We start from the raw sequence: 113,777 nt of genomic DNA, 5'->3' as shown, positions 1-113,777 counted from the left end.
CACCGTCACGCATCGCGCGTCGGGCGGTGTGTACCGCTGGGAGGCCCGCTACCTCAGCCGCGAGGACCGGCGGCGTCTCGCGGCGAAGTTCGGCCGCCTGGTCGAGCGGGTGGACGAAGCGGTGCGGCGCGAGCACCCGCTGCCCGACGACCGCCTGCGGGCCATGGCCGCCCTCGGTGCCATCGCCTCCATCACGATGCACCACACCTCCATCGCGCAGCGCAGGGCCGAGGACCTGTTGCTGGCGTCCGCGCTGGACGTGGCCGCCTGCGATCCCTCGGCGGACCGGCCCGCCGCGCACCCCGTCGAGCTGCCCGCCCAGCCGGTGCCGCGAACCCGGCGCGCGCAGATCCTCGCCGCCTCCGTGCCGCTGTTCGCCCGGGACGGCTTCGCCAGTGTCACGAACGGGCAGATCGCGCGGGCGGTGGGGCTGACCCCGTCCGCGCTCTACCGCCACTACCCCGGCAAGATCGACATCCTGGCGGCGGCGTGTCTCCAGGCGGCGGGGCTGCTGGCCCAGGGTGTGGAGCAGAGCCTGAACGGGGTGGCGGGCCCGCACGAGGCCATCGTCGCGCTGGCGGCGACGTACGTGGCCTACAGCTTCGAGCACACCGCACTCAACAGCGTCGCCGAGGCGGAGGTCGCCGGTCTGCCGGCCGATCTGCGGCGGCCCCTGGCCCTGGCCCAGCGGGAGCACATCGCCGTGTGGGAACAGCAGTTGAGGCTGGTCCGCCCGGAGCTGGACCCGCGCCAGGCCCGGGTGCTGGTGCACGCGGGGTTCGGCGTGGCGGTCGAGGCGGGACGCGGACTGCGGTGGCGGGACAGCCGGCGTCACCGTGAGATGGTGACCGCGCTGGTCGTGAGCGCGCTGGGCCTCTGAACGTCGGCTCCCGTCCGGGTTCTCTGTGCCCGCCCCGGGGCGGGCACAGAGGGATCGGTACGCTCAGGCCGCCCTGTTCCCGGTGGGGATGGTGATGGGCGTGGTGGCGCCTGATGAGCCCTTGTTGAGGAAGAGCATCGCAAGTCCGCGCACCATCTGGTCGATCGCGTAGAACGTTCCCGGCATGATGGGCGAAAGCCCTTCACGGAACAGGATGTACGCCGGCCACGCGGTGCGGACCAGGGCGGCCGACACGTAGTCACGCTTCAGCCCCAGCCAGTCGCCGACCGCGTCGCTGAGGACGTAGCGCACGAACTCGTTCATGAACCCGCGCGTGACGCCGAGGTCGATCTGCGCGGTCAGGCCGAGCAGTTCCTCGGCCAGTGCGATGCCCTCGGTCGTCGGCGTGAGGATCGGGGTCAGCACCTGCGCCGACTGCGCCTCCGCCGCCGCCCAGGTCTGGGGTATGTACTCGTCCGGCACGCCGAGCAGGTGGATGGCGACCTGCCACGAGTGCAGGAACGCCTCCTGGTCCGCCGCCGAGAAGGGCACCTTCCAGTCGAGCAGCTTCCGGTGCACATAGGTGCCCAGGCTGTGGAAGGTGACCAGGATGTCGGCGGCGCTGATCGGGACGGACTCGTCGGCGACGGCCCGCCAGTGCGGCGACTGCGGCAGCAGGTGGCGCACCGCCGCGTGCACCACGCGGGTCTTGTTGGCGGTGACGACGAACTGCCCCTGCGGCCGGAAGGCCCCCAACTGGGACAGGTCGTAGCCGAACGTGAACGTCTTGGCCGCCCGGTCCTGCATGTTGGTGCCGCCCGCCGACCAGTAGACGCTCCTGGCCTCGCGCGGGATCACGGTGCTCATGATGCCGCTGCCGAGGCCGTACAGCATGAACAGGTACGTGTCCTTGCGCCGGTTGAAGTCGGCGGCGCGGTCCAGCTTGGTCTGGTCGGCCCAGGAGGGCAGCCGGTTGACCTGTCGCAGGTAGGCGCTGAACTGGGCGGGCAGCCCGGTGGGCAGCGGGTCGTTGTTGTTCACCCACGACGCCCACGCGGTGTTGATCGCGGGCACGTGGCCGTTCTCCAGCATCGACACCATCAGAGGGTCCGCCGTGTCGTCCCAGATCCACCGCGGGCCGGTCCCGGCGTCGGCCGCCGTCGCCGGGCCCGAGGACGCCCACGCCCGGGCCGGGTCCGCCACGCCCGCGAGGCCGAGTGCGGCACCGAGCGTCAGTAGCTTTCGCCTGCTGAGATTTTCCATTGACTTACCTGCTTCCGTGAGGGACCAGACAGTTCCAGGCGCCTTCTCAGACTTGCTGTTTGCGCGATCGACGCGCTGTGGATCTTGTCACGCAGATGTGATTTCTGATTAACATAGCGAGGTGCGTTGCCGTCGGCAATGGTGGTGACCGAGGGCGCGTGCGCGAGGCATCATGGAGGCTGCCCGTACGCCTCCTGGAGCGAGGACACCGCATGGACACCGACACCGGACGCCGTGGCCCGCGTGCGACGGCCGTGCTGCGGGGCCTGCGCGCACCCGGAATCGCCCCGTGGGCCCACCTGTTCGAGCCTTCGGCGCCGCCCCGGCCGGGAGCACCGCGCGCCGTGTTCCTGGGTGTGTCCACGATCCTGCTGGACGACGGGGACACCGCGATCCTCACGGACGGGTTCTTCGGCCGCCCGGGCCTCCTGCGGATGCGCCTGGGCCGGCTGCGCCCCGACCCCTCACGCATCGCGGCGGGTCTGCGCCTGGGTGGTATCGACCGGCTGGACGCCGTGTTCGTGGTCCACTCGCACTACGACCACGCGTTGGACTCCCCCCAGGTGGCCGCCGCCACGGGGGCCCGGCTCATCGGCTCCCCGTCCACCCGCAACATCGCCCGGGGCAGGGCTTCCCCGACGACCTTTTCCAACTGGCGCCCGTCGGCGTGCCGTTCACGGTCGGGCGCTTCACGCTCACCGCCCTGCCCGCCCGGCACAGCCCGGGCGACATCGCCCCCGGCCGCATCGACCGGCCGCTACGGCCTCCGGTCCGGGCCACCGACTACCGGACCGGCGACTGCTACACCCTGCACGTCCGCCACGGCACCCGTGAACTCCTGATCCACGCCAGCGCCCACAGCCTCCCCGGCGCCCTCGACGGCCACCACGCGCAGACCGTGTATCTGGGGATCGGCGCGCTCGGTCATCAGGACGAGGCGTTCCGGGAGGAGTACTGGCAGCGGCTGGTCACCGCCACGGGGGCCCGGCGGGTCGTCCCCATCCACTGGGACGACTTCTTCCGCCCCCTCGACCGGCCCCTGCGGCCGTTCCGCGCGTTCCTCGACGACTTCCCGGCCACGATGGACTTCCTGACCCGCGCGGCGGAACGTACGGGAGTCGCCCTGGCCCTGCCCGTTCTGGGCCGCCGGGCCGACCCCTGGCCGGACGACGGTGCGCCCGGCCCCCGTTCCTGACGGGAGCCCGGTGCACTCGTTCCTGCTGGACCGCCCACGACGATGCGGCCGTCCCGGTCGACGCGGAAGTTGCAGCCGATGTCCGGCCGGCCCTGCGAGTCACGGGGCGGGGCGGGCGGGCCGTCAGCAGAGCAGTGCGGCGCGCAGGTCGACCCGGTGGTCGAGGCGGGACAGGTCGCGGCCGGTGAGGATCTCGATGCGCTGGACGCGGTAGTGGACCGTGTTGACGTGGACGTGCAGGGCCTCCGCCGTCCTCGCCCAGGAGCAGTCGCGCGCGAGGAAGACCTCCAGGGTCTCCAGGAGCATCGCGCCCGACCTGGCTCCGCCCTTCAGCAGCGGACCGAGGACCGTCTCACGGTAGACCTCCCGCACATCGGCCGGGACGCCGGCCAACAGCAGGGCCAGCTCGTCGAGTTCACGCAGGTCGGCGACCGGCAGGGGCGACAGGGCCGGGCCGCGGGCCGCCGCAAGGGCGTAACGCGCCTGTCCCAGTGCGGTGTTCAGCTCGGCGGGCGTGGCGACCGGTGTGCTCAGGCCGACGCACCAGGTGCTCTCCGGGCAGCGGTCCTGGATCAGGGGCCACACCTCGCGCAGCCGCTCCCCCACGTCGGGCGTCGTGCCCTCCTCGTGGGCGACGACCGCTGTCGACTCGCCGCCGACGCCCTGGGCGACGGCGAAGGCGACGTGCGGCAGGTGGCTCAGGGCCTCGGTGAGCGCGGCGACGCCCTCCCCGCCGGTGTCCCCGTGCGGCTCCAGCACCGCGGTGACCACTGTGTACGCGGTTCGGCCGGCCAGTCCGCAGGACTCCAGCGCGCCGCGCAGCCGGCCGGTGTCGGTGCGCAGGGCGCCGGCGGCCTCCACGAGGCGGCCGGCCGCCGGTCCGCGGGCCGCGCGGTAGCGGTCCTGGCGGCGCCGGTGTCGGCCGAGGAGTCCGGATATCTCCTCCAGGACCCTCGGCGGCACCTGGCCCTCCTCGGGGAGGTGCAGGTACCAGGTGTCGAAGACCGTGCCCTCGGACTCGACCCGCACGGTCGTGCCCCGCCCGCCGCGCAGGGCCTCAACGGCCCGCCGGGCGGGGAGCGGAGCGGCGCCGCCGGTGCGGGCGACGGTCCGGCCGCTGCCGGTGAGCAGATGGCAGTCGGGCGTCCCGAGGTGGGCGAAGGCCCGGTCGAGCAGTTCGCCTGCCGCCGCTCCGTTCTCCAGCGCGCGGTCGAGGTCCTGGCGGACGTTCTCCGGCAAGGCGTGGTGGCTGGCGGGGCCGCCGCTGAGCTCGCCCCACTGCCGCAGGTAGACGGCCTCGGTGACGGCCCGGAAGCTGGTCTGCGGGGGTACGGCGATGAGGGCGACGCGGTGCCTGCGGCAGGCGTCGACCAGTTCGCGCGGCACCTCCCCGTGGGTCTCCTCGCCGGCCAGCAGCGCCACGGCACCGGCCTCCCGCAGGGCCGACACGAAACGGTTCGTCCTGGCCGGTCCGCCGCTCCGGTTCCACCACACGAGTCCGCTCAGCACGACCTCGCCCGGCTGGAGGAAGCGCGCCGGGTCCTCCAGATCGGTCGCGGTGACCCCGGCGATCTCCTGACCGAGCAGCGTCTCGTCGCCCCAGACGAGGGACAGGTCCAACCGGTCGAGCCGGAGGAGGTGGTCGACGTGCATACGAGACTCCTTGCGCGGTCACGGGACGGGCCCGCACTCGCATTCACGAGGCGAATACGAGTCACTGCATCGTAGATGCACAGTTGGAGACGTAAAACAGCTCTTGGTTGATCATCCAGCCGGAGGTGCCCGGAGGGGGGGTGTTTTCCGGATTCCCATCCAGTCGTGCCCGGGGCCCGCGCGGGCTTCACTGACCTCAAGGCATCGGTCGGAAGGCTGGGACGGGATGGATCTGCACACGATCACCGACGTGAGGGACGCGCGTCTGCGCGAGCCGTGGCGGGCGGGCGACGCATGGCTCGGAGGCGGTACGTACCTGTTCTCCGAGCCTCAGCCGCAGCTGCGGCGGCTGATCGACCTGAGCCGGCTGGGCTGGGAGCCGCTCACCCGTCACGCGGACGGCTCGCTGGAGATCGCCGCGACCTGCACGATCGCCCAGCTGTCCCGCTTCGGGCGGGGCTCTCTCCGGGCGCCGGCGGCCCCGCTCTTCGAGCAGTGCTGCCGGGCCTTCCTCGCCTCGTTCAAGATCTGGAACATGGCGACCGTCGGCGGGAACCTGTGCAACGGCCTCCCGGCCGGCCCGATGATCTCGCTGACCGCCGCGCTCGACGGCAGCTGCCTCCTCCAGGCGCAGGACGGCTCCGCGCGCGAGGTGAAGGTGGCCGACTTCGTCCGGGGCGCGGGCGTGAAGGACCTCGCGGCCGGCGAGTTGCTGCGTTCGGTGACACTGCCCGGCCGGGCACTGGAGTGCCGTACGGCCTTCCGGCAGGCGTCGCTCTACGGGCTGGGCCGGTCGGGCGCGCTGGTCATCGGCACACTCGACCCGGTGGACGGCTCGCTGGCGGTGACGGTGACCGCGGCCACGACCCGGCCCTTCCGGTTCTGGTTCCCGCTTCCGCCGACGGCCGCGCGGCTGCGGGCGGCGGTCGACTCGGCGGTGTCCGGCTCCGAGTGGTTCGACGACATCCACGGACTGCCCGAGTGGCGCCGGCACATGGGCCTGCGCCTCGCCGAGGAAGTCCGCCGCGAGCTGACCCACACATTCGAGAGGGGCGAGCTGTGAGCTTCGAACTCCACGTCAACGGCAAGGCGTCCGACACCGAGCCGCGGGCCGGCCAGTGCCTGCGGACCTACCTGCGCGAGCGGGGCTGGTTCGGGGTGAAGAAGGGCTGCGACGCCGGGGACTGCGGCGCGTGCACCGTCCACGTGGACGGCGAGCCCGTGCACAGCTGCCTCTACCCGGCCGCACGCGCCGAGGGCCGTACGGTCACCACCGTCGAGGGCCTGGCCTCCGCGGACGGCGAACTCCACCCCGTACAGCGCAAGTTCCTCGACGCACAGGGCTATCAGTGCGGGTTCTGCACCGCCGGGTTCCTCATGACGACGGCGGCGCTGGAGGCGGAGCGGGGTACCGCGCACGACGACGGCAAACTGGACGACCTGCCGCGCGCCTTCAAGGGCAACCTCTGCCGCTGCACCGGCTACCGGGCGATCGAGGACGCGGTCCGGGGCGTACGGCACACCGAACGGCCCTGCGCCGGGCAGGCGGTGGGCCGCAACGTCGGCGCTCCGGCCGGGCCGCAGGTGGTGACCGGGACCGCCCGTTACACCTTCGACGTCGAGGTGCCGGGCCTGCTGCACATGAAGCTGCTGCGCTCGCCGCACCCGCACGCCCGGATCGTCGCCATCGACACGGCCGCCGCGCTGCTCGTACCGGGCGTCGTCGCCGTCCTCACCCACGAGGACGCGCCGGCGGCGCTGTACTCCTCCGCCCGGCACGAGCATCCCACCGAGGACCCCGACGACACCCGGGTCCTGGACGACGTCGTGCGGTACGTGGGCCAGCGGGTCGCGGCCGTCGTGGCTCGCAGCGAACAGGCCGCCGACGAGGGCTGCCGGCGTGTCGAGGTGACGTACGAGGAACTGCCCCACGTGACCGATCCCGAAGCGGCGATGCGTCCCGGCGCGCCCGTCATCCACGCCGGCAAGGGGCCCGAGGCGCGCATCGCCCGGGTCGAGAACAACGTGGCGGGCGAGGTGCACGGCGAGGTCGGCTCGGTCGAGGACGGCTTCGCCGAGGCCCACGTCGTCCACGAGGAGACCTTCCGGACCCAGCGGGTGCAGCACGCCAGCCTGGAAACCCATGGCTGCGTCGCGTACTTCGAGCCGAAGGAGGACGGCACCGGGGAGCGGCTGACCGTGCGCTCGTCGACCCAGACGCCGTTCCTGACCCGGCGGGCGCTCTGCGCGCTGTACGGCCTGCCCGAGGACGAGGTCCGGGTGGTCGCGGGCCGGGTCGGCGGCGGCTTCGGCGGGAAGCAGGAGATGCTCACCGAGGACATCGTCACCCTCGCCGCGCTGAAGCTGCGGCGGCCGGTGAAGCTGGAGTACACCCGCGCCGAGCAGTTCTACGGTGCCACCACCCGCCACCCCTTCCTCATCGACGTCAAGGCCGGAGCCCGCGCCGACGGCACCCTCACCGCCCTGCGGATGCGGGTGGTGTCCAACACGGGGGCGTACGGCAATCACGGTCCGGCGGTGATGTTCCACAGCGTCGGCGAGTCCTTCGCCGTCTACCGGGCCCCGCACAAGAAGGTCGACGCGTACTCCGTCTACACCAACGTCGTGCCGGCGGGTGCCTTCCGCGGCTACGGCCTCGGTCAGGTCACCTTCGCCGTCGAGTCCGTCATGGACGAACTGGCCCGCCGCCTCGGCATGGACCCCCTGGTCTTCCGTGAGAAGAACATCATCGGTCCCGGCGATGCCATGGTCGGCCCGATCGGCGAGGAGGAGGACCTGCACATCGCCTCCTACGGCCTCGCCCAGTGCCTGTCAGTGGTCCGGAGGGCCATAGCCGAGGACCGCAGCGCCGACGAGGCCCCCGAGGGGTGGCTCGTCGGCCAGGGCACCGGCATGGCGATGATCGCCACCGGTCCCCCCGGCGGCCACTACGCCGACGCCCGGGTCTCTCTCCTGCCGGACGGTACGTACGACATCGCCGTCGGCACAGCGGAGTTCGGCAACGGCACCACCACCGTCCACAAGCAGATCACCGCCGGCGCCCTGAACACCACCGCGGACCGGATCGCGATCCGCCAGTCCGACACGGATGTCGTCCGCCACGACACCGGCGCCTTCGGCTCCGCCGGCACGGTCGTCGCCGGGAAGGCCGTCCTGCTCGCCGCGACCTCCCTGGCGCAACGGCTGTCCACCCTGGCCGCCCGCCACACGGGAGTGGCCCGGCACCTGTGCGTACTGCGCGCCGAGTCCGTCGACTGCGCCGGGCGGCTCGTCACGCTCAAGGAACTGTACGAGGCGGGGCACGCCCTCGGCGCGGTGGAGGAGCTGGCGGCCGACGGGCACTGGGGCGGATCACCGCGCTCGGTCGCCTTCAACGCCCAGTGGTTCCGCATCGCCGTCGACCCCGGCACCGGCGAGATCCGCATCCTGCGCAGCGTCCACTCCGCCGACGCCGGCAAGGTCATGAACCCGATGCAGTGCCGCGGCCAGGTCGAGGGCGGGGTCGCCCAGGCCCTCGGCGCGACGCTCTTCGAGACCGTCCGGGTCGATGAGCGCGGCGAGGTCACCACGGCCGCGTTCCGCCGCTACCGGCTTCCGCAGTACGCGGACGTGCCCCGCACCGAGGTGCACTTCACCGAGACGTCCGACGCGATCGGCCCGCTCGGCGCCAAGTCCATGAGCGAGAGCCCGTTCAACCCGGTCGCGCCCGCGTTCGCCAACGCGCTGCGGGACGCCACGGGCATCCGTTTCACCGAGCTGCCGGTGACCCGCGACCGCGTCTGGCTCGCCCTGGACCGGCAGGCGCGGGACATCGGCCGATAGACCAGCCGAATGCGAGCGCCCGTCTCGTAGGAAGCTCACACATGCGAGGCGAACAGGCTCATTCGCATAGCAATCGCGGTTCACCGCTCCGGCGGTCGGGTATCACTGCGCGCAGCCGCCGCACCGACCGCCGCGAGGGGACCGACGATGAGCCGACCGAACACCGCCCCGCGTCCCACGCCCGTCCGTACGTTCTCGCTGTGGGGGGACATGGCCGACCCCGTGACCCCCACCGTCGCCCGTCTGCGCCGGGACTGGGAGCAGCACCGGGCCGAGGTGGTCTTCGACTGCGCCACCTCCGGACCGCAGCGCCACACCTTCGCCGGCCCGCTGCTGCGCGAGGTCGTGGCCGTGGCACAGCCCCGCTTCGGCCCTCTGCGCCGCAAGGAGCGCTCCCGCTTCCTGCTCGCCGTGAGCGGCGGCGACGGGCATCACACCGTGCTGTCCTGGGCGGAGATCGACGCCGACTTCGGCAACGCGCCGGTTCTGCTGGCGACCCGGATGGACGGCCGGGACCTCGACGAGGCCGGCACCCAGTTCGTCGTCCCGCACGACCGCCGCGGTGCCCGTTACGTCAGTGCCGTCACCGGAATCCGGCTCGGCTCCCACCGCCGCACCGGTCTCCTCCCGGCCGAGGCGTGAGTCCACCGGCCGGTGACGCGGCAGCGCTGGTTTCAGCGTGGGAAGCGGAAACCGGCGCTGCCGCCTTCAGCGGCTACGGGTTGACGCAGCCGATCGAGCCGACCGGGAAGTCGTTACCGGTCGATGTCGCCGTGAACCCGAAGGTCACGCTGGAGTCCGGCGGGATGGTCCGGTTGTAGTCGGCGTTCTTGACGGTGACGGTGCCGTCCGACCCGGTCGTCAGCGCCCCGTTCCATACGCTGCTGATCTGGGTGCCGGCGCCCGGCTTCCACTGGACCGCCCAGCCCTCGCGTGCCGTCGTGTCGTGGTTCATGACCTCGACGGAGCCCTGGAAGCCACCGCTCCAGGAGTTGGTCACGCTGTACACCGCCATGCACCCGGTGTGCGGGTCGGTGGGGTTGGTCGGGTCCGTCGGGTTGGTCGGATCGGTGGGGTTGGTCGGATCGGTCGGGTTGGTGGGGTCCGTCGGGTTGGTGGGGTCCGTCGGGTCCGGGGTGGGCGTGCCACCCGAGCCGCGCATGCCGGTCACCTCGCCCTTGCCGCCGTCGAAGACGATGTCGGAGCAGGAGAAGAAGTTCTCCTGGCTGTCCGAACGCACCCACTGGATGAACATCAACGCGTCACCCGAGCGGCCCGACGGCAGGTCCAGATTCCAGTAGTAGTGGCCGCCGTCCGTGCCCGGCGAGCCCACCTGCGGCGGGTTGGTGACGGTCTCGATCAACTCCAGGTCGTTCCAGCCCAGTTCGCTGGTGGACGAGTATCCGGGCTTGGTCAGGTACACCCGGAACGAGCCGGGGTGTGCGGCCCAGTTGCTGTGCTTGACCTCGATCGTGCTCCCGGACGTCAGGTGCGTCCGGGGCCAGTCGGCGCGGGCGGCGTTGTATCCGGTGAAGTTGTACGGCGACCGGTCACCGGCGCTGCACAGCTTCCCGTCCGGTACGTAGCCCTGGCCCCGCCCGCCGGCGTTGGAGTCGAGCACGGCGAACCAGTTGTACAGCGAGCTCGCGCCGCTCTCGGCGAGCGCGGCCTTGCAGGCCGCGTTGGTCGGGTCGAGGGCGCCCGTGCTGGTCTGGGCGTCCAGGTAGCAGAGGTAGGTGCGCGATCCCGGCATCATCGTCACGCCGTGCGCCTGCGCGCTGCCCTGGCCCAGTAAGGTCAGGGCGATTCCGCCGAGCAGCGTCGCGAACGCCGCGATCAGAGAAGCGAGTTGTTTCCTGCGTCGAGCCATGGTGTCTCCTGTGCCTGTGTGAGGACTGCCTTCCGGTCGGACCTTTCTCCTCTTGTACGGTCGGAGCTTTCTGTTCTCCTGTGGGCACCGTGCGTGAGGGGGCCTTCGTCTCCCCGGAGGCCGCGCCCACGTGGGGCCGGGGCGGTCCGGGGCGGTCTGCGTAGGTGGGGGCGGGGCGGGGTGGGGGGGGTGACCGGGCGGGCCCGGGGCGAGTTCAGGAATGACGGGATGGGGCGGCAAGGGTGTCGGAAGCGCCGACCGCCACGCTTGGGAGCGCTCCCACTCGATGGTTCGTAGGGACTGTAGGAGCTAGGCATGCCCCTGACAACCCCTTAGGACGGAATGCGTCGCACGAACCCCGGCCGGGGCGGTCCGGGGCACGGCAAGGCACGCGGAGCGGCCGTCACGGCGCCGACCGGCCGCTCAGGCGGTCGCAGCGGTGCGCGGGACGACGCCTCAGGCCGACTCGCGCACCACCAGCCGGGTCCGCAGGATGACATGGCGCCAGGCCACCTCCGGCTGGCCCATCTCCTCCAGCAGCAGCCGTACCATGGTCCGGCCGATCTCCTCCATCGGCTGGCGGACCGTCGTCAGCGCCGGCTCGGTCTGCTCGGCCAACTCGAAGTCGTCGAAGCCGACCACCGCCACGTCCTGCGGAACCCGGCGGCCCGCGGCGTGCAGGGCGGCCAGCGCACCGGCAGCCATGCTGTCCGACGCGGCGAAGACGGCGTCGACCTCCGGGTGCCGCTCGATGAGCCCGGCCATCGCCCGCCGCCCACTGGCCTCGGTGAAGTCGCCCCCGGCGACCAGGGACGGCACCTCGCCGAGCCCCGCGTCGCGCAGCGCCTCCCGGTAGCCGCGCAGCCTGCACCGGGCGACGTACATCTCGGGCGGGCCCGCGATGGCGGCGATGGTCCTCCGCCCGCCGCTCACCAGATGCTCGACCGCGGCCCGCGCACCGCCGACGTTGTCGGCGTCCACATAGGTCACCCGCTCCTCGCCCGAGCGCCTGCCCAGCAGCACCGTGGGCAGCCCGGCGTCGGCGAGCATGTCGGGCAACCGGTCCCCCGCCGGTACGGACACCAGCAGGGCCCCGTCGACCCGGCCGCCCCGCACGTACTCCACGAGCCGCTGCCGCTCGATGTCCGTGTGCACGAGGGTGAGCAGCAGTTGCACACCCGCCTCCGTCAGGGCGTCCCCGACCGCCCGCGCGATCTCCGAGAAGAACGGCTCCCCGAACAGCCGCCAGTCCGACTTCGTCATCACCAGCGCGACCGCGTCCGCGCGCCGCCCGGCCAGTGAACGCGCGGCCAGATTGGGCACGTAGTCGAGTTCGTCGATGGCGCGCTGCACGGCACGGCGTGTGGACGCCTTGACGCCCGACGCGTTGTTGATCACCCGGGAGACCGTGCCCCGCCCCACTCCGGCCAGAGCGGCCACTTCCTCCAACGTCGGTGTTCCGGAACCCCGTTTCAGCATGCTCCCACCCCCAAGAACAACCGATCCTACGGCCCGTCGGCGGCGCCGGCGGGGCCTTCGGCGGACCGTCCACGAGCGCGGGGATCTCACGGCCTCCGGGGCAGCGCGGCCGGCGAGCGGGGCCCGTCCGGCGCGCAGCCCTCGGCGCGGCGCCAACTACCAATCCGGTCCGACCGCTTGACGGAGCGTCTGGCAAACCCCGAGATTGGGAGCGCTCCCATTTTCACGGTGCCCCCTTGACCCACTCCGGCACCGGGCTGCGCCGACGCTCCTTCCGCTCACCTGGCGAAGTCCGACCGCTCCTGCCCCACCAGCTTTCGGGAGCGCTCCCATCACGTCGTCCCCGCTTCATACATGGAGGAATGCTGTGAAACGCCTATTGGCTCTACTGGCGACCTGTGCGACGACCCTGGGTCTCACGGTCGCATTCAGCCCCCATGCGGTGGCCGCCGTGGGATGCAAGGTCGACTACACGGTCACCAGCGAGTGGCAGGGCGGCTTCCAGGCCGGGGTCAAGGTCACCAACCTGGGCCAGCCCGTCAACGGCTGGACGCTCGCCTTCACCCTGCCGGACTCGGGCCAGAAGGTCGACCAGGGCTGGAACGCCACCTGGTCGCAGTCCGGCTCCACGGTCACCGCCGCCGGCGTCGACTGGAACCGCTCGCTGGCCACCGGCGCGTCGGCCGACCTGGGCCTGGTGGGTTCCTTCACTGGCGCCAACCCGAAGCCCACGGCCTTCACGCTCAACGGCGTGGCGTGCACGGGCTCCGTGGGCGACGAAACCACACCGCCCGACCCGGGCGACGGCACCTCCTCCGGCACTCCGGTGGGCATCAACGGGCAGGTCCACGTGTGCGGCGTGAACCTGTGCAACCAGTACAACCGCCCCGTACAGCTGCGCGGAATGAGCACCCACGGCATCCAGTGGTTCAGCCAGTGCTACAACGACGCGTCCCTGGACGCGCTGGCGGACGACTGGAAGGCTGACCTGCTGCGCGTCGCCATGTACGTGCAGGAGGACGGTTACGAGACCGACCCGACGGGCTTCACCAACCGTGTGAACGGCCTCGTCGACATGGCCGAGGCGCGGGGCATGTACGCGTTGATCGACTTCCACACCCTGACGCCGGGCGACCCGAACTACAACCTCGACCGCGCGAAGACGTTCTTCGCGTCCGTCGCCGCCCGCAACGCCGACAAGAAGAACGTGATCTACGAGATCGCCAATGAGCCCAACGGGGTGAGCTGGGCGGGCATCAAGAGCTACGCCGAGCAGGTCATCCCGGTGATCCGCGCGGCCGACCCGGACGCCGTCGTCATCGTCGGCACCCGCGGCTGGTCCTCGCTGGGCGTCTCGGACGGCTCCGACGAGAACGAGATCGTCAACAACCCCGTCAATGCCGACAACATCATGTACGCGTTCCACTTCTACGCCGCGAGCCACAAGGACGCCTACCGCACCACGCTGAGCCGGGCGGCCTCCCGACTGCCCATGTTCGCCACCGAGTTCGGCACGGTGAGCGCAACCGGCGGCGGAGCGATGGACCGGGAGAGCACCACGGCCTGGCTGAACCTGCTCGACCAGCTGAAGATCGGCTACGCGAACTGGACCTACTCCGACGCCGACGAGAGCAGCGCCGCGTTCCGGCCCGGCACCTGCGACGGCGGTGACTACAGCAGCAGCGGTGTGCTGACCGAATCGGGGGCACTGATCAAGAGCCGGATCAGCACCCCGGACAACTTCCCCACCAGCTGACCGAGCACCGACCGGTCCCCAGGAACGGCCGAGGGCCGGTTCCGGATGCCTCCGGAACCGGCCCTGACCTGCGACTGTCTCCAGTCGGGACGACAGGATTTGAACCTGCGACCCCTTGACCCCCAGTCAAGTGCGCTACCAAGCTGCGCCACGTCCCGCCGCGATTCCGCCCGGTCGGACCGGGTGGCCGCTGCAGGACAAACATTACCTCACTCGGCGGACCGGATCGACGCGCGTGCCTGCTGGGCGCGGGTCGCCAGTCCTTCCGCGCCGCAGGCCGTGGCCAGCTTGTGGGCGCGGGCCAGCTCCCGGGGCGAGCGGGTGGCGATGCCGAAGTCGACCAGGGCCTGGGCGAACTCGAACGCGGAGGGTGACGCCTCCAGGTGGCGGACGGCCTCGCCCAGGAGGTGCACGGCCTCCTCCGGGCGGGCGAAGAGCGCGACGCAGCGCAGGGCCTCGCCGATGGCGGTGTCCGTGCCGAACCGCTCCGCGTGGACCCGGGCGGTGTTGGCGAGCTGAGCGGCGCGGCCCGGGTCGTCCTCGGACAGGGCGCGTGCCAGGTCGCCGGCCCAGGGGCCCCAGATGCCGTTGAACCTGCCGCGCGGCTCCATCGCCCGCCCGGCCGCCTCCAGCTCGGTCACGGCCTCCTTCGTACGGCCTTCGGCCAGGAGCAGGCGGCCGCGGACGCACGGGGCGTCGGGCAGCACCATGGCGCTGGGATAGGGCAGGCCGAAGTCGTAATGGTCGGCGACCTTGCGTGCCTCGGCGACGCGGCCCCGGGCCAGGAGGGTGTCGATGAGCAGGCAGGCGGCGTCCCAGTGGACGGGGAGTCCGCTGCCGACCCGGTCGGCGAGGCGCAGCCCCTCGCGCAGGAAGCCCTCCGCCTCGGCGAGGCGTCCCCGGCGGCGGTGGACCAGGCCCAGGAGGGTGTGCGCGAAGGCCAGGTGGGCGCCGCTCCAGCCGGAGATCTCGAAGGCCCGGACCGCTTCGCCGAACAGTTCCTCGGCGCGGTCGAGCCGGTCGGTGAAGGCGTACGTGATGCCGACCAGGGCCGGGAGCTCGAAGCCCCACTCGGTGTCGGTCCAGCCGAGTCCGCGTGCGGGGTGGCCGTCGACCAGGGCGCGTTCGCAGAAGTCGACGATGATCTGGGCGTTCTCGCCGCGCAGCATGGCGTCGAACGCGCGCAGGGTGAGCAGGGCTCGTTCGGCGTTGTCCCGGCCGGTGAGGTGGTCGGCGTTGGCGGCGAGCCGGCGTGAGCGGCCGGGACCGTCCTCCTCGGTGGCCTGCATGCCCTCCCAGAGGAAGTGCGCGGCCTGCAGGCGCATCAGGCCGGGGCCCGGCGCGGTACGGTCCGCCTCGGCCGCGAGGGCCAGGGCGGCTTCCTTGAGCTGGTTGTTGTGGGAGAGCGCGGCGGCGAGCCGGAAGGTGGCGTCGACCCGCAGGTCGTCGGCGAGGCCGGGCATGTCGAGGGCGGCCCGCAGGTGCTGCACGGTGGTGGCCGGGGAGCTGAGGAGTGTCGCGCAGCCCAGCTCGTACAGCAGGGTGGCGCGCACGTCGTGGCGCGGTGGCTCCTTGAGGGCGCGCTCCAGGCAGCGGCGGGCGGCCTCGGGCGCGCCGACGGCGAGGTGCTGTTTCGCGGCGGCCCGTAGTTGCTCGACCAGTTCCTGGTCGTCGTCGGGGTGGACTTCGAGCAGGTGGCGGGAGGCCGCGGCGGGGCCGAGCCCGGCCCGGGTGATCGCCCAGGCGGCCCTGCCGTGCATGGCCGTGCGGGTGGCCGGCGGGATGGAGCGGTAGACGGCGGAGGCGATCAGCGGGTGTACGAACTCCAGCGGGTCGAAGCCGCTGACGATGCGGGCCTCGCGCAGCCGGGCGGTGCAGTCGGCCGCCTCGGCCGGGCTCATCCCGGCCAGGGTGGCGGCGAGGTCCTGGGAGATCTCGGTGCCGAGGACGGCGGCCGCCCAGGCGAACCGGTTGGCGTTGGTGCCGAGCCGTTCGAGCCGGGCGACGAGGCCGCTGCCCCGGGCGGACGCGCCGAGTTCGCGCAGCAGCCCGGCGGACTCCTCCAGCGGGACCAGCTCGCGGTCCTGGACCTTCGCGACGAGCTCGACCGCCTCGTAGGGGTTGCCGCCGGTGACGGCCCACACCTCGCGGCAGAACGGATCGTCGGCGTGCTCCCCGAGGGCCGCGCGGGCCAGTTCGGCGGTGGCGTCGGGGGTGAGGGCGCGCAGGGCGACGCGGATCTGCGCGGGGTGGCCGCCCGCCGCGTTGCGCGCGGCCTCGCGGGCCGCCAGCTCCTCGGGGCGGTGGGCCTGGACGACGAGCACACGCAGGTCGCCGAGGCGGGCGGTGAACGAGGCGAGCCAGGCCAGGGATTCGCCGTCCGCCCAGTGGGCGTCGTCGATGAGGAGCACCAGCGGGCGGTGGCTCAGCCGGGAGGCGAGGCGCTTGACGACGTAGTCGAGGCCGTCGCGCACACCTTGCGGATCGGGTTGCGGGCCGGAGGGCTCGGCGAGTCCGAGGGCCGGGGCGGCGATGTCGAACCAGGAGCCGAACAGGGCCCGTACGTCGTCCGGCGGGAACTGGTCGAGCGCGGGATGGAGCAGTTGCCGCACGACGTGGAACGGCACCGAGGTGACCGTCTCACCACCGCGTGCGGACCAGATCGTGCACCGGTCCTCCGCCATGGCCCGGATCTCGGCCAGGAGCGCGGTCTTGCCGATGCCTGCTTCGCCGCTGTAGATCAGCAGCCCGCCGGTCGCCTGCGCACCGCAGAGCGCGTCGATGGCTTGCGCGGCAGTGGCGAGTTCCGGTTCGCGCTCATAAAGCGGCCGGGACGGCTTCATGCCTAGCCTCCCCCAAAGTCGTGACCATGGTGGTCGAGCCTAGTCGTGCGCTGGTCCCGACCGACAGGGGTTCGGACAGTTCGCCGCAGGTGCGGGGCACAATCGGTGGTGTGAACGAGACACGCAGGGACCGGGACACCGAAGGCAGGGCGCACAACGCGCGCCCCCGCGACGGGCTGGGCCGCCCGCTGCCGTACGGGACACCGGGGGTGGAGCGGCAGCCGGAGGGTGTGGTGCGCACCCCCGAGGAGACCGTGCGGGAGGCCCAGCGGCTGCTGGACGCGGGCATGCCCTTCCACGCGCACGAGGTTTTCGAGGACGCCTGGAAGTCGGGCCCCGACGGGGAACGGGAGTTGTGGCGCGGGCTCGCCCAGCTGGCCGTGGGGCTGACCCATGCGGCCCGGGGCAACGCCACGGGCGGGGCGCGGCTGCTGCGGCGGGGCGCGGCGGCCCTGGAGGCGTACGGGACGGCCGGGGCGCACGGGATCGGGGTCGGGGCCCTGGCCGGCTGGGCGCGGGAGCTGGCGGCGCGGGTGGAGGGCGTGGGCGCGGAACCGGTCGACGCGGCTGCCGAGGCGCCGACGCTCCGGGCGGACGCGTCGTAGCCGGGGCTGGGCCACGGGCGGGGGTGCGGCGAACTCGGCCTGGTTTCGACGGTGTTGGTTGACAACGGCGAACAGGTGCGGGTGGAGCCATTACGATCCGGCGTCATGAGCACTTCTGACCAGGACCGGACCGTGGACGCCCCGATAGCCGACGACGCAGCCGAAGACGTGACGGAGGAGGTCACGGACGATGTCGTGGAAGGCGAGGGTGTGGCCGAGGACACCGGCGATCGCCGGCTGACTCCGCGCCAGGCGAGACGGCTGCGCATCGTGCTCTCGTCGGTGGGGATGGCGGCGATGGCCGTGGTGCTCGGTCTGCGGATCGCGAGCCGGTCCTCCGTGCTGGTGGTCGGGGTGTACGGGCTGGCGCTGATCCTCTGCGGGGTCGTGATCGAGCTGAGCCGGAACGGACGTACCAGGCTGGGCAGTTGGCTGCTGGGGATCGGGCTGGTCGCCGCGATCGGTTCGGACTGGCTGCTGATCCCCTGAGCCGCTGACGCCTCCCGGGGCCGCTGATTCCCGAGCCGTGACCCCTTGGGCCCGCTGACCCCCTGGACCCCTGATCCCCTGGGCCCCTGATCCCCTGGGCCGCCGACCCCTTGGACCTCTGATTCGTCGGCCCCCTGATCCCCTGGGCCGCTTGCCCCTCGGGCCGGCGGTCAGCCGATCCGGATGTGGACCGGGCCGCCCTGCGGGTCGGCCCGGTCCCGCCAGTCGGCGGCCAGGGGGAAGGTGCGGCCCGGCGGGACGGCCCGGGCCGCACGGCGGCGGTGCAGCACCGCACCGTCCTGGCTGACTACGAGCAGCGGTGCGGTCATCCGCCGGCCCGTCCGCAGGAGGAGAGGACCGCCGCCGGGCCCGGTCAGGTTGGGTGCGATCCATTTCAGCGGTGCCTCGACGGTGAGAGGCGGCCCGCTCGCGGGCCAGGCGCCGGTGGCCAGGTGGCGCAGTACGGGGGCGGTGACGGCCCGGCCCTCGCGCGCGGCGGTGACCGCGCCCTCCCCTCCGTGCAGGAGGTTGCCCACGGCGAAGACCCCCGGCTCCCCGGTGCGGTACGCGGGGTCGTGTGCGGGGCCCAGGGTGCCCGGGTCCATGGGCAGCCCGCCACGCCGTGCGAGTTCGTGGTCCGGAATCCAGTCGGCCGTGAACACCACGGTGTCGCAGGCCAGGGTGGTGGTGCGGCCGTCCTCGTGGCGCACCCGCACACCGGTGAGCCGGGGGCGGCCGGTCAGGGCGGTGACGGTGCTGCGGGTGAGCAGGGTGTCCCGACGCCCGTCCGCACGGCGGCGAGGGGGCGGGGCGGGTGGTCGGTGACCCGAGCGACGAGGTGGACTCCGGCGGTGCGCAGGGTGTCGGCGGCCGCGATGCTGACCGGTTCGTCGCCGACGATCACCGCGCGGGTGCCGACGGGCTGGTGGTGGAGGTGGACGGTCTGCTGGAGTTCGCCGGTGGTGTAGACGCCTGCGGGGCGGGTGCCGGGGACGAGCCGTGCGGCGCGGGGGCGTTCGCGGGCGCCGGTGGCGAGGACGACGGCCCGGGCGGTGATCCGTTCGAGGCCGCCGGGGCCGGTGGCGTCGAGGGTGCGGGGCCCGGCCCAGCCGGTGGCGGTGACGCCGGTGCGCAGCGTGGCGCCGGCCCGCCTCGCCTCGGCCGCGCAGTGCAGGGCGTAGGCGGGTCCGCTGAGGTCGCCGACGAACTACGCGTCGATCGCGCTGGTCACCGTCCTGGTCCTGGGCACCGTCTGGTGGTTCATCGCGCGACGCTCGTACGGCACGCCCTCGGGTTACGGGAACGCGCGCGAGCAGGCGCAGATCGAGGAAGGCATCATCTGACCGGGCTCACCCGGTCCGCCGGTCCCTTCGGACGACCGTCCGGAGGGACCGGGCCCGGTCTGCGGTCAGACCAGGAGCAGTTGGAGGCCGCCGAGGACGGTGGCGGCCAGGACGAGGCGTTCGAAGAGCCGCTGGTCGATCCGGTCCACGCCGATGCGGCCGAGCCAGGCGCCGGGGAGCACGAACAGCAGCATGCAGGCGTCCAGCAGCAGCGACTGCCCGTCGATCAGCCCGAGGCCGACGCTGAACGGCACCTTCGAGATGTTGACGATCAGGAAGAACGACGCCGAGGTGCCCAGGAAGCCGAGTTTGCGGAATCCGGCCGAGAGCAGATAGAGCGACATCACGGGGCCGCCCGCGTTGGCGACCATGGTGGTGAATCCGCCGAGCGCCCCGTACGAGCGGGCCTTGAGCCGCTCGGCGGTGGTCGGCGGCCCGTCCGTCGTCCCCGGCTCCCCGCCCGCCTCCGTCCGGCGCCGGCGCCAGATGGTGACCCCGGCCATGAAGACGAGGATCGCGCCGATCGAGGTCCGTACGGTGGCGTCGTCGGCCCACACCATGAACAGCGTCCCCGCCACCACGCCGACGGCGACGGCCGGGAAGAGCCGCAGCAGGGTCGGCCAGTGCGCGTGGCGCCGGTAGACGAGGACGGCGAGCACATCGCCGGCGATCAGGACAGGGAGCAGCACTCCGGTCGATTCCCGGGCGGGGAGGACCGCCGCGAAGACCGCGAGGCTGATCGTGTTGGCACCGCTGACGGCCGTCTTGGAGAAGCCGACGAGTGCGGATGCCGCGGCCAGTGCCGCGAGTTGCCAGAGGGTAAGTGTGTCCATGCCAGGCAGAGAGCCTAATCCCCCGAGCGATCCGCACTTCGGGTCCGACCTTTGATCGCTCCAACTACGAGCTGACTATGCTGCCACGAAGTCGCGAGTCGCGCGGCGCCGTCGGGCAGCCGGAACCACCCACCCGCCCCTGCCACCTGGAGAACGATGCCCAACACCACACCCGTCCACGACACCGCCGGGCGCCGCCCGCGCGCCGCCTTCGCCATGGCGGCCGAGACCGCGGGTGCCCTGCTGAACGACCGCACCCTGGAGGCGTTCTCCCGGGTGTGCGACCTGACGCCGCCGCCCGTGCTCGACGACTTCACCACCGACCGGGCCCACGCCGTGCTCGCGGACACCGAACTCCTGGTCACCGGCTGGGGCTGCCCGCCGCTGGACGCCTCGGCGCTCGCCTCGGCACCCCGGCTGCGGGCGGTCGTGCACACGGCGGGTTCCGTGCGGGGGCACATCACGGACGCCTGCTGGGAGCGCGGCATCAAGGTGTCGTCGGCCGCCGCCGCCAACGCGCTGCCGGTCGCCGAGTACACGGTCGCGATGATCCTGCTCTCCGGCAAGCGGGTCCTGGAGAGGGCCCGCTCCTACCGCTCGCAGGGCCTGCGCGACGACTGGCTCGCCACCTCCCCCGAGGTGGGCAACTACCGGCGGACCGTGGGCATTCTGTCCGCCTCGCTCATCGGCCGCCGGGTGGTCGAGCTGCTGCGCCCGTACGACCTGCGGGTGCTGCTGCACGACCCGTACGTCTCCGAGGAGGAGGCGGCAGCGCTCGGCGTCCGGCCGGTGGGGCTCGGCGAACTCTTCGCGCGCAGCGACGTGGTGAGCGTCCACACCCCACTGCTGCCCGCCACGCAGGGTCTGGTCAGCCGCGAACTGCTGATGTCGATGCGCCCGGACGCGGTACTCCTGAACACCGCGCGGGGTGCCGTCGTCGACCAGGACGCCCTTGTCGACGTGGTGCGGCAGGACCGTATCCGGGCGATCCTGGACGTCACCGACCCGGACACGCTGCCGGCCGGCCACCCGTTGTGGGAGTGCGAGAACGCCCTGATCACCCCGCATCTGGCGGGCTCCCAGGGCAACGAGTGGCAGCGCCTGGTCGACCTGGCCGCCACCGAGGCCGGACGCTGGGCCACCGGCGAGGGCTTCGCCCATCCCGTACGACGCGAAAGGCTGGCGTTCCTCGCATGAGCGCACCGCACTTGGGCCCGCTGCCCCGGCTCCCCGCCGACGACCGGGCCATGAGCCCGTTCACCGGGTACACCCGCGCGCACTGGGAGGCGGCGGCCGACGGGCTGCTGGAGGCCGCCTGGCAGTGGGCGACGCCCGGCAGCGCCCTGCTCGGTCTGCCGGGGCGGCCCTCCTCGTCGGGGGTCCGCTCGGACGGGCTCGAAGGGTACGCGCGCACCTTCCTCGCCGCCGCCTTCCGGGTGGCGGGCGCGCGGGGTGCGGACCCGCGCGGATGGCTCGGCCGGTACGCGGACGGGCTCGCCGCCGGGACCCGTACGCCCGGCCGGGACGACGCCGAGTCCTGGCCGCTGATCCGCGACCACACCGTGGCCGGGCAGCCGATGGTCGAATCCGCCTCGGTCGCCATCGGTCTGCGGCTCACCCGGCCCTGGCTGTGGGACCGGCTGGACGCGGCGGTGCAGGACCGCGCCGAGGAGTGGCTGCGCGGGGCGCTGCGGCACACCCCCGCACCCAACAACTGGTATCTGTTCCCCTACTCGGTGGCCGGGTTTCTGGAGTCCGTGGGCCGGGCGGACGCGGAGACCGCCCGGGTCCGGGAGCGGGCGCGGGACCTGATGGAGGGCTGGTACCGGGGCCGGGGCTGGTACCAGGACGGCGACGGCCGCGCGTTCGACCACTACAACGGCTGGGCCCTTCACCTGTACCCGGTACTGGACGCCCGCTTGGCGGGCGAGGCGGAGCTGTCCGCGCACTACGGGGCGCGGCTGCGCGCACATCTGGAGAGCTTCACGCTGCTGTTCGGCGGGGACGGGGCGCCGATTCATTTCGGCCGTTCGCTGACCTACCGGTTCGCGGCCGGTGCGGCGGTCGGGCTCGGTGCACTGACCGGGCACACTCCGCTCGCGCCGGGTGCTTCCCGGCGGGTGATCAGCGGGGCGCTGCGCTATTTCCTGGACCGGGGTGCGACCGGCGACGACGGGCTGCTGTCCCTGGGCTGGCACGGGCCGCACACGGCGACGCTCCAGCCGTACTCGGGCCCGGCCTCCCCGTACTGGGCGTCCAAGGCCTTCGTCTCGCTGCTGGCCCCGGCGGACCACCCGCTGTGGACGGCCACCGAGGAGCCCGCACCGAGCGAGGGCCCGGACCGGGTGCTGGCGCTGCCCGAGCCGGGGCTGCTGATCCAGTCGACGCGGGCGGACGGCATCGTGCGGCTGCACAACCACGGCAGCGACCATGTCCGCCCGCACGAGGGCGAGTCGGCGGTGCGGGACGACCCGCTGTACGGCCGGCAGGCGTACTCGACGGTCACCGGTCCGACCGCTCCGGCCAATGCGGCGGACAACCAACTGGCCGTCGTCGTCGGTGGTGTCCGCAGCGGCCGGCGCGCGATCCGGCCGCTGGGCGCGGGCGGGGGCGAAGGCTGGGGCTGGGCCGCTTCGTGGCACCGCCCGGTGTTCGCGGAGGGTGCGCCGATGGTGCCGGGGCTGCGGGTGGAGAGCGTGACGGTGGCGCGGGGCCGCTACGAACTGCGGGTGCACCGGGTGCTCGGCGCCCCGTTCGGCGCGCGGGTGGAGCAGACGGGCTGGGCGACCGGTCCCGGGTCGGCGGTGGCGTCGGCGCTGCACGGGCTGCACGGCTGGGAGTCCCGGGACGAGGTCCGGGCGCCGCAGGGCACGGCGTACACGCCCTGGGCGGTGCTGCCCCGGCTGAGCGCCCACGCGGAGGGCACGGTGGTCCTGGTGTCGCTCGCCTCGCTGAGCGCGGAGCCGGAGGCGGCCCCGCTCGACGCGGTGCTGAGCGGGGTGAACGTCGACGGGGACACGGTCGAGGTCTGCTGGGCCGAGGACGCGGCACGGACCCGGATCGGATTCGGCCCGGTGACGGTCACGCACGGGTGACACGGGGCGGGGCAGGGCGGGGTCGGGGTCGGGCGAAGCCCCGCCCCTGGCCGCACCCCCTTTCCCGGCACGCGTCGCGCATGTATGTGTCCTACGCGTCCGTGCGGATGACGACCGCCAGGGTGCGCGGGCCGTGGACGCCCTCGACGCGCTCCAGCTCGATGTCGGAGGTGGCCGAAGGTCCACTGATCAGCGTGGTCGGGCGCTCCGGTACCAGCCGGGCCACCGCCTCCGGTACGCCCACCTCCACGGTCGACAGGTCGACCACGCACACATGGAGGTCGGGCACCAGGGACAGCGCCCGCCGCCCCTGGTCGGGCGAGCCGTCCAGGAAGATGGTGCCGGTCTCGGCACAGCTGACGGCGGAGGCGGTGACGACCCCGTCGAGGGCGTCCAGGCGCGGCGCCGGGATGTCCGCGGAATCCTGCTGGACGTCGCCGTCGTGGGCGGAGAGCCACTGCGGGTCGAGTCCGGCGGGCACGCCGATCCGCTCGGCTCCCCGTTCGCGCAGCACTTCGGCGATGACCTCGGCGGCGCGGTCCGCGGTACAGGGGTGGACCTGTGCCTTGTAGTCGACCAGGCGATCGGTGAACAGCGCGAGGCGTTCCTCGTCGGGGAGGGTGCGGCCGGTGCGGTAGGCGCGCGGGACGGGGGCGCCGTCGGCTGCGGGCGCGAGGGCGAGTGCGTCCCGGATGCGGCCGAGCACGGTTTCACGAGCGGTCGTCACTTGTCCTCCTCCTGCTGCTGGTTACGGGTGTGCTCGTCGGAGGCCGCCCGCATGGTCGCGGCTCCTTCCGCCGAGGCCAGCCAGGCCCGGAAGGTCTGTTTGGGCGGGGCCGGGGTGTCGCGGCTGTCGCTCCAGCCGGAGAGCGGCGGCGGCAGGTGCGAGAGCTTTCCGTCGCGGCCGGCCAGGACCCGGCCGAGTCCCGCGGCCTTCTGCGCGGCCGTGTACACCTTGGGCCTGCTCATCACCCCGGCGGCCGCCTTCATCGCCAGCTTCTCGGGCGTGGTGCCGGACTGCTCGGTGTGCTGGTGGCGCAGCTCGACCAGCAGCGAGGGGATGTCGATCTTGACGGGGCAGGCGTCGAAGCAGGCCCCGCAGAGGCTGGAGGCGTACGGCAGCGAGCTGTTGGGGTCGCCCTTGGCCGCGTCCATGCCGGCGAGCTGCGGGGTGAGGACAGCGCCGATCGGGCCGGGGTAGGTCGAGCCGTAGGCGTGGCCGCCCGCGCGTTCGTACACCGGGCAGACGTTGAGGCAGGCCGAGCAGCGGATGCAGTTGAGCGCCTCGCGCCCGATGCGGTCCGCGAGGGCTGCGGTCCGACCGTTGTCGAGGAGGACCAGGTGGAAGGTCTGCGGTCCGTCCCCGGGGGTGACGCCGGTCCACATCGAGGTGTACGGGTTCATCCGCTCACCCGTTGAGGAGCGCGGCAGGAGCTGGAGGAAGACTTCCAGGTCCTGATAGCGCGGCAGGACCTTTTCGATGCCCATGACGGTGATCAGGGTGTCGGGCAGGGTCAGGCACATGCGGCCGTTGCCCTCCGACTCGACGACGGACAGGGTGCCGGTCTCGGCGATGCCGAAGTTGGCTCCGGAGACGGCCACCTTCGTGGTCATGAACTTCTCGCGCAGATAGACGCGGGCCGCGGCGGCGAGGTGGGCGGGGACGTTGTCCAGGGACGGGTCGACGCCCGGGATCTCCTTGAGGAAGATCTGCCGGATCTCGTCCCGGTTGCGGTGGATCGCGGGCACCAGGATGTGCGAGGGCTTGTCGTGCGCGAGCTGCACGATGAGCTCGGCGAGGTCGGTCTCGTGCGCGGTGATGCCCAGCGATTCCAGGTGCTCGTTGAGGCCGATCTCCTGGGTGGCCATCGACTTGACCTTGATGACCTCCTCGCTGCCCGTCTCCTTGATCAGCCGGGCGACGATCGCGTTGGCCTCGACGCCGTCGCGCGCCCAGTGGACGGTGCCGCCGCGTGCGGTGACGTTGCGCTCCAGCTCCTCCAGCAGTTCGGGCAGGCGGTTCATGGTGTCGGTCTTGATGGCCGCTCCGGCGTCGCGCAGCTCCTCCCAGTCGGGCAGCTCGCCGGTGACGGTCAGACGTTTGGCGCGGATGGTGTGGGTGGCGCGGCCGAGGTTGCGGCGCAGCTGTTCGTTGCGCAGCTCGTCGTGGGCGGCGGCTGGGAACGTCCGGTCGCCGCGCAGGTTGCCCGTGCCGTACGGGGAGCGGGGCGGGGTCGCGGGCATGCCGAGAAAGGTTGCGCTCATCGGGCGGCCTCCGTCAGGACGTGCGGCGAGGTGCGGGTGGACGAGAGGATCTGGGCCAGGTGCAGGGTGCGGGTGCCGGAGGTGATCCGGGAGAGCCCGCCGCCGATGTGCATCAGACAGGACGAGTCGCCCGCGGTGCACACGGCGGCGCCGGTCGCGGTGACGTTGCGCATCTTGTCCTGGAGCATCGCCGTCGACGTCTCGGCGTTCTTCACGGCGAAGGTGCCGCCGAACCCGCAGCAGGCGTCCGCCTCGGGCAGCTCGACCAGGTCGATCGAGTCGACGGCCCGCAGCAGCCGCAGCGGCTTGTCGCCGACCCGCAGCATGCGCAACGAGTGACAGGTGGGGTGGTACGTGACCCGGTGCGGGAAGTAGGCGCCGACATCGGTCACGTCCAGCACGTCGACCAGCAGCTCCGAGAGCTCGTACGTCTTCGCCTTGACGGTGGCGACGCCCGCGCGCAGGGCCGCGTCCCCGTACCGCTCGGCGATGATCTCGTGCTGGTGGCGGACCGAGCCGGCGCACGAGCCCGACGGCACGACGACGGCGTCGATCGAGGTGTCGCCGAACTGCTCGGCGAAGTTGCGCACCAGCGGGACCGGCTCGCGCTGGTACCCGGTGTTGACGTGCATCTGGCCGCAGCAGGTCTGGCCCGGCGGGAACAACACGTCGTGGCCCAGGCGGGCCAGCAGCACCGCGGTGGATTTCACCGCCTCGGGGAAGAGCGTGTCTCCCAGACAGGTGGCGAAGAGTCCGATACGCATGGAGCCTCCCCGATCGCGAGTTGTGGTCCGACCATACTAGCCTCCGTCCGATTTTGGCCGGTGCACACGCGTGCCAGGGCCGCTCTCGCCGGGTGCCGGGGCTCGACATGCAGAGAGAGACGTGCGGAGAGAGGTACAGAAAAAGGGGCCGGTGCGTGTCCCTGGTTCACCCAGGTCCACGCACCGGCCCCGCACTGTTGTCACGCCGTCGCTACTCGATGCCGCCGCCGTCCTCGTCGCCGGCGCCGGTCCGGTCCTCGTCGACCAGCGTGCCGTGGAAACCGCGGATGTGCCGCTCGGCGAGATCGGCCGCCTCCTCGCCGTGGCCGGTGCGCACGAACCTCAGCATCTCGCTGTGCTGGCGGTTCAGGTGTGCCTGGGTGGCCGGCCAGTCGTCCACCTCTTCCAGGGCCCGCAGGATGAGGGGACGTACGGACTCCCGCACCGCGGCGGTCAACGTCGAGGTGAGCGCGTTGCCCGAACTGCTCGCCACCTTGACGTGGAACTGGGTGTCGAGCTCGTTGAACTCCTCCGGCAGGATGCCCTCGCGCGACATCCGGTAGACGATCGCGCCCGCCGCGTCCAGGTCCTCGTCCGAGGCGTGCACCGCGGCGGCGGCGAAACTGGCGCGCTCCAGGGCGACGCGGGCCTCCATCACGTCGTGCAGGCTGTAGCTGCCGAGGGCGAAGTGGAGGCGCAGCAGCCGCCCGAGCGCATCGTCCGGGTTGCGCACGATGCGGGCTCCCGAGTCGTGCCCCCGGCCGGGATGCGCGACCAGTACCCCGATGGTCTCCAGCACCCGGAGCGCCTCGCGCAGCGCGGAACGGCTCACCCCGAAGACGGGGGCGAGTTCACGTTCGGGCGGCAGCCGGTCGCCGGCCCTGAGCTTCCCGGCGAAGACCTGCTCCTCGATGCTCTGCAGTACGAGTTCATGAGTACGGGCCTGCCGCACGGGCTGCCACTCGACAGGCATCCGCTACTCCCACTCCCTGTTCCGACCTGTACGCATATCCCGACTATGTCACACATGCCATGTGGTCGGACCACAGAAGATCGGGTCACAGAGGAGGCACCACACCTGCATCTCCGGGGTCGAAGCAACATCTGCCCGTCAACGTGACAGCGGTGGCCCACCCGGTGATCCGAATCGGAACCGGTGCTAGTACGTGACGACGATGCGGCGGTCCACGCCGTCCACCCGGATCTGACCGCCGTACGGAATGATCACTTGCGGGTCCGTGTGGCCGAGGTCGACGTCGAAGACGGCCATCGTCTCGGGGGCGTACTCCTCCAACGCCCGTAGCACCGCCTGCCGCTGCTGCTCGCAGTACAGCTCACCGGCGGCGGTGTCGAGCGGCTGGTCGAAGGACCAGTTCTTGGCCCGGGCCATCATCAGGGCGGGGAAGCGTCGCAACAGGCCCCGCTCCCCCATGTTCCGCAGGATGTAGTACACCTCGTCGGCGCCCGGCATCTCCTCGGACGTCTCAAGGAACAGGACCCGGCCCTCGTACGCGTCCGGCGGCAGGATCTCCCGGTCGGCCATCAGCAGCCAGGACAGGATCTCCAGGTTGCCGCCCCAGCTCGCCCCCTGGACCACGCGCCCGGCGTTATGCCAGGTCCAGCCGTCGGCGGGGAGCAGTTCGGGTTCGCTGTCGAAGGTACGCGGGTCCTCCCAGGGCCCGTTGATGCTGCCGCTCTCCTTCGCCGGGGTCAGCTCGTGGTCGCCACGGCTGAAGAGCGCGGCCCGCAGGGACTCGGCCGTCATCGGGTGCAGCGCGCCGGGGCGCCCGAACTCGACCATGACCGACCCGCCGTGGTAACCGACGATGCCGAGGTTGTCGAGGAACACCAGCAGGTTGGTGCAGTCGCTGTAGCCGAAGAACGGCTTGGGGTGGGTCCTCAGCAGTTCTCGGTCCAGGTAGGGCAGCACGGTGATCTGGTCGTCGCCACCGATGCTTGAGATGACCGCCTTGATGTCCGGATCGGCGAACGCCGCGTGGATGTCGGCGGCGCGCTCCTGTGGCGTGGAGCCCATCTTCCGGGTGCACGGGTACTCCACCGGCTCCAGCCCGAACTCCTCGCGGAGGCGGCGCGGTCCCAGTTCGTGCGGCAGCGGGAAGACGCCGGGAAGCCCGGACGAGGGGGAGAGCACGGCGACGCGGTCGCCGGGGCGGGGCTTGGGCGGATAGCGTGATGACGTCATTCGGTGAGCCTAGCCAGCGGCCCTCGGGGCTGTCCGCCGGTTATTCCCCGGCCGGCTACGACGCACAGGCCGGTCTGCTCCTCCTCGTCGCTCCGCGTCATGCGTCCGCCCCCACGGGCTGCCCCGCCACGACGGTGTCAGGCCAGAACCAGCAGGTCCATCCAGCTCACCGCCGGCCGGTCCGGCTCCTGCTCCGCCGCCGTACGCAGCCGCCGCATGCCGCGCTCGAACTCGTCGTCGCCCAGGCCCCGCAGTTTCGCGTCGGTGTCCCGTCTGATCCGGTCGGCGAACGCGGCGAGACTCGGCGCGCTCTCCTGCGGCACCGCGTGCAACGCGACGCGGGCGAAGCCGGCTTCGGCGAATGCGGCGCAGGTCTGCTCGACGGTGGGATAGCCGTCGACGATGCGCTCGGCCCCGGGGAAGAACCGCACCCGCAGGTCACGTGCACACCGGCCCGGGAAGGAGTTGCGGATGAGCACCGGGGCGCCGGGCTTCAGCGTCCGGCGCAACTCCCGTGCGGCGGCGGGCAGATCGTCGATGTGGTGGACGACCGAGCCCAGCCAGGCCGCGTCCGCGCAGCGGTCCGGCACCGGCAGCGCCTCGGCCCGCCCGTCCAGCGCCTCGATCGTCACGGTCCTGGGGATCAGTGCCCGCATGGCGGCGGCGGGTTCCACGGCCAGCACCCGCACACCGAACCAGTCGGCGAACGCCGAGGAGAAGGCGCCGGTGCCCGCGCCGACGTCCAGCACGGTCGCGCCAGGGGCGAGGTCCACCTCCGCCGCGATGGCCGCCCGCCAGGCGGTGAGCCCGTCGCGCGGTATCTCCCGGGCGAGGCGGTAGTCCTCGGCGAAACGGCGGTCGGGAGTGGTTGCTTCCATAGGTGCCTCACTCCTGCCGCGATCGGGCGGGCGACGGGTAGCGGGCTCCGCCGCGCCTCGTCGGCGGATGTTAGCGACCACTCCTCCAGTTGTCTAGACCAAGAGCGGCGGAAGATGGCTCCGGCTTCCGCCCGGTTCGCCTCGGGGGTCGGCGCACCCGGTTCATAGGATTCTCAGGCAACCCGGATACGGTGTCCGGCGTGACCCAGACGAGCCCGCCCGGCTGGCATCCAGACCCCGGGTATTCAGGATTTGGCCCCCGCCACGAGCGCTGGTGGGACGGCACCCAGTGGACCGACCACCTGCGCGTACCACCGGCGGCCGTGCGCAGCCGGCGGATACGCGTCGGGGCCGGCATCACCGCGGCCGTGGTGGTGCTCGCCGCCATCGGGGGCGGTGTCTATCTGCTGACGGACGACTCGGGCGGCAAGAACGACACCACGGCCTCCGCACCGTCCACCTCCCCCTCCCCCGGCCCCGACCGGCAGCGCGGCGGCAGCGGCGGAAACGGCAGGGACGGCGACAACGGCGGCAGCAGCGGCAACGGCGGTGGGCGCGAGACGCCGGAGCAGGGGCAGCCTCAGCCCGAGGACGGGTACGCGACGGACCTGGCCAGCGGCATCAGCATCCCGGTCCCCGACGGTTGGGACGGCGAGTCGGGCATGGGCGCCGGGGTGACCACCGGTTCGTACGCCTGCCCCGGTGCCACTGACGAGAAGTGTGTGCGCGGCGGGGTGTTCTCCGCCCCGGCCGAGGCGCTCGAGCTGACCACCAAGACCGCGAAGGCCACCGCCGAGAAGGACATCGAGACCAACGCCGAGAACGCCTACGGCGGCAAGACCTACGGCGGCATCACCTCGCACCAGCAGTTGAAGTCCGAGGCGGTCACGGTGGCCGGCCAGCAGGGCTACCGGGTGCGGTGGAAGGTGGTGACGAAGAACGGCGACGACGGCTACGTCGAGTCGCTCGCCTTCCCCTCCCCGCTGTCCAAGGACATGCTGGTCATCGTCCGCTCGGGGTTCGACATCAACAGCAAGGCCCCGGCGCTGTCCGTCCTGGACGACATCACCAAGGGCATCAAGGCGGCGTCGGGCGCGGGCTCGGGGCCCGGCACGACTGCCTGACCCTCTGGCCCTTCGATTCTTTGCCCCTTTGCCCCTCTGCCCCTCTGACCCTCTGACCCTTCAAAGGTCGGACCATGCGGCCGGGGTGCTGAGCGCCCGGTCCATGCGGCCCGGGGTGCTGAGTACCCCGGCCGTACGGTCTGAGTACGTCACCCGATCCCGCGCCGGGGCACGGACGCTGAAATGGGGTCATGGCTCCCGACGCACAGCGCCTTCGCATGCAGCACGTCACCAGTGCCGGCACCACCATCGCCCTCTCGCTCGCCCCGCTGGTGATCGGCGTCCTGCTGGCGCGCACGATGGCCCTGGACCCGCACTCACCCGTGAACGCCCTGATCACGCGGGGCGGCCGGGGCGCGGGTGCGTCGCCGGCCGAGTGGCGCGGCTGCGGCCGGAGCGCGATCCGCCGATGCCGGGGCGCGTGGAAGCCCCGTACCCGGCGCCCCGGCCGGGTACCGCGAGGCCGTGCCTGACGCATCGGCACGCCTCCCGGTCGCACCCGGCGCGCCGCGGAACGGTCCCCGGTCCGCCACGGAACGGCGACGGTGCGGGCGCCCGGCCGAAAAACCGGTTCCCCCGCCCCCGCTCCACTCCCTAGACTCGCCGCACATCGCGCGCCGGCTCTCCGCCGCCGCGCCCGCCGTGACCGTTGAGGGGAGACCGCCGTGCGCCACCGCACCGCCGCCGTCGTCCCCCCGTCGCGGTTCGAGGTGATCCTGGTGTCTTACGGCGCCCGGCGCCGGCTGCGCGGCCGGCCCCGGACCCCGTGACGAACGCCCGGGCAGTTCACAAGTCCTGACTAGCCGTCACCCTCTCCTCGCACAGGGAACGGCGGGCTTCGCAGGCCCGGCCCGGCCCAGGGCCGTCTCGTACGGGCATCGCGCCGTCTTCTTCCGGATCACCCCGAAAGGCCACCGGCCGTGCGTAACGAACAGCACCGTCCCCTCAACGCCGCACTCGACACCGTCCGCAACCTGGGCATCCTCGCCCACGTCGACGCCGGCAAGACCACCGTCACCGAGCGCATCCTCTACGCCACCGGCACCACCCACAAGCGCGGCGAGGTCCACGACGGTACGACCATCACCGACTTCGACTCGCAGGAACGCGACCGGGGCATCACCATCTTCGCCGCGGCGGTCAGCTGCACCTGGGCCGGTCACCGCATCAACCTCATCGACACCCCGGGGCACGTCGACTTCGCCGACGAGGTCGAACGTTCCCTGCGGGTGCTCGACGGCGCGATCGCGGTGTTCGACGCGGTCGCCGGGGTGGAGCCGCAGAGCGAGTCCGTATGGCGTCAGGCCGACCGCCATGCCGTCCCGCGCATCGCCTTCGTCAACAAACTCGACCGGGCGGGCGCCGACCTCGACACCGCCGTCGCCTCGATCCGGGAGCGGCTGCACACGGTCCCGCTCGTGGTCCAGCTGCCCATCGGGCAGGAGGACCGGTTCCGCGGAGTCGTGGACCTGCTGCGCATGCGCGCCCTGGTGTGGGCCGACGACGGTGACGCGTACGAGGAGACCGAGGTGCCCGCCGGGCTGCGGGAGGAGGCGGGCCGGCGCCGGCGGCTGCTGGAGGAGGCGGTGGCGGAGCTGCACCCGTCGGCGCTGGAGGAGTTCTGCGCGCGCTCCGAGCTTTCGGAGCGGACGTTGGCCGGGGCGCTGCGGGATCTGACGCGGACCGGCGAGGGCGTCGTCGTGCTGTGCGGTTCGGCCTACCGCAACCGGGGCGTCGAACCCTTGCTGGAGGCGGTCGTGGCGTATCTGCCCTCCCCCGCCGACGTGCCGCCCGTCCGGGGCATGCTCGGTGAGGCGGTGCAGGAGCGGGCCGCCGATCCGGCGGGGCCGTTCGCAGCGCTGGCGTTCAAGGTGAACGCCACCGCGACGGGCCGGCTGACGTATCTGCGCGTGTACTCGGGAACGGTCGGGAAGGGGGAAACGGTGCTGGACGCCGGCACGCGGCGCAGCGAACGCGTCGGGCGCATCCTGCGGGTCCAGGCGGACCGTCACGTCGATGTGGACACGGCGGTGGCCGGGGACATCGTCGCGGTCATCGGCCCCAAGACCGTCCGCCCGGGTGCCACCCTGTGCGCGCCCGGTGCTCCGCTGGTCCTCGAACCGCCCACGGTGGCCGACCCGGTCGTGTCCGTGGCGGTGGAGGCGCGGCGCAGCACGGACACGGAGCGGCTGATGGCGGCCCTGGTGCGGCTGGCCGAGGAGGACCCGTCGCTCGCCGTGCGTACGGACTCCGAGACCGGTCAGACCGTTCTTTCGGGCATGGGCGAACTTCATCTGGAGGTGGCCGCGGAGAAGATCCGCCGCGACCACGGTCTCGATGTCCGGGTCGGCCGGCCGCAGGTCGCCCACCGGGAGACGCTGGTGCGCGGTGTGTCCGGGCTGGTCCACCGGCACGTCAAACAGGACGGCGGGGCAGGTCAGTTCGCGCACGTCGTCCTCGATGTCGAGCCGCTGGAAGCCACCGGCGGGGACGGCGGCGAGGGCGGCGAGGGGGCTGCGGAGTTCGCGTTCCGTTCGGCGGTCGTCGGTGGCCGGGTGCCGCAGGAGTACGTGCGGGCGGTCGAGGCCGGCTGCCGGGACGCCCTGGCCGAGGGTCCGCTCGGCGGGCATCCGGTGACCGGGGTGCGGGTGACGCTGACCGATGGCGCCACCCATCCCAAGGACTCCTCGGAGATGGCGTTCCGTACGGCCGGGAGGTTCGCGCTCCGGGAGGCCCTGCGCGCCAGTGCCATGGTGCTGCTGGAGCCGGTGGTCGAGGTCACCGTCACCGTGCCCGACGACGCCGTCGGCGGGGTGCTCGGCGACCTTGCCGCCCGCCGCGGCAGGGTGTCCGGTTCCACCGCGCGGGCCGGTGCCGCGGTGATCACGGCGACCGTGCCGCTGGCCGAGCTGTTCGGTTACGCGACCCGGCTGCGCAGCCGGACGCAGGGCCGGGGGACGTTCACCACCCGGGCGACGGGGTACGCCCCCGCGCCCGCGGCGGTCTCCGGCATCGCCTAGAAGCAGGTCCCGCCCGCCCGCCACCACCGGCGGGCGGGACCTGTCGTCCGTCAGAGCACCGGCACGGGGTACGTCGGGTACTCGACGCCGGAGATGTACTGCACGACGCGGATGACCTGGCAGGAGTAGCCGAACTCGTTGTCGTACCAGAGGTAGAGGATCGCGTTGTCGCCGTCGACCTGGGTGGGGCCCGCGTCGACGATGGAGGCGTGGCGCGAGCCGATGAAGTCGCTCGACACCGCGTCGGGGGCGGTCGTGAAGTCGATCTGCCGCTTGAGCGGGGAGGTGAGCGACACGTCGCGGAGGTAGTCGAGGACCTCGGCGCGGTCGGTCTCGCGACCGAGCTTCAGGCTGAGGATGGCGATCGAGACGTCCGGTACGGGAACGCGGATCGAGCTGCCCGTGATCGTCGCGTCCAGATCGGGCAGCGCCTTGGCGACGGCGGAGGCGGCGCCCGTCTCGGTGATGACCATGTTGAGCGGCGCGGAGCGGCCCCGGCGGTCGGAGCCGTGGTAATTGTCCAGCAGGTTCTGGTCGTTGGTGAACGAGTGGATGGTCTCCACGTGGCCGCGCAGGACGCCGTACTCGTCCGCCATCGCCTTCAGCGGCGGCACGATCGCGTTGGTCGTGCAGGACGCGCAGGAGATGATCTGCTCGTCCGGCTTGATCATTTCGTGGTTGACGCCGTGGACGACGTTGAGGACGTCGCCCTTGCCCGGCGCGGTCAGCACGACCTTGGCGATGCCCGGCCGCAGGTGCTTCGAAAGCCCTTCGCGGTCACGCCACTTGCCGGTGTTGTCGATGAGGATGGCGTCGTCGACCCCGTAGGCCGTGTAGTCCACCGACGTCGGGTCGTCGGAGTAGATGACCTGGATCTCGTTGCCGTTGGCGATGATCCGGTTGTTGGCCTCGTCCACGGTGATCGTGCCCTGGAACTGGCCGTGGATGGAGTCGCGGCGCAGCAGCGAGGCGCGCTTGACGATGTCCTGGCCCGCACCCTTGCGGACGACGATGGCGCGCAGCCGCAGGCCGTTGCCGGAGCCGGCCTTCTCGATGAGCAGCCGGGCGAGGAGGCGGCCGATGCGGCCGAAGCCGTAGAGGACGACGTCGCGCGGCTCGCGGCGCTCGATCTTGTCGGCTCCCGTGGCACCGGCGACGGCCTCGGCGGTGAACTCCGCCGCGCTGAGGCCGCGGTCGTCGGCCTTGTACGTCGCGGCGAGCATGCCGATGTCGATCTGGGAGGGGCCGAGATCGAGCGTGGTGAGCGCCTGCAGGAAGGGCAGGGTCTCGGTGACGGAGAGTTCCGCGCCGTCGATCTGCCGGGCGAATCGGTGGGTCTTGAGGATGCTCACCACCGACTTGTTCACCAGGGAGCGGCTGTGCAGGAGGACGGTGACGTCCCGCTCGCGGTGCAGCTTCCCGATGATCGGAATCATCGACTCCGCGATTTCCTCGCGGTGCTTCCAGTTGGTGAACGCGTCGTCATTGACAGTCACAGGTTTATCTTTCGAGCTAGGGGGCGCTCATATGGTAACCAGCCCTTCATTTGATCACCCAATCGGCCCCGCCACCCCCGTCCCCATCACCCCGCCCCCGGGCCCGCCTCCTCGACCCTCACCGGCCGTCCGGCGCGAAGGGAGCGGTCGGCGGCCTCCGCGACCAGCAGCGCGGCGAGCGCGTCGGCCCCGGTGCACGGGCTGGGCCGCAGGCCGGCGGCCACCTCGGTGAACGCGGTCAGCTCGGCGACGTACGCATCGCGGAAGCGGCTGAGGAACCCGTCGTGACAGCCGGGCCCCGACGGCGACCCGCCCGCCGTGGTCCGCAGCGGGCTGTGGGCGTCGAGCCCGGTGGCCAGGGTGCCCAGGGAGCCGGCCACCTCCATGCGTACGTCGTAGCCGGCGCCGTTGTAGCGGGTGGCGGTGCAGCTGACCAGGGTGCCGTCGTCCAGGGTGAGGACGGTGACGGCGGTGTCGACATCACCGGCCTCGGTGAAGGAGGCGTCGCCCCGGTTGGCCCCGGTGGCGCCGACCTCGACGACCTCGCGGCCGGTGACCCAGCGCACGATGTCGAAGTCGTGCACGGCGCAGTCCCGGAAGATCCCGCCGGACAGCGCCAGATACCCGGCCGGCGGCGGGGCCGGGTCGGCGGTACAGGCCCGTACGGTGTGCAGCCAGCCCAGCTCCCCGGCGGCGACGGCTTCGCGCAGGGCGGCGTACCCGGCGTCGAAGCGGCGCTGGAAGCCGACCTGGAGCGGTACGCCGAGGACGGCGAGCTCAGCCAGCAGGGCGCGGGTTCCAGCGAGCGTGGTGGCGATCGGCTTCTCGCAGAAGACGGGCACCCCGGCGTCCGCCGCGGCGCGGACGAGGTCGGCGTGGGCGGCGGTGGGGGCGGCGATCACGACACCGTCGAGGCCGGAGGCGAGCATCCCGCCGAGGTCCCCGGCGTGCTCGGCGCCGAGCTTGCCGGCCAGTTCGCGGGCCCGCTGCTCGACGGCGTCATGGAGCACGAGGCGGTCGACCGCGGGCAGTGCGGTCAGGGTCTCGGCGTGGAACGCGCCGATGCGGCCGGTTCCGATGAGTCCGATGCGCATGCGCGGTTGCCTCCGGTTCGGGGAAGGGGCCGGGGCCGGGTGGACTGCCGCCCCTGACGTGCCTCGCCTCGTCCTTGTATCGTCGCCGCTCGCGCGGAGTCACGCCTTTGTACTGACGTATATACGTACAGAGCTTGAGTCGAACGTACGGCATACTGAGCGCGTGGCACAACGTTCCGAGGAGCCCGACATGGAGCCGATCACCAGGCTGATCAGCATCGACCGAAGCAGCCCGGTGCCGCTGTACTTCCAGTTCGCGCAGCAGCTCCAACGCCTCATCGAGAGCGGCACGTTGGCTCCGGGCACACGTCTGGAGAACGAGATCTCCCTGGCGGACCGGTTCGGACTCTCCCGCCCGACGATGCGTCAGGCCATGCAGCATCTGGTGGACAAGGGGCTGCTGGCCCGCAAGCGCGGAGTGGGCACCCAGGTCGTCAACAACCGGGTGCGCCGGCAGGTGGAGCTGTCCAGCCTCTTCGAGGATCTGCAGCGCGAGGACCGCCGCCCGCGCACCGAGGTCCTCTCCCTGCGGACCGTGCCCGCCACGGGCCGGGTCGCCACCGCCCTCCGACTCGAACCCGGCACGGACACCCTGGCGATGCGCAGGCTGCGGTACGCGGACGACGAGCCGATAGCGGTCATGGAGAACCACCTGCCGGCCAACCTGCTGAGCCTCACCGAGGAGGACCTCGTCACGCACGGGCTCTACGCCCTGCTCAGGCAGGCCGGTGTCGCGCTGCGCTCCGCCGAGCAGACCATCGGGGCACGAAGGGCCACGGCCGCGGAGTCGCGCCTGCTGGCCGAGTCGCGCGGAGGCACGCTGCTCACCATGGAGCGCACGGTCCTGGGCGACGTGGGCCACCCGGTGGAATTCGGCTCCCACCTCTACCGGGCGTCCCGGTACTCCTTCGAGATGACGCTGACCGCGCCCTGAACCGGACGCGTGACGCCGGGCTTGCCCGGGACAGCAGAGCCTGCACGCCTGTTTACATCGATGTACATGCGGCTCTACTGTTTCGCCGTCAGCAGCTCCGCCCGGCCGCCCCCACGCCTCCGTGCCCCGAGGAAGGAAGCCTGTGCTCTCCTTACGCCGACCATTCCGCCCCGCACACCACCTCTCCCCCACGACGACCGGGCGCCTTGCCCGCTGGGCGGCGCGTGCCGCCGCGCCGGTCCTGGCCGCGCTGCTGGGCCTGTCGTTCGCGCCGGCCTCCGCCGCCCCCGCGCCCCCCGCCGCGTCCGCCGCCCTCGCCCCGGCCAACGGCGCCCCCCTGGGCAGCGGGACCGGCCTCTACCCCCGGGCCATCCGGCTGGAACACAACGGCGCCGCCAACGGCAGGGTGCTCGCGAGCGTCGTGACCTTCGACGGCAACAACGGCGTCGGCGCCATCCACGAGAGCACCGACGCCGGAGCCACCTTCCGCCGGGTGGGAAGCGTCGTCGATCCGGAGTCGGCGGGCGGGCAGGGCCTGTGCTGCTCCACCCTGTTCGAGCTGCCCCGGCAGGTGGGCGCCCTGGCCCCCGGCACACTTCTGTGGGCCGCCTCCTCCGGGCAGGACGAGCAGAACCGGCGCATGGCCCTGCGCGTCTGGCGGAGCAACGACGTGGGCCGCACCTGGTCCTACCTTTCCACCTGTGCCACGGCGAACGGTACGGGCGGGCTGTGGGAGCCGGAGTTCTCCGTGGCCGCCGACGGGGCGCTCGTCTGCCATTACGCCGACGAGACCGACCCGGCGCACAACCAGAAGCTCGCCGCCGCCCGCAGCTATGACGGAATCACCTGGCAGGACCGCCGCAACACCGTTGCCAGTGCCTGGGAGCCGGACCGGCCGGGCATGCCCATGGTGCGCCGGCTGCCGAACGGCACGTACTTCATGAGCTACGAGATCTGCAATCCGGGCGGCCAGTACCAGTGCGTCGTGCACTACCGGACCTCCCCGGACGGCTGGGGCTGGGGCGATCCGGCCTCCCTCGGGTTCCGCCCGGAGACCGTGGACGGCAAGTACTTCCGCGCCACGCCCACCATCGCCTGGGCCCCGGCGCCGGGCGGCGGACCGAACGGCCGGCTCCTGCTGATCGGCCAGCAGCTCCTCAACCGCGACGGCACGCCCGCCGCCGACAGCGGGCGCACGATCCTGGCCAACACGGAGAACGGCACCGGACCCTGGTACGAGATCGAGGCCCCCGTGCGGGTCGAGGCACCGACCGCGACCTACTGCCCGAACTACAGCTCCCCGCTGCTGCCCTCGGCGGACGGCCGCACCGTGCTGGAGATCGCGACCGACTGGGACGGCGCCGTCTGCCGCCCGTACGTGGCCACCGGCCCGGTCACCGGCAGCGGTGACGCGGCCGGAGTCGTGGACGGGGCACGCTACCGGCTGGTGAACGCCAACAGCGGCGACTGCCTGGACGTGGCCGCAGACTCAAGGGTCGCGGGCGGCAACGTACAGCAGTGGACCTGCAACGGCCTCGGCCCTCAGGAGTGGACGCTGCGGGCGCACGGCGGCGACTTCACGCTCACCGGCGTCAACAGCGGCTACTGCCTGGACGTGGAGAACGGCTCCGCCACCCCCGGCGCGAACGTACGGCAGTGGTACTGCAACGCCCAGCCGGCCCAGGACTGGCGGCTGGAGAACGCGGGGCGGGGCTACTACCGCCTGGTGGTGGAGTCCTCCGGGCAGTGCCTGGACGTCTCCCAGGGCTCCCGCACGGCGGGTTCCAACGTCCAGCAGTGGACCTGCAACGGCCAGCAGCCGCAGCTCTGGCGGCTCGAACGGCTCTGACCCCGGCGGGTGCCCGCCCCGGCAAGGGGCGGGCACCCGGTGTCCTTCCCCGTCAGCCGGCGTCCGGCCGCTCGATCGCTGCGGGCCGCAGCTGGGCCTCCCGGACGCGGGCGATGTCCAGTTTGGTGCCCCGGTCGAAGCGGTAGACGCCGTTCTGCTCCTGGAAGACGTCGGTCAGCTGGGTGTAGCAGTAGCCGAACATGTCCACGTCCTCCAGCAGCGCACCGGTCAGACCGGCGAAGCGCTCGTGGAACTCGTCCTCGGTGCGCACCCGGTCGCCGTACCCCCAGGAGATCGTGCGGTCGCTGCCGGACTGCTCCGCGGCGGCCTCCGGGTCCCACCAGATCCCGCCGAACTCGCTGACGAAGTACGGCTGCCCCCGGTAGGGCTGCGAGTAGGCGGCGCCGTTCTCGTAGGCGTTGACGAAGGGCTTCCCCTCGGCGAGTCCGGAGACCAGCCGACGGAACGCGGCCGGGTCCTGCTCGTAGGTGTGGGAGTCGTAGATGTCGGTCTCCAGAACCCGGTGGGAGTAGCCGGAGGCGTCGATCACCGGCCGGGAGGTGTCCATGGCCTTGGTGGCGAGGAACATCGCCCGGGTCACGTCGTCGAGTTGGGTGATCCGGTCGTGGAGCTTCTGGTACGTCTCGTTGAGCGGGCACCAGCCGATGATCGAGGGGTGGGAGTAGTCGCGTTCCACGGCTTCGAGCCACTGGGCGACGAAGGACGCGTCGGGCCGCTGGTTGTCGCCGGAGGACCCGCCGACCTCGCAGCCCCAGTCGCCGAACTCGCCCCAGACCAGGTAGCCGAGCCGGTCGGCGTGGTAGAGGAAGCGCTCCTCGAACACCTTCTGGTGCAGCCGGGCCCCGTTGAAGCCGGCTTCCATGGCCAGTTCGATGTCGCGGACCAGGGCCTCGTCGGTGGGGGCGGTCATCAGGCCGTCCGGGTACCAGCCCTGGTCCAGGACGAGGCGCTGGAAGCGGGGCCGGCCGTTGAGGAGCACGGCCCTGCCCCGGATGCCGACGGCGCGCAAGCCCGCGTAGCTCTCGACGCTGTCGGCCACCTCGCCGTCCGGGCCGAGGAGTTCGAGCCGCAGCCCGTACAGGAAGGGGTCCTCGGGGCTCCACTCGCGGCGCCGGTCCTGCGGGAGCGCCAGGTGCAGGCGGGGGGCGAGATCGAGGTCGGCGCGGGCCTCGGCGCGGCAGACCTCGCCCGCGTCGTCGCTGAGAACGGCGCGTACGCGGTGGCCGGGCCGGTTGGAGGACAGGGGCAGTTCGAGGGAGAAGGCGCCGCCGGCCAGGTCGGGGGTGATGCGGGGGCGGCGCAGATGGGTCTCGGGGACCGGCTCGGCCCAGACGGTCTGCCAGATCCCGGTCGTACGCGTGTAGTTGCAGTCGTGGTTGGCGTAGTGGATCGCCTGCTTGCCCCGGGCCTGGGGGCCGGATTTCGGGTCGCGGGCACGTACGGTGATCTCCACCTCGCGGCCGGCCGGGGCGAGTTCGCCGAGGTCTGCGGTGAACGGGGTGAAACCGCCCCGGTGGCGTACGACTTCGGTGCCGTCCACCCAGACGGTGGTGTCGTGGTCGACGGCGCCGAAGTGCAGCAGCACCCGGCGGCCGGCCCACTCGGCGGGCGGGGTGAACCGCCGCCGGTACCAGACGGCCTCCAGGAAGTCGGTGTCGCCGACACCGGACAGCTCGGACTCGGGGGCGAAGGGTACGAGGATCTCGCCGGTGAGGTCGCGGTCGAGGAGACCCCGTTCGAGACCGCTGTCCCCCTGGTCGGTCTCGAACTGCCAGGTCCCGTTGAGGTTGAGCCAGTCGCGACGTACGAACTGCGGTCGCGGGTACTCCGGACGGGGGACGGAGGGGGTGTGCACAGGTACTCCAGTCGGATCGTGGTGGCGGCCGGCCGGGAGACCGGCGCCGGAACAGGGACAGTCGTGGGGGTCAGCCGCCGCCGAGGCCGGTGGTGGCCACGGAGTTGACGATGCGCCGCTGGAAGAGGAGGAACATCACGATCAGCGGGAGCGCGGCCAGCAGCGCGGATGCCATGGACTGGGCGTACTGGATGCCGTAGGCGTCCTTGACGGTGGCGAGGCCGACCGGGAGCGTCATGAGGTCCGGGTCGTTGGTGACGACGAAGGGCCACATGAAGTTGTTCCACGCCCCGATGAAGACGAAGATCGCGACGGCGGCGACGATCGGGCGGGACAGCGGGAGCACGATCGACCGGAAGACCCGCAGTTCGGAGGCGCCGTCGATGCGGGCGGCGTCCTCCAGTTCGCGGGGTATCCCGTCGAAGAAGCGCTTCAGGATGAACACCATCATGGGGGCCACCACCTGCGGCAGGATGATCGCCGCGTAGGTGTCGACCAGGTGGAACATCGTCATCTGCTCGAAGAGCGGGACGATGAGCAGCTGCGGCGGGACCATGATCGCGGCGACGGTGACGGCGAGGAGGGTCCGCCGCCCGCGGAAGGTGCCGCGCGAGAACCCGTACGCGGCGAGCGTCGAGACGGCCGTGGTGACCACGGTGACCAGGGCGGCGATCAGCACGCTGTTGAATGCCCAGGTCGGAACGTTCCCGCGGTCCAGGATCTGCCGGTAGGCGGAGAGCGTGAAGGCTCCCTTGAACGGCGACAGGCCCGACTTCATCACGTCCTGCTCGCTCTGCAGCGAGGTGGCGACCGCCCACAGGAAGGGCAGCAGCCAGGCGACGGCGAGGACGGTCAGCGCGGTCCCGGCGAGCACGCGGGGCAGCCGTCCGTGGCCGAGCAGCAGGGGCGAGCCGGACTCCTCGCGGCGTGGCCGGCGCGGCCGGCGCACGGGGGTGGAGATGGCGGACACGGTCAGCCCTCCTGACGGAAGAAGCGGAGTTGCATGACGGACACGACGATGACGATGGCGAAGAAGATGTAGCTGACCGCCGAGGCGTAGCCCAGCCGGTATCCGGTGAACCCGACGTCGTAGACGTACTCCAGGATCGGGCGGGTGGAGCCGTTGGGGCCGCCCTTGGTGAGGATGTAGATCTGGTCGAACACCTTGAGCGAGGCGAGTACTTGGAGCATGGCGACCAGGACGGTGGTGTGGCGCAGCTGCGGCAGGGTCACGGACCACAGCCGCCGCCAGGCGCCGGCGCCGTCGAGCGCGGCGGCCTCGTCGTAGGTGACGGGCAGGGACTGCAGGGCCGCGAGGTAGAGCAGGAAGTTGAATCCGACCGTCCACCAGACGGTGAGGGCCGCGACGGACCACATCGCCACCGATTCGTCGGAGAGCCAGCCGACGGGTTCCATGCCGAGCGAGGTCAGCAGCTGGTTGCCGAGGCCGATGTCGGGCTGGTAGAGCCACGTCCAGATGAGCGTGACGACGGTGACGGGCAGCAGGTACGGGGCGAAGTAGGCCAGCCGCCACACCCATTGGCCGGCCAGTCCGCTGTGCACCAGCAGCGCCATGGCCAGGGCGACCAGGACGAGCGGCACGCAGGAGATGACGGTGAAGAAGACGGTGTTGCCGAGGCTGCTCCAGACGTCCGGGTCGCCGAACGCCTCGGTGTAGTTGGCGAAGCCGACGAACTCGGTGTCGCGCAGGCTCAGGGAGGCGTCGGTGAGGCTCATCCAGAGGCCCTGGACGACGGGCCAGACCAGGAAGAGTCCGAAGAGGACCAGGAACGGCAGGACGAACAGCCCGCCGCCCCGGGTCAGGGAGCGGCGGCGCCGGGGCGCGGCCGGTGTCGAGGAGGGGGGCTGCTGCGGTGGCGCCGCGGCTCCGGCGGGCGCGGTGGTGGTCACGATGCGGCTCCTTCGGCTGTCGTCAGGCGACCGGGTTGGGCTGGCGCAGCAGGGTGTCCGCTTCACGGACCATCTGCCGTACCGCCTTTTCGGCGGAGGTGTTGCCCAGCAGCGCCGACTGGAGCGGCTGGCACATGCGGTTCTGGAAGTTGCCGCCGGCTCCGGCGAACCAGTTCGGCGGGTCGAGTACGGCGATCTCGCCCGCGGCCGCGTAGGACGACTGGGGGTCGAGCTTCGCGTACTCGGGGCGGGCCTGCACCGGCAGGTAGGCCGGGATGTGGCCCGCGCTCGCCCAGGTCAGGCTCTGCTTGACGATCTCGGCGATGTACCGGTGGGCCTCGCGGCGCCGGGCGGGGTCGGGGTCGTCCTGATGCGGCAGCACGAAGCTGTGCGAGTCGGCGTAGACGGCCGGCCGCGCGAAGACCTGCGGGAAGGGGGCCGCCCCCAGGTGCTTGATGCCGGACTTCCGGAACGTCGGCAGTTCCCATTCCCCTGCCATGATCATGCCGCCCCGGCCATCCATGAAGGCGGCCATCGCGCCGTTGTAGTCGAGGTTGTTGGGGTTCGTACGGCCGTCGAAGAGCTGCTTCATGAAGGTCACGACCTTCACCGCGGCGTCGATGTCGATCTTCGGCGGGCCGCCGTCGGGCAGGGTGAAGGAGGCGCCGGTCTGGGCGTACAGCGCCGCGAACTGGCGCCAGCTCTGGGCGGTGTCGGTGACGTGTCCGAACAGGACGCCGGACTTGCCCGTGATCTCGGCGAGTTTCTTCCCGGCGTCCAGGAACGCTTCGGGCGAGCCCATCGGCGCCAGGTGGCCGGACGAGTCGAGCAGGCCGGCCTTGTCGGCCGCGTCCTTGTCGTAGAAGACGATGAAGGGGTGAACGTCCAGCGGGATCGCGTAGACCGTGTCCCGGTGCTGGGCGCGCTTCCACACGGCGGGGGCGAAGTCCTTCTCGCCCACGCCGAATTCGGCGAGGAGATCCAGGTCGAGGGGGTCGAGCAGGCCGCCGGGGGCGTATCCGGCCAGGCGCGACAGGTGCAGCACGGCGACGTCGGAGGCCCGGCCGCCGGCCGCCGACATGGCGAGTTTCGTGTAGTACGACGGGCCCCAGTCCAGGATCGTCCGGTCCACGTCGAAACCCTCGGTGCCCCGGGAGACGGCCGCGATCATCTCGTCCATCAGCATGCCGTCGCCGCCCTGGAAGAGGTCCCATACCTTCAGCGCGGAGGCCTCACCGGCGCGGGCCGGCGAGGCGCAGCCGGTCAGCGGGCCCGCCGCCAGCAGCGCGGCCGCTCCGGCCGTCCCGTAACGCAGCAGCCCGCGGCGGCCGATGCCGGGCGACCGGTCCGGGTCCCAGGCGCCGGGCAGCCCGCGGGCGGGAGGTGCAGAGTTCATCACTGACCTTTCGACGGCCGGACGACGTGCCCGGCCGACGGCAGGCGCCATCGGCACGGCAGCCGTCGGCCGCCCGTGCACATCGGGGTGATCCGCGCCGGTCACCCGGTGCGGTGACCTGTTTTTACATCGATGTACATTGGCTGTAAAGAGCTGGGTCATCACCTGTGCCGGATGCGCGCCCCTTCCGTCGCTCCCCGGCCGTCCCCGGTCCGCCGGAGGACACCACATAGACTCGGCGCGGACCGAGGGCGGGGAGGTTGCGGGTGGCACGGCCGAGGATCAAGGACGTCGCACGGCATGCGGGGGTGTCGGAGAAGACGGTCTCCAACGTGCTCAACGACTACGTGCACGTGTCCGACCGGACGCGGCGGGTGGTGCAGGAGGCCATCGACCACCTCGGCTACCGCATCAATCTCGCCGGCCGGCATCTGCGCAGCGGTCGCACCGGCATCATCGCCCTGGTGGTGCCGGAACTCGACGTCCCGTACTTCGCGGAGCTGGCCCGCCACGTCGTCCGGGAGGCCGAAAAACGCTCCCTGACCGTGCTGATCCACCAGTCCGGCGGCGACCGGGAACGGGAGAAGGCGGCGCTGGCCGGCTTCGGCTCCGACTTCGTGGACGGCGTCATCCTCAGCCCGCTCGCCCTCGCGCCGGAGGACCTGTGCGCCCACACCGGGCCGCCGCCGACCGTCCTGCTGGGCGAGCTGCTCACCGAGGGCGCGGACCATGTGGCGATCGACAACGAACGCGCGGCCCGCGAGGCCACCGAGCACCTGCTCGCCCTGGGCCGCCGGCGCATCCTCACCGTCGGCGGGCGGGACGACGGCCGCGTCGGCACCGCTCAGGCCCGCACCCGCGGCTTCCGCCTCGCGCTGGCCGGGGCGGGCCTCGCGTACGACCCGGCGTCCCTGCTGCCGGTGGAGGCGTTCCACATGGGCGACGGGGCCGACGCCGTGCGCCGGGTGCTGGCCGAGGGGGTCCGGCCGGACGCTTTGCTGTGCCTCAACGACCAGTTGGCGCTGGGGGCGTTGCGCGCGCTGCACGGTTACGGGGCACGGGTGCCCGAGGACGTGGCCGTGATCGGCTTCGACGACGTGGAGGGCGGCCGGTTCAGCGTGCCGTCACTGAGCACGGTCGCCCCGGACAAGGAGGCGGTGGCCCGGGTCGCGGTGGACCTGCTCCTGCGCCGCATCGACGAGGCCACGCGCCCGGAGCCCCGCCCGGACGAGGCGGGCGGCCCCCCTTCCGCGGTGCGCCCGCAGGACCGCGTCGTGGCGCACCGGCTCGTCCTGCGCGAGAGCACGGAGGGGGCGGCGCGGCGCGACGGGGGGTGGTGAGCGGGCGGGGCGACGCGGGGCCCCGGGATGTGGGCCGAACGCCTGGGGGACGGCCGCCGGGCCGCTCCGCCGTCGTTGGTGCAGATCGCCCTGCCGTTGCCGTACGGGTTGGCGTTGATGAGCGCCAGGCCCTCGTCGTAGGACGGCACGCGGACCACACTGAGCACGGGGCCGAAGGTCTCGTCGGTGTAGAGCGGCATCTCGGCACCGACGTGGTCGAAGAGCGTCGAGGCCAGGAAGAAGCCGTCTCCGTCGGCGTCGAACGCGCCGTCACGATCATGGCCATGAGGTTGTGCTCGGCGAGGCTCGTGACGGCGGCGGCGGTCGCCTGGAGGGTGGCCACGGTGCCGGCGGCGTCGAGGCAGATCCGGGTGAGTGTCTTGCCGCCCTCCAGTCCGTGCGCGGCGATCGCCTCGGCGGTGTAGGCGGTGAACCGGTCGTCGAACTCGAAGGACGCGCCCTGGAGACCGCCTCGGTTCATCGATCCGATGGCTACCCGGTCCTCCAGGGCTCCCATCAGCAGCAGGTCGTCGAGCAGGTCGGGGGTGCCGAGCACGCCGTCCACGCCGGGGCGTGACAGAGCGGTCGCCAGGCGGTCGAGCAGCGCGGTGCGGCTCGCCATGGCCACCTCGTCGCCGCGCGCGCCCAGGGCTCCGTGGGCGGGGTGGTCGGCCGCGACAATGAGCAGGCGGCCGTCCTCGCAGGTCGGCGGGCGGCGGGAGCGTTTCTGCCAGGACCGTTCGATGCGGCCTGGCTCGCGGGCCCGGATCTCGGTCAGGTGTGCGGCGTCCATCATGCGGCCCTTCGGCGTGGGCCAGCGACCGGGGCTCGAGGACGGCCTGTACCTCGGCCGTGGTCGGCATGGCGGTGGAACAGGCCAGGCGGGAGGCGACGATGGCGCCCGCGATGTCGGCGCATTCGATGACGCGGCGCAGCTCCCAGCCGCTGAGCAGGCCGTGGACGAGCGCGCCTCCGAACGCGTCGCCCGCGCCGAGGCCGTTGACGACCTCGACGGGGAACGGCGCGACCTCCACCCGTTCGTCCGGGGTGGCTGCCAGGACACCGCCCGGGCCCATTTTGACGACGGCGAGTTCGAGGCCGCGTGCGAGCAGGGCGTCGGCCGCCCGCTGCGGGTCCGTCTCGCCGACCGCGATCTCGCACTCCTCCCGGTTTCCGACGGCGACGGTGACGTGGTCGAGGGCGCGGTCGAGCTGGTGGCGGGCTTCCTCGGCCCCGGTCCAGAACATCGGCCGGTAGTCGAGGTCGAGGACCGTGCGGTGGCGCCGGCCGCGGGCCTGCCAGGCGGCGAAGTGAGCTGCCCGGCTGGGCTCGGCGGACAGGCCGGTGACGGTCGCCCAGAAGACCGCTGCTTCGCGGATGTCCTCCATGGGCAGTGCGGCGGGGTCGATCATGAGGTCGGGTGCGGCGGCGTATCGGTGGAAGTAGAGCGGGAAGTCGTCGGGCGGGAAGACCTCGCAGAAGGTGACCGAGGTGGGCGGTCCGTCCGGCGTCGTGAGGGGGTGATGAACGTGGCGTCCACGCCGAGGCGGGTGGCCTCCTGCTGGACGTACCGGCCGAAGGGGTCACGGCCGACGCGGGTGATCAGGGCGGCGTCGCGGCCGTGGCGGGCCGCGGCGACGGCGACGTTGGTGGCGCTCCCGCCGAGGAACTTGTCGAATCTGCGCACCTGTTCGAGGCCGACGCCGTGGTCGAGCGGGTGGATGTCGACGCCGGTCCTTCCGATGGCGACGAGCTCGTGGGCCATGGATCAGCCCTCCACGGTGTCTGCGGCGGGCCCGTTGGCGAGGGAGCGGAGGTGGGCGACCGAGGCGAGGACGTCGTCCAGGGGGTCAGCGCCGCCGTCCTCGCCGGGTGCGACCCGCAGGATGGTGTCCTGTTCGAGCACGTACCATCCGGCGTATCCGTCCGCCTCGAGCATCCGGACGATCCCGGCGATGTCGACGTCACCGGCGCCCAGGGGGACGTACATGCCCTCGGCGACGGCCTCGGTGTACGTCGTGCGGCCGGCCCGTACACGGTCGGCGAGGTCGAGGCGTACGTCCTTGAGGTGCACGTGGGCGATGCGGCCGGGCCGGCGGGCGGCGAGAGAGTGGGGGTCGCCGCCGCCGATGAGCAGGTGGCCGGTGTCCAGACACAGTCCGATGCCCGACCCGTCGAGTACCCGCTCCGTCTCCTGGCCCGACTCGACCATCGTCCCCACGTGGGGGTGCAGGGTCGCCAGGACGCCCGCGCCGGCCGCGGCGGCGGAGATCCGGTCGAGGTTGGCCAGGAGGACGGACCACCCCGCCGCGTCGAGTGCCGGCCGGTCGTCGTAGCCGTCGGCCCCGGTCCCCGCCGCGACGACGACCGTGCGGGCGTCGGCTGCCAGGAGACCGGTCAGGGCCGCCTCGACCTCGGGGAGCGGGTCGTGGTCCGGGTCGTGGAGGACGACCGGTACGAACTGACCGACGGCGCTCAGGCCGTGCGAGGCGAGTGTCGCGGCCTTCGCCTCGGGGGCGTCGGGCAGGAATCCTTCCGGTCCGAACTCGGTGGCCGTGAGTCCGGCCTCGCGCATCTGCCGCAGGACCAGGTCCGGGTCGAGTTGGTGTCCCCAGCCCGGGACCTCGCAGACTCCCCAGGAGATGGGTGCTCCCGCGATGCGCTGGGTAAGTGGTGTGGTCACGGCCTGCCTCCCTCGGCGACGTGTACGGCATGGGCCAACCTCATCGGCATGCCGTGCCTCTTCTCTGCCTGTCGTGGGTGTACCCGGGCAGGTGCCCGGCTCTCGTGATCGAGCCTGCCCTCTCAAGTGGTGACCTGTCAACCTATTGTCCTGACATACTGACTGATGGGTTTCTACTTGTCCGCAGGGGGCGTTCGGCTGCCGTCGGAGCGGCCCGTGGGCCGCGTACGGCGGCGGGAAGCGGCGTTCAGTCGACCTCGTCCTGCCTCAGTGTCACCTCGGTGATCCCCTCGCGCTCGGAGAGGCGAGGCACCAGCTCGTCCTGCGCCCCGTTGCCGCGGGCCAGCTCCACGAGCCGGCGGCACGGCCCCGAGTCGCCGGTGTACGTCAGCGAGCCTCCGTCGGCCTCGACCCGCACGGCGTACGTCTCCACCGAGTGGCTCCGCTGGGTGACCGGCCGCGAGATCACCGAGGCCTACGCGACCGGCGCCAACCGCGGCGAGGAGTTCTTCGCCGCCGCCCAGGACGTCGACACCGCCGTCTCCGTACTCACCCTGGACGACGGCACCCTGGCCACCTGCACCGCCACCCGCTACAACGGCGCCGCCTACGACGTACGCCTGGAGGTCTGTGGTTCCGAGGGAACCCTCGTCGCCGGCCTGACCGAGCAGGCGAGGACGAGTGAGCTCGTAAGACCCCGAAAACGATCAGGGCCGGTTTCGGATTTCTCCGAAACCGGCCCTGATCTGCGACTGTCTCCAGTCGGGACGACAGGATTTGAACCTGCGACCCCTTGACCCCCAGTCAAGTGCGCTACCAAGCTGCGCCACGTCCCGATGCCCGCCTGACCTGGGGTTTCCCCTGGCCGAACGCGCATGAGAACAATACCGCACTTCATCGGGTGGTCACGAACGCCTTCCGGTGTTTGACCTCAACCCAGCTTGATGTACAACGCTGGCTCCATGACACAGACGACTGCCCTTCCGGGGCCCGCCTACCGCGATCTGCCCCGGCTGATGAGCCTCATGACCGGCGACGAGAAGCACGGGCCCGCCGCCACCTCGACCCTGGACGCCCTGTGGGTGCTGTACGACCGGGTACTGCGGGTGACGCCGGAGACCGTGGACGATCCGGGGCGGGACCGCTTCCTGCTGTCCAAGGGGCACGGGCCGATGGCGTACTACGCGGTGCTCGCCGCGCACGGATTCTTCGGCGAGGAGTTGCTGCCCGACTTCGGAGCGTACGACTCGCCGCTCGGGCACCACCCCGACCGGGTGCTCGTGCCGGGAGCCGAGATCGGCAGCGGGTCGCTGGGGCACGGGCTGCCGCTGGCCGTCGGCAGCGCGCTGGGGCTGCGCGCCCAGGGGCTGACCGGGCCGCGGGTGTGGGTGCTCACCGGGGACGCCGAGCTGGACGAGGGCAGCAGTCACGAGGCCATCGCCTTCGCCGGACCGGCCGGGCTGGAGCAGCTGCACACCGTGGTGATCGACAACGCGTCGGCGTCCTACGGCCGCCCCGGGGGCATCGCCGACCGGTTCGCGACGGCGGGCTGGTCGGTCGGTTCCGTGGACGGGCGGGACCACGAGGCGCTGTACGCGGCCTTCACCGCACCGCACCCCGGCCGACCCCGGGCCGTCGTCGCCCGCGTCGCCCCCAAGCACTGAGCGCACCCCGAGCTGCGGATCGCACACAAGAGGAAGAGAAAGCCCTCCATGGACACCATGCGTGACCGTTTCATCGCCACCACTACGCGCCTGCTCGACGAGGACCCCCGCCTGGCGCTCGTGCTGGCGGAGATCAGCCGGGACGGCTTCGTCCGGGCCGAGCGGGACCATCCGGACCGGGTCGTCAACGTCGGCATCCGGGAGCAGTTGCTCATCGGGGCCGGGGCCGGCATGGCCCTCACCGGCATGCGGCCGATCGTGCACACCTTCGCGAGCTTCCTGGTCGAGCGGCCGTTCGAGCAGGTGAAGCTGGACTTCGGGCACCAGGGGGTCGGCGGGGTGCTGGTGAGCGCGGGCGGCTCGTACGACTGGCCGGCCGGCGGGTTCACGCACATGGCGCCGGGGGACGTGGCGCTCATGGACACGCTGGACGGCTGGACGGTGCACGTGCCGGGTCACCCCGACGAGGCCGAGACCCTGCTGCGGGAGGCCGCCGCCGGGGAGGGTCGGGTCTACGTGCGGCTCTCGTTGCAGTCGAACCGGGCGGCGCGTCCGGTCGGCGGGGCGGGCGGGTTCAGCACGGTGCGTGAGGGCGCGGGCGGGGTGGTCGTCGCCGTCGGGCCGATGCTCGACAACGTCCTGGCCGCCACCCAGGGGCTCGATGTCACCGTGCTCTACGCGACCACGGTGCGCCCGTTCGACGGGGAGGGCCTGCGCCGGGCGGTGGGTGACCGGCCGGCCGCCGATGTGGTGGTCGTCGAGCCCTACCTGGCGGGCACGTCCACGGCGGCGGCCAACGACGCGCTGGCCGCGCTCCCCCACCGGATTCTGGGACTCGGCGTGGCGCGCGAGGAGCTGCGCAGGTACGGGCGGATGGACGAGCACCTCGCCGCCCGCGGCCTGGACCCGCACAGACTTTGCGAGCGGATCGGCGGGTTCCTGGGCCGTTAGACCAGCGCCCGGCGGCTCAGTGGGCGGCGAGCAGTTCTCCGTACCACGCGAGCGTGGCGTCGATGGTGGCCGGCATCGGGTTCGGGACCAGGCCGTACGCCTTCTCGATGGCCGAGGAGTCGACGATCTGCGCCTCGGTGTGCTGGTAGAACATTTCGGCGTACTCCGCCATGAACACCTCGTCGAACGGGCCGAACGGGCGCGGCTGGGCGACGACGGTCAGGTTCAGGGGGCGGCCGACGCGCTCCGCCACCAGGCCCAGGATGTGGCGGGTGGTGAGCGCGGGCGCCGTGGGCAGGTGCCAGACGCGGCCGTCCCCGTCCGGGTTCTCGCCGAGCGTCGCGAGCCCCGCCGCCACGTCGCCGATGTACGTGTAGCTGTGCGGCAGGTCGATGTCGCCGAACGCCGGGACCTCTCCTCCGGTCAGCGCGGCCGGGAAGACCGCCCCGCCGAGGGTGGAGTTGAGGACGCCGGGGCCGACGAAGTCGGCCGACCGGCCCAGCACGACGCGCAGCCGGCCCTCGTCGTGGGCGGCGAGGTAGCGGGTGTCGAGCTCCGCGCGCATGCGGCCCTTGCGGGTGGTCGCGTTCCACGGGGTGTCCTCGGTCATCACCGCGCCGTGCGTCTCGCCGTACGGGTAGAGCGTGTCGAGGACGACGAGCCGTGCGCCGACCGCTTCGGCCGCCGCGAGGACGGACCGCTGGATGCGCGGCATGACCTCGACCTGGAGGTGATAGCCGACGTTCACGCAGTGGTAGGCGACCGTCGCCCCGTCGAGCGCGGCCCGCGCTCCGTCGGCGGTGGACACGTCGGCGGCGAACCGCTGGACACCTGCCGGGGCGCCGCCACCTCCCGTCCGGTCCACCAGGCGGACCTGGTGGCCCCGGCGGGCGAGCTCCGCGGCGAGCGCGGTGCCGGCGGGGCCGGCGCCGAGGACTGCGTGGAGATCACGTGCTGCGGTCATGAGGACTCCCGTGGTTGCTGGTGACTACCCATCGCTTCTGTTATTGACCATAACTCTTGCGATGACTCATCACAAGAGCCGTTGTTAGACTCCGTAACTGAAGTGAGCTTGCCTAGCGAGAGGGCCGGGAATGGCTGAGGCGCAGCAGGGGCCGCGGGCCCGGTACCGGGAGCAGACCCGGGCGGAGATCAAGGAAGTGGCGCTGCGGCAGCTCGCCGACGGTGGTGTGGCGGCGCTCGCGCTCACGCGGATCGCCAGGGAGATGGGCCTGTCGGGCCCCGCCCTCTACCGCTACTTCGCCAGCCGCGACGACCTGCTGAGCGCCCTGATCCGGGACGCGTACGACGACGCCGCCGCGGCCATCGGCGTGGCGGCGGCCACGGCGGAGGACCGGGCCCCGCGCGAGCGGCTGCACGTGCTGGCGGCGGCGTACCGCGACTGGGCGATCGCCGAGCCGCACCGCTACCTGCTGATCCAGGGCTCCCCGGTGCCGGGATATGTGGCCCCCGCCGACACACTCGAGCGCGCCCGTGCCGTGCTCGGGCCGTTCCTGCCGGTGTTCGCGGGCGGGTCGCCCGGGGCGGGTGTGGCATCGGTGGTGGACCGGATGGCGGCGTGGCTGGAGACAGACGCCGGCGTGGGCTCCTGGGTGGCCGGGTACGCGCCGGACGCCGCTGGTGACGGCGGGGCGTCGGCCGGTGCGCTGGCCGGCGTGCTGCTGGCGTGGGCGCAGTTGCACGGGGCGGTGGGCCTGGAGGTGGCGGGGCAGTTCGCGGGCATGGGCCACGACGGCAAGACCCTGCTGGCCGCCCAGACCGGCATGCTGGCGGACGCCTTCGGTCTGGAGTGAGCCGCCCGTGACGCACGTACCGCGCCCGGTCGTCGGACCGGGCGCGGCGGGTGTCCAGTGCTACTGAGCAGCGGGTGTCAGGGGTGGATGAGCACCTGGGACAGGGCCACTCGGCCGGTGCCGGACGTCACGATCCTCACCGTGCGGGTCCGGCTGTCCAGGTTCACGACGGTGGGGCGCAGCGCCTTGCCGCTGACGTGGACGGTGGAGCCGTCGGTGACGATGTCGAAGTCGGCGGTGGTGGAGGAGGCGTCGTTCCATACCTCGACCTGCCGGATGTGCCGTACGGCTCCGAGGTCCGCCTGCCACCAGGCGCCTGCCTCGGACAGGGTGCGGGTGTCGGTGTTGGTGTCGGCGTCCAGGGCGAGAGCGGCGGTGGCCGTACCGTCGGTCGATGACTGGGTGGCCGTGCCGGTGCGGGCCAGGTCGGTGCGCAGCTGCTCGACCGCGCCGCCGTGCGCGCCGGGCTGGCCTTCCTGGACGGCCGCACGGTCGAGGTGTGAGGGAGGGGCCGGGGCGCGGGCGTCAGAGCCCGAAGGCGTTGTTGTCCTCCCTCCGGTGGAGGTGGCCGACGAGCTCCTGCGCCAGGGACTTGATGGTGTCGAGCCCGGCCCTGCCCCACGGGCGGGGAACGGTGTCCACGGCACAGACGGCCCCCAGCGCGATGCCCGTGCGGTCGATCAGCGGCGCCCCCAGATAGGAGCGGATGCCTATGTCGTCCACGACCGGGTTGCCGGCGAACCTCGGGTAGTCGCAGACGTCCTCCAGGACCAGCGCCCTGCGCCGGACGACGACGTGCGGGCAGTAGCCGTGGTCGAGGGCCACGTATCGGCCGCTGCGACCGCTGCCCGCCGCCGTGGCGCCCAGGTCCGAACCCTTGCGGGTGCCGGCGGGGGTGTGCAGCCCCGCGTAGAACTGGCGGTTCCCGTCGATGAAGTTGACCATCGAGAACGGCACGTCCGTCTGTTCGGCCACCCGGTCGGCGAAGGCGTCGAAGTTGTCGAACGAGGCGTCGGCCCGCTCCCCGAGGCCGAGGCTGCGCAGCCGCTGTGTGCGGACGGGCGCCTCGCTGTCGACGGGGGTGAGCAGCAGCCGCCCGGCGGCGTGCGGGATCACGGCCGGACCCCGAGGCCGGCGTGGCCGGGGAGCGGCGCGGCCTCGTCGGTGGCGTTGATGAGGTGCTGGACCAGGGTGACGAGCGTGCCGGTGCCGGAGCTGGCGATACGGGCGTCGCACAGGACGACCGGCACCTCGGGGGCCAGGTCGAGCGCGGCCCGCACCTCCTCGGGGCCGTAGCGGAAGGCGCCGTCGAACTCGTTGACGGCGACGATGAATCCGATGCCGCGCCGTTCGAAGAAGTCGACGGCCGCGAAGCACTCCTCCAGTCTGCGGGTGTCGGCGATCACCACCGCGCCCAGTGCGCCCTGCGAGAGTTCGTCCCACATGAACCAGAAGCGTTCCTGGCCCGGTGTGCCGAACAGGTAGAGCACGTGCTGTTCGTCCAGCGTGATGCGGCCGAAGTCCATCGCCACGGTGGTGGAGGTCTTGGACTCGACGCCCTCCAGGCTGTCGGTCGCCGCACTGGCCTGCGTCAGCAGCTCCTCGGTGCTCAGGGGCGCGATTTCGCTGACCGCCCCGACGAACGTCGTCTTGCCGACGCCGAACCCGCCCGCCACCAGCACCTTGAGCGCGACGGGGAAGCCCTCGGGGGCGGCGGGGGCTTCGCTGTACCCGGACGTCACGGTGTCGTGCGCGTACCCGTTGCCGGGGGCGCCGTCCGCGTAGCCGTAGCCGTAACCGGAGCCGTCCGGGTAGCCGTAGCCGTCAGAGCTGTCGTCGTAAGCCATCGAGCACTGCCTCCAGCAGATGTCGGTCGGTGGGCGTGTCATGGAAGGCGGGCGGGTGCGCGGTGACGGCGCCGCAGTCGACCAGGTCCGAGAGGAGCACCTTGGTCACGACGGCGGGCAGCCTCAGATGTGCGGCGATCTCGGCCACCGATGTGGGTCCGTCGCACAGTCCCAGCGCGACCGAGTGCTCGGGGCCGAGGTGTGTCTGCGGAACGGTCCCTGTGGCCATCACCAGGGACAGCAGGTCGAGCACGGCCGTGGGACGGGTACGGCCGTTGCTCACCGTGTAGGGGCGGATGAGGCGGCCCGCCGCGTCGTCGAGCAGCGGCCCGTCCTGGGTGACCGCCACGCTCACAGCCCCGCGGCGCCCGGCATCCCGGCCGCCTGTCTCACCGGGGTCATGAGATAGGGCCGGACGCTCTTGACCAGCATGGCCATCTCGTAGCCGAGCACGGCGGCGTCGGCGTTGCGTCCGGCGAGCACGGCCAGACACGTCCCGGAGCCGGCGGTGGCGACGAAGAGGAGCGTCGAGTCGAGCTCCACGACCACCTGGCGGACCTCCCCGTTGTCCCCGAACCTGGCTCCGGCGCTGCGGCCCAGTGAGTACAGGCCGGCCGCCAGTGCCGCCATGTGGTCGGCACTGTCGGCGTCCATGCCGTGGAGGGATTTCACCAGCCCGTCGGCGGAGAGCAGGACGGCGCTGCGGGTGTACGGCACGCGCTGTACCAGGCCGCTCAGCAGCCAGTCGAGGTCCGAGACCTGACCGGACGGCATATCGGTCGCCATGGTGCATCTACTCCTTGGTGGGGTTCGCTGTGAGTGGGTCGTGGTCGCCGGGGTACGCCCCGGCGCCATGCAGTTGCGCGGGTGCGGCCGCGCCCCGGACGGGGAGCGGCTGGGGCGGTGCCCCCACCTGCGCGGCCGTCGTGGTCCGGGTGGCACCGGCCGGCGCCTCCGGTACGGGTTCCGGCTCGGCCTCGGACTCGGCCCGGGCCTCGGCGAGGTCGATGCCGCGCCGGAAGGCGGCCACGAGCCCGGGGTCGTGGAGGACGGGCTCGTCCTCGGGCCTCGGGACGGGGGCCTGTCTGAGCTGCGGGACCAGGTGTTCCTGGTTGGCGCGTTTGGGCAGCTGGGGCCGGTCCGTGGTGCCGCGGACCACCTCGGTCTCCGGGCCGTCGTCCGCCCGGGGGTCGGCCGCCGGCGGGACCTGGGCGGCGGTGGCGGGCCGGTCCGCGCGTTCGCCGCGCAGGGGAAGCGGCGGGGCCTCTTCCTGGCGGCGCGTCTGCTGCGGGGGCCGGTGCGGCCGCGGCTGCTGGCTGGGGACGTACGGCCGGCGCTCCGGCTCGGGAACGGGCGCCTGAGCCGGGTCGCGGGGTGCGACGGTGTCCTCCTGGGGCGGCGGGCGGTGTACGGGCCCAGGGGGCGGGACGGGCGGGGCGGCGGTGGAGCCGGAGGTGTCCTCGTCGGCGCCGAGGAGGGTCTGCGGCAGCACGAGTACGGCTTGGGTGCCGCCGTAGATGTTGCTCTGGAGCCGAACGGCGATGCCGTGCCGCCGGGCCAGCGAGGCCACCACGAACAGCCCGATCCGGCCGTCCTGGAGGAGGCGGGCGACATTGACCTGGTCGGGGTCGGTGAGCAGGGCGTTCATCCGCTTCTGCTCGTCCCCCGGCATGCCGAGCCCGCGGTCCTCCACCTCCAGGGCGAGCCCGGCGGTGACGTGCTGGGCGCGGAGCAGCACCTGGGTCTGCGGGGCGGAGAAGACGGTGGCGTTCTCCACGAGTTCGGCCAGCAGGTGGATGACGTCGGCCACGGCGTGCCCGCGCAGGGTGCCGTCGATCGGGGGCACGAGCTTGACCCGCGGATACTGCTCGACCTCGGCGATCGCCGAGCGCATCACCTCGGTCATGGTGACCGGGTTGCTCCACTGGCGGCGGGAGACGGCGCCGCCGAGCACGGCGAGGTTCTCGGCGTGGCGGCGGATGCGGGTGGCCAGGTGGTCGACGTGGAAGAGGCCCTTGAGCAGGTCCGGGTCCTCGACCTCGTGCTCCAGCTCGTCGAGCAGCTGGATCTCGCGGTGCACGAGCGACTGGAGGCGGCGGGCGAGATTGACGAAGACCTCGACCTTCTGGTCCTCGCCGCTGTGCTCGGAGAGCCGGGAGGCGTGCACGACGGCGGCCACGGCCGCTTCCTGCTGGCGGCCGAGCTCCTGGGCGAGCAGTTCGAAGGGGTCGCCGCCGGGGGCGGGATGCTGCGGGGAGCGCCTGACGGGTACGGGCTCGCCGTTGCGCAGCTGCTCCACCACCCGTTGCAGGTCGGCCTGGCCCTGGGCGCTGGTCCGGCGCAGCGCGAGGCAGCGGCCGAGGACCGTGGTGGCGGCCCGGTTGGCGGCCAGGAAGGCGGCGAGGATCGCGGCGAGGGCGAGCGCGCCGGCGGCGCCCAGCGCGATCCAGAGTTCCGTGGACGGCCGGGCGTGGCCCGCGCGGGCGGTGAAGATGACGGCCGCGGCGCCGGCGAGGGCGACGGCGAGGGCCGGCAGCACGGCGGTGCGCAGGAGTTGAGGGCGTATGCGCGCCTCGGGGGACGGCCGGGCGGCGCGCGGTCTGGCCGCGGCCGAGTGGGAACGGGCACCCGGTCGGCCGTGCCGCCCGCCCTCTCGTCGTTCCGGTCGCGCGTCGGGTGCGCGAAGTTGAGACATCAGCGTCCTCGGTACGTGGAGCCCCAGGAATCTGCATTCATGTGGTGGCACCTACGGTGGTCGGTCGTTCTCGGGGTCATCGGCCGGGCAGGCCCGGAGAATATGAGCCCACCGTTGATCACCGGACACACACGGTAGTCGCCAGGTGCGAGGGCGCGAGGGGCAGTTGTGGAACTTGCCCGCCATCCGTCCCGCTCTGGTATGAGTGCTCGCACGGGCGACCGATTCCCCCGGGCTCGATTCCGGGTCGATGGCGCGCGACGGGCGGTGCCGTGACATGAGCGAGCCCCCTCGACGGCGGTCGAGGGGGCGTGCCGACCGGAAGTCCGGCGAGTAGCCGCGCGGAGGCAGCGGCGGGAGAGGAGGGGCGTGCTCCCGGAGAGCCGGGGCCGCACCCAGCACCGCCAGGCGCCGGACTCCCTCTAGCCGTCACGTCGTTGGAGGGTCTGGACGCTGTTGCTGATCTCCCAGAGAAAGTCCGGCCCGGGAGCCACCCGAACCCGCGTGAGGTCGTCGGAGGCGAAGTGCACCCCCAGCATCGGCGCTTCCCCTGAGGACGTGACCGTCTCCTGGGCGGAGCCCGTGCTCGCGTCCGTGCCCGGCGTACGCCCCGCCCTCCCCGTCCGGGGCGTACGCCCGGTCCTCAGGCCTGGGGCGCCCGGTCGCGGTCCCGGTCCAGATCCAGGTCGGGGGCGGTGGTGTCCGCCGCGTCGGGGAGCTGTACGTGGACCGGGGGCCAGTTGCCCCAGCCGGGCGCCGGCTCAGCGGCCACCGCACGCCACCACGGCTCGACGGGCGGCGGATCGGCGGGCTCGAACGGCTGGCCGGGCCGCGGGGACGCCATCGTCACGCCGACTGACCGGGTGGCGCGCATCGACCACTCGGCGGGCTCGGCCCAGGGGTGCAGCGCGAGGTTGAACGTGCCCCAGTGGATCGGCAGCATGACCCCCGCCGTGGGGTCGTCGCCCTGGAGATCGAGGTGGGCCCGCACGCCCTCGTCGGGGCTCATGTGGATGTCCGGCCACGCGCCGGGCTCCGGCATGCTGTCCGTGCGGTCCTTGGGCCAGAACTGGCTGTACGCCCCGATCTGGATCATGGTGGCGTCGAACGGCCCGTGCTCGGCTCCGATGGTCCTGAAGCCGGAGAAGTACCCGGTGTCACCGCTGTGGTAGATCCGGTGCTCGGGGCCGGCGACCGCCCACGAAGCCCAGAGGGTGTGCTGCTGGTTGCGCAGACCGCGCCCGCAGAAGTGGCGGGCTGGGGTGGCGGTGAGATTGATCCCGGCGACCGTCGCCGTCTCGTTCCAGTCGAGCTCGCGGAGCCGATCGGGTGCGACGCCCCAGCTCTCCAGGTGCGCGCCGACCCCGAGCGGGACCGCGAAGACCGTGTCCGTACGGGCCAGGGCGCGGATCGTGGGGAGGTCGAGGTGGTCGTAGTGGTCGTGCGAGATCACCACCACGTCGACCGGGCCGAGGGCGCCGAGCGGCAGGGGCGCGGGGTGCAGGCGCTTGGGCCCGGCGAACGCGAAGGGGGAACAGCGCTCACCCCAGACCGGGTCGAACAGGACGCGCCGCCCGTCGATCTCGGCGAGCACGCTGGAATGCCCCATCCAGGTGATCCGCAGGCCGGAGGCGGGGGGCTCGGCCAGGTCGGCCAGGGTCGTGGCGTGCACGGGCACGGTGCCGGCGGGCGACCTGAGCACCCGCTCCTCCTTGCGGAAGTAGACCCTGGCGAACTCCAGCGCGGAGCCGGAGGGTCTGATGCGCGCCCCGGCCGGGTTCTGGAAGACACCGTCGGCGAAGTTGGGCGAACGGCGGATGCGCTCCATCCGGGCGCCGTCCGGGTCGGCCCCGAAGGCAGCGGGGCGCAGCGCACGCAGCCGGGTGCGGAGCGGAAGCCTGTTGTCAGCGCCGGTCACAAAATCTCCTGAGGGAGTCGGTGTCGTCTCATTATGGACAGGGGGTACGACAGTGCGAGAGCAGAACAGCCAAGGGGATGGTGTTCCGCGAATCCCGCCTTACCCACGTTGCTGTCCGTACACATGCTCGACATGGAGTCGCAGGACTACGCGCCGGTCCCTGACCATGGCCGCGCGGTAGTCGTCCCAGTCGGGATGCTCGCCCTGCACGTCGCGGTAGAGGCGGATCAGCTCCTCCACGACGGCGTCCCCGGGGTCGGCGGCCGGCGGGGTCAGCTCGGCGGTGCCGTCCGCGACGGTCCAGGCCCAGCGGTCCTGGGTGGTGACGTGGTAGCTCGCCCGGGGGTCCCGGCGCAGGTTCCGCGTCTTCGCGCGGCCCTCGGTGACCGAGACCCGGACGATGCGCTCGTCGGGATAGTAGAAGTGGTTGACATTGGACAGCTGGGGCCTGCCGTCCTTCTTGAGTGTGACCAGGACGCCGCCGTCGCTCTCACTGAAGAGCCGGAGCAGCGCCTCCTGTCGTGTGTCGAATCCAGTCATGCCGAATCCAACGAGCGGGCCTCCCGCAGGATTCCGCATCCGGCACGCCGTCCCGCCCGCCTTCTGCCCCGCCGCCGTCCGCCGGCGCATTCCGGCCACCGGGCGGTGCGGCGGCGGACGCCGCGTTGACAGGGGCGCCCGGCATCCTGATACTGACCGACGGTTCAGTAATAGGGCCGCCCGCCGACAGTGACCGAGGAGCACTCCCGATGACGACGCCCCCGGTGTCCCCGCCCGCCCCGCTCATCTCGCTGACCTGGACCGACCACGCCACCGGCCGTCAGGGTCACCTCGTCGTCGACCGGCTGGTGCGCGGGGTGTCCAGCGGCGGGCTGCGGATGCGGCCGGGCTGCACGCTGGACGAGGTGACGGGGCTGGCCCGGGGCATGACGATGAAGGAAGCCCTGCATTTCGACGCGGACCGCACCGGGGCCCGCTACATACCGCTCGGCGGCGCCAAGGGCGGCATCGACTGCGACCCCCGCGACCCGGCGGCTTACGGCGTCCTGGTCCGCTACCTGCGGGCGATGCGCCCGTACATCGAGAACATCTGGACCACCGGAGAGGACCTGGGCCTCAGCCAGGACCTGGTGGACCGCGCGGCGGCGGAAGCGGGCCTCGTCTCCACCGTTCAGGCCGTCTACCCGCTGCTGGAGGACGAGGCCGCGGCCCGCCGGCGGCTGGCCGACGCCTTCGCCGTCGAGGTGGACGGCATCGGCCTGGACGAACTGGCCGGCGGCTGCGGCGTCGCCGAGGCGGCGCTCGCCGCGCTGGACCGCGACGGTGTCGCTTACGGCGACGCGCGGGTGGCGCTCCAGGGCCTGGGGACGATGGGCGGGGCGACCGCCCGGTTCCTGTCCCGCGCCGGGCTCAGGGTGGTCGCGGTCGCCGACATCAAGGGCACGATCGCGAACCCGGCCGGGCTCGACGTCGAGGCGCTGCTCGCCGCCCGGGACGGGCACGGCACGGTGGACCGGGGGGTGCTGCGCGCCGGCGACCGGGAGCTGCCGGCCGACGCCTGGCTCGTCCAGGACGCGGAGGTGCTCGTGCCCGCCGCCGTCTCCTACGCCGTGGACGCCGCGAACCAGGCCGGCATCACGGCCCGCTGGGTGGTCGAGGCCGCCAATATGCCGGTGCTGCCCGAGGCCGAGGCCCTGCTCGCCGAGCGCGGGATCACCGTGCTGCCCGACGTGGTGGCCAACTCCGCCACCAACGCCTGGTGGTGGTGGACCCTGTTCGGCGACATCGGCGCCGACGCGGACGAGGCGTTCGCCCACATCCGGCGCTCGATGCGGGCCCTGGTCGGCCTGGTCCTGGCCCGTGCGGAGGCGGACGACCGCACCCCCCGGGCAGCGGCACACGCGGTGGCCGCCGACCGGCTGCCGGTGATGGCCGAACGCTTCGGCTGGTACCGCTGACCCCGGGGCCGCAGAGCCCGGGACCACGGAACCGGCCCGCGCATCGGGCGCCCGGACTGGCATTGGTTAGGGTGACGCCGTGGCAAGAGTGCGGTTGGGTGTGGCGGAGCGGCGCGAGGAACTGCTGCGCGCTGCCGTCGAACAGATCGAGGTGCGGGGTGTCGCGGCCGTGCGCATCGCGGACGTGGCGTCCGTGCTCGGCGTGAGCAACGCACTCGTGCTCTATCACTTCTCCACCAAGGAGAAACTGGTCGCGGCCGCCTTCGCACACGCCGCCGAGATCGATCTCGCCCATCTGCGCAAGCTGTTGAGCCGCCGCACGACCGCCGTACGCAGGCTGCGCGCGGCCGTCCGCTGGTACGCGCCGACGGGCCAGGCCAAGGGCTGGCGGCTGTGGATCGAGGGCTGGGCGGCCTCCCTCCGCGACCCGGCGCTGCGCAACGTGGCCGGCGATCTCGACCAGCAGTGGAAGGCCGAGCTGGCCGAGGTCATCGAGGAGGGCGCGGCGGCGGGCGAATTCCACTGCGACGACCCGATGTCCGTGGCCTGGCGGCTGACCGCCCTGTTGGACGGGCTCGCGGTGCAGATGATGTCGTACGCGGGTCCGCTGTCCCGGGCCACCATGCTGGAGTGGACCGAGCAGGCGCTCGCCCGCGAACTGGGCATCGACCACGAGGCCCTGACGGCCTGACGGCCCCTGCTCCTCGGCGTGGCACGCGCGGCGGCCCCTCTCTTCCGGGCGCGGTCAGGTCTGCCGCAGCGGTGCGTAGGTCTCGCTCTGCAGCCCGAAGGTCCAGGCGACGCCCGCCCTGGCGGTCCTGGTGGTGGGCGGCACCCGCAGCCAGTACGTGCGGTGGGTTCCGTCCGGCTCGGGTGTCGAGTTGACCACCTCCACCATGACGACGTCCTCGTCACCGGCGAGCGCTATCCGCCAGAGGATGCCCGTCTCGTCCCGGTGGACCGGTTCGGCGCCCGACTCGGTGAGGTAGCGGTCGTACCCGTAGAACTCCAGCATCACGCGGCGCAGCTCCGCGTTCTCCTCGGTGCGGATGCGCCGGGGCGTCAGCGCGGTCAGTTCGTCGAGGAAGGCCGGCGGGACGGGCATGCCGCGCCAGGCGTACAGGGCGAAGCCGTCGGGGTAGGAGAGCGCCGGTCCGTCGCCCCGGTCCAGCCGGCCCGCCTCGTCGCGCCGCAGGACCTCAGGGCGTTCACTGATCACGACGACGCGCTCGTAGGGCCACCACCAGCCGGCGTTGCGCGCCACCGCCGCCAGTCCGTCGAGCCGGTCGCCCCGGCCGTCGAACGCGGCGAGCCAGGCCGCGTCGTGCTGCCCGAGGACCGCGTCGAGCAGGAGGAGCCGCACCCGGGACTCCGCGTCCGGGTCCCCGCCGAGGTCGGCCACCACACCGGCCCGTATCCGTTCGGCGAGGCCGGCCGTGGTCTCCCACAGCTGGGCGCCGGTGGCGGACCAGAGGGCGGACCAGCCGGCCGGGCCCAGCGCGTCGTACATACGGCGCCGTTCCTCCGCCCAGGGGCGGGTCCGCACCTCGTCGCGGACGGAGCGCCCCGCGTCGGTCAGCTTCGCCACGGTCTCGACGGCCGCTCTGGGCGAGTCGGCCCAGATGAATTGCTCCGGATCGGCGAGTCCCGCACCGCGATAGGCGAGCCGCACCCCGTCCTCGGCCGCCGCCCGGTCCGCCGCGCCGGTCGCCGTCGCCACGGCCCGCCAAGAGTCCACGTACTGCATCGGTTTCCCCGTCTCTGTTCCGCTCTGATCGCGCACATCGGTCGTGCGTTTCCTTCTGCCGCGCGCCCGGCCGTCCCGCCGGTGAGGCCCGCTCAGTCCGCGACGATGCGGACCGCCCCCGGCGCGTACTCCCGCTGGCGGACCACGCGGAACCAGCCCTGGGGCAGCGGGATCGTCGCGTGCTCCTCGTGCACCACGCGTCCGCCCTCGGGGAGGTGGAGCAGCATCGGGCCGAAGACCCCGCTCTCCCGGATCAGCCGTCCGGGGCCGGGCACGGCGTGCGCGTGTCCGGTCACCTCGCCGAGTGCGAGCACGAGCCGGCCCCGCGCGTCGCGCAGTTCGCCCGGCGCCTCCAGGAGGTGCGCGGGCACCGCCGACTCCTCCAGCCCCACGATCAGCACATCGCCCTGCCGGTACACAGACCTCTCCCCTCCGCGGCGGCACCCGCTGTGCCGGCCACAGGAAAGACGCTACGGCGGGGGTCTGACAATCGGCCGCCGAGCCGTCACGGGCAGGGGCCGGTCGGCCCGTTGTCAGTGGGCCTTGATAGACCTTGCGAACACCGAACCGTCGCCGTCATCAGGAGCTCAGGGCCATGTCCGTGGACCACCTGCACGAGTTGCTCGGCCTCCCGGCCGTCGATTTCCAGTCCGGGACGGACGGCGGCCCCCGGCCTGCTGCCGGTGCCGCCGCCTGGCGGGTCTCGATCGACGCGTACGAGGACGAGGGCACCTGGGAGGAGGAGTTCAACGCCTTCCTGGACGAGGTCGATCCCTCGGGTGTCCGTGCGCTGATCATCGGGCAGTGGGGCGAGTCGTACGAGGAGAAGTCGTCCTATCCGATCGGTCTCGTCATCGCCGCCGCCGACCGGCTGACCTCCCTGGAGGCGGTGTTCGTCGGGGATCTGACGATGGAGGAGGCGGAGATCTCCTGGATCGAGCAGAGTGACGTCACACAATTGCTCAGCGCCTTCCCCGCGCTGGTGGAGCTGGGGGTGCGCGGCGGGTCCGAGCTCGTCTTCCCGGCCACGCGGCACGAGCGTCTGCGGTCGCTCACCATCGAGACGGGCGGACTGCCGGTGCAGGTGGTGCGCGGGGTGCTGGACAGCGAGCTGCCGGCGCTGGAGCGACTCGACCTGTGGCTCGGCGTCTCGGCCTACGGGGGCGACGCGGAGGTGGCGGACCTCGCGCCGCTGCTGTCCGGTACGCGTTTCCCGGCCCTGCGCCATCTCGGCCTGCGCAACAGCGAGATGCAGAACGAGATCGCGGCCGCCGTCGCCTCTGCCCCGCTTGTGGCGCGGCTGCGCACCCTGGACCTGTCCTGCGGGACGCTCGGCGACGAGGGCGCGGCCGCGCTGCTGGAGGGGCAGCCGCTGACCCATCTCGCCGTCCTCGACCTGCACCACCACTTCCTCACCGAGCCGATGGGGCAGCGGGTCGCCCAGGCGCTGGAGCCGCACGGGGTGCGGGTGGACCTGTCGGAACGCTGCGAACCGTGGGGCGACCGCGGGGCCGCGGGCCGGTACGTCACGGTCTCGGAGTGAGGACGCGATGACAGTCATCGATCACCCCTCCTCCTTCCACGGCCTGCCCGTGTTCACCCTGCCCCTGGCGGGTGAACACGGCCCGGTGCAGGGAGCGCTGCCCGCGGCGGACTCCGTCGCCTGGCGGCTGGACTGTGCCTGGGAAGGGCCTGAGTTCGCCGGGACCTGGCAGCACTTCCTGGACACGGTCGACCCCGCCGGGGTCCGGGCCCTGCTGATCGGTCCCTGGTGGCCGGACGGCTACAGGTCGCTCGCCCCCGTGGTGGAGCTCATCGCCTCCGACGCGGACCGGTTCCCCGCACTGCGCGCCCTGTTCCTCGCCGATGTCGTCGGCGAGGAGTGCGAGGTGTCCTGGCTCCAGATGTGCGACATCACGCCGGTGTTCGAGGCGTTCCCCCGGCTGGAGGAGCTGGTGGTGCGCGGCGGCGGGAGCGGCCTGAACGAGGAGACGCTGGAGCTGCGGCCGGTGCGGCACGAGGCGCTGAGGTCCCTGCGGTTCGAGTCCGGCGGTCTGCCCGGTCAGGTCGTCCGCGCGGTCGGCGCCTGCGAACTGCCCGCGCTGGAGCGGCTGGAGCTGTGGTTCGGCTCCCAGTGGTACGCGGGGGACGCCACGGTGGAGGACATGGCCCCGCTGCTGTCCGGCGGAGGTTTCCCCCGGCTGCGCCACCTCGGGCTGCAGAACAGCGAGATCCAGGACGAGATCGCGGCGGCCGTCGCGTCCGCCCCGGTCGTCGCGCAACTGGAGTCCCTGTCGCTCTCCATGGGCACCCTCAGCGACACCGGGGCCCTGGCCCTGCTCGACGGGCAGCCGCTCACTCATCTGACCGAGCTGGACCTGCACCACCATTACCTCAGCGACCCGGTGACCGCCCGCGTCCGGGATGTGTGCGCCCGCGAGGGCGTCCGGGTCGATCTCGACGAGGCCGAGGACTGGGACCCCGAGGACGAGGACGAGCCCCGCTATGTCGCGGTCAGCGAGTAGCGTGCCGCCGCGTTTCGCGGTCGTCGGCAACCCGGGCAGCCGCCGGGTCTCGCTCTTCCGGGACGCGGTGCGCGCCGCCGGGCTGCCCGAGGCGCGTACCGTCCCCTGGCTCGACGTCCTGAGGGGCGGGGCCGGTTTCCTGTCCGGGGAGACCGTGCGGATCGAGTCGCCGGGCGAGGACGCCGAGGTCGACCGGTGGCTGCGCGGGGCCGACGACCCGACCAGGGTGGAGGGTTCGGCCCTCTGGTACGCCAGGTTCACCGCCGCGGTACGCGAGGTGGCGCGGGCGGCGACGGCGGCCGGGGCCGGGTTGCTGGGCAGTCCGGCCGACATCGCGGTGCTGTTCGACAAGCGGCTGTGCCACGGTGTGCTGGAGTCGGCGGGGGTGCCCGTGCCGGCCTCGCCGACTTCCGGCCCGGCCGCGCCCGCGGTGCGGGACTGGGCCGATGTGCGTGCGCTGATGGCGGGCCACCGCATGCCCCGGGTCTTCGTGAAGCCGGCGCACGGGTCGTCCGCGTCGGGTGTGCTGGCCGTGGAGACGGCCGGAGGCGGCCGGGTCCGGGCCACCACCTCGGTCGAGCGGGACCCCGTCGGCCGCCTCTACAACTCGCTGCGGGTGCGCCGGTGCACGACGGAGCGGGAGGTCGCGGCGATCGTCGACGCGCTCGCCCCGGACGGGCTGCACATCGAGCGCTGGCTGCCCAAGGCCGCGCAGGGCGGCCGGGTCGCGGATCTGCGGGTCGTCGTGGTCGACGGCCGGGCCACCCATGCCGTGGTCCGCACCAGCCGCTCCCCCATGACCAATCTGCATCTCGGCGGCGCGCGCGGCGACCTGGACGAGGTGCGCGCGGCCGTCGAGGCGTCGGGGGCCGGCTGGGGCAAGGCCCTGGCCGTCTGCGAGCAGGCGGCCGGCGCCTTCCCGGACACGCTGTGCGTCGGCGTCGACCTGCTGCCCGCGACCGGCTGGCGGCGCTTCGCCGTCGGCGAGGTCAACGCCTTCGGCGATCTGCTGCCGCGGCTGACCGGCCTGCCCGGCAGTGGCGCCGAAGGCCTGGACACCTACGCGGCGCAGGTCGCCGCCGTACTGGACCGAGCAAGGAACACCCGTGTCGCCCCAGCCCCCTGAACCCCAGCCCCCTGAATCCTTCCCCGGCGTCGCGGACGCCCTGAACCCCGACATGAGCGAGGTCGTGGGCAGCCACGACCTGCTGCTCGTCACCCTGGACACCCTGCGGTACGACGTGGCGGCGGAGCTCGCCGCCGCCGGGCGCATCCCGCGGCTGGCCCGGCATCTGCCGGGCGGTGCCTGGGAGGAGCGGCACGCCCCGGGCAGTTTCACCTACGCGTCCCACCAGGCGATCTTCGCGGGGTTCCTGCCCACCCCGGCCGCGCCCGGACCGCATCCCCGGCTGTTCGCCGCGCGTTTCGCCGGCAGCGAGACCACCGCGGAACGCACCTTCGTCTTCGACACCCCCGACCTGGTCTCGGGGCTCGCGAAGGCCGGGTACCGCACGGTGTGCATCGGCGGCGTGGGCTTCTTCAACCAGCGGGGGCCGCTCGGCTCGGTGCTGCCCGGAATGTTCCAGGAGGCGCACTGGGAGCCGGAGTTCGGCGTCGCCTCACCCAACTCGTTCGAGGCGCAGGTGACCCGAGCCGAGCAGGTGGTCGCCGGGCTGCCGCCCGAGCAACGGCTCTTCCTGTTCGTCAACGTCTCCGCACTGCACCAGCCGAACTGGTTCCACAAGCCCGGGGCGACCCGTGACGCCGGCGACAGCCGTGCGACGCACGCCGCGGCCCTGGAATACGTCGACGCGCACATCGGCCGGCTCCTCGCCGCCGTGAGCAGTCGCCGCCGCGCCTTCGCCATCGTCTGCTCCGACCACGGCACGGCGTACGGCGACGACGGCTACACCGGTCACCGGCTCGGCCACGAGTCCGTCTGGACCGTCCCGTACGCCCATTTCTTCCTGGAACCGGGGACCGCACGATGACCACGACGCACACCGTCCGCCCGTACCGGAGCTATGTGTACGCCTATCCGCACAAGACGGCCTACCGCCCGCTCGCCGAACACCCCGGCGGACGGCCGGTGCTCAGCGAGCTGTGGGCGGGGGAACGCAAGGACGCGCTCTCCCTCTATCTGCACGTCCCCTTCTGCGAGGTCCGCTGCGGCTTCTGCAACCTCTTCACCCGGATCGGCGCGCCCGACGAGCTGGCCTCGCGGTATCTGGACGCGCTGGACCGGCAGGCGAGCGCCGTGCGGGACGCGCTGGGCGACGAGGAGCCGGTCCGGTTCGCCGCGGCGGCGTTCGGCGGCGGCACGCCCACCTTCCTGGAGGCGGCCGAGCTGGAGCGCCTGTGCGACATCGCGGAGAAGCGCATGGGCGCCGACCTGCGGTCCGTGCCGCTGTCCGTGGAGACGTCCCCGTCGACCGCGACCGCCGACCGGCTGGCCGTGCTCGCCGAGCGGGGCACGACCAGGATCAGCATCGGTGTGCAGAGCTTCGTGGAGGCCGAGGCCAGGGCCGCGGTGCGACCGCAGCGCCCCGCCGATGTCGAGCGGGCCCTCGGCCTGATCCGGGACACCTCCATACCCGTCCTCAACATCGACCTGATCTACGGCATCGACGGCCAGACCGAGCGGACCTGGCGCACCTCCCTGGACGCGGCGCTGCGCTGGCGGCCCGAGGAGCTGTATCTGTACCCGCTCTACGTCCGCCCGCTGACCGCGCTGGGCCGGCTCTCCGCCGGTGCGGCCGACGCGGCCTGGGACGGGCAGCGCCTGCGCCTGTACCGGGCCGGCCGCGACCACCTCCTCGCCCGGGGCTACGAGCAGGTGTCGATGCGGATGTTCCGGCGCGCCGACGTCCCGCGCACGGACGGGCCCGACGACTACGCCTGCCAGACGGACGGCATGATCGGCCTGGGCTGCGGCGCCCGCTCGTACACCTCGCGGCTCCACTACTCCTTCGACTACGCGGTGCGGATGGGCGAGGTGCGCGGCATCATCGACGCCTACACCGCCACCGACGACTTCTCCCGCGCCGAGGTGGGGCGGTACACCGACGGGGACGAGGCGCGCCGCCGCCATCTCCTCCAGTCGGTCCTGCAGGCCGAGGGCATGCCCCTGTCCGGCTACCGCGAGCGGTTCGGCACCTCCCCGTACGAGGACTTCGCCGCGGAGCTGGCCCGGTTCGAGGCCCTGGGCTGGCTCGATCCGGCGGCGCCGGCGGAGGGGCTGCTGCGTCTGTCCTCCGAGGGGCTCGCGTACTCCGACGCGCTGGGGCCCGAACTCTTCTCCCCCGCCGTGCGGGCCGCGATGGCCGCGTACGAGCTGAAGTGAGTCACCCGTGGACCTGACGATTCTCTACCGGGGCCCGCTCGCCTCGTGCGACTACGACTGCCCGTACTGCCCGTTCGCCAAGCGGCGCGACAGCCGGGAGCAACTGCGGGCCGACCGGGCGGCGCTGGAGCGGTTCACGGCGTGGGTGGCGGCGCAGAGCGGTGACCGGATCTCGGTGCTGTTCACGCCGTGGGGCGAGGGCCTGGTGCGCTCCTGGTACCGCCGGGCGATCGTCGAGCTGGCCGGGCTGCCGCACGTGCGCCGGGTCGCGATCCAGACGAACCTGAGTGGGCGGACGCGGTGGCTGGCCGAAGCTCCGGCGGCGGCCCGCGAGCGGATCGCGCTGTGGTGCACGTACCACCCGGGGCAGACGCCGTACGAGCGCTTCCTCGCCCGGTGCGAGGAGCTGACGGCCCTCGGAGTGCGCCACAGCGTCGGGGTCGTGGGTCTGGACGCCCATCTCGGTGAGGCGCGGCGGCTGCGGGCGGCCCTCGCGGACGAGGTCTACCTGTGGGTCAACGCCGCCGAGGGGCACACCTACACGGACGAGGAGGCGGACCGGTGGACCGCGATCGACCCGCTGTTCCCGTACAGCCGCCATCCGCACCGCTCGGCCGGGCTGCCCTGCCGGACCGGTGAGTCGGTGATCTCGGTGGACGGGGACGGGACGGTGCGCCGCTGCCACTTCGTCCGGGCCGAGCTGGGCAATCTGTACGACGGCAGCTACCGCCGGGCGCTGGGGCCGCGGGCCTGTCCGCTCGCCGTCTGCGACTGCCACATCGGCTATGTGCACCTGGAGACACTGCCGCTGTACGACGTCTTCGCGGGCGGGGTGCTGGAGCGCATACCGGCCGCGCTGCCGCTGTCCCCGGCCGCCGCGACGGGACGGGCCACCGGACAGCCCTTGGGCGGCTGAGGACAGCGGACGGGTACGTCAGAGCGGCAGCAGGTCCGGCCGCTTGGGCTCGACGTGGTCCCCGGAGGACTCGCCGCGCAGCCGTCGACCGATCCACGGGACCAGGTATTCGCGCGCCCAGTGGATGTCGTCGCGCCGGACTTCGAGCGTGCCGCGCGGGGGCTGCGGCGGCCACTCCTGGTCCGGGTCGGCGGGCACGTCGAAGCCGAGGACCTGGGCGGCGCGCAGCGCGACCCGGGTGTGCCCCTCGGGCGAAAGATGCAGCCGGTCGCCGTCCCAGGCGCGCCGGTCCTGCACCGAGCGCAGCGACCACAGGTCGAGCACCGGGCAGTCGTAGCGGTCGGCGATGGCCCGCACATGGGCGGTGTAGGTGGCGATCTTGCCACGCAGATGGCGCAGCACGGGCACGCCTCGGGTGTCGAAGCCGGTGGTGACCATGACGGTGCCGACCGAGCCGGTCAGGTCGGCGACCGCTCGCTCGAAGCGTTCGGCCACGTCGTCGGGGTCGGTGCCCGGCCGGATGATGTCGTTGCCGCCGGCGCAGAAGCTCACCAGATCGGGGGCGAGTTCCTTGGCGCGCGGTACCTGCTCCTCGACTATCTGGTCGAGGAGCCGTCCTCGTACGGCGAGATTGGCGTACCGGAAGTTCCCGTGCGCGGGAACGGGTGAGTCCTCGGCGTCCGTCGCCGCGCCGAGGTCCGGGAGCCGGTCCGCGAGGAGGACCGCGAGCCGGTCGGCCCAGCCGACGAACGTTCCGTCCGGGCCGGGGTCGCCGACTCCCTCGGTGAAACTGTCGCCAATCGCCGCGTACGACCCGATGGCGCCCTGTCGGTTGATGACGCCCTGTTGGATGTTTCTCGAATCGTCTGCCACAAGGGCATATCCTGCACCCCCGAATGTGACCTACGCGACCGTAATAAGGGGTTGACGGGTGGTGAGATAAACCACCCGGTCAGGTTTCGGTAAAGGGGGAATAAGTAGAGGGGCGGTGCGTCGACGCGCACCGCCCCTCTCTGTTCTGCCGCGGCCCGGTTCACCGGGCCGGTACTGCCTGGATCAGACGTAGATCCCGTGCGACGCCAGGTAGGCGATCGGGTCGATGTCCGAGCCGTACGCCGGGCCGGTGCGGACCTCGAAGTGGAGGTGCGGGCCGGTGGCGTTGCCGGTGGCGCCGGAGAGGCCGACCTGCTGGCCCGCGGTCACGGTCTGGCCCGCCGAGACGGAGAGCGAGGACATGTGGCCGTACTGCGAGTAGTGGCCGTCGGCGTGCTTGATGACGACCTCGTTGCCGTACGCGCCGCCCCAGCCGGCGGTGACGACGGTGCCGGAGGTGATGGCCTTCACGCTGGTGCCGCTGGCGACGGGGAAGTCGATGCCGGTGTGGCTGCCGCTGGACCAGCTGGCGCCGGAGGCGCGGTAGGCGGTGGTGTGGTTGCCCGGGACCGGGTGGACGTAACCGGAGGCGTTGTCCTGGGTGGCCGGGGCCTGGGTCTCCTGGGACGCGGAGGCGCCGGAGGAGGACGAGTCGGAGGTCGTGGCGGCCTCCGTCCCGGACTTGGTCTCGGTCTTCGTCTCGACCTTCGCCTCCGTCCTGGCCGGCGCCTTCGACGGGGTGGTGGAGGCGGTCGTGGCCGACTTGGCGCCGAGCGTCAGCTTCATGCCCGGGAAGATCAGGCTCGGGTTGTCGCCGACGACCGCGCGGTTGTCCTGGTACAGCTTGTGCCAGCCGCCCTTGAGCTTGTGCTCGGCCGCGATCTTCGACAGGTAGTCACCGGAGACCACGGAGTAGGTGGTGGTGCCGGTGCTCTTCACGGACTTGGCCGGGGTGGTGTGCGCGGCGGCCGACTTCGAGGTGGCCGGGGCGGTCTGCTCCGCGGCGTGGGCACCGGTGGCGCCGAGCAGCGGAAGCGCGATGACGGCTCCGCCGGCGCTCGCGGCGACGACGCCACGGGCGATGGTGCTGGACTTGGGACGGCGGTGCTTACCCGAAATGGGCATGAAGGGTTTCCTCTCCGGCGCCTGCGAGGTGAGCTGTCGGGTTCGGGCTGGAGATGCCCGGCCGCGCATGGCGCGACTTCACCCCTAGCCGGCCGGTTCTCCCGGTCGGCGGCTTACCTGGTTCCCCCGCTCCTGCCACACGGTGAGTGGATGCGAATTCCGGACGGCGGCAGGATTGGGCGTTCCATCCGGATTGACATGGAACGTAAGCGAGCCGGGACGGCGGAAACAAGCCACGGGTTCCGCACCGGATTCGGCACCGGAAATTCGGCGCGGAATTCCGGTCACACTCCGTGGATTACGGATCTTGGCTTTCCGCGCGGCGTACGGAATACCCCACCGCGGCGCCACCACACACCGTCACGGATATGATCCCGCTCACGAGCGGGTGATCATCTCCCTTGCAACCGGGGCATGTTCGGCGAAACATCCCATTACGGACATGCCATGGCCATCATCCGCGCCGCAACCGCAGCACCCGCGCGTCCAGGTCGCCGCTCAGCCCGGTGCGCAGCCCGTGGTGCAGCAGCACCGAACCGTGGTGCACGGCCCCCGTGTCCAGGCAGGTGTACGTCGCCTCCGCATCGAGACCGCGCAACCGCAGGGCCGGCGTCTCCTCCCCGTACCGCTGGGCGTGGAGCCACATCAGTACGACGGTGTCCGCGCCCCGCACGTACTGCACGGCGCTGAACCCGTCTCCCGGCGCTCGCAGCCGGTACAGCTCCCCCAGCTGCACGACCGGGCGGATCTCCTTGTACAGCTCCACCCACCCGCGCGCCTCGTCCAGCTCTGCGCCGCTCCACTCGGTGAGGTCCCCGCCGACCCCCAGCACCCCGGCCATGGCGCTCACGAACCGGAAGCGCAGCGAGGAGGAGCGGCCGTTCAGCTGGAGGTTCGGGCTGTCGGTGACCCACGCCGCCATCACCCGGGCCGGGTGGATCTGCCCGAAGCCCTCCTGGATGGCGAGGCGGTCCAGCGGATCGGTGTTGTCCGACGTCCAGACCTGGTCCGTACGGGAGAGGATGCCCAGGTCGATCCGCCCGCCGCCGCCCGAGCAGGACTCGAAGGCGACACCCGGGTGGGCGGCGCGCAGCCGGTCGATCAGGGCGTAGAGGGCGTCCACGTGCTCGGTCCAGAGCCGCTGCGGGTAGTCCGCGCCCAGCCAGCCCGCGTCCGAGAAGCAGCGGTTGAAGTCCCACTTCACATAGTCGACCGGGGTGCCGGACAGCAGCGCGTCCAGCCGCTCCCACAGATACGCCCGCACATCGGGGCGGGCCAGGTTGAGGACCAGCTGATTGCGGAACTCAGTCCTCTCCCGCCCGGGGAAGTGCTGGACCCAGTCGGGGTGCGCGCGGTAGAGGTCACTGTCGGGATTGACCATCTCGGGCTCGACCCAGATCCCGAACCGCATGCCGAGCCCGTGCACATGCTCGGCGAGCGGGCCGAGCCCGTTCGGGAAGCGCTCCGGGTTCGGCGTCCAGTCGCCGAGCCCGGCCCGGTCGCTCACCCGCTGCCCGAACCAGGCGTCGTCCACGACGAACAGCTCGACGCCCATCACCGCGGCGCGTTCGGCCAGCGCCCGCTGCTGCTCCTCCGCGATGTCGAAACGGGTGGCCTCCCAGGAGTTGTAGAGCACCGGGCGCGGCTTTGACGCGTCGGGGATCACATGGGCGAGCTGCCAGGCGTGCCAGGCGCGGCTGGCCCCGCCGAAGCCCGCCGCGCTCCACAACCCGGCGAAGACGGGGCTGGTGTACGACTCCCCCGGCGCGAGCCGCAGCAGCCCGGACTCGTCGTAGCCGGCGCCGCCGGTGATCTGCACGAGCCCGTCGGGCAGCCGCTGTACGGCGATGCGCCAGGACCCGGACCAGCCGAGCGCGCAGCCGTAGACCTCGCCCTCCTCCTCGGTCGCCGCGCCGTCCGCGTCAAGGGCGAGCCAGGGCAGCCCCTGGTGTGGCCGCGCCGGCTGGACAGGAGGTGTTCGCCGTACGCCAGCTCGGTGCGCTCCAGCTGGGTTTCCGCCGCCCAGCGGCCGTGCAGCCGGCTGAGCCGCCAGCGGTCGCGGGCCGGCGGGGACCAGGCCGCCGCGTCGGCGCGGAGCAGCTCCAGCGGCGGGCCGTCCGGCCCGGTGTGGGTGAGTGTCGTCCAGCGCTCGATGACGTCGGAGTCGTCGCGCATCCGGTAGTGCAGGGTGACCGCGAGGTGGTGCACCGGGTCGTGGAAGGAGATCCGCAGCTCGTCGCCGTCCACGGTGTCGCCCGTGAAGGCCCACGCGGTCCCGCGCACCTCGTCGGTGCGTACCGACAGGGCGGGGCGGACGAACCGGGGGCCGCCCTCCACCGGGTACTCCTCGCGGCCGTCCAGCGGGGATTCGAAGCCCCGGCCGGGCGGTGCGGGGGCGGCGGCCAGGGCTTCGGCGGCGGCCAGGGAGATCCGCGGGCCCCAGTGCAGGTGCAGCAGCTCGTGCCGGTCGGTGAGGTGGAGGGCGTAGCCGCCGCTCGCCCCGGTCAGCAGCCAGGTCCGGCCCCGGTCGCTCGTCTCGATCATCGCGCCCCCGTCCACGTGCCCACAGATTCGCACAGTTCCGCACATCATCGACCGCACGGGGAGGGAGGGCAACGCCCCGCACACGGAAATCGAGCCCGGTCCGGCACCTCCGAAGGGCGCTGACCGAGATGGTTGTCCTAGGAATCGATGTCGTATCGTCACGGGCGTGGGCCCGTCGGCGACAGGCGCCGGGGCAGAGCCTTCAGGAGTGACCGTGACGCAGCAGCTGCCGCAGACCCCGCCGGCGGAGCCCGTACTGGCCGGCATCCGCAACTTCCGGGACGTGGGCGGACTGCCCACGTCCGACGGCCGCCGGGTGCGGTACGGAAAGCTCTACCGCAGTGGCCACCTGGCGCACGCGACGGTCGAGGACACGGCGTTCCTCAGCGGGCTCGGCCTGCACACCGTCTTCGACTTCCGCAACGCGGCGGACCACAAGCTGGACGGCCTCGACGTGGAGCTGCCGGGCGTACGCAATGTGAGCATCCCGCTCAGCGACCCGGCGGACGGGGCCGAGTTCTGGCGGATGGTGCGCGACGGCGGCATGGACGAGCTGCGCTCGATCCTGGCCGACGGGAAGGGGACCCGCCGCATGGTCGCCTCCTACCGCGCGATCATCCTGGACCGCACGGCCGAGCACAGCCGGGTCCTGCACGCGCTGGCCGAGGACAGCGTGCCCGCGCTGATGCACTGCGCGGCCGGCAAGGACCGGGCCGGGCTCACCATCGCGGTGACGCTGCTGGCGGTCGGTGTCGGGCGCGAGACCATCGAGGCCGACTACCTCAAGTCCAACGACGCGCACCGCCGCTACCGGGTCCACCGCAGCGACACCTCGCCGGCCGGGATGTCGCCGGAGGTGATGGAACTGCTGAACCCGCTCTTCGGCGCCCACCCCGACTACCTCGCCGCGGCCTTCGCGGCCATCGACGAGACCTGGGGCGGCACCGACGTCTACCTCGCCGACGGCCTGGGGCTCACGCCCGCCATCCGGGAGCGGCTGCGCGAACGGCTCCTCGACGAGGGCTGATCGAGCCGAGGGGGCCTACTGGTTGTGCATCCCCACCGCGAACAGCAGGTACAGGAACCCGGCGATGACGTGCCCGGCCACCAGGTAGGCGAACAGCCGGATGACGAGCCCGCGGGGCATCTTCTTCTCCTGCGTGTCGGCGTTCGCACGCTTGGCGGGGGTGAGCGGGTCGTAGTTCTCGGAGTCGGACATGACAGGCCTCTCTGGCGACCGGGGGCCCGGCCGCGGGTACGTCCAGGGCGTGTTGTGAAAGTAACGCCGTCCGCCCGACCGGCAGGCGGCACTCTCAGAACACGCCCTAGCGACGATGGATTCCGCTGCCGAGGCACAGCTCGGCGGCGGGGCTCTGCAGCAGGGTGTGGACGAAGAGCAGCTCGGAGCCGTCCGGTTCCGGGGCCGCGATCCGGTGCGGGGTGAGCGAGTCGAAGTGCGCGCTGTCCCCGGGGGCGAGGTCGTGCACCGTCTCGCCGAGCGTCACCCGCAGGCGGCCCGCCAGGACGTACAGCCACTCCTCGCCGGGGTGGACGCGGACCAGGTCGCCCTGGGCGCCGTACGGGACGCGGACGCGCAGCGCCTGCATGGCCCGGCCGGAGCCGCCGGCCTGCTGGTACAACCAGCCGTCGGCCTCCGCGCCCTCGAACGGGCGGCCTCGGACGATCGCGTCACGTTCCGGGGGGATCTCGCCGAGCAGCTCGGAAACCGTCGTACCGTAGATCCTGGCCAGCTGGAGCAGCATCGGCAGCGAGGGCTGGCGCCGGCCCGTTTCGAGCCGGGACAGATGGGCGGGCGAGAGCCCGGCGCGCTGCGCCGCGGTCTCCAGGGTGAGACCACGGCCGCGGCGCAGGTCGCGCAGACGTGGCGCGACGCCGGGAAGCTCGTCGGCCACCTGACCGTCCGGAGGATTCATGCCTCCATTGGGCCAAAGACTTTCCTCGGAGGCAAATTTCTTGCCTCCGAGGCAAAAGCCTCAGCGGTTGGCGACCGCCTGCTTCACCAGGGTCCGGCCGAAGTCCCACATCAGCCCGCCGCCGCTGTGCGCGTCGTCCATGACGGCCGTGAACGCACTCACGAACCGGTCCACGTCCGCGTCGTCGATCACCAGCGGCGGAATCAGCTTGATCACTTCGAGGTGGTCGCCGGAGACCTGGGTGAGGATGCGGTGCTTCTGCAACAGGGGCACGACCACCATCTGCGCGAAGAGCCCCTTGCGGGCCGCCTGGAGCATGGTCCAGCGACTGCGCAGCTTCAGCGAGGACGGGCGGCCGAACTCGATGCCGATCATCAGCCCGCGCCCCCGCACCTCGTGCAGCAGCTCGTAGCGGCCGACGAGCGCGGACAGCCGCTCGCGCAGCAGGTCGCCGGTGCGGCGCGCGTGCGCCACGGTCTCCTCGTCCTCCATCACCGAGAGCACCGCGAGTCCTGCCGCCATGGCCTGCGCGTTGGAGCCGAAACTCGCGGAGTGGACGAGGACCCGGTCCATCGAGGAGTAGACCCGCTTGAAGATCCAGTCCTTGCCGAGCGTCGCCCCGACCGGGACGTACCCGCCGGAGAGCGCCTTGGCGACGCAGACCAGGTCGGGTTCGACGCCCTCCTCGTGCTGGTACGCGTAGAAGTCGCCGGTCCTGCCCAGACCCGTCTGCACCTCGTCGGCGATGAGGAGGGCCTTGTGCTTGTGCAGCAGCTCCTGGGCCTCGCGCAGGAACCCGGGCGGCGCGGCGTGCACGCCCTTGCCCTGGATCGGCTCCACCACGAGCGCGGCCACGTCGCCGCGCTTGAGCTCCCGCCGCAGGGCGTCGAGGTCACCGAGCGCGATGGCGGTGTCGGGCAGCAGCGGGGCGAAGCCGTCGCGGAAGCCGCCCTCGCCGTTGACCGAGAGGGAGCCGGTGGTCAGCCCGTGGAAGGCGTGGTCGCAGTACAGGATGCGCGGCCTGCCGGTGGCGTACCGGGCGAACTTGAGCGCCGTCTCGACGGCCTCCGTGCCGCTGTTGCCGAAGAACACCCGGTCCAGGTGCGGACTGTGGCTCAGCAGCTTCTCCGCCAGCAGACCCGGCAGCGGCTGGCAGTCGAAGCGGGTCAGGTCGGCGAGCGAGGCGTCCAGGACGTCGTGCAGCGCCTTGCGTACGACGGGGTGGTGCCGGCCGAGCCCCATCACGCCGAAACCGGCGAGCATGTCCAGGTAGTCGTTGCCCTCCGCGTCCCAGAAGTGCGCACCCTCGGCCCGTTCGTAGACCTTGTCGAAGCCGATGGTGTGCAGCATGCGCGGGAGCTGGTGGTTGAGGTGCTTGGTGTGCAGTTCGTAGCGTTCGGCGCCGCGCTCGGCGAGTAGCCGCGCCAGATCGAAGCCCTTGGGCTCGTCGTCCTTCATGCCCCGCTCTCCTTGTGCCCGTTGGCCGGGGCGCCGTGCCCCGGGCCGCCGCCCGCTGTCCGGGCGGCCGTCGCGGCGCTGATCCGGCCCGCGATCTCGACCGGTGTGAGTCCGATGTCGGCCAGCACCTCGGCCCTCTTGCCGTGTGCGAGGAACTGCTCGGGAATGCCGAAGGTCCGCAGCGGTACATCGACGCCGGCGTCCCGCAGCGCCTGGCCGACCGCCGAACCGACGCCCCCCGCACGGCTGTTGTCCTCGACGACGGCGACGAGCCGGTGCTCCGCCGCGAGCGGTGCCAGCCGCGCGTCGACCGGTTTGACCCAGCGCGGGTCCACCACGGTGCAGCGGATGCCCGCTCCGGCGAGCAGTTCGGCGGTACGCAGGCAGACGGGCGCCATCACGCCGACGGCGACGAGCAGCACATCGGCGTCCTCGGCGCGCCGCAGCACGTCCATGCCGCCGATCCGCCCGATCGCGGGGACCGGCTCGCCCACCGACTCCTTCGGGAACCGGACCAGTGTCGGCGCGTCGTCCACCGCGACGGCCTCGCGCAGTTCCTCCCGCAGCCGCTCCGCGTCGCGCGGGGCCGCGATGCGCAGCCCGGGCACGACCTGGAGCACGGACATGTCCCACATGCCGTTGTGCGAGGCGCCGTCGGGCCCGGTGACCCCGGCCCGGTCCAGGACGAACGTCACGCCGCACCTGTGCAGGGCGACGTCCATCAGCAGCTGGTCGAACGCCCGGTTCAGGAAGGTGGCGTAGACGGCGACGACCGGGTGCAGCCCGCCCGTGGCGAGCCCGGCGGCGCTGACCGCGGCGTGCTGTTCGGCGATGCCCACGTCCCAGACGCGGTCGGGGAACGCCTCGGCGAACTTCGTCAGCCCAACGGGGTCCAGCATCGCGGCGGTGAGCGCGACGACGTCCGGCCGCTCGGCCCCGATCGCCGCGATCTCGTCCCCGAACACGGAGGTCCAGGACGGGCCGGCCGAGGGGGCGAGCGGGACGCAGGTCAGCGGGTCCATGGCGCCGACGGTGTGGAAGCGGTCCGCCTCGTCCCTCAGGGCGGGGGCGTAGCCGCGCCCCTTCTCGGTGATGCAGTGCACGAGCACCGGGCCCTGGAAGCGCTTGGCGCGCTGCAGCGCCGCCTCGACGGCGGCGGTGTCGTGCCCGTCGACCGGGCCGATGTACTTCAGCCCCAGGTCCTCGAACATGCCCTGCGGGGCGATGAAGTCCTTGAACCCCTTCTTCGCCCCGTGCAGCGACCCGTACAGCGGCTGACCGATGACGGGGGTGCGTTCCAGGAGGTCCTTGCCCCAGGCGAGGAAGCGCTCGTAGCCGTCGGTGGTGCGCAGGGTCGCCAGGTGGCGGGCGAGGCCGCCGATGGTGGGGGCGTAGGAGCGTTCGTTGTCGTTGACGACGATGATCAGCGGGCGGTCCTTGGCGGCGGCGATGTTGTTCAGCGCCTCCCAAGCCATGCCGCCGGTGAGGGCTCCGTCACCGATGACCGCGACGACGTGGTCGTCCTTGCCGCGCACCTCGTTGGCCTTGGCGAGGCCGTCGGCCCAGCCCAGGACGGTGGAGGCGTGCGAGTTCTCGATGACGTCGTGCTCCGACTCCTCGCGGGACGGGTAGCCGGACAGGCCGCCCTTGCTGCGCAGCTTGGAGAAGTCCTGGCGCCCGGTGAGGAGTTTGTGCACGTAGCTCTGGTGGCCGGTGTCCCACAGGACGCGGTCCACGGGTGAGTCGAAGACCCGGTGCAGGGCGATGGTCAGCTCCACCACCCCGAGGTTGGGGCCCAGATGGCCCCCGGTCCTGGCCACGGCCTGCACCAGGAACGTACGGATGTCGTCGGCGAGTTCGCCGAGTTGTGACGCGTTCAGTGCCTTGAGATCGTGCGGCCCCCGGATGCTCTGCAGCAGCGTCATGCCCGGGCCCCCTCTCTGCTCCTGTTCCAGCTCAGGTGACGGCCGGGACTCCCCGGAGGGAGCCCCGGCGCCGTCCATGCCGGCGGGCGCGGCACCGGCCGCGCCCGCCGGCTCGGCGACCGGATCTCAGGTCACCGGTTCCCGCCGACGGTCTCGCGCGCGGCGCGCAGGGACTCCTTCAGCGACCCCATGGTGGCGAGCACGGCGGTGGGCTCGTAGCCGCAGTGCGCCATGCAGTTGGCGCAGCGCGGGTCCTTGCCCCGGCCGTACTTGTCCCAGTCGGTCTCCTCGATGAGCTGGCGGTACGTCGGCACGTACCCGTCGCTCATCAGGTAGCAGGGCCGCTGCCAGCCGAACAGCGAGTAGTTCGGAATGGCCCAGGCCGTGCACGGGAAGTCCGCCTTGCCCTCCAGGAAGTCCAGGAAGAGCGGCGAGTGGTTCAGGCGCCACCGGCCGCGGTTACCGCCGGCGAAGGACTTCTTGAACAGCTCCCGGGTCTGCTCGACCCCCAGGAAGTGCTCCTGGTCGGGCGCCTTCTCGTACGCGTAGGCGGGCGAGATCATCATCTCGTCGACCTTGAGGTCGTCGTTGAGGTAGTTCAGGACCTCGATGATGGTCTGCGGGGTGTCGGTGTTGAAGAACGTGGAGTTGGTGGTGACCCGGAAGCCGCGCCGCTTGGCCTCCTTGATCGCCGCCACGGCCTCGTCGAACACCCCTTCCTTGGCGACCGATTCGTCGTGCCGCTCGCGCAGCCCGTCGATGTGCACGGCGAACGCGAAGTACGGCGACGGCGTGAACTTCTCGATCTTCTTGCGCAGCAGCATCGCGTTGGTGCAGAGGAAGACGTACTTCCTCTTCGCCACGAGCTGGCGCACGATCTCGTCGATCTGCGGGTGCATCAGCGGCTCGCCGCCCGCGATGGAAACCATCGGGGCGCCGGATTCGAGCACCGCGCCGACGGCCTGGGCCACCGGCATGCGCTGCTTGAGGACTCCGGCCGGATGCTGAATCTTCCCGCAGCCCTCGCAGGCGAGATTGCAGGCGAACAGCGGCTCCAGCTCGACGATCAACGGGAACTTCTCCCGCCTGCGGAGCTTCTGTTCGGCAAGGTACGTCGCAACCTTGATGGTCTGACGAAGCGGCATGGCCATCTAGCTCACCTCCTGGGGAGCAGCAAAGATCGGTGCCATTCATAAAAAGCCGGTAGTACGGCACGGAGGACGCGGAAAGCCGATATTCCACCGCGGACCGTGCCGATGCGGACGAGCTCATGCTCCGGAGCGTCCACGACCACCCGTACGGCCGCAACCGGGCATGGCCCGGACCGCAGGGCGGTGCGCAGGGTCGCGGCGGACTCCATGTCCACCGCGATCGCCCCGGTGGCCCGCAGCTCGGCCCGCTCATGTCCCCGGACGACATGATCGGAGCCGGTCAGCGGACCGGTGTGGACGGTGCGACCCGGTACGGCCCTGGCCAGCGCGTCGGCCAGCAGGTCCGTGCCCGTACAGCGGACGGGGTCGCCCACCGCCCGGGTCTCCTCGGCCACCACCAGGTCGCCCGGGTGCATCCCGGGCGCGAGGCCGGCGCAGAACCCCGCGGCGATGACCGCGGTGCCCGGCGCCCCGGCCCCGCCCGGACCGAGCGCACGCCCCACGGCGGCCTCGGCCGCCCTGGGGCCCATGCCGGTACGGAGCACGGTGACCCGTTCCGGGGCGCCCACCGTCCTCCCCCTGCCGGTGCGCAGGGCGAGCTGTTCGATGCCGAGCGCGCAGGCGATCAGCAGCGGGGCGGCGGGGCCGGCCGGCCCTTGGGCATCGCCCATCAGGCCTCCTCGCGCGTCGCCGTGCGGCCCGCGAACGGGTCGCCGTGCACGTACCGCCCGAGTGCGGTGAGCGGGAAGACCTGCCGGTAGAGGTGGTAGTTGATGGAGAAGTCCCAGGGGAAACCGGTACCGGTGAAGTACGGCTCGTCCCAGGAGCCGTCGGCCTGCTGGGTCTCGGTCAGCCAGGCGATGCCGCGCGTCACGGCGACGGTGTCCCGCCGGCCCGCGGCGAGCAGTGCCAGCAGCGCCCAGGCGGTCTGGGACGCGGTGGACGCCCCCTGACCGATCCACTTCTCTTCGACGTAGGAGCGAAGGTCCTCGCCCCAGCCGCCGTCGTCGTTCTGGATGGATTCCAGCCAGTCGACCGCGCGCCGGATCGCGGGGTGCGCGGCGGGCAGTCCGGCGGCGATCAGCGCGGGGACCACCGACCCCGTGCCGTATACGTAGTTGACGCCCCAGCGCCCGAACCAGCCGCCGCTCACGTCCTGTTCGGCGAGCAGCCACTCGATGCCGCGCCGGGTGACGGGGTGGCCGGCGTGGCCCTCGACGGCGAGCATCTCGACCACATGGCCGGTGACGTCGGCGGACGGCGGGTCGATGACCTCGCCGAAGTCGCAGAAGGGCAACCGGTTGGGGAACGCGCTGGTGTTGTCCGCGTCGAACGCCCCCCAGGCCCCGTTGCGGGACTGCATGCCGACGTTCCAGCGCACGCCGCGCGCGATGGCGGCGTCCACCCGGGCCGGTTCGGGGTGGCGGACCCGGCGCAGTGCGAGGACCACCTCCGCGGTGTCGTCGATATCGGGATAGTTGTCATTGTGGAATTCGAAGGCCCAGCCGCCCGGCTCCAGCCGGGGCCTGCGCACCGCCCAGTCGCCCGGCCGGTCGATCTCCTCGCCGAGCATCCAGTCCGCCGCCTTCACGAGCGCCGGGTGGTCGGGGGCGACCCCGGCGTCGGCGAGCGCGATGGTGGCCAGGCAGGTGTCCCAGACCGGTGACTGGCAGGCCTCGATCATGCGGGCACCGTCCTCGCGCCACACGGCGAAGCGGTCGAGCGATTCGAGGCCGGCCCGCATCACCGGGTGTTCGAGGTCGTAGCCGAGGAGGTGCAGAGCGATGACCGAGTAAACGGCGGGCGGCTGGATGCCGCCCCAGCAGCCGTCGTTCTCCTGGCGTTCGATGATCCAGCGGGCGGCGGCGTTCATGGCGCTGCGGCGCAGCCGTCGCGGCGCGAAACGGTGGTAGACATGCAGCGCCTTGTCGAGGCGCTGGAAAAGGCCGTCCCAACTCGCCGCCGGGGCGGGGCGTTTGGGCGGGTTCGGGTGGTCGGGGTCGGTGTGCAGCTCGTCCAGGGCGAACGGGGCCGGGCGTACCGGCCGCTTCGCCGAGACGACGGTGAGCGGCACGATGGTCTGGCGGGCCCAGCAGCCGAAGTCGTAGATATTGAGCGGGGCCCACTTGGGAAAGAACATCAACTCGGGCGGCAACTCCGGCAGGTCGTCCCACTTCCACCAGCCGAAGAGGGCCAGCCAGATGCGGGTGAAGACCCGGCTCGCCGCGATCCCGCCCTGTTCCCTGACCCAGCCGGCGGCCCGGGCCATATGGGGGTCTTCCGGCCGGTCACCGGCCAGCCGCAGCGCGACGTAGGCCTCGATGGTGGCGGAAAGGTCCCCCGGGCCGCCGTGGAAGGTGGCCCAGGTTCCGTCGCCGAGCTGCTCGCCGCGGATGTAGCGGCCGGCCGCCCGGACCGTGGCAGGGTCCTGGATGCCGAGGAACTGGCGGAGCAGAAGGTCCTCGGCGTCCATGGTGACGTTGGTGGCGAGGTCGCCCTTCCACCAGCCCTGCTCGTCCTGCCTGCCGAGGAGGTGCTCCACCGAGCGCTCCGCGGCCCGCCGCGCGGCGGTCAGTACACCGTCCGCGGCGATGGTTGGTTCGGTTGTCTGTCTACTGGCCGAGGCTGCTCGGGGATCAACGGCCCCGGTGCTTCCGTCGGTCGTCGCTGTCATGGCTTCCCCTTCGTGCAGTCGGTCCTCTGCTGTGCTGGGGTCTCCGTCGGCCGGCACCCGTTCGGGCACCGGCCGGCGACTGCGAGTCATATGGACCAGATGGTGATCATCTCTTTCGTACAACAACGAAGTCCGCGAGCGCGGTGAGCTGCGCCCGCACGGTTTCCGGCATGTCGACACCGTGCAGCACCTCGATGGCGACCGCATGCTGACGACGTGCCTCCTGGGCGGTCCACTCTCGGCCGCCCGCCTCCTCGATGAGCGCCGCACGTGCGGCGAACTCCTCTTCGGAGAAGCTGTCGAAGTCACTGCTCTTGGCGTCCGCGGCGAGCAGTTCGCCCAGACGCTCGGAGGCCGGCCCGCCCGCGGCGAGCGCGGCGACGACCGGCAGGGACTTCTTGCGCTGGCGCAGATCGCTCCAGGTCTGCTTGCCAGTGGACTCGGGATCGCCCCAGATGCCGAGGAGGTCGTCGACCGCCTGGAAGGCGAGCCCGAGGTGGTGTCCGTACGCCTCCAGGACGTCGGCGGTACGGTCGTCGGCGCCGCCGAGCACCGCGCCGATGGAGCAGGCGCAGGCGAGGAGGGCGCCGGTCTTGTTGCCCTCCATCTCCAGGCACTCCTCGACGGTGACGCGCTCGCGGTGCTCGTAGGAGATGTCCTGGGCCTGCCCGTCGATGAGCTTGCGGGTGGCCGAGGTCAGCCGCCGGGCCGCGCGGCCCGCCTCGGCCGTGCCGAGCTCCAGCAGGACCTCGTTGGCCAGGGCGAACAGGGCGTCGCCGACCAGGATCGCCTGGGCGGGGCCGTGCACCTTCCATACGGTGTCGCGGTGGCGCCGCTGCTCGTCGCCGTCCATCAGGTCGTCGTGCAGCAGCGAGAAGTTGTGCACGAGTTCGACGGCCACGGCGCCGGGCACGCCGGCCTCGGCCGGGGCACCGGACGCCTCCGCGGACAGCAGGGCCAGCGCCGGGCGGACGGCCTTGCCGCCGTCGCCGTCGGAGGGCCTGCCCTGGGCATCGATCCAGCCGAAGTGATAGGCGGCCACGGTGTCCATGGGCGGTGCGAGCCGGTCGACGGCGGCCCGGAGCACCGGCGCGGAAAGGGCCCGTCCGCGCTCCAGAAGCGCGGTGACGTCCGTGGTGTCCGCCACGGTGTCGGAAGCCGGATTCGCCGGGGTCACTGACTCTCCTCTTGTTCCGGTGGTACTGCTCATGCCGCCTCCTGCAGCGGATGTCCATGTGCGCGGCCGAGCGCCAGGAGGGCGGCGTCCGCGGCACTCGCGCCGCTGCGCACCGCGCCCTCCATCGTGGCGGGCCAGCCGGTGGCGGTCCAGGCACCTGCCAGGAAGAGGCCGGGCGCACGGGTGCGCGTCCCGGGCCGCAGCCGGCCGACGCCGGGCGCGGGCGCGAACGTCGCGGTGCGCTCGCGGGTGACGAAGAAGTCCCGGATTCCCGCGCCGCGGGCGGCAGGCAGGAGCCGTTCCAGCTCGGGCAGGTAGCGGGCGCGCAGTTCGGCGACGGGCAGGTCGATCTCGTCGCCGGCCGCGGACTGGGAGACCGCGAGGTACTGGCCGGGGCCGGTGAGGCCGGAGGTCTCGGTACGGTCGAAGACCCACTGGACCGGCGAGCCGAGCGCGGCGAAGAACGGCCGCTTCAGCACCTTGCGGTCGTAGACGACGTGCACGTTGAGGATCGGCGAGGTGCCGATGTCCAGGAGCCGGTCCGGTGCGTCGAGCGCGCCCGCGGGCAGCAGGTCGTGGGCCTCGCGCTGCGGCACGGCCAGGACGACGGTCTCCGCCTCGATCCGTTCGGCGCCGGTGTCGACCAGCCAGTGTCCCTCGTCGGTACGGGTCAGGGCGCCCGCCTTGGTGCGCAGTTCGGTGCGGACGCCCGCCGAGTCCAGGGCCTTGCGGCTCATGGTGTCGTGGATGTCGCCGAGCGGTACGGCGGCCCAGCCGATGTCGGCGGCGCCCGGCTCGGAGAGCAGCCCGGTCTTGAAGACCTTCGCGGCCAGCGCGAGCGAGGAGTTGGGCGCGGTGGCGTTGAGGGTGGCGACGCCGACGAGGTCCCAGAGCGCCTCGATGGTGCGGGGCGACTGGCCGTGGCGGGCGAGCCAGCTGCCGAAGTCGTCCTCGTCCAGCGCGGGGTCGTCCGGGTCGAGCCGGCCGAGCGCCAGCGCGGCCCGTGCGACGCCGGCCCGCTCCGCGAGCGACAGGTGCGGATACCCGGCGAGTCCGGCGGCGAGGTGCAGCGGGACCGGGAGCGCGTTGCGGCGCAGCCGTCCCAGCCGGGGCCCCGAGGGCCGGCCGACGTCCAGAACGGGCACGTCCAAACGGTTTTGCAGGGGTGCCAGCCGTGCGCTGTCGACCCGGTCGAGGAACCAGCGGTAGGCGGTGCAGCAGCGCAGGTAGACGTGCTGGCCGTTGTCGACCGTCAGTCCGCCGCGGCGGAAGGAGAAGGCGAGCCCGCCGAGCCGGGGGCGTCCTTCGAGCAGGGTCACGTCAAGCCCGGCGTCGGCCAGACGCAGGGCCGCGGTGACGCCGGCGATCCCCCCGCCGATCACGGCCGCCCGGGACGAGCGCGGCGCGTCGTCACTCATGCGTCCCCCTCTCGCCAGGTCTTTTCCCGTCGGGTCTGTTCAGTCAGGGACGCAGTCGCCGGGCCGGGGGTTGCCCGCCGTCCGAACCGTTCATCCTTGATGCACATGGTGCGCGAGATGTACGTGAGGCGCATTCAGACACGCCCTCGAGCCGTGCGCCGGGAGATGTGGCGGGCGTCGAGACCGGACAGGCCGCGCACCGCCACGTACGCCTTCTCGTGGCCCGGCAGCGAGACCCGGCCGCGCAGCACCGCCTCGGGGTCGCGCTCGATGCGGTCGAGGAGCCTGCGGTAGATGCCGGCCATCGCCGCCACGCAGGCTCCGCTGCGCCGGTCGAGCATCGGCAGCAGCCGGTATCCCTCGGCGAACAGGGCGCGGGCGCGCCGGACCTCGAAGTGGATCAGCCCGGCGAAGTCGGAGCCGGGCGGCGGGGTGGCCCGGTGGAAGCCCGCGGAGCAGCCGAACTTGGCGAGGTCGTCGGCGGGCAGATAGGTGCGGCCGTTGCCCGCGTCCTCGCGGACGTCGCGGAGGATGTTCGTCAGCTGGAGCGCGAGGCCGAGCGTGTCGGCGTACTCCGAGGCGCGCTCGGTGCCGGGGGCGCCGGGTTCCGTACCGAAGACGCCGAGGCTGAGGCGGCCGATGGCGCCCGCGACGCACCGGCAGTAGACCTTGAGGTCGTCCCAGGTCTCGTAGGTCGCGCCGCGCACGTCCATCAGCACGCCGTCGATGAGCTCGTCGAGCCCTTCGAGCGGCAGCGGGAACCTGCGGGAGGCGTCCGCGAGCGCGACGGCCACCGGGTCGGTGTCGTCCTCGTCGACCGCTCCGGTGCGGACGCGGTCCAGGAGTGTGCGGGTGCTCTCCAGGCGGGCGCGCTTGGTCTCCGGCTCCAGCTCGCCGTCACCGATGTCGTCGACACGACGGGAGAAGGCGTACAGGGCCGACATGGCCTGCCGCTTCTCGGCCGGCAGCAGCCTGATGCCGTACGCGAAGTTACGCGCCTGCTGTCCGGTGACCGCCTCGCAGTAACTGTATGCGGCCTGTACCGGTGCCGACATGTACGTCGTCTGTCCCTCCACGGTCCGGCTCACCCCTCTCTACGCGCTCTTCGCAAGACAACTCCCACTTCGCGCAGCAGGCTGGGCTTGGTGGGTCCGGGTGGTCCGGGCAGTACGTCGAAGCCGGCGGCCGCGATCGCGGTGAGGGCGGCGCGTCCTCCTCCCACGAATCCGGCGAGAAGCAGCCTGAGTCTGCCGTGGACGCTACCCACGAGGGGGGTGCCTTCATTCAGCAGATCCCGGGCGCGTTCGGCTTCGTACGCGATCAGCGCGCGCACCGAGGCGTTCGCCGTGGGCGCCGCCAGGTCGGCCTCGCCGACGTGGAACCGGGCCATGTCCTCGGCCGGCAGGTAGATGCGGTCGCGGCCGAGGTCCTCGGCGACGTCCTGGAGGTGCTCGACGATCTGCAGCGCGGTGCACACGGCGTCGGAGCGGCGCAGCCGCTCGGGGCTCGCGGTCCCGGTGAGCTGGAGGACCAGGCGGCCGACGGGGTTGGCGGAGAGCTCGCAGTAGGCGAGCAGTTCCTCGTACGTCCCGTAGCGGCGGACCTTCTGGTCCTGGCGGTTGGCCTCGATGAGGCCGAGGAAGGGCTCGGGGGTGAGCGCGCGGCGCCGGGCGGTGGGGCGCAGCGCCCGCATCAGCGGGTGGTGCGGGGTCTCGCCGGTGGTGGCGAAGACGCGGCGCAGGTCGCTCTCGAGCGCGTCGAGCATCGCGAGCCGGTCGTCGGCCCGGGCGGGGTCGAGGCCGAGGTGCGTCGCGTCGGCGCCGCCGGGAGCGAGGTCGCCGTCGCCGATGTCGTCGACGAGCCGGGCGAAGCCGTAGACGGCCATCAGGTCGTCGCGCCAGGCGCGCGGCAGGAAGAAGGGGGCGACCGGAAAGTTCTCGTCGGCTGCCTTGTCGAGAGTTCCGGATGCGGCGGTATCGAGCCGCGCCTGCCGGGTACGGGTCACTGCGGACCGCCCTGCGCGGGGACGGCGTGAGCACCTCGGAGCTGGAGATCTTCCGTCATAGCCGTCACATCTCCCGTTCTACACTGCTGACCCAAAACATCCCATTCCGGACACGCCGCCCGCCGTCCCGAGTGCGGAGGACGGCTACGGGCCGTCCGCCCAGGCGGTATCGCCCCAGGTGCGGCGAATCAGCACCGGTACAGCTTACGTTGTACAACGCTCATCCAAACGCCGGGGTACGGGCCGCACGGTACGGGACCTGTGGCCTGCGTCAACTTTGCTACCACCGGGAGGCGTTCACGTCATCCGGCGGGAGGAGATCGCGGCGGGCGCCGTACGACGAGGCGTGGATCTTCGGGGCCCGGTCCATGATCCGGACACGGCACGGCCCCCGCCGGAAGGGTCCGGCGGAGGCCGCCCGGTGCGTGACGCGGGGTCGGTGCGTCCTACTTGCCGGTCTCCCGCTCGTAGGCCTTGAGGACCTCTTCGGTCGGGCCGTCCATGAGCAGTTCGCCCTTCTCCAGCCACAGCACCCGGTCGCAGGTGTCCCTGATCGACTTGTTGCTGTGGCTCACCAGGAAGACGGTCCCGGCCTCCTTGCGCAGCTCCCTGATCCGCGCCTCGGAGCGGATCTGGAACTTGCGGTCACCGGTCGCCAGCGCCTCGTCGATCATGAGGACGTCGTGGTTCTTGGCGGCCGCGATGGAGAAGCGGAGGCGGGCGGCCATGCCGGAGGAGTACGTACGCATGGGCAGGGTGATGAAGTCGCCCTTCTCGTTGATGCCGGAGAAGTCGACGATCTCCTGGTAGCGCTCGCGGATCTCCTCGCGGCTCATCCCCATCGCGAGTCCGCCCAGGACCACGTTGCGCTCGCCGGTCAGGTCGCTCATCAGCGCGGCGTTGACGCCGAGCAGCGAGGGCTGCCCGTCCGTGTAGACGCTGCCGCTCTCGGTCGGCAGGAGACCGGCGATGGCCCGCAGCAGGGTCGACTTGCCGGAGCCGTTCGTCCCGATGAGACCGATCGCCTCGCCCCGGTAGGCGGTGAAGGTGACGCCGCGCACGGCGTGGACCTTGCGCACCCCGCGCTCCACGCCCTTGTCGCGGCGCAGTATCCGGCTCAGGGCCGCGGTGGCTCCGCCCTTGCCACCGCCGCCGCCGTTGACCCGGTACACGATGTGCACGTCGTCGGCGATCACGGTGGGGACGCGCCCCGCGGTGTTGTCGTCAGCCACGGCCGTACCGTTCCTCTGCCTTCCAGAAGTACACGAAGCCCACCAGGCCCACCACGATCGACCAGGCCAGGGCGACCGCCCAGACGTGGTCGGGCAGGTTCTCGGAGCCGTAACCGTCGATCAGGGCGAACCGGACCAGGTCCATGTAGATCGCCGCCGGGTTGTACTGGAGCACGTCGGTGATCCAGGCCGGCTTGTCCGCGAGCATCACCGGGATGGAGAACATGACCCCGGACGCGTACATCCAGGTGCGCATGACGAACGGCATCAGCTGGGCCAGGTCGGGGGTCTTCGCCCCGAGCCTCGCCATGGCGAGCGCCAGTCCGGTGTTGAAGAAGAACTGCATCGCCAGGGCCGGGACGACCAGCAGCCACGACAGGCGCGGGTAGCTGCCGAATCCGACCGTGACCGCGAGCAGCACGATCATCGAGTACAGCAGTTGCTGGAGCTGCTGGAGCGAGAAGGAGATCGGCAGCGAGGCCCGCGGGAAGTGCAGTGCCCGGACCAGCCCGAGGTTCCCGGAGATGGAGCGGACGCCGGCCATCACGGAGTTCTGGGTGAAGGTGAAGACGAACACCCCGGTCACCAGGAACGGGATGAAGACGTCCTGCGTGAAGCCCTTCCGCGTACCGAGGATCAGTCCGAAGATGAGGAAGTAGACCGCGGCGTTCAGGAGCGGGGTCGCCACCTGCCACAGCTGCCCCAGCTTCGCCTGGCTGTACTGGGCGGTCAGCTTCGCCCGGGAGAACGCCAGGATGAAATGGCGCCGCCCGCGGAGCTGGCTCACGTATTCACGGAGTCCGGGCCGGGCGCCGCTGACCGCCAGACCGTACTTCGCGGCCAGCTCGGCCGCGCTCAGGCCGTCGTCGGCCGATGGCGGGCTGCCCAGCGCAACCGCACCACCATGGGTTGTGTCACTCACCAGAAGAAACTCTCGTATTCAAAATGCGCAGCCAGTCGCGGGCGCGGCTCAGGGCGGACAGGTCCCGACAAGAAAAATACGCCTCATGCTCCCAGAGGCGAGCCTCTCAGATCACCGGAGGGCGGCCAAGCCTGGTCAGTCGCCACACCGTACGCCACTTCATCGGGCGGCGAGGTCCGCACGGCGTCGTCCAGCCCTCCCGGAAGCCTCCGAACCAGGCCTTCAGCGCGGTGCCGGACGGCCTGCGCAGCAGGGTCAGCAGCATCCACACGCCCAGGTACACCGGGACGAGCGGCGCGGGGAGGTTGCGGCGGGCCAGCCAGACCCGGTTGCGGGCCACCATGCGGTGGTAGACGGCATGCCGGGACGGGGCCGTGGCGGGGTGGTGCAGGACCATGTCCGCGCGGTAGTCGATCAGCCAGCCGGCGTCCAGCGCACGCCAGGCGAGGTCGGTCTCCTCGTGCGCGTAGAAGAAGTCGCCCGGCAGCGGGCCGACCTCGGCGAGGACCCGGGTGCGCACCGCGTTGGCGCCGCCCAGGAACGTCGTCACCCGCGACGAGCGCATCGGGTCGGCGGCGCGCAGCCGCGGCACGTGCCGGCGCTGGGTGACACCGGTCTCCGGATCGGCGATCCGGAAGCTGATGATGCCGAGCCGGGGGTCGTCCGCGAACGCCTGCCGGCACAGCTCGGCGGTGTCGGTGAGGGGCAGCAGCCCGTCGTCGTCCAGGAAGAGCAGGGCGTCCACGTCGGCGCCGGAGGGCCCGAAGGCCTCGATGCCGACGTTCCGGCCGCCGGGGATGCCGAGGTTCTCGGGCAGCTCGACGGTCCGCACGCCCGCGGGGACGTCGGGGACGGGCGAGCCGTTGCCGACGACGACCACCTCGATCCGGTCGCCGTCCTGGGCGGCGACCGAGTCGAGCAGGGCGCGCAGTTCGGCCGGGCGGTTGCCCATCGTGATGATGACCGCGCCGAGTTTCATGGGTGTGCTCACTTCAGCCTGCTCGATGCCAGGACCGACACGAGGTGCAGCAGGGTCTGCAGCAGGGCGATGCCGGCCAGGACCGCGACCGCGAGACGGCTGAAGAAGAAGTCGTCCCTGACCTCGTCCAGGACGGCCGCGACCAGGATGACCAGCGATGCCTCGACGCACAGGATCAGCCGGTGGAACTTGAGCGCACCGGCGGCCCGGCGGGCGAACGCCATGCCGGAGGAGCGCGGCTCGGACGCGGACTCCTTGACGGGCGGCAGCCCGCCCTGGTGGCGGGCGACGCCGACGAGGTCCGTCTCGGCCTTGATCAGGATCGCGCCGAGCGCGGCGAGGGTTCCGAGGAACGCCCAGAGCCAGTCGATCCGCCCGGTGCCCCACAGGTCGGCGGCGCGCAGGCCGAAGCCGACGAGCACGGCCGCGTCGCACAGGTAGGCGCCGACCCGGTCCAGGTAGACCCCGCCGAGCGAGAACTGCTTCTTCCAGCGCGCCACCTCGCCGTCGACGCAGTCGAGCAGCAGGTAGAGCTGGACCATGACGACACCGAGCACCGCGCCGGTGATGCCGGGCACGAGCAGGGCCGGGGCGGCGAGCACACCGGCGACGGTCATCAGGTAGGTGAGCTGGTTGGGCGTCACCTTGGTGTTCACCAGATACCGGTCCACGCGCAGCGAGATCTCGCGCATGTATATCCGGCCCGCCCAGTGTTCACCGCTGCGCCGGTCCTTGACGCCCGGGGGGTGAACGACCGGGCGGAGTTCAGCTACTGATGGTCTTGGCATAGTCGGCGTACGCGTCCCTGATCTGGTCGGTGGACAGGCTGAGGTGTTCCAGGACCGTGAAGCGTCCCGGACGGGTCTGGGGGGCGTACTCGACGGCCTGGACGAACTCGTCGACGGTGAAACCGATCTCCTCGGGCCGCACCGGCAGGCCGTGCCTGCGCAGCACCTCGGCGAAGAGGCCGGACTCCTGGTGGGCCCCGCGCAGGTGCATGGCGAAGGCGGCGCCGAGCCCGACCTGCTCGCCGTGGCTGGCGGCCCGTTTGGGGAAGAGCAGGTCGAAGGCGTGGCTGATCTCGTGGCAGGCGCCGGACGAGGGCCGGGTGTCGCCGCTGATCGAGATGGCGATGCCGGAGAGCACCAGCGACTCGGCGAGGACGGTGAGGAACTCGTCGTCCTCGACGGTGCCGGGGTGGCGCAGGACGGCCTCGCCGGCGGTACGGGCCATGGCGGCGGCAAGGCCGTCGATCTGTTCGCTGTTGACCTGGTGCGAGAGCTCCCAGTCGGCGATGGCGGAGATGTTGGAGATCGCGTCGCCGATGCCGGAGCGCACGAAGCGGTCCGGGGCGTCGCGGATCACCGACAGGTCGATCACCATGGCGATGGGCATGGGCACGCCGTAGGAGCCGCGGCCGTTGTCGTTGTCCAGGGTGGCGACCGGCGAGCAGAGGCCGTCGTGGGCGAGGTTCGTGGCGACCGAGACCAGCGGCAGGCCGACCCGGGCCGCGGCGTACTTCGCCACGTCGATGATCTTGCCGCCGCCGAGGCCGACCACGGCGTCGTAGCGCTTGCCCTTGATGTCGTCGGCCAGCTGCACCGCGGCGTCGATGCTGCCGTCCGGGACGCGGTACCAGTCGGCGCCCGGCAGGGCCGGTGCCAGCTTCTCGCGCAGGGCCTGGCCCGAGCCGCCGCTGATCGCGATGGCGAGCTTGCCGGAGGCGGAGATCCGCTGGTCGGCGAGGAGGCCGGCCAGGTCGTGCATGGCGCCCCGGCTGATGTCGACGAAGACCGGGGAGGGGATGAGTCGGGTCAGTACCGGCACGCGATCTCCCGGCCCTTCGCGAGGTCGTCGTGGTTGTCGATCTCGACCCAGCTCACGTCACCGATGGGGGCGACGTCGACGGTGAAGCCGCGGTTGACGAGCTCCTGGTAGCCGTCCTCGTAGTACAGGTCCGGGTCGCGCTCGAAGGTGGCCTTCAGGGCATCGGCCAGTTCCTCGGCGGCCTCGGCCTCGATGAGGGTGAGGCCGATGTACTCGCCGGTGGCCTCGGCCGGGTCCATCAGCTTGGTGATCCGGCGGACGCCCTTGCCGTCCTCGACGACGACCTTCATCTCCTCGTCGGCGAGCTGCTTCACCGTGTCGAGGGCCAGGATGATCTGCTTGCCGTCGCCGCGCGCGGCCAGCAGGGTCCGCTCGACGGAGACCGGGTGGACGGTGTCGCCGTTGGCGAGAAGCACCCCGCGCTTCAGAACCTCACGCGCGCACCACAGGGAGTAGGCGTTGTTCCACTCCTCGGCCTTGTCGTTGTCGATGAGGGTGAGCTTCAGGCCGTACTGCGCCTCCAGCTTCTCCTTGCGCTCGTAGACGGCCTCCTTGCGGTAGCCGACGACGATCGCGACCTCGGTGAGCCCGATCTCGGCGAAGTTGGCCAGCGTGAGGTCGAGGATCGTCCTGTCGCCGTCCACCGGCACGAGCGCCTTGGGCAGCGTGTCGGTGTAGGGGCGCAGGCGCCGTCCTGCGCCGGCTGCCAGTACGAGGCCGATCATGCGGGTTCTCCTTCGTCGTGAACGGCGGGCGCCCCGGAGGACACCCAGAAGCGGATGGACTCCACCAGCACGACCACTGCCACGGCCACGGCGAGCACGGTGAGCGCCGTGGTGAAGCCGGAGGCTCCGGTGAGTGCGGCGGCGAACACGGCCACGACCAGGGTCCGGCCCTCGTGTCCGCCGACCGTGCGCACCAGCCACCGGGGCGGGGCGCCGGTGCCGCCCCGGATGCGGTACACCGTGTCGTAGTGATGGTAGGCGACGGCCGAGACGAGCCCGAAGGCCGCCGGGAGCGCCCCGTCGATGTCACTGCGGGCGGCCAGGATGAGGATCGTGCAGTACTCGGCGGCGCGGAAGACGGGGGGGACGAGCCAGTCGAGCGCGCCCTTGAGGGGCCGGGCCACGGCTATGCCGGAGCAGAGGGCGTAGAAGACGGCGGCGATGACCGTCTGCCGGCTGCCGAAGGGCTGCTGGAGCGCGGCGGCGATCAGTGCGCCGGCTCCGACGACGGCCAGCACCGGGGCGCTCCAGGCGCCGGGGACACGGGGTCCGCGGGCGGCGACGAGCTGGGCGAGCGGTCCGGAGTCGGCGAGGTCCGCGAGGGCCTGGGCGGCGCGGTCGGTGCGGCGGGCCTTGCGGGTCAGGGAGCGCAGGAGGCGGCCGGCGGTGGTGTAGCAGGCCGCGAAGGCGCATCCGATCAGCAGGGCGTAGAAGACGATGCGCGGGGTGGTGACGGCGGTGAGTACGGCGATCATCGCCCAGCGCTCACCGATCGGGAGCACGATCATCCGGCGCACCCAGACCGTCCAGCCGACGCTGTCGAGCTTGTCGGAGAGGGCGGCCGTGGGGCTGGAGTTCGCCACCGCGTCGTGGTTGGCCTCGTTGAACGAGAAGTCGATGACATGGCGGCAGGACTGGAGGACCATCGCGCCGAGCGCCAGCGCCCAGACGTCGTCGCCGCCGCGCGCCGCGCCGAGGGCGAGGCCCGCGTAGTAGGCGTACTCCTTGGCGCGGTCGAAGGTGGCGTCCAGCCAGGCGCCCATCGTGGAGTACTGGAGCGAGTAGCGGGCGAGTTGCCCGTCGGTGCAGTCCAGGACGAACGAGAACAGGAGCAGGACGCCCGCCGCGACGTATCCGCCGCGGGTGCCGGTGGCCGCGCAGCCGGCCGCTATCAGCGCGGTGAGCAGGGACGCGGTGGTGACCTGGTTCGGGGTGAGGCCCCGGCGTGCGCACCAGCGGGCGATGTAGCGCGAGTACGGGCTGATGAAATGGGTGGTGAAGAAGCCGTCGCGGGCCTTCACGGCGCTGCGCAGCCGGACCGCCTCGTCGTCCACGGCCTCGACGCCGGAGTGCGCGGCGGCGCGGGCGGCGTCGTCCGTGGGCACGGTGGCGACGAGCGAGCCGAGTTCGGGGCGCTGCACCTCGGTGCCCTCGGCCTCCATGGTGGCCGCGAGCCGGCCGGGCACGGTGCGGTCGGTGACCGTGGCGGTGCTGCCGCCGGTGGGCACTCCGGCGCCGACGGCCTCGGTGGTGGTGCGAAGCGCGCCGATGAGGGCGGGGCGCGCCTCGGCCTGGGCGGTCAGGGCGCCGGGCACGGCCGCCGCGGGGAAGCGCGGGTCGGTCAGCGCGAGCCGCAGGGCGTGGCGGTGGCCGACGAAACGGGGGTCGACGAGCGCGACCCGGTCCCCGGCCGGGACGGCGGACAGCAGCGTGGCCGCTTCGGTGACATCGGCGGCTGCCTGGACGTCGAAGCCCAGCGACCGCAGATCGCCCTCCAGTGACGATCCGGGCAGCGGAGCACCTGTGAGAATGGCGGTCGACAGACGAACTCACTCCTTGGGTGCTGACACGGATCGGCACGCGACAGTGCGGCCTGATGCGGCCGGCGGCATGTCGGCAGAGGCTATCGGATGAACGGAAGCGGGAGTTCACTGCCCGTTTGTGCTCCGTTCCGGGCGGAGCCGGATCATGCGCGCCGCCCGGCGATCATCATGGTTGATGGCCGCCTCACCTGACAAAACACCGGCTCCCGCGTACTGCGGGGGCGGCCGCCGGGCGGGCTGCTCCACCCGGCTGACCTGCGGGCATTTCCGCAGGTCAGGGCCAATGACAACGGTGTTCAGTGCCGTGTTGCCCGATACCCCCCACCCGTAGTTGACTGGGCAGGGCCCGGGGCGACCGCGCCGGGGCCGCGAGACGACCGGGAGGCGTCCCCATGGGGGCTGGGCACGACCACGGACACGTACACGGCGGGCCCGCGCCCACCGGCACCGCGGCCGCCGCGCACAAGGGGCGGCTGCGCATCGCGCTGTGCATCACCCTGGCCGTGACGGTCATGGAGATCGTCGGCGGTGCGCTGTCCGGCTCCCTCGCGCTGATCGCCGACGCGGCGCACATGGCGACCGACGCCCTGGGGCTCGGTCTCGCACTGCTGGCGATCCACTTCGCCAACCGGCCGGCCGGGCCGAACCGCACCTTCGGCTACGCCCGGGCGGAGATCCTGGCCGCGCTCGCCAACTGCTGCCTGCTGCTCGGGGTGGGCGGCTATCTGCTCTTCGAGGCGGTGGAGCGCTTCATCAGCCCGGCCGAGACCCGGGGCGGGCTGACGATCGCCTTCGCCCTGGTGGGCCTGGTCGCCAACGTGGTGTCGCTGTCGCTGCTGACGCGCGGGCAGAAGGACAGCCTCAATGTGCGCGGCGCCTATCTGGAGGTGCTGGCGGACACGCTCGGCTCGGTCACGGTGCTGGCCTCGGCGGGCGTCGTGATGGCGACCGGCTGGCAGGCGGCGGACCCCATCGCCTCGCTGGTCATCGGCCTCATGATCGTCCCGCGTACGGTACGGCTCCTGCGCGAGACGCTGAACGTGCTCCTGGAGGCGGCCCCCCGGGGCGTCGACATGGGCGAGGTGCGCGACCACATCACGGCCCTGCCCGGCGTCCTGGGCGTCCACGATCTGCACGCGTGGACGATCACCTCGGGGATGCCGGTGCTCTCCGCCCATGTGGTGGTGCACCAGGATCTGCTCGACTCGATGGGCCAGGAGAAGCTGCTGCACGAGTTGCAGGGCTGCCTCGGTGACCACTTCGACGTCGAGCACTGCACCTTCCAGCTGGAGCCGAGCGGCCATGCCGAGCACGAGGCGCGGCTCTGCCACTGACCCCCGCGGGCCGGAAGAACCCGAGGTGTAGGGTTTGGCCGAGGTGTACGAACCGGCCCGTCGCCAGGGTCCGGTCGAGGCGACGACGGCGCCGGGGCTCGATGATTCCGCACCCCTCGCGCTGGGCACGATTGGGTTTCCGACGGCATTCGGGCCCTGTCGTGCCTCGCCCAACCGGGGCGGGGCCGGGCGGACATGCCAGGACCCGAAGTGCGGACAAGCCGCTTTTGTACGGCAGACTTGAGCAGAACTCGACGGGACCGGCGCTCGGGGCCGGGACCACAGCGAAGGATGGGTATGCCGACCACACCAGCCACCGCGGCGAACACCTCGTCGAACGGCGCAGCAGAAGCGATCATGCTCGAACTGGTCGACGAGAACGGCACCACCATCGGCACGGCGGAGAAGCTCGCCGCCCACCAGGCGCCCGGACAGCTGCACCGCGCGTTCTCCGTGTTCCTCTTCGACGAGCAGGGCCGGCTGCTGCTCCAGCAGCGCGCCCTCGGCAAGTACCACTCCCCCGGTGTCTGGTCCAACACGTGCTGCGGCCACCCCTACCCGGGCGAGGCGCCCTTCGCCGCCGCCGCCCGGCGTACGTACGAGGAGCTGGGCATCTCGCCGTCGCTGCTGGCCGAGGCGGGCACCGTCCGCTACAACCACCCGGACCCCGCGTCGGGCCTGGTGGAGCAGGAGTTCAACCACCTCTTCGTGGGCCTGGCGCAGGAGCGGCTGCGGCCCGATCCGGAGGAGGTCGGCGAGACGGCCTTCGTGACGGCTGCGGAGCTGGCCGAGCGGCACGCCCGGGGGCCGTTCTCCGCGTGGTTCATGACCGTGCTGGACGCCGCCCGGCCCGCGATCCGCGAGCTGACCGGGCCGGCCGCCGGCTGGTAGGAGCGCTCACCGGCGGAAGGGTCATCCGAGCGGCAGGGCCGCCCAGATGACCTTTCCGCCGCCCGCGGTGTGCTCGACGTCGCAGGTCCCGCCGGCTTCCCGGGTGATCTCCCGGACCAGCAGCAGCCCGCGCCCGCCGGTCTGCGCGTAGTCGGTCTCCAGCGCCGTGGGCCGGTAGGGGTGGTTGTCCTCGACGGACACCCGGACCCACTCCGCGCCCACGGCCACCTCCACGGCGAGTTCGGGTGAGAGCAGCGCGGCGTGCTTGACCGCGTTGGTGACCAGCTCGGAGACGATGAGCAGCAGGCCCTGGGTGATGTCGTCGTCGATGGGGACGTTCTGGCGCTTCAGCAGGTCGCGCACGGCATGCCGGGCCTGGGGTACGGAGACGTCCGTGGCCGGGGCGGTGAACCGCCAGACCCCTTCGTACGGCACGGGCCGGGCGGGGACACTCCCGCGGCTCTCCATAGTCCGGTACCCGCTCTCCACTCGTGTGACTGCACGTGGAGTACAGAGTGCGGGGCGTAGTTGGTCAGGTCCGTGCTACTGAACACAAGTCGATTCCTATCGACCGAACTTGAACGATTTCGCGCGAGAAGATCAGCTTTCGGACCGCAACAGCACGGATAGCATCCGGCTCATGGACCGTACGGAACCCCGGCTGGAGCACAGCCTCGCAGACGGCGTCGCCACCGTCGTCATCAGCAACCCCGCCAAGCGCAACGCGATGACGGCCGACATGTGGCAGGAACTGCCGGTACTGCTGGACCGGCTGGCCGCCGACTCGTCGGTGGGCGCGCTGGTGCTGACGGGCGCGGGCGACACGTTCTGCGCGGGTGCGGACATCTCCTCGCTCCGGGACTCCTCGCGCGCCCCGCAGGGGCTGGCCGTGGCGGCCGAGGAGGCGTTGGCGGCCTTCCCCCTGCCGACGCTCGCGGCGGTGCGCGGCTACTGCGTCGGCGGCGGGAGCCAGCTCGCCGCCGCCTGCGACCTGCGCTTCGCGGAGGAAGGGGCCCTGTTCGGTGTCACTCCGGCCAAGCTCGGGATCGTCTACCCCGCGTCGTCCACCCGGCGGCTGGTCGCGCTGACGGGACCGTCGACGGCCAAGCACCTGCTGTTCTCCGGTGAGCTGATCGGTACGGAGCGGGCGCTGCGCACCGGTCTGGTGGACGAGGTGCTGCCGGCCGGTGAGCTGGACGAGCGGGTCGGCGCCTACGTGCGGACCCTGGTGTCCCGGTCCCGGCTGACCCAGGCCGCGGCCAAGGAGTTCGCCTCGGGGCGTGCGGACCGGGACGAGCACTGGGCCTCGCAGGCACGCGCCGGCGGCGACACCGCGGAGGGTGTCGCCGCCTTCCTGGAGCGCCGCACGCCCCGTTTCACCTGGCGGGCCGCGACGCCTACCGAAGGATGAAGCGGCTCTTGCCGCGCCACTCCTCGACCAGCGCGGCCGGGGCCTTCTGCGGCGAGCCCGCGTCGTACGGCGGCTGCGGGTCGTACTCCGTGAGCAGCTGCACGGCCTGGGCGGTCAGATCGCCGGCCATCCGGCCGAGCAGCGCGAGGCCCATGTCGATGCCGGACGAGACGCCGGCGGCGGTCACGTACTTGCCGTCGAAGACCACGCGTTCGCCGGTGGGCTCGACGCCGTAGTCCTTCAGTGTGTCGAGGGCGAGCCAGTGCGAGGTGGCGCGCCGCCCCTTCAGGAGCCCGGCGGCCGCCAGCAGCAGCGAGCCGGTGCAGACGGAGGTGGTCCAGGTGCTGGTCGCGTCCGCCCGGCGCAGCCAGCCGAGCAGGTTCTCGTTCTCCATCTGGTGGTGCTGCCCCGGGCCGCCCGGGACGACGACGAGGTCGGGGGCGGGGACCTCGTCCAGCGTGCGGTGCGCGACCAGGTCGAGGCTGCCGCTGTCGTTGCGCACCGCCCCCGGCCGCTCGGCGACGAAGACCGTCTCGGCACCGGGGGTGCGGGAGAGGATCTCGTACGTCCCGACGGCGTCCAGTGCGGTGAAGCGGTCGAAGAGGAGGATGGCGATCTGCATGGGTTGCTGCCTGTCTCTCGGTCCGTCGGATTCTCGGTTTGTCGGTTTGTCGGCCACTCGTTCAGGGGTGGCGGGGTTCGGCGCGGTGGTCCGCGGCCCGGGAGCCGAAGCGGCGGCGGTACTCGGCGGGGGCCGTGCCGAGTGCCTTGACGAAGGCCCGGCGCATCGCCTCCGGAGTGCCGTATCCGCAGCTCCGGGCGATGCCGGCGACGCCGTCGGTGGTGTCCTCCAGGAGCCTGCGGGCGTGTTCGAGGCGCACCCGGTCGACGTACCGGCCGGGGGTCGTCCCGGTCTCCGTGCGGAACGCGCGGGCGAAGTGGCGCGGCGAGAGGCGGGCGCGGGCGGCCAGGGCCTCGACGGAGAGGTCGGCTCCGGGGTGTTCGGTGATCCAGTGCTGGACCTCGCGCAGCGGTTCGCGGCGGGCCGTCTGAGCGCTGAGCTGGGCACTGAACTGCGACTGGCTGCCGGGCCTGCGCAGAAAGACGACGAGGTGCCGGGCGACCGTGAGGGCGACATCCCGGCCGTGGTCCTCCTCGACCAGCGCGAGCGCGAGGTCGATGCCCGAGGTGACGCCCGCGGAGGTGGCGATCCTGCCGTCGCGTACGAAGATCGGCTCGGGATCGACGTCGACGGCCGGGTAGTCGCGGGCGAGGCTGTCGGACACGTTCCAGTGCGTCGTCACCCGGTGCCCGTCCAGCTGACCGGCGGCGGCGAGCAACAGCGCGCCGCTGCAGACGGAGACCAGGCGCTCCGGCAGCGGGCCGTGGTCGCGCAGCCAGCCGACGAGGGCGGGGTCGGGCCTACGAGTGCCCCCGCCGCCGGGGACCAGGAGGGTATGGGGCGTCGGGGCGTCGGCGAGGCTGCCGTCCGGGACCAGGGTGAGGCCGCAGGACGAGCGGACCGGGCCGCCGTCCAGCGAGGCGGTGCGCAGTACGTACGAGTCCTCCGGGAACCGGGAGGCGCCGGCGAAGACCTCCATGGGGCCGGTCACGTCGAGGCTCTGGATGCCGTCGAAGAGAACGACGAGCACGGATCGCTGCTTCATGTCAGCCATCCTGGGTGGCCCGCGCACAGGGCCGCAATGACGGGCTTCCCACCTTTCCTGCCATGGCCGACTGCGGCACAGGTCACGGGCTCCGGGGACTTCCTGCCCGTACCGACCAGTCGGTAACGTGCCGGGTATGAGTACTCTCCCGCCCCGTGCCGGACGGCGCTGCCACAACGCCCTCAACCCGCTGCACTCCTCGCTCTTCTTCTCCCCCGACCTCGGCAAGGAGCTCGGCGGGATCGGCATCGACGACCCCGCCGCCGCCTACTTCGCCACCCGCGCCGCCGCCATGGGCGCGGTCGGCGCGGACACGGTCACCGCGACGTTCTACAACTTCAACCACGCGCTGGTGTCCCGGCACGTGCCCGCCGTCTGGGACATCGCATCCCCCGCGAAGGTCCTCGACGCCCGCCTGCGCGCCGCCGACTCGACGCTGCGCCGACTGCTGGGCGAGGAGATCATCGCCTCCCCCGAAATGGCCGAGGCCGCGCGGCTCGCCCTGCGCGCCACCGAGGGCTGCACCCGGCACGCCCGGCCGCTGTACGCCGCGCACTCCGGTCTCCCGGTACCGGAGGAACCGCACCTGGCGTACTGGCACGCGGCGACGCTGCTGCGCGAGCACCGGGGCGACGCCCACCTCGCCGCGCTCCTCGCGGCCGGTCTCGACCCGGTCGAGGCGCTGGTCAGCCACACCGCCACCGGCAAGGGCATGGCGCCCCGCTGGATTCTGGCCACCCGGGGCTGGCGCCGCACCGACTGGGAGGACGCGTCGGCCCGGCTGCGGGAGCGCGGGCTGCTCACGGCGGAGGGCGAGTTGACGGAGGAGGGCACCGCGCTGCGCAAGGAGTTGGAGGAGGCCACGGACCGGATGGACCTGGGCCCGTACGAGCATCTGGGCGGTCCGGGCGTGGCCCGGCTGACCGAACTGGGGCGCGGATTCCTCGCCACGGCGTGGGCGGCGGGCGCCTTCCCGTCCGACGCGACCGGCTGACGCGGCCGTCGGACGGAGGAAACCGGCGGCAGCTCGCTGGGGTGGCCGGGCGACACGGCGCCCGGCCACCCGGCACAATGCAGGCGTGTGACTCCGGGCCGGTCCCAGGCCGTGTCCGGGGCCCGACCAGCACAGCCAGCAGGAGAAGGCGAGTCGGTAGAACCGTGACGACGTCCATCGAAGGCAGGATCGCCGAGGAGCTCGGCGTACGCGAGCGGCAGGTGAAGGCGGCCGTCGAGCTGCTCGACGGCGGGTCGACCGTGCCGTTCATCGCCCGCTACCGCAAGGAAGCGACCGAGATGCTCGACGACGCGCAGCTGCGCACGCTCGAGGAGCGGCTGCGGTATCTGCGGGAGCTGGAGGACCGCCGCACGGCGGTCCTCGAATCCGTACGGGAGCAGGGCAAGCTCGACGCGGCGCTGGAGGCCCGCATCCTGGCCGCCGACACCAAGGCGCGTCTTGAGGACATCTACCTGCCGTTCAAGCCGAAGCGGCGGACGAAGGCGCAGATCGCCCGCGAGGCCGGGCTCGAACCGCTCGCCTCGGGGCTGCTGGACGACCCGTCGGTGGACCCGCTCGCCGCGGCCTCGGCCTTCGTCGACGCGGACAAGGGCGTCGCGGACGCGGCGGCGGCCCTGGAGGGGGCCCGCGCCATCCTCACCGAGCGCTTCTCGGAGGACGCGGACCTGATCGGCGAGCTGCGCGAGCGGATGTGGTCGCGCGGGCGGCTGGTGGCCCGGGTGCGGGACGGCAAGGAGGAGGCGGGCGCGAAGTTCGCGGACTACTTCGACTTCGCCGAGCCGTTCACCGCGCTGCCCTCGCACCGGGTGCTGGCGATGCTCCGGGGCGAGAAGGAGGACGTGCTCGACCTGGTGCTGGAACCTGAGGAGCCGTCCGAGACGCCCGGCCCGTCCGGTTACGAGAACATGGTGGCCCGGCGCTTCGGCGTCAACGACCGGGGGCGCCCCGGCGACAAGTGGCTCGCCGACACGGTCCGCTGGGCCTGGCGTACCCGCATCCTGGTGCACCTCGGCATCGACCTGCGGCTGCGGCTGCGCACGGCGGCGGAGGACGAGGCGGTACGCGTCTTCGCCTCGAACCTGCGCGATCTGCTGCTGGCCGCGCCGGCCGGGACCAGGGCCACGCTGGGGCTCGACCCCGGTTTCCGTACCGGGGTGAAGGTCGCCGTCGTGGACGCGACGGGCAAGGTCGTCGCGACCGACGTCATCCACCCCCATGTCCCGGCCAACAAGTGGGACCAGTCGCTGGCCACGCTGGCGCGGCTGGCACGGGAGCACCACGTCGACCTGATCGCCATCGGCAACGGCACGGCGTCCCGCGAGACGGACAAGCTCGCCGGTGAACTGTGCGAGAAGCACCCGGAGCTGAAGCTCACCAAGGTGATGGTGTCGGAGGCGGGCGCCTCCGTGTACTCGGCCTCCGCCTTCGCCTCGCAGGAACTCCCCGACATGGACGTGTCGTTGCGCGGCGCCGTCTCGATCGCGCGCCGGCTCCAGGACCCGCTGGCCGAGCTGGTGAAGATCGACCCGAAGTCGATCGGTGTCGGGCAGTACCAGCACGACCTGTCCGAGGTGAAGCTCTCGCGGTCGCTCGACGCGGTCGTCGAGGACTGCGTGAACGGGGTCGGCGTCGACGTCAACACCGCGTCGGCGCCGCTGCTCTCCCGGGTCTCCGGCATCGGCTCGGGGCTCGCCGAGAACATCGTGGCGCACCGCGACGCCAACGGGCCGTTCCGCTCCCGCAAGGGCCTGAAGGACGTGGCCCGGCTGGGCCCCAAGGCGTACGAGCAGTGCGCGGGCTTCCTGCGCATCCGGGGCGACGACCCGCTGGACGCCTCCAGCGTGCACCCGGAGTCGTACCCGGTGGTCCGCGCGATGGTGAAGCGGACGGGCGGTGACGTCGCCGCGCTGATCGGCAACACGGACGTGCTGCGGTCGTTGCGGGCGGACGACTTCGTGTCCGAGAAGTTCGGGCTGCCGACGGTCACCGACATCCTGAAGGAGCTGGAGAAGCCGGGCCGCGACCCGCGTCCCGCCTTCAAGACGGCCACCTTCAAGGAGGGCGTCGAGAAGATCGGCGACCTGGTGGCCGGGATGGTGCTGGAGGGCGTCGTGACGAACGTCGCCGCGTTCGGGGCGTTCGTGGACGTCGGTGTGCATCAGGACGGGCTCGTGCACGTGTCCGCGATGTCCCGGACCTTCGTGAAGGACCCGCGCGATGTCGTCAAGCCGGGTGACGTCGTCAGGGTCAAGGTCATGGAGGTCGACATTCCGCGGAAGCGGATCTCGTTGACGCTGCGGCTGGACGACGAGGCGGGCGCGGGCTCGGGCGCGGGCGCGGGCGCCCGAGGTGCCGGTGCGTCCGGGGCCGAGCGGGGTGGGCGGCCGCCTCGGCAGCGGCAGAGCGGTGGTGGCTCACGTGGTTCGTCCGGGGGGTCGGGCGGGTCCGGGGGCGCAGGGCAGGGGCGTGAGCGGCGTGGTTCCGGCGGCGGGGGTGGTGCCGGGGGTGGCCGGCAGGCGCCTGCTGCGGCTCCGGCCAACGGGGCGATGGCCGATGCGTTGCGGCGGGCGGGGTTGTTGAAGGGGGATTCGGGGGGTGGCCGGCGGTAGGACCCGGCAGGGGTGGGGGCGGGTAGGGGCGGCAGCGCCTGCGGCGGGCGGGGCGCGCCTGCGGCGGGCTTGTTCCCCTACCCGCCCCTTCCCGTAACCGGGGCTCCGCCCCGGACCCCGCTCCTCAAACGCCCGAGGGGCTGGGAGGAAAGGCGCCGGGGCGGGGGCGAGCAGGGGGAAGTGCTGGAAGGCGAGGCGCCGGAGGGGTCGCCGGCGGTAGGGCCCGGTGGGGGCGGGTAGGGGCGAGTGGGTGGAGGGGCCGGGAGGAAAGGCGAGCCGGCAGGTGTGGTCCGGCACAGCTCTCAGGCCTCTGTCACCCTGCCCTCCGTCACCTCGATCCGGCGCGTCGTGCGGACCGCCTCCAGCATTCGGCGGTCGTGCGTGACCAGCAGCAGGGTTCCGGTGTACGTGTCGAGCGCCGCTTCCAGCTGCTCGATCGCCGGGAGGTCCAGGTGGTTCGTGGGCTCGTCCAGGACCAGGAGGTTGACGCCCCGGCCCTGGAGCAGGGCGAGCGCCGCCCGGGTGCGTTCGCCCGGCGAGAGGGTGGTCGCCGGGCGCATGACGTGGTCGGCGCGCAGACCGAACTTGGCGAGGAGCGTGCGGACGTCGGCCGGTTCCGTCTCGGGGACCGCCGCGCAGAACGCCTCCAGGAGGGATTCCGAGCCGTGGAACAGCTTCCGCGCCTGGTCCACCTCGCCGACGACCACACCGGAGCCGAGACTCGCGTGCCCGGAGTCCAGCGGGAGGCGGCCGAGCAGCGCGGCCAGCAGGGTCGACTTGCCGGAGCCGTTGGCGCCCGTGATGGCGACCCGGTCCGCCCAGTCGATCTGGAGCGAGGCCGGGCCGAACACGAAGTCGCCGCGCACGGCCCGCGCCTCGCGCAGGGTGGCGACGACCGAGCCGGAGCGGGGCGCGGAGGCGATCTCCATGCGCAGCTCCCACTCCTTGCGCGGCTCGTCCACGACGTCGAGCCGTTCGATCATGCGCTGGGTCTGCCGGGCCTTGGCGGCCTGCTTCTCGCTCGACTCGCTGCGGAACTTGCGGCCGAGCTTGTCGGCGTCGGTGGCCTTGCGGCGGGCGTTCTTGACGCCCTTGTCCATCCAGGAGCGCTGCATCAGGGCGCGGCCCTCCAACGCCGAGCGCTTGTCGGAGTACTCCTCGTACTCCTCGCGCGCGTGCCGGCGGGCGCGTTCGCGTTCCTCCAGGTAGGCCGCGTAGCCACCGCCGTACAGGTTGATCTGCTGCTGGGCCAGGTCCAGTTCGAGGACCTTGGTGACCGTACGCATGAGGAATTCGCGGTCGTGGCTGATGACGACGGTGCCGGAGCGCAGCCCGGAGACGTACTTCTCCAGGCGTTCGAGCCCGTCCAGGTCGAGGTCGTTGGTGGGCTCGTCGAGCAGGAAGACGTCGTAGCGCGACAGCAGCAGCGAGGCGAGTCCGGCGCGGGCGGCCTGGCCGCCGGAGAGCGCGGTCATCGGCAGGTCGAGCCCGACGGTCAGGCCGAGTTCGGCCGCGGTCTCCTCGGCCCGCTCGTCCAGGTCGGCGCCGCCGAGTGCGAGCCAGCGCTCCAGCGACTCGGAGTAGGCGTCGTCCGCGCCGGGGGCGCCGTCGACCAGGGCCTGCGTGGCGGTGTCCATGGCGGTCTGGGCCTCGGCGACGCCCGTGCGGCGGGCCAGGAACTCCCGTACGGTCTCGCCGGGGCGCCGCTCGGGTTCCTGGGGCAGGTGGCCGACGGTGGCGGTGGGCGGGGAGAGCCGCAGCTCGCCCTCCTCCGGCTGGTCGAGCCCGGCGAGCAGCCGCAGCAGTGACGATTTTCCGGCGCCGTTGACTCCGACGAGACCGATCACGTCACCGGGGGCGACCACGAGGTCGAGCCCGGCGAACAGCGTGCGGTCGCCGTGTCCGGCGGCGAGGTCCTTGGCGACGAGGGTGGCAGTCATCAGGGTGCCGATCCTAATCGGCGCGGCGGGGCCCCGGAGACGGGCCGGGGCGGCAGGCGGCGGCCGGGGCAGCGCCTAGAGTCCGGCCATGGACGCGAACCTGGCGGGAGAGCTTGCGGGGGAAGGCGGGGCAGCGGTGTCGGACGTGATCGTGGTGGGTGGCGGGGTCAGCGGGCTGACCACGGCGATGGTGCTGGCCGAGCGGGGTCACCGGGTGCGGGTCTGGGCCCGGGAGCCGGCCGGCGACACGACGTCGGCGGTGGCGGGGGCCCTGTGGTGGCCCTACCGGATCGAGCCGCTGGACCGTGTCGGCGACTGGTCGCTGACCGGGCTGTGCTGGTACGAGGAGCTGGCCGCCCGCCCCGAGGAGACCGGTGTGCGGCTGGTCGACGGCCTGCACCGGGGCGAGCGCGTCGCGGCCCTGGGGCCCTGGGCCGGGGAGCTGAAGGACGCCGTGGAGAGCGCCGAGGGGCTGCGGTGCCGGCTGCCGCTGATCGACATGCCGGCCCATCTGAAGTGGCTCGAGGGGCAGGTGCGGGCGGCCGGGGGCGCGGTCGAGCGTCGTACGGTCACCTCGTTCGACGAGGCGGCGGCGGAGGCGGGGACGGTGGTCAACTGCGCCGGGCTCGGCGCCCGCGAGCTGGTGCCCGACGCGGGGGTGCGGCCGGTGCGCGGGCAGTTGGTGCTGGTGGAGAACCCGGGCATACGGGAGTGGTTCACCGAGGCCGATCCGGCGTCGAGCCAGACCACGTACTTCTTCCCGCAGCCCGGCCGGCTGGTCCTCGGCGGCACGGCGGTGGCCGACGACTGGAGCACCGTGCCCGATCCCCGTACGGCCGGGGAGATCGTGGCCCGGTGCGCCCGTGTCCGGCCGGAGATCGCCGGGGCGCGGGTCATCGGGCACCGGGTGGGGTTGCGGCCGGCCCGGGACGCCGGTGTCCGGATCGAGGCCGAGGCGTCGGCCGGGGGCGGGCGGCTGGTGCACAACTACGGCCACGGCGGCGCGGGCGTGACGGTGGCGCTGGGCTGCGCCCTGGAGGCGGCGCGGCTGGTGGGCTGAGCCCCGGCGCGACCCGGGGCCGGTCGAGTCGGGCAGCGTACCCGTGCCTCCGCCGGGCCGCGGCCTCCGGCCGCCTCAGGCGGGGCTGGAGCCGCCGGGCCTGTCGTGGCGTTCGGTGGTGATCTGGCTGCCGCCCGGGCCGATCCGGATCTCGAAGTCGCCGTCGTACTTGGCGTGGCCCTCGATGACCGCGGACTCGACGGCTTCCACGCCGAACTCGCGGCGAACGATCAACGGGTCGTGGCGCAGGTCCCGCATAAGGGCCACGCACATGCAGATCATCACCAGGGTGAAGGGGGCCGCCACCAGGATGGTCAGGTTCTGGAGTCCCGCCAGGGCGTCGCCCTGGCCGTTCCCGATCAGCAGCATGACGGCCGCCACCGCGCCGGTGACGACACCCCAGAAGACGACGACCCAGCGGGCGGGTTCGAGGATGCCCTTCTGGGACAGGGTGCCCATCACGATCGACGCGGCGTCCGCGCCCGAGACGAAGAAGATGCCGACGAGGACCATCACCAGCACACTCATCACGGAGGCGATGGGGAACTGCTGCAGTACGCCGAAGAGCTCGGCCTCCTGGGTGTCGGCCCCGTTCAGCTTCCCGCTCTCCTGGAGCTTGATCGCGGTGCCGCCGAAGACCGCGAACCAGATCAGGCTCACCGCGCTGGGCACCAGGATGACGCCGCCGATGAACTGCCGGATGGTCCGGCCGCGGCTGATCCGCGCGATGAACATGCCGACGAAGGGCGTCCAGGAGATCCACCAGGCCCAGTAGAAGACGGTCCAGCTGCCGAGCCAGTCCGCGACCTTGCCCTCGCCGGTGGCCTCGGTGCGGCCGGCCAGCTGCGGCAGGTCACCGAAGTAGCCGGCGATCGAGGTGGGCAGCAGGTCGAGCACGATGATGGTGGGCCCGGCGATGAACACGAAGACGGCGAGGATCAGGGCCAGCACCATGTTGATGTTCGACAGCCACTGGATGCCCTTCTCCACGCCGGAGACCGCGGAGGCGATGAAGCCCATCGTCAGCACGGCGATGATCAGGACGAGAAGGCCGGTACCGGTCTTCTCCTTCCAGTTCAGTTCGTGGAAGCCGCTCCCGATCTGGAGCGCCCCGAGGCCCAGCGAGGCGGCCGAGCCGAAGAGGGTCGCGAAGATGGCCAGGATGTCGATGAAGCGGCCGAGACCGCCGTGGGCGTGGCGGGAGCCGATGAGCGGCTCGAAGACCGCGCTGATCGTCTGCCGCCTGCGCCGCCGGAAGGTGCTGTACGCGATGCCGAGGCCGACCACCGCGTAGATCGCCCACGGGTGGAGCGTCCAGTGGAACAGGGTGGTGGCCATCGCCGTCCGCATCGCCTCGGCGGCGTCGGCGGGGTGGGTGCCGGGGGGCGGGGCGGTGAAGTGGGCCAGCGGCTCGCTGACCCCGTAGAACATCAGACCGATGCCCATGCCGGCGCTGAACATCATGGCGACCCAGGACACGGTCCGGAATTCCGGCTTCTCGCCCTCCTGGCCGAGGGTGATGTTGCCGTACCGGCTGATGGCCAGCCACAGGGCGAAGACCACGAATCCGGAGGCGGCCAGCATGAAGGCCCAACCACCGTTGTGGATGAGGCCGTTGAGGGCCTTGTCGGAGACGTCCTCCAGCGAGTCGGTGGCGACGGCGCCCCAGACCACGAAGGCGAGGGTGAGTCCGGCGGTGACGCCGAACACCACTCGGTCGGTGATGGGGCGCCGGTTCTGGGTCGGGTCGCCGGGCAGATCCGCCGTCACCGGCAGATCCCCCCTGCCGCCCGTTCTCTGATCGTCCTGCGACACGAATGGCACCTTTCACGGAAGCGGACAATTCACTCTCCGTAGGCAGTACCACACCGAACCTGCATCATCCGTCATCAACAAGCGGTATCGGGCTGACCGTTTGTGAGGTGATATGCCGCCCGCACGTCCAGGAGGAGCGGGATCAGCTTCCGGGCGGGCTGACGCAGGGGCACGTACGCCCCGTCTCCGTCGGGCCGGGAGGTGACGCCGTGCAGGGCCAGTTCGTCCCCGACCCGGGCGAGCTGCTTCCGCGTGAGCCGGTAACCGCAGGGCGGGTCGTCCAGCGTCTCGCCCGGCTCCGGGGCCTCGTTGTCCGCGCCCCCGAGGTGGACGGGCCCCCGGTCGGCGGACCCGGCCGCGCGGGAGGCGGCGGTGGCGGCGGCGATGCTCCCGTGCCGCTCGTCGGCATACCGCAAGAGCGCCTGGAGCGCGATGAGTTGCGAGGTCAGGCGGCGGTGGTTGACGCGGGCGGGGTCGACGCGCTCGGCCGCGGTGAGCGCGTCCGTACGGGATTCGACCAGCAGTCCGACCGCGTGCTTGAGGCCGGCGATGTTGCGCAGGATGCGTTCCTGGCCGTCGCCCGCGCTCTGCTTCACCGGGTGGCCCGTGGCCGGGTCCGTCCACACGCCGTAGACACCGCTGCTGAACCCGGCGTCCAGGGCGGCGGGGCGCACCCGCTGCTCGGCCAGGTCCCGCGCCTCGTCGTGCAGCCGGTCGTCGGTGTTGGGGTTGCGCGGCCACAGGACGAACAGGTCCTTGTCGTAGTACGGGGCGGTCGCCGCGTACTCGTGCAAGTCCTCGATCACGTCGGGCTCGTGGTCGCGCAGTACGGCGGCCACGGCACGGGCCTCGGCGGTGCGCAGCGCGAGGTGGTCACGGTTGATGTCCACGCCGTCCGCATTGCCCCGGGTTCCGGCGGCCAGGCCGTCGGGGTTGGCCGTGGGCACGACGAGGACCTCGGTCCGGGCCAGGAAGGCGCGGGTGCGCGCATCGGTGGCGCACGCGAGGTCGCGAGCCGTGGTCAGGCAGGCCTCGCGCCCGGCGGGCTCGTCGCCGTGCTGGCCGCAGACCAGGAGCACGGTGAGCGCGTCCGGGTCGCGGCTGCCGATGCGGACGAGGCGCAGCGGGCGCCCCTGCGCGGTGGTGCCGATCCGCCGTACGGAGACCCGGTCGCCGAGCCGGCCGAGGCCCGCGAGGAAGGCGGTCTCCTCGGCCTGCCCGGTCCAGCGGGCCCCGGCGGAGACCTCGAAGCCGGTACGGGGTGCGGCGGTGCGGGCGGCGTCCGAGGGGATGGTGACCAGGGGGACGGTCAAGGCGGCGGACGCGGCGGCCAGGGCGAGATCGCGGACACGGCCGCGCCGGGGCGGCCGCCCCCCGCCGCCTGTCGGCGCGATCGGCATGGGCGGAAGATACTCCGGGCCGGGCGCGCACAACAGACCCGTGCGCGTTGCGGTTTCCGGCGGCCGGCCGGAGGCGCCGGGGCTGTCCGTGCCTGTCAGTGGCTGTCAGTGCCTGTCCGGCGGATCGGGGCCGGGGCATCAGCGCCGGGGTCGCGGCGCCGAGGCCGGGGTTGCGGCGCCGGGGCCGCGGCGCCGATCCGCCGGACAGCCCTTAGGCTGGCAAGGTTCGCGCCGACCGGCCGGCCCCGGCTGTTCCCGGCCCCCTCCGCGTCCCGAGGAGCGTCCCTTGCCCGGTCCGACCCCCGATGCCCCTCTCCACGCGCGCCCCACGCTGGAAGCGGTGGCGGCCCGCGCCGGAGTGTCCCGGGCGACGGCCTCCCGGGTGGTGAACGGCGGTGCGGGGGTCAGGCAGCCGCTCGTGGACCAGGTGCGCAAGGCGGTCGAGGAGCTCGGCTACATTCCGAACCACGCCGCGCGGACCCTGGTGACCCGGCGCAACGGTGCGGTGGCCGTCGTCATCGACGAGCCCGAGGCCCGGATCTTCTCCGACCCGTTCTTCTCCCAGCACATCCGTGGCATCAGCCGCGAACTCAACGCCCACGACGCGCAGTTGGTCCTGCTGCTGGTGGAGGGGCGCGGCGATTTCGATCGGATCAGCCGCTATCTGGCCGGCGGCCATGTGGACGGGGTGCTGGCCTTCTCCCTGCACACGGACGACGAACTACCCGCTGTCATCCGCCGGTTCGGGGTTCCGGCCGTGTACGGCGGCAGACCGGGCCGGCCGGGCGCCGCGTCCGCTCCCGCGGTGCCGTTCGTGGACTGCGACAACCGGGGCGGCGCCCGGGAGGCCGTGCGCCATCTGGTGTCGCTCGGCCGTCGGCACATCGCGCACATCGCGGGCCCACGCGACCAGACCTCGGCGCTCGACCGGATCGACGGCTACACCGACGTCCTGCCCGACGCCGACCCCGCGCTGGTCGCGGACGGCGACTTCACCGTGGAGGGCGGCGCCCGGGCGATGGCGGAGCTGCTGGAGCGGCGGCCCGACCTGGACGGCGTGTTCGCGGCCAACGACCTGATGGCCTCGGGCGCGCTGCGGTCGCTGCGCGAGCGGGGCCGGCGCGTGCCCAAGGACGTGGCGCTGGTCGGTTTCGACGACATGGAGTCCGTCGCCGAGGCCACGGACCCGCCGCTGACGACGGTCCGTCAGGACGTGGTGGGCATGGGGCGGTTGATGGTGCGGCTGCTGATGGAGCGGCTGGGCGACGGGAGCGCGGGGCCGGAATCGGTGATCACGCCGACGGAACTGGTCCACCGCGCTTCGGCGTGACCAGCCGGCGAGCGCCATCCGACGACCGCTTCGGCGCGAACACACGGGCCGGCGTCATCCGGCGACCGCTTCGGCGTGAACACGCGGGCGGGCCTCATCCGGCGACCGCTCCCCCGCGCCTGCGGGCCGTCCGGTACGCCGCCCGCGCCCGGCGGGCCCGGGGCAGATAGCGCAGGCGCTCCGGCAGGACGGGAACCACCACCCGCGCCACCGCGCAGAACCGTCGCAGCGCGCGTTCCTGCGCGTCCGTCCATTCCAGCCCGATGGCCTCGCGGGCGTCGGGCGGCATCAGCCCGACGGTCAGGAAGGCGCGGAACCGGGCGAGCGGCGGGAGCAGCACCGGCCACAGGGCCCCGAGCAGCAGCCGCAGCGCCCAGGGGCCCCGGTCCGGCGGCGGTACCGGGGTGTCGGTGGCGACCAGTTCCGCCACGACGACGGTCTTCTCGATCTCGTCGGCGAGCATCGCGCGGTAGTAGGGCCAGAACTCCTCGATGGTCTGCGGCACGTCCCGGTCGTGAATCCCGAGCACCCGGCCCACCTGGAGCCATTCCCGGTAGAGCGCGCGCTCCTGGTCCGGGGTGAGCGGGCGGAGCAGGTAGCGCGCCCCGTGCCGGTAGACGGGGAAACCGGTGGCGTGCACCCAGGCGTAGTTCGCCGGTGACAGGGCGTGGTAGGGGCGGTTCCGGGTGTCGGTGCCCTGGATCGTCCGGTGCAGCCGGCGGAGCCTGCGCCCCTCCTCGGCCGCCTGCTCACCCCCGTACACCCAGAGCTGGAGCGAGCTGAGGGAGCGCTCGCCGCGCCCCCACGGGTCCGTACGGAACACGGAGTGTTCGTCGACGCCCGCGCCGACCGCCGGGTGGGCGACCTGGAGGGCGAGGGCGGCGGGCAGCATCAGCAGGGCCCGCACGTCGCCGGACAGGCTCCACAGCACGCCGCCGGGCGGGGGCGGTGCGGGGTCGTCGTTCCTGGCTGCTGCGCTGCTCATGCGGTGCTCCCGGCGGCTCGGCGGGCGCCGGACCGAAGCGTCCGGCCCCGCCCGATCCAGTATGCGAGCCCCGCACCGGCCCTGCGCAGCGACCCCCGGGAGGCCGGGGGCGAGGGCCTGCGGTTGCGGTGTTGACGGGGCCGGTGAAACAAGTCAATAGTATTTGTAACTTTGACTCTCCGGACCGGACGGCACGTCATATACCTGCCGTCAGAAGGGGGTTGGCGTCAGTCAGCTCGACCGGGAGCGGTCCCACGGGGAGCCGGACACGGACAGGAGGGCGCACCATGGGCCGGTACAGCCGCCTGCATGAGATCCGCCGGATGAATCCGGCGCGGGATTACGCCGAGATCCTCCGGCTGATCTCTCAGTACGAGTTCCCCTGGGACTACCGCCAGGGCGTGAGCGTCGCGTTCCTGCGCGACTACGGCGTCCCCCGGATCTCCGTACTCCTGGACCGCACCCAGGAGTTCGAGCGTCAGGGGCAGAAGCGGTACGACGACACGGTGCTGATCGCGTACGAGATGGCCGTCGACGGCTTCGACTCGGAGCGCGGGCGGGCCGCGGCCCGGCATCTCAACCGCATCCACGGCAAGTACCGCATCCCGAACGACGACTTCCGGTACGTCCTGGCGACCACGGTCGTGGGCCCGAAGCGCTGGATCGACCGGTACGGATGGCGCCCGCTGTGCGCGCAGGAGGTGCAGGCGCTGGCGGAGGCGGGGCGCAAGACCGGGGCGATGATGGGCATCGAGGACGTCCCCGACACCTACGAGGGGTTCGAGCGGCTTCTCGAAGTGTACGAGGAGCGTATGTTCGCGTACGACCCGGCGAACCGGCGGGTGGCCAGCGCCACGTTCCGGGTGATGGCGAGCTGGTACCCGCGCCCGCTGCGGCCGCTGGTCGCGCGGTTCTCGCTGGCGCTCCTGGACGAGCCGCTGCTGAAGGCGCTCGGCTTCCGGCCGCAGCCCGGCTGGGTGCGGGCCTCGGCATCGGCCGCGCTGCGGCTGCGGGCGCGGTGCGTACGCAGGATGCCGGCCCGGCCGCGCCGCTTCCCCGCGCGGCCGCAGCCCCGTTCGTACCCGTTCGGCTGGCGGCTGGACGACCTCGGGCCGCACTGGGCCCCCAGCCGGCCGCTGGAGCCGCTGCCGGACGAGGCGGCCCGGACAG

94 protein-coding genes, 2 tRNA genes, 6 pseudogenes and 1 riboswitch (1 of these 103 running past the window's edge) are annotated in these 113,777 nt (G+C 72.4%); of the genes and pseudogenes, 38 read left to right on the top strand and 64 right to left on the bottom strand.

Going from position 1 to position 113,777, the window contains the following annotated elements; all coding sequences use genetic code 11:
- Nucleotides 1-880 carry the 3' portion of a TetR/AcrR family transcriptional regulator gene (locus E6P78_RS07235; RefSeq protein ID WP_136202671.1) on the top strand. 317 nt of this gene lie to the left of the window's left edge, so only the last 880 of its 1,197 coding nucleotides appear in the window; the start codon falls outside the window, past its left edge; the stop codon is at nt 878-880.
- 63 nt (nt 881-943) lie between these two features.
- Here E6P78_RS07235 and E6P78_RS07230 read toward each other — a convergent pair whose 3' ends face one another.
- Nucleotides 944-2,143 (bottom strand): oxygenase MpaB family protein, encoded by a 1,200-nt coding sequence (locus E6P78_RS07230; protein WP_136202670.1) that lies wholly within the window; start codon nt 2,141-2,143, stop codon nt 944-946.
- A gap of 667 nt (nt 2,144-2,810) precedes the next feature.
- Here E6P78_RS07230 and E6P78_RS33280 point away from each other — a divergent pair.
- Nucleotides 2,811-3,338: a hypothetical protein gene (locus tag E6P78_RS33280; RefSeq protein WP_240799093.1), complete on the top strand. Its 528-nt coding sequence runs from the start codon at nt 2,811-2,813 to the stop codon at nt 3,336-3,338.
- Between the two features lie 123 nt (nt 3,339-3,461).
- On the opposite strand, the gene E6P78_RS07220 is transcribed toward E6P78_RS33280, so the two are convergent.
- Entirely contained in the window at nt 3,462-4,991 is a 1,530-nt protein-coding gene (locus E6P78_RS07220) for a PucR family transcriptional regulator (protein ID WP_136202669.1), read from the bottom strand.
- 226 nt (nt 4,992-5,217) lie between these two features.
- Here E6P78_RS07220 and E6P78_RS07215 point away from each other — a divergent pair, with 226 nt between their 5' ends.
- From E6P78_RS07215 to E6P78_RS07205, 3 genes are all read left to right on the top strand, one after another.
- A complete protein-coding gene (locus E6P78_RS07215) occupies nt 5,218-6,054 on the top strand; it encodes an FAD binding domain-containing protein (RefSeq protein ID WP_136202668.1) in 837 nt (278 codons plus the stop codon).
- Nucleotides 6,051-8,834 (top strand): molybdopterin-dependent oxidoreductase, encoded by a 2,784-nt coding sequence (locus E6P78_RS07210; RefSeq protein WP_136202667.1) that lies wholly within the window; start codon nt 6,051-6,053, stop codon nt 8,832-8,834. The genes E6P78_RS07215 and E6P78_RS07210 overlap by 4 nt, the downstream gene beginning before the upstream one ends.
- A 147-nt stretch (nt 8,835-8,981) precedes the next feature.
- A complete protein-coding gene (locus E6P78_RS07205; protein ID WP_136202666.1) occupies nt 8,982-9,476 on the top strand; it encodes a molybdopterin-dependent oxidoreductase in 495 nt (164 codons plus the stop codon).
- Nucleotides 9,477-9,549: 73 nt separating this feature from the next.
- Here the strand turns inward: E6P78_RS07205 and E6P78_RS07200 are convergent, their stop codons facing one another.
- Nucleotides 9,550-10,704 (bottom strand): lytic polysaccharide monooxygenase, encoded by a 1,155-nt coding sequence (locus tag E6P78_RS07200; protein WP_136202665.1) that lies wholly within the window; start codon nt 10,702-10,704, stop codon nt 9,550-9,552.
- Nucleotides 10,705-11,160: 456 nt separating this feature from the next.
- The gene (locus tag E6P78_RS07195; protein WP_136202664.1) at nt 11,161-12,183 is read right to left on the bottom strand and encodes a LacI family DNA-binding transcriptional regulator; all 1,023 of its coding nucleotides are present in this window, start codon (nt 12,181-12,183) and stop codon (nt 11,161-11,163) included.
- Between the two features lie 367 nt (nt 12,184-12,550).
- On the opposite strand from E6P78_RS07195, the gene E6P78_RS07190 reads away from it, so the two are divergent.
- Complete coding sequence (locus E6P78_RS07190; RefSeq protein WP_168712580.1) at nt 12,551-13,939, top strand: cellulase family glycosylhydrolase; 1,389 nt, start codon at nt 12,551-12,553, stop codon at nt 13,937-13,939.
- A gap of 84 nt (nt 13,940-14,023) precedes the next feature.
- Here E6P78_RS07190 and E6P78_RS07185 read toward each other — a convergent pair.
- Together E6P78_RS07185 and E6P78_RS07180 are read right to left on the bottom strand one after the other, a co-directional pair.
- A tRNA-Pro gene (locus E6P78_RS07185) sits at nt 14,024-14,097 on the bottom strand.
- Nucleotides 14,098-14,148: 51 nt separating this feature from the next.
- Nucleotides 14,149-16,782, bottom strand: a complete 2,634-nt coding sequence (locus E6P78_RS07180) for an AAA family ATPase (protein ID WP_136202663.1) — start codon at nt 16,780-16,782, stop codon at nt 14,149-14,151.
- Nucleotides 16,783-16,892: 110 nt separating this feature from the next.
- Between E6P78_RS07180 and E6P78_RS07175 the strand changes: the two genes are divergently transcribed.
- A complete protein-coding gene (locus E6P78_RS07175; protein WP_136202662.1) occupies nt 16,893-17,387 on the top strand; it encodes a DUF309 domain-containing protein in 495 nt (164 codons plus the stop codon).
- A 105-nt stretch (nt 17,388-17,492) separates the two neighbouring features.
- Nucleotides 17,493-17,876 carry a hypothetical protein gene (locus tag E6P78_RS07170; RefSeq protein WP_206307744.1) on the top strand — a complete coding sequence of 128 codons (384 nt, stop codon included), beginning with the start codon at nt 17,493-17,495 and terminating at the stop codon, nt 17,874-17,876.
- Nucleotides 17,877-18,046: 170 nt separating this feature from the next.
- On the opposite strand, the pseudogene E6P78_RS07165 reads toward E6P78_RS07170, so the two are convergent.
- Nucleotides 18,047-19,077 (bottom strand): annotated as a pseudogene (locus E6P78_RS07165) (FAD-dependent oxidoreductase); the annotation flags it as partial.
- A gap of 207 nt (nt 19,078-19,284) precedes the next feature.
- The gene (locus E6P78_RS07160) at nt 19,285-20,052 is read right to left on the bottom strand and encodes a sulfite exporter TauE/SafE family protein (protein WP_136202661.1); all 768 of its coding nucleotides are present in this window, start codon (nt 20,050-20,052) and stop codon (nt 19,285-19,287) included.
- Nucleotides 20,053-20,208: 156 nt separating this feature from the next.
- On the opposite strand from E6P78_RS07160, the gene E6P78_RS07155 reads away from it, so the two are divergent.
- Together E6P78_RS07155 and E6P78_RS07150 are read left to right on the top strand one after the other, a co-directional pair.
- The gene (locus E6P78_RS07155) at nt 20,209-21,249 is read left to right on the top strand and encodes a hydroxyacid dehydrogenase (RefSeq protein ID WP_136202660.1); all 1,041 of its coding nucleotides are present in this window, start codon (nt 20,209-20,211) and stop codon (nt 21,247-21,249) included.
- On the top strand, nt 21,246-23,147 hold the full coding sequence (locus E6P78_RS07150) for a DUF2264 domain-containing protein (protein ID WP_136202659.1): 1,902 nt from the start codon (nt 21,246-21,248) through the stop codon (nt 23,145-23,147). The genes E6P78_RS07155 and E6P78_RS07150 overlap by 4 nt, the downstream gene beginning before the upstream one ends.
- Nucleotides 23,148-23,238: 91 nt before the next feature.
- Here the strand turns inward: E6P78_RS07150 and E6P78_RS07145 are convergent, their stop codons facing one another.
- The 6 genes from E6P78_RS07145 to E6P78_RS07120 form a co-directional block, all read right to left on the bottom strand.
- Nucleotides 23,239-23,874, bottom strand: a complete 636-nt coding sequence (locus tag E6P78_RS07145) for an LUD domain-containing protein (RefSeq protein WP_136202658.1) — start codon at nt 23,872-23,874, stop codon at nt 23,239-23,241.
- Nucleotides 23,871-25,412, bottom strand: coding sequence for a LutB/LldF family L-lactate oxidation iron-sulfur protein (locus E6P78_RS07140; RefSeq protein WP_136202657.1), 1,542 nt, complete (start codon nt 25,410-25,412; stop codon nt 23,871-23,873). The genes E6P78_RS07145 and E6P78_RS07140 overlap by 4 nt, the downstream gene beginning before the upstream one ends.
- Nucleotides 25,409-26,176 carry a (Fe-S)-binding protein gene (locus E6P78_RS07135; protein ID WP_136202656.1) on the bottom strand — a complete coding sequence of 256 codons (768 nt, stop codon included), beginning with the start codon at nt 26,174-26,176 and terminating at the stop codon, nt 25,409-25,411. The genes E6P78_RS07140 and E6P78_RS07135 overlap by 4 nt, the downstream gene beginning before the upstream one ends.
- A gap of 211 nt (nt 26,177-26,387) precedes the next feature.
- The gene (locus tag E6P78_RS07130) at nt 26,388-27,149 is read right to left on the bottom strand and encodes a GntR family transcriptional regulator (protein ID WP_136202655.1); all 762 of its coding nucleotides are present in this window, start codon (nt 27,147-27,149) and stop codon (nt 26,388-26,390) included.
- 186 nt (nt 27,150-27,335) lie between these two features.
- On the bottom strand, nt 27,336-28,379 hold the full coding sequence (locus E6P78_RS07125) for a S66 peptidase family protein (protein ID WP_136202654.1): 1,044 nt from the start codon (nt 28,377-28,379) through the stop codon (nt 27,336-27,338).
- Between the two features lie 137 nt (nt 28,380-28,516).
- A complete protein-coding gene (locus E6P78_RS07120; protein WP_136202653.1) occupies nt 28,517-29,257 on the bottom strand; it encodes a class I SAM-dependent methyltransferase in 741 nt (246 codons plus the stop codon).
- A 200-nt stretch (nt 29,258-29,457) separates the two neighbouring features.
- Between E6P78_RS07120 and E6P78_RS07115 the strand changes: the two genes are divergently transcribed.
- The 3 genes from E6P78_RS07115 to fusA all read left to right on the top strand — a co-directional run bounded on the left by E6P78_RS07115 (nt 29,458) and on the right by fusA (nt 33,401).
- Entirely contained in the window at nt 29,458-30,381 is a 924-nt protein-coding gene (locus tag E6P78_RS07115) for a DUF2510 domain-containing protein (protein WP_136202652.1), read from the top strand.
- A gap of 191 nt (nt 30,382-30,572) precedes the next feature.
- Complete coding sequence (locus E6P78_RS07110; protein WP_136202651.1) at nt 30,573-30,854, top strand: hypothetical protein; 282 nt, start codon at nt 30,573-30,575, stop codon at nt 30,852-30,854.
- Nucleotides 30,855-31,301: 447 nt separating this feature from the next.
- Complete coding sequence (fusA, locus tag E6P78_RS07105; RefSeq protein WP_136202650.1) at nt 31,302-33,401, top strand: elongation factor G; 2,100 nt, start codon at nt 31,302-31,304, stop codon at nt 33,399-33,401.
- A gap of 50 nt (nt 33,402-33,451) precedes the next feature.
- Here the strand turns inward: fusA and E6P78_RS07100 are convergent, their stop codons facing one another.
- A complete protein-coding gene (locus E6P78_RS07100; RefSeq protein ID WP_136202649.1) occupies nt 33,452-34,897 on the bottom strand; it encodes a glyceraldehyde-3-phosphate dehydrogenase in 1,446 nt (481 codons plus the stop codon).
- Nucleotides 34,898-34,983: 86 nt separating this feature from the next.
- Nucleotides 34,984-35,991, bottom strand: coding sequence for a Gfo/Idh/MocA family oxidoreductase (locus tag E6P78_RS07095; RefSeq protein WP_136202648.1), 1,008 nt, complete (start codon nt 35,989-35,991; stop codon nt 34,984-34,986).
- Between the two features lie 190 nt (nt 35,992-36,181).
- Here E6P78_RS07095 and E6P78_RS07090 point away from each other — a divergent pair, with 190 nt between their 5' ends.
- Entirely contained in the window at nt 36,182-36,925 is a 744-nt protein-coding gene (locus E6P78_RS07090; RefSeq protein ID WP_136202864.1) for a GntR family transcriptional regulator, read from the top strand.
- A 142-nt stretch (nt 36,926-37,067) separates the two neighbouring features.
- Complete coding sequence (locus E6P78_RS07085) at nt 37,068-38,774, top strand: RICIN domain-containing protein (protein WP_136202647.1); 1,707 nt, start codon at nt 37,068-37,070, stop codon at nt 38,772-38,774.
- 52 nt (nt 38,775-38,826) lie between these two features.
- Here the strand turns inward: E6P78_RS07085 and E6P78_RS07080 are convergent, their stop codons facing one another.
- The 4 genes from E6P78_RS07080 to E6P78_RS07065 all read right to left on the bottom strand — a co-directional run bounded on the left by E6P78_RS07080 (nt 38,827) and on the right by E6P78_RS07065 (nt 43,957).
- On the bottom strand, nt 38,827-40,650 hold the full coding sequence (locus E6P78_RS07080; RefSeq protein WP_136202646.1) for a sugar-binding domain-containing protein: 1,824 nt from the start codon (nt 40,648-40,650) through the stop codon (nt 38,827-38,829).
- A 70-nt stretch (nt 40,651-40,720) separates the two neighbouring features.
- Complete coding sequence (locus E6P78_RS07075; RefSeq protein WP_136202645.1) at nt 40,721-41,620, bottom strand: carbohydrate ABC transporter permease; 900 nt, start codon at nt 41,618-41,620, stop codon at nt 40,721-40,723.
- A 2-nt stretch (nt 41,621-41,622) separates the two neighbouring features.
- The gene (locus tag E6P78_RS07070; protein WP_136202644.1) at nt 41,623-42,561 is read right to left on the bottom strand and encodes a sugar ABC transporter permease; all 939 of its coding nucleotides are present in this window, start codon (nt 42,559-42,561) and stop codon (nt 41,623-41,625) included.
- A gap of 22 nt (nt 42,562-42,583) precedes the next feature.
- Nucleotides 42,584-43,957 (bottom strand): extracellular solute-binding protein, encoded by a 1,374-nt coding sequence (locus E6P78_RS07065; RefSeq protein WP_136202643.1) that lies wholly within the window; start codon nt 43,955-43,957, stop codon nt 42,584-42,586.
- Nucleotides 43,958-44,223: 266 nt separating this feature from the next.
- On the opposite strand from E6P78_RS07065, the gene E6P78_RS07060 reads away from it, so the two are divergent.
- A complete protein-coding gene (locus E6P78_RS07060) occupies nt 44,224-45,297 on the top strand; it encodes a LacI family DNA-binding transcriptional regulator (protein ID WP_136202642.1) in 1,074 nt (357 codons plus the stop codon).
- A gap of 298 nt (nt 45,298-45,595) precedes the next feature.
- Here E6P78_RS07060 and E6P78_RS33275 read toward each other — a convergent pair.
- From E6P78_RS33275 to E6P78_RS33005, 4 genes and pseudogenes are all read right to left on the bottom strand, one after another.
- Nucleotides 45,596-46,090, bottom strand: a pseudogene (locus tag E6P78_RS33275) (deoxyribose-phosphate aldolase); the annotation flags it as partial.
- Nucleotides 46,091-46,127: 37 nt separating this feature from the next.
- Nucleotides 46,128-47,062: pseudogene (gene iolC, locus E6P78_RS07045) on the bottom strand (5-dehydro-2-deoxygluconokinase); the annotation flags it as partial.
- 3 nt (nt 47,063-47,065) lie between these two features.
- Nucleotides 47,066-47,980 (bottom strand): TIM barrel protein, encoded by a 915-nt coding sequence (locus tag E6P78_RS07040; RefSeq protein ID WP_136202641.1) that lies wholly within the window; start codon nt 47,978-47,980, stop codon nt 47,066-47,068.
- 247 nt (nt 47,981-48,227) lie between these two features.
- On the bottom strand, nt 48,228-48,413 hold the full coding sequence (locus E6P78_RS33005; RefSeq protein WP_206307756.1) for a hypothetical protein: 186 nt from the start codon (nt 48,411-48,413) through the stop codon (nt 48,228-48,230).
- A 1-nt stretch (nt 48,414) separates the two neighbouring features.
- Here E6P78_RS33005 and E6P78_RS07030 point away from each other — a divergent pair.
- A pseudogene (locus tag E6P78_RS07030) lies at nt 48,415-48,651 on the top strand (dehydrogenase); the annotation flags it as partial.
- A gap of 91 nt (nt 48,652-48,742) precedes the next feature.
- On the opposite strand, the gene E6P78_RS07025 reads toward E6P78_RS07030, so the two are convergent.
- Nucleotides 48,743-48,816 (bottom strand) — tRNA-Pro (locus E6P78_RS07025).
- 126 nt (nt 48,817-48,942) lie between these two features.
- Between E6P78_RS07025 and E6P78_RS07020 the strand changes: the two genes are divergently transcribed.
- Both E6P78_RS07020 and E6P78_RS07015 read left to right on the top strand, forming a co-directional pair.
- The gene (locus E6P78_RS07020; protein ID WP_136202640.1) at nt 48,943-49,644 is read left to right on the top strand and encodes a transketolase; all 702 of its coding nucleotides are present in this window, start codon (nt 48,943-48,945) and stop codon (nt 49,642-49,644) included.
- A 48-nt stretch (nt 49,645-49,692) separates the two neighbouring features.
- A complete protein-coding gene (locus E6P78_RS07015) occupies nt 49,693-50,595 on the top strand; it encodes a transketolase (RefSeq protein WP_136202639.1) in 903 nt (300 codons plus the stop codon).
- Between the two features lie 16 nt (nt 50,596-50,611).
- Here E6P78_RS07015 and E6P78_RS07010 read toward each other — a convergent pair whose 3' ends face one another.
- On the bottom strand, nt 50,612-51,559 hold the full coding sequence (locus E6P78_RS07010; protein ID WP_136202638.1) for an NAD-dependent epimerase/dehydratase family protein: 948 nt from the start codon (nt 51,557-51,559) through the stop codon (nt 50,612-50,614).
- Between the two features lie 130 nt (nt 51,560-51,689).
- Here E6P78_RS07010 and E6P78_RS07005 point away from each other — a divergent pair, with 130 nt between their 5' ends.
- Complete coding sequence (locus E6P78_RS07005) at nt 51,690-52,409, top strand: TetR/AcrR family transcriptional regulator (RefSeq protein ID WP_136202637.1); 720 nt, start codon at nt 51,690-51,692, stop codon at nt 52,407-52,409.
- A 525-nt stretch (nt 52,410-52,934) separates the two neighbouring features.
- Here E6P78_RS07005 and E6P78_RS06995 read toward each other — a convergent pair.
- The 8 genes and pseudogenes from E6P78_RS06995 to E6P78_RS06960 form a co-directional block, all read right to left on the bottom strand.
- Nucleotides 52,935-53,525 (bottom strand): GAF domain-containing protein, encoded by a 591-nt coding sequence (locus E6P78_RS06995; protein ID WP_136202636.1) that lies wholly within the window; start codon nt 53,523-53,525, stop codon nt 52,935-52,937.
- Entirely contained in the window at nt 53,522-54,256 is a 735-nt protein-coding gene (locus E6P78_RS06990) for an ATP/GTP-binding protein (RefSeq protein ID WP_240799092.1), read from the bottom strand. Before E6P78_RS06990 ends, E6P78_RS06995 begins: the two co-directional genes overlap by 4 nt.
- Entirely contained in the window at nt 54,234-54,605 is a 372-nt protein-coding gene (locus E6P78_RS06985; RefSeq protein ID WP_206307743.1) for a DUF742 domain-containing protein, read from the bottom strand. Before E6P78_RS06985 ends, E6P78_RS06990 begins: the two co-directional genes overlap by 23 nt.
- Before the next feature lie 2 nt (nt 54,606-54,607).
- Complete coding sequence (locus tag E6P78_RS06980) at nt 54,608-55,042, bottom strand: roadblock/LC7 domain-containing protein (protein ID WP_136202634.1); 435 nt, start codon at nt 55,040-55,042, stop codon at nt 54,608-54,610.
- 7 nt (nt 55,043-55,049) lie between these two features.
- On the bottom strand, nt 55,050-56,951 hold the full coding sequence (locus tag E6P78_RS06975; RefSeq protein ID WP_240799091.1) for an ATP-binding protein: 1,902 nt from the start codon (nt 56,949-56,951) through the stop codon (nt 55,050-55,052).
- A 321-nt stretch (nt 56,952-57,272) separates the two neighbouring features.
- Nucleotides 57,273-57,490, bottom strand: a pseudogene (locus E6P78_RS33270) (transcriptional regulator); the annotation flags it as partial.
- 104 nt (nt 57,491-57,594) lie between these two features.
- Nucleotides 57,595-58,869, bottom strand: a complete 1,275-nt coding sequence (locus E6P78_RS06965) for an MBL fold metallo-hydrolase (protein ID WP_136202633.1) — start codon at nt 58,867-58,869, stop codon at nt 57,595-57,597.
- Between the two features lie 99 nt (nt 58,870-58,968).
- On the bottom strand, nt 58,969-59,409 hold the full coding sequence (locus E6P78_RS06960; RefSeq protein ID WP_136202632.1) for a PPOX class F420-dependent oxidoreductase: 441 nt from the start codon (nt 59,407-59,409) through the stop codon (nt 58,969-58,971).
- A 209-nt stretch (nt 59,410-59,618) separates the two neighbouring features.
- Here E6P78_RS06960 and E6P78_RS06955 point away from each other — a divergent pair, with 209 nt between their 5' ends.
- Entirely contained in the window at nt 59,619-60,827 is a 1,209-nt protein-coding gene (locus E6P78_RS06955; RefSeq protein WP_136202631.1) for a Glu/Leu/Phe/Val dehydrogenase dimerization domain-containing protein, read from the top strand.
- A gap of 100 nt (nt 60,828-60,927) precedes the next feature.
- Entirely contained in the window at nt 60,928-61,518 is a 591-nt protein-coding gene (locus E6P78_RS06950) for a TetR/AcrR family transcriptional regulator (RefSeq protein WP_136202861.1), read from the top strand.
- Nucleotides 61,519-61,572: 54 nt separating this feature from the next.
- Here E6P78_RS06950 and E6P78_RS06945 read toward each other — a convergent pair whose 3' ends face one another.
- Nucleotides 61,573-62,574 carry a DUF6745 domain-containing protein gene (locus E6P78_RS06945; RefSeq protein WP_136202630.1) on the bottom strand — a complete coding sequence of 334 codons (1,002 nt, stop codon included), beginning with the start codon at nt 62,572-62,574 and terminating at the stop codon, nt 61,573-61,575.
- A gap of 92 nt (nt 62,575-62,666) precedes the next feature.
- Nucleotides 62,667-62,993, bottom strand: a complete 327-nt coding sequence (locus E6P78_RS06940; protein WP_136202629.1) for a hypothetical protein — start codon at nt 62,991-62,993, stop codon at nt 62,667-62,669.
- Nucleotides 62,994-63,169: 176 nt separating this feature from the next.
- Here E6P78_RS06940 and E6P78_RS06935 point away from each other — a divergent pair, with 176 nt between their 5' ends.
- From E6P78_RS06935 to E6P78_RS06910, 6 genes are read left to right on the top strand one after another with little or no spacing between them, the layout of a single operon-like run.
- Nucleotides 63,170-64,117: an STM4015 family protein gene (locus E6P78_RS06935; protein WP_136202628.1), complete on the top strand. Its 948-nt coding sequence runs from the start codon at nt 63,170-63,172 to the stop codon at nt 64,115-64,117.
- Between the two features lie 7 nt (nt 64,118-64,124).
- Nucleotides 64,125-65,099 carry an STM4015 family protein gene (locus tag E6P78_RS06930; protein ID WP_136202627.1) on the top strand — a complete coding sequence of 325 codons (975 nt, stop codon included), beginning with the start codon at nt 64,125-64,127 and terminating at the stop codon, nt 65,097-65,099.
- On the top strand, nt 65,080-66,225 hold the full coding sequence (locus E6P78_RS06925) for an STM4014 family protein (RefSeq protein WP_136202626.1): 1,146 nt from the start codon (nt 65,080-65,082) through the stop codon (nt 66,223-66,225). Before E6P78_RS06930 ends, E6P78_RS06925 begins: the two co-directional genes overlap by 20 nt.
- A 52-nt stretch (nt 66,226-66,277) precedes the next feature.
- On the top strand, nt 66,278-67,090 hold the full coding sequence (locus E6P78_RS06920) for an STM4013/SEN3800 family hydrolase (protein ID WP_136202860.1): 813 nt from the start codon (nt 66,278-66,280) through the stop codon (nt 67,088-67,090).
- Complete coding sequence (locus tag E6P78_RS06915; RefSeq protein WP_136202625.1) at nt 67,087-68,442, top strand: STM4012 family radical SAM protein; 1,356 nt, start codon at nt 67,087-67,089, stop codon at nt 68,440-68,442. Before E6P78_RS06920 ends, E6P78_RS06915 begins: the two co-directional genes overlap by 4 nt.
- A gap of 7 nt (nt 68,443-68,449) precedes the next feature.
- Nucleotides 68,450-69,358, top strand: coding sequence for an STM4011 family radical SAM protein (locus E6P78_RS06910; protein ID WP_136202624.1), 909 nt, complete (start codon nt 68,450-68,452; stop codon nt 69,356-69,358).
- Between the two features lie 18 nt (nt 69,359-69,376).
- Here the strand turns inward: E6P78_RS06910 and E6P78_RS06905 are convergent, their stop codons facing one another.
- The 3 genes and pseudogenes from E6P78_RS06905 to E6P78_RS06895 all read right to left on the bottom strand — a co-directional run bounded on the left by E6P78_RS06905 (nt 69,377) and on the right by E6P78_RS06895 (nt 73,900).
- Nucleotides 69,377-70,231, bottom strand: coding sequence for an SGNH/GDSL hydrolase family protein (locus E6P78_RS06905; protein WP_136202623.1), 855 nt, complete (start codon nt 70,229-70,231; stop codon nt 69,377-69,379).
- Between the two features lie 183 nt (nt 70,232-70,414).
- A complete protein-coding gene (locus tag E6P78_RS06900) occupies nt 70,415-71,356 on the bottom strand; it encodes a M23 family metallopeptidase (RefSeq protein ID WP_136202622.1) in 942 nt (313 codons plus the stop codon).
- A gap of 5 nt (nt 71,357-71,361) precedes the next feature.
- Nucleotides 71,362-71,515, bottom strand: a riboswitch (cyclic di-AMP (ydaO/yuaA leader).
- A gap of 295 nt (nt 71,516-71,810) precedes the next feature.
- Nucleotides 71,811-73,900: pseudogene (locus E6P78_RS06895) on the bottom strand (alpha-galactosidase).
- 214 nt (nt 73,901-74,114) lie between these two features.
- Here E6P78_RS06895 and E6P78_RS06890 point away from each other — a divergent pair.
- Nucleotides 74,115-74,927 (top strand): tyrosine-protein phosphatase, encoded by an 813-nt coding sequence (locus tag E6P78_RS06890; protein ID WP_136202621.1) that lies wholly within the window; start codon nt 74,115-74,117, stop codon nt 74,925-74,927.
- Between the two features lie 15 nt (nt 74,928-74,942).
- On the opposite strand, the gene E6P78_RS32700 is transcribed toward E6P78_RS06890, so the two are convergent.
- The 18 genes from E6P78_RS32700 to E6P78_RS06805 all read right to left on the bottom strand — a co-directional run bounded on the left by E6P78_RS32700 (nt 74,943) and on the right by E6P78_RS06805 (nt 95,036).
- The gene (locus tag E6P78_RS32700; protein WP_168712579.1) at nt 74,943-75,119 is read right to left on the bottom strand and encodes a DUF6126 family protein; all 177 of its coding nucleotides are present in this window, start codon (nt 75,117-75,119) and stop codon (nt 74,943-74,945) included.
- Between the two features lie 106 nt (nt 75,120-75,225).
- Nucleotides 75,226-75,834 carry an XRE family transcriptional regulator gene (locus E6P78_RS06885; protein ID WP_136202620.1) on the bottom strand — a complete coding sequence of 203 codons (609 nt, stop codon included), beginning with the start codon at nt 75,832-75,834 and terminating at the stop codon, nt 75,226-75,228.
- Between the two features lie 60 nt (nt 75,835-75,894).
- Nucleotides 75,895-77,292, bottom strand: a complete 1,398-nt coding sequence (locus E6P78_RS06880; protein ID WP_136202619.1) for an aspartate aminotransferase family protein — start codon at nt 77,290-77,292, stop codon at nt 75,895-75,897.
- Nucleotides 77,289-79,217: a 1-deoxy-D-xylulose-5-phosphate synthase gene (gene dxs / locus E6P78_RS06875; protein WP_136202618.1), complete on the bottom strand. Its 1,929-nt coding sequence runs from the start codon at nt 79,215-79,217 to the stop codon at nt 77,289-77,291. The genes E6P78_RS06880 and dxs overlap by 4 nt, the downstream gene beginning before the upstream one ends.
- 131 nt (nt 79,218-79,348) lie before the next feature.
- Nucleotides 79,349-80,368 carry an adenosyl-hopene transferase HpnH gene (gene hpnH, locus E6P78_RS06870; RefSeq protein ID WP_136202617.1) on the bottom strand — a complete coding sequence of 340 codons (1,020 nt, stop codon included), beginning with the start codon at nt 80,366-80,368 and terminating at the stop codon, nt 79,349-79,351.
- Nucleotides 80,369-80,373: 5 nt separating this feature from the next.
- Nucleotides 80,374-81,039, bottom strand: coding sequence for a 1-hydroxy-2-methyl-2-butenyl 4-diphosphate reductase (locus tag E6P78_RS06865; protein WP_136202616.1), 666 nt, complete (start codon nt 81,037-81,039; stop codon nt 80,374-80,376).
- Complete coding sequence (gene shc / locus E6P78_RS06860; protein ID WP_136202615.1) at nt 81,039-83,042, bottom strand: squalene--hopene cyclase; 2,004 nt, start codon at nt 83,040-83,042, stop codon at nt 81,039-81,041. Before shc ends, E6P78_RS06865 begins: the two co-directional genes overlap by 1 nt.
- 106 nt (nt 83,043-83,148) lie before the next feature.
- A complete protein-coding gene (locus E6P78_RS06855; protein ID WP_168712578.1) occupies nt 83,149-84,252 on the bottom strand; it encodes a polyprenyl synthetase family protein in 1,104 nt (367 codons plus the stop codon).
- On the bottom strand, nt 84,249-85,637 hold the full coding sequence (hpnE, locus tag E6P78_RS06850) for a hydroxysqualene dehydroxylase HpnE (RefSeq protein WP_136202613.1): 1,389 nt from the start codon (nt 85,635-85,637) through the stop codon (nt 84,249-84,251). Before hpnE ends, E6P78_RS06855 begins: the two co-directional genes overlap by 4 nt.
- 134 nt (nt 85,638-85,771) lie before the next feature.
- Nucleotides 85,772-86,692, bottom strand: a complete 921-nt coding sequence (gene hpnD / locus E6P78_RS06845; protein WP_206307742.1) for a presqualene diphosphate synthase HpnD — start codon at nt 86,690-86,692, stop codon at nt 85,772-85,774.
- 29 nt (nt 86,693-86,721) lie between these two features.
- The gene (gene hpnC / locus E6P78_RS06840; protein ID WP_136202611.1) at nt 86,722-87,642 is read right to left on the bottom strand and encodes a squalene synthase HpnC; all 921 of its coding nucleotides are present in this window, start codon (nt 87,640-87,642) and stop codon (nt 86,722-86,724) included.
- Nucleotides 87,643-88,088: 446 nt separating this feature from the next.
- Nucleotides 88,089-88,874 (bottom strand): ABC transporter ATP-binding protein, encoded by a 786-nt coding sequence (locus E6P78_RS06835; RefSeq protein ID WP_136202610.1) that lies wholly within the window; start codon nt 88,872-88,874, stop codon nt 88,089-88,091.
- The gene (locus E6P78_RS06830; protein ID WP_136202609.1) at nt 88,867-89,796 is read right to left on the bottom strand and encodes an ABC transporter permease; all 930 of its coding nucleotides are present in this window, start codon (nt 89,794-89,796) and stop codon (nt 88,867-88,869) included. The genes E6P78_RS06835 and E6P78_RS06830 overlap by 8 nt, the downstream gene beginning before the upstream one ends.
- A gap of 106 nt (nt 89,797-89,902) precedes the next feature.
- Nucleotides 89,903-90,775, bottom strand: coding sequence for a glycosyltransferase (locus tag E6P78_RS06825; protein ID WP_206307755.1), 873 nt, complete (start codon nt 90,773-90,775; stop codon nt 89,903-89,905).
- Between the two features lie 8 nt (nt 90,776-90,783).
- Nucleotides 90,784-91,563, bottom strand: coding sequence for a CDP-alcohol phosphatidyltransferase family protein (locus E6P78_RS06820; RefSeq protein WP_136202607.1), 780 nt, complete (start codon nt 91,561-91,563; stop codon nt 90,784-90,786).
- The gene (locus E6P78_RS06815) at nt 91,541-92,602 is read right to left on the bottom strand and encodes an iron-containing alcohol dehydrogenase family protein (protein ID WP_136202606.1); all 1,062 of its coding nucleotides are present in this window, start codon (nt 92,600-92,602) and stop codon (nt 91,541-91,543) included. Before E6P78_RS06815 ends, E6P78_RS06820 begins: the two co-directional genes overlap by 23 nt.
- Nucleotides 92,590-93,327 carry a phosphocholine cytidylyltransferase family protein gene (locus E6P78_RS06810; protein WP_136202605.1) on the bottom strand — a complete coding sequence of 246 codons (738 nt, stop codon included), beginning with the start codon at nt 93,325-93,327 and terminating at the stop codon, nt 92,590-92,592. Before E6P78_RS06810 ends, E6P78_RS06815 begins: the two co-directional genes overlap by 13 nt.
- Nucleotides 93,324-95,036, bottom strand: coding sequence for a DUF5941 domain-containing protein (locus E6P78_RS06805; protein WP_240799107.1), 1,713 nt, complete (start codon nt 95,034-95,036; stop codon nt 93,324-93,326). The genes E6P78_RS06810 and E6P78_RS06805 overlap by 4 nt, the downstream gene beginning before the upstream one ends.
- Between E6P78_RS06805 and E6P78_RS33825 the strand changes: the two genes are divergently transcribed.
- The 3 genes from E6P78_RS33825 to idi all read left to right on the top strand — a co-directional run bounded on the left by E6P78_RS33825 (nt 94,974) and on the right by idi (nt 97,375).
- The gene (locus tag E6P78_RS33825; protein WP_276607210.1) at nt 94,974-95,108 is read left to right on the top strand and encodes a hypothetical protein; all 135 of its coding nucleotides are present in this window, start codon (nt 94,974-94,976) and stop codon (nt 95,106-95,108) included. The two genes, E6P78_RS06805 and E6P78_RS33825, sit on opposite strands and share 63 nt — an antisense overlap.
- Before the next feature lie 434 nt (nt 95,109-95,542).
- Complete coding sequence (locus E6P78_RS06800) at nt 95,543-96,484, top strand: cation diffusion facilitator family transporter (RefSeq protein WP_136202603.1); 942 nt, start codon at nt 95,543-95,545, stop codon at nt 96,482-96,484.
- Between the two features lie 297 nt (nt 96,485-96,781).
- Nucleotides 96,782-97,375, top strand: a complete 594-nt coding sequence (idi, locus tag E6P78_RS06795) for an isopentenyl-diphosphate Delta-isomerase (RefSeq protein WP_136202602.1) — start codon at nt 96,782-96,784, stop codon at nt 97,373-97,375.
- A gap of 21 nt (nt 97,376-97,396) precedes the next feature.
- On the opposite strand, the gene E6P78_RS06790 is transcribed toward idi, so the two are convergent.
- The gene (locus E6P78_RS06790) at nt 97,397-97,843 is read right to left on the bottom strand and encodes an ATP-binding protein (RefSeq protein ID WP_136202601.1); all 447 of its coding nucleotides are present in this window, start codon (nt 97,841-97,843) and stop codon (nt 97,397-97,399) included.
- 172 nt (nt 97,844-98,015) lie between these two features.
- Here E6P78_RS06790 and E6P78_RS06785 point away from each other — a divergent pair, with 172 nt between their 5' ends.
- The gene (locus tag E6P78_RS06785; protein ID WP_136202600.1) at nt 98,016-98,786 is read left to right on the top strand and encodes an enoyl-CoA hydratase/isomerase family protein; all 771 of its coding nucleotides are present in this window, start codon (nt 98,016-98,018) and stop codon (nt 98,784-98,786) included.
- Here E6P78_RS06785 and E6P78_RS06780 read toward each other — a convergent pair.
- Both E6P78_RS06780 and E6P78_RS06775 read right to left on the bottom strand, forming a co-directional pair.
- Nucleotides 98,773-99,408 (bottom strand): DJ-1/PfpI family protein, encoded by a 636-nt coding sequence (locus tag E6P78_RS06780; RefSeq protein ID WP_136202599.1) that lies wholly within the window; start codon nt 99,406-99,408, stop codon nt 98,773-98,775. The two genes, E6P78_RS06785 and E6P78_RS06780, sit on opposite strands and share 14 nt — an antisense overlap.
- Before the next feature lie 61 nt (nt 99,409-99,469).
- Nucleotides 99,470-100,453, bottom strand: coding sequence for a GlxA family transcriptional regulator (locus tag E6P78_RS06775; protein WP_136202598.1), 984 nt, complete (start codon nt 100,451-100,453; stop codon nt 99,470-99,472).
- 136 nt (nt 100,454-100,589) lie between these two features.
- Between E6P78_RS06775 and E6P78_RS06770 the strand changes: the two genes are divergently transcribed.
- Both E6P78_RS06770 and E6P78_RS06765 read left to right on the top strand, forming a co-directional pair.
- On the top strand, nt 100,590-101,447 hold the full coding sequence (locus tag E6P78_RS06770; protein WP_136202597.1) for a hypothetical protein: 858 nt from the start codon (nt 100,590-100,592) through the stop codon (nt 101,445-101,447).
- Nucleotides 101,448-101,611: 164 nt separating this feature from the next.
- Entirely contained in the window at nt 101,612-104,077 is a 2,466-nt protein-coding gene (locus E6P78_RS06765) for a Tex family protein (RefSeq protein WP_136202596.1), read from the top strand.
- Between the two features lie 302 nt (nt 104,078-104,379).
- Here E6P78_RS06765 and E6P78_RS06760 read toward each other — a convergent pair whose 3' ends face one another.
- Nucleotides 104,380-106,017, bottom strand: coding sequence for an ABC-F family ATP-binding cassette domain-containing protein (locus tag E6P78_RS06760; protein WP_136202595.1), 1,638 nt, complete (start codon nt 106,015-106,017; stop codon nt 104,380-104,382).
- Between the two features lie 88 nt (nt 106,018-106,105).
- Here E6P78_RS06760 and E6P78_RS06755 point away from each other — a divergent pair, with 88 nt between their 5' ends.
- A complete protein-coding gene (locus E6P78_RS06755) occupies nt 106,106-107,077 on the top strand; it encodes an FAD-dependent oxidoreductase (protein WP_136202594.1) in 972 nt (323 codons plus the stop codon).
- A gap of 75 nt (nt 107,078-107,152) precedes the next feature.
- Here E6P78_RS06755 and E6P78_RS06750 read toward each other — a convergent pair whose 3' ends face one another.
- Together E6P78_RS06750 and E6P78_RS06745 are read right to left on the bottom strand one after the other, a co-directional pair.
- Nucleotides 107,153-108,892, bottom strand: a complete 1,740-nt coding sequence (locus E6P78_RS06750; protein WP_168712577.1) for a BCCT family transporter — start codon at nt 108,890-108,892, stop codon at nt 107,153-107,155.
- A 74-nt stretch (nt 108,893-108,966) separates the two neighbouring features.
- Entirely contained in the window at nt 108,967-110,292 is a 1,326-nt protein-coding gene (locus E6P78_RS06745) for a M14 family metallocarboxypeptidase (protein ID WP_136202593.1), read from the bottom strand.
- 286 nt (nt 110,293-110,578) lie between these two features.
- Here E6P78_RS06745 and E6P78_RS06740 point away from each other — a divergent pair, with 286 nt between their 5' ends.
- On the top strand, nt 110,579-111,622 hold the full coding sequence (locus tag E6P78_RS06740) for a LacI family DNA-binding transcriptional regulator (RefSeq protein WP_136202592.1): 1,044 nt from the start codon (nt 110,579-110,581) through the stop codon (nt 111,620-111,622).
- A 94-nt stretch (nt 111,623-111,716) separates the two neighbouring features.
- Here E6P78_RS06740 and E6P78_RS06735 read toward each other — a convergent pair whose 3' ends face one another.
- Nucleotides 111,717-112,607, bottom strand: coding sequence for an oxygenase MpaB family protein (locus E6P78_RS06735; RefSeq protein WP_136202591.1), 891 nt, complete (start codon nt 112,605-112,607; stop codon nt 111,717-111,719).
- A gap of 287 nt (nt 112,608-112,894) precedes the next feature.
- Here E6P78_RS06735 and E6P78_RS06730 point away from each other — a divergent pair.
- On the top strand, nt 112,895-113,777 hold an 883-nt coding region (locus E6P78_RS06730; RefSeq protein ID WP_136202590.1), incomplete at its 3' end, for an oxygenase MpaB family protein.

This window comes from Streptomyces sp. A0958 (assembly GCF_004795035.1).
In the GTDB taxonomy this organism is placed as follows: Bacteria; Actinomycetota; Actinomycetes; order Streptomycetales; family Streptomycetaceae; genus Streptomyces.
This window is presented reverse-complemented; position numbering and strand designations above follow the sequence as displayed.

Excerpts from the sequence above, each read along its gene's own strand:
- E6P78_RS07130 (WP_136202655.1), bottom strand. The coding sequence starts at position 27,149 with ATGCCTGTCGAGTGGCAGCCCGTGCGGCAGGCCCGTACTCATGAACTC.
- E6P78_RS06780 (WP_136202599.1), bottom strand. The coding sequence starts at position 99,408 with ATGCAGATCGCCATCCTCCTCTTCGACCGCTTCACCGCACTGGACGCC.
- E6P78_RS07230 (WP_136202670.1), bottom strand. The coding sequence starts at position 2,143 with ATGGAAAATCTCAGCAGGCGAAAGCTACTGACGCTCGGTGCCGCACTC.
- E6P78_RS06990 (WP_240799092.1), bottom strand. The coding sequence starts at position 54,256 with ATGGCTTACGACGACAGCTCTGACGGCTACGGCTACCCGGACGGCTCC.
- E6P78_RS06745 (WP_136202593.1), bottom strand. The coding sequence starts at position 110,292 with ATGCCGATCGCGCCGACAGGCGGCGGGGGGCGGCCGCCCCGGCGCGGC.
- E6P78_RS06980 (WP_136202634.1), bottom strand. The coding sequence starts at position 55,042 with ATGGCGACCGATATGCCGTCCGGTCAGGTCTCGGACCTCGACTGGCTG.
- E6P78_RS06880 (WP_136202619.1), bottom strand. The coding sequence starts at position 77,292 with ATGAAGGACGACGAGCCCAAGGGCTTCGATCTGGCGCGGCTACTCGCC.
- hpnD (WP_206307742.1), bottom strand. The coding sequence starts at position 86,692 with ATGTCGGCACCGGTACAGGCCGCATACAGTTACTGCGAGGCGGTCACC.
- E6P78_RS07195 (WP_136202664.1), bottom strand. The coding sequence starts at position 12,183 with ATGCTGAAACGGGGTTCCGGAACACCGACGTTGGAGGAAGTGGCCGCT.
- E6P78_RS06935 (WP_136202628.1), top strand. The coding sequence starts at position 63,170 with ATGTCCGTGGACCACCTGCACGAGTTGCTCGGCCTCCCGGCCGTCGAT.
- E6P78_RS07095 (WP_136202648.1), bottom strand. The coding sequence starts at position 35,991 with ATGCGCATCGGACTCATCGGAACCGGCCGCATCGGCGCGTTCCACGCC.
- E6P78_RS06885 (WP_136202620.1), bottom strand. The coding sequence starts at position 75,834 with ATGAATCCTCCGGACGGTCAGGTGGCCGACGAGCTTCCCGGCGTCGCG.
- idi (WP_136202602.1), top strand. The coding sequence starts at position 96,782 with ATGCCGACCACACCAGCCACCGCGGCGAACACCTCGTCGAACGGCGCA.
- E6P78_RS07220 (WP_136202669.1), bottom strand. The coding sequence starts at position 4,991 with ATGCACGTCGACCACCTCCTCCGGCTCGACCGGTTGGACCTGTCCCTC.
- E6P78_RS07200 (WP_136202665.1), bottom strand. The coding sequence starts at position 10,704 with ATGGCTCGACGCAGGAAACAACTCGCTTCTCTGATCGCGGCGTTCGCG.
- E6P78_RS07005 (WP_136202637.1), top strand. The coding sequence starts at position 51,690 with ATGGCTGAGGCGCAGCAGGGGCCGCGGGCCCGGTACCGGGAGCAGACC.
- E6P78_RS07065 (WP_136202643.1), bottom strand. The coding sequence starts at position 43,957 with ATGAACTCTGCACCTCCCGCCCGCGGGCTGCCCGGCGCCTGGGACCCG.
- E6P78_RS06820 (WP_136202607.1), bottom strand. The coding sequence starts at position 91,563 with ATGCCAAGACCATCAGTAGCTGAACTCCGCCCGGTCGTTCACCCCCCG.
- E6P78_RS07150 (WP_136202659.1), top strand. The coding sequence starts at position 21,246 with ATGAGCGCACCGCACTTGGGCCCGCTGCCCCGGCTCCCCGCCGACGAC.
- E6P78_RS06925 (WP_136202626.1), top strand. The coding sequence starts at position 65,080 with ATGTCGCGGTCAGCGAGTAGCGTGCCGCCGCGTTTCGCGGTCGTCGGC.
- E6P78_RS06855 (WP_168712578.1), bottom strand. The coding sequence starts at position 84,252 with ATGAGCAGTACCACCGGAACAAGAGGAGAGTCAGTGACCCCGGCGAAT.
- E6P78_RS06920 (WP_136202860.1), top strand. The coding sequence starts at position 66,278 with ATGAGCGAGGTCGTGGGCAGCCACGACCTGCTGCTCGTCACCCTGGAC.
- E6P78_RS07205 (WP_136202666.1), top strand. The coding sequence starts at position 8,982 with ATGAGCCGACCGAACACCGCCCCGCGTCCCACGCCCGTCCGTACGTTC.
- E6P78_RS07155 (WP_136202660.1), top strand. The coding sequence starts at position 20,209 with ATGCCCAACACCACACCCGTCCACGACACCGCCGGGCGCCGCCCGCGC.
- E6P78_RS06800 (WP_136202603.1), top strand. The coding sequence starts at position 95,543 with ATGGGGGCTGGGCACGACCACGGACACGTACACGGCGGGCCCGCGCCC.
- E6P78_RS06915 (WP_136202625.1), top strand. The coding sequence starts at position 67,087 with ATGACCACGACGCACACCGTCCGCCCGTACCGGAGCTATGTGTACGCC.
- E6P78_RS07140 (WP_136202657.1), bottom strand. The coding sequence starts at position 25,412 with ATGAGCGCAACCTTTCTCGGCATGCCCGCGACCCCGCCCCGCTCCCCG.
- E6P78_RS32700 (WP_168712579.1), bottom strand. The coding sequence starts at position 75,119 with ATGTCCGACTCCGAGAACTACGACCCGCTCACCCCCGCCAAGCGTGCG.
- E6P78_RS06810 (WP_136202605.1), bottom strand. The coding sequence starts at position 93,327 with ATGATCGGCCTCGTACTGGCAGCCGGCGCAGGACGGCGCCTGCGCCCC.
- E6P78_RS06735 (WP_136202591.1), bottom strand. The coding sequence starts at position 112,607 with ATGAGCAGCGCAGCAGCCAGGAACGACGACCCCGCACCGCCCCCGCCC.
- E6P78_RS07010 (WP_136202638.1), bottom strand. The coding sequence starts at position 51,559 with ATGACCGCAGCACGTGATCTCCACGCAGTCCTCGGCGCCGGCCCCGCC.
- E6P78_RS07160 (WP_136202661.1), bottom strand. The coding sequence starts at position 20,052 with ATGGACACACTTACCCTCTGGCAACTCGCGGCACTGGCCGCGGCATCC.
- E6P78_RS06945 (WP_136202630.1), bottom strand. The coding sequence starts at position 62,574 with ATGCAGTACGTGGACTCTTGGCGGGCCGTGGCGACGGCGACCGGCGCG.
- E6P78_RS06865 (WP_136202616.1), bottom strand. The coding sequence starts at position 81,039 with ATGGGCGATGCCCAAGGGCCGGCCGGCCCCGCCGCCCCGCTGCTGATC.
- E6P78_RS07170 (WP_206307744.1), top strand. The coding sequence starts at position 17,493 with ATGAGCACTTCTGACCAGGACCGGACCGTGGACGCCCCGATAGCCGAC.
- E6P78_RS06930 (WP_136202627.1), top strand. The coding sequence starts at position 64,125 with ATGACAGTCATCGATCACCCCTCCTCCTTCCACGGCCTGCCCGTGTTC.
- E6P78_RS07215 (WP_136202668.1), top strand. The coding sequence starts at position 5,218 with ATGGATCTGCACACGATCACCGACGTGAGGGACGCGCGTCTGCGCGAG.
- shc (WP_136202615.1), bottom strand. The coding sequence starts at position 83,042 with ATGACAGCGACGACCGACGGAAGCACCGGGGCCGTTGATCCCCGAGCA.
- E6P78_RS06975 (WP_240799091.1), bottom strand. The coding sequence starts at position 56,951 with ATGTCTCAACTTCGCGCACCCGACGCGCGACCGGAACGACGAGAGGGC.
- E6P78_RS06760 (WP_136202595.1), bottom strand. The coding sequence starts at position 106,017 with ATGACTGCCACCCTCGTCGCCAAGGACCTCGCCGCCGGACACGGCGAC.
- E6P78_RS07120 (WP_136202653.1), bottom strand. The coding sequence starts at position 29,257 with ATGGAAGCAACCACTCCCGACCGCCGTTTCGCCGAGGACTACCGCCTC.
- E6P78_RS06900 (WP_136202622.1), bottom strand. The coding sequence starts at position 71,356 with ATGCCCATTTCGGGTAAGCACCGCCGTCCCAAGTCCAGCACCATCGCC.
- E6P78_RS07180 (WP_136202663.1), bottom strand. The coding sequence starts at position 16,782 with ATGAAGCCGTCCCGGCCGCTTTATGAGCGCGAACCGGAACTCGCCACT.
- E6P78_RS06960 (WP_136202632.1), bottom strand. The coding sequence starts at position 59,409 with ATGACTGGATTCGACACACGACAGGAGGCGCTGCTCCGGCTCTTCAGT.
- hpnE (WP_136202613.1), bottom strand. The coding sequence starts at position 85,637 with ATGAGTGACGACGCGCCGCGCTCGTCCCGGGCGGCCGTGATCGGCGGG.
- E6P78_RS06955 (WP_136202631.1), top strand. The coding sequence starts at position 59,619 with ATGACGACGCCCCCGGTGTCCCCGCCCGCCCCGCTCATCTCGCTGACC.
- E6P78_RS06770 (WP_136202597.1), top strand. The coding sequence starts at position 100,590 with ATGAGTACTCTCCCGCCCCGTGCCGGACGGCGCTGCCACAACGCCCTC.
- E6P78_RS07015 (WP_136202639.1), top strand. The coding sequence starts at position 49,693 with ATGGACACCATGCGTGACCGTTTCATCGCCACCACTACGCGCCTGCTC.
- E6P78_RS07020 (WP_136202640.1), top strand. The coding sequence starts at position 48,943 with ATGACACAGACGACTGCCCTTCCGGGGCCCGCCTACCGCGATCTGCCC.
- E6P78_RS07110 (WP_136202651.1), top strand. The coding sequence starts at position 30,573 with ATGGCTCCCGACGCACAGCGCCTTCGCATGCAGCACGTCACCAGTGCC.
- E6P78_RS07135 (WP_136202656.1), bottom strand. The coding sequence starts at position 26,176 with ATGCGTATCGGACTCTTCGCCACCTGTCTGGGAGACACGCTCTTCCCC.
- hpnH (WP_136202617.1), bottom strand. The coding sequence starts at position 80,368 with ATGGCCATGCCGCTTCGTCAGACCATCAAGGTTGCGACGTACCTTGCC.
- E6P78_RS06755 (WP_136202594.1), top strand. The coding sequence starts at position 106,106 with ATGGACGCGAACCTGGCGGGAGAGCTTGCGGGGGAAGGCGGGGCAGCG.
- E6P78_RS07090 (WP_136202864.1), top strand. The coding sequence starts at position 36,182 with ATGGAGCCGATCACCAGGCTGATCAGCATCGACCGAAGCAGCCCGGTG.
- E6P78_RS06775 (WP_136202598.1), bottom strand. The coding sequence starts at position 100,453 with ATGAAGCAGCGATCCGTGCTCGTCGTTCTCTTCGACGGCATCCAGAGC.
- E6P78_RS06825 (WP_206307755.1), bottom strand. The coding sequence starts at position 90,775 with ATGAAACTCGGCGCGGTCATCATCACGATGGGCAACCGCCCGGCCGAA.
- E6P78_RS06790 (WP_136202601.1), bottom strand. The coding sequence starts at position 97,843 with ATGGAGAGCCGCGGGAGTGTCCCCGCCCGGCCCGTGCCGTACGAAGGG.
- dxs (WP_136202618.1), bottom strand. The coding sequence starts at position 79,217 with ATGACGCTGCTGCAGAGCATCCGGGGGCCGCACGATCTCAAGGCACTG.
- E6P78_RS07125 (WP_136202654.1), bottom strand. The coding sequence starts at position 28,379 with ATGACGTCATCACGCTATCCGCCCAAGCCCCGCCCCGGCGACCGCGTC.
- E6P78_RS06785 (WP_136202600.1), top strand. The coding sequence starts at position 98,016 with ATGGACCGTACGGAACCCCGGCTGGAGCACAGCCTCGCAGACGGCGTC.